Source organism: Pseudoalteromonas luteoviolacea DSM 6061 (genome assembly GCF_001625655.1).
Classification (GTDB): Bacteria; Pseudomonadota; Gammaproteobacteria; order Enterobacterales; family Alteromonadaceae; genus Pseudoalteromonas; species Pseudoalteromonas luteoviolacea.
This window is the reverse complement of the sequence record NZ_AUYB01000140.1, coordinates 1-115,343: the sequence shown is the minus strand read 5'-3', so window position 1 is coordinate 115,343 and position 115,343 is coordinate 1. Positions and strand designations below refer to the sequence as shown.

Genomic DNA, 115,343 nt, shown 5'->3' with positions numbered 1-115,343 from the left:
AGACCCTAAAAGGCGCATTTAAAAATGACAATGAAGTCGATACGCCTGAAACGTTAACGTTTTAACATCGCGCGTAAGTTAGCAACTCTCGCTTGACCTTTCTCCATTCGCTCTGATTGCGAAACAACCGCTTTTTTTCCTTCAAATTCAAGATCATCTTGCGGCAGCTCTTGAACAAAACGACTCAGCTCAGGCGTGATTTGTTCACCAAATTGACGGCGGCTTTTTGCATAGGTTAATGTCAGCGTCTGCTGTGCACGTGTAATGCCTACATAGGCGAGACGACGCTCTTCTTCCACATTATCTTCATCAATGCTGGTTTGGTGAGGCAATAGCCCTTCTTCCATGCCTACCATAAATACATGGGGATATTCCAAACCTTTTGATGCATGCAGAGTCAGTAACTGTACGGCATCACTTTCATCTTCCTCTTCGTTGCGCTCCATCATATCTCTAAGTGTCAACTTAGTGACCACTTCTGCAAGAGTCATCGGCGGGTTATCCGCATCACCAGTCAACATATCACTGATCCAGCGATATAGTTCAGAGACATTTTTCATTCTCATTTCAGCTGCTTTTGCACTAGTAGAAGATTCGTAAAGATAGGTCTCGTAGTTGATCTCTCTGATCATATCCTTGACTGCTTCAAGCGTATCACCACGCGTAGCTCGATCGCTCAGTTCAACAACCCAACGTGCAAACCCGGCTAGGGCATTGAACCCTTTGCCCGTCAAGCGCTGAGTCAAGTCTGGGTCAAAACAGGCTTCAAATAAGCTAATATGTTTTTCATTTGCGAGACTGCCTAGCTTTTCTAATGTCACTGGGCCAATTTCACGCCTCGGTGTATTTACAATTCGAATAAAGGCATTGTCATCATCTTGGTTCACCAATAATCTTAAGTAAGCCATGATGTCTTTAATCTCACTGCGAGCAAAAAACGACATTCCACCACTTATTTTATAAGGTATGCGGTTAGCCATAAGCGCTTTTTCAAATACCCGAGCTTGGTGATTGCCACGGTATAAGATCGCATAGTCTTTATAACAGGTTCGTTTCATAAACTTGTGCGAAATGATCTCCGCAACCACCCGCTCTGATTCATGCTCTTCATCGCGTGTCGCGATCACTCTAAGTGGATCACCGTAACCTAGTTCACTAAATAGCTTTTTATCAAATTCATGGGGGTTATTGGCAATTAATATATTAGCAGACTTCAAAATCCGCCCAGCACTTCGATAATTTTGTTCCAATTTAATCAGTCGAAGCCCAGGGAAATCCTTACTCAACAAAACCAGATTTTGAGGCTTTGCCCCACGCCAAGAGTAAATAGACTGATCGTCATCCCCTACTACGGTAAAACGAGCACGCTCTCCCACGAGTAGCTTAACGAGTTGATACTGACTGGTGTTTGTATCCTGATATTCATCCACCAGCAAATAACGAAATTGATTTTGCCAACGCTCTCTTACTTCAGCTGAACTACCCAGCAAGAGCGTTGGGATCATAATTAAATCATCAAAGTCTAATGCATTATATGCGCGTAACTGGATTTGATAACGGGCATACAGCTGCGCAAAAAGTGCTTTTTGCGGCTCTCTAGCCTCTTGAATTGCCCGTTCAGGTAAAATAAGGTCATTTTTCCAGTTGCCAATTTGCATTTTCAGCAAGTTGAGCAAATCCTTATCCCTGTCCAGTTCTTTCTCTGTCAATTCAGCTAATAATTGGCCTGTGTCCTGATCATCAAATAGAGAAAAACCTAGCTTAAAACCTAATGTTTTTACCTCTTTCTTTATGATTTGCAATCCCAAAGTATGAAATGTCGAAATCCATAAGCCTTTCGCATCTTGCTTACCAAGAGTTTGAGCAACACGCTCTCGCATCTCTTTAGCCGCTTTATTCGTAAAGGTAACCGCAGCAATGTTACGCGCTTTATACTCACACTGCTGTACAAGATATGCAATCTTGTTTGTAATAACACGAGTTTTACCTGAGCCAGCGCCTGCTAAAACGAGGCACGGACCGCTGATATACTTAACGGCTTCATCTTGCTTGGGATTAAGTTTCATAAAAAGGTGTACACACTGACCAACTAAGCCGCTTAGTTTATCGTATAAAGCCTGTAATACCAATTTATACACGCTACCGTAATGGACTATTAGCGATGTCACGGCAGTTCTACAAAAGGCGTTTAATGGTCAAAGACTTTACGGTAAGATATAAGCAATCAACCAGCTACGAGGCCAACTCATGATTAACCCTGCAAAAATCGAAGAGATTGCAAAGCAAATCTCAAGCAATATGCCACAAGGCGTGCGCAATTTAGCAGAGACGTTCGAAACTAGAACCAAGCAAGCCATTCAGGCCAAGCTAACAGAAATGGATTTTGTAAGTCGTGAAGAGTTTGATATTCAAAGTAAAGTGTTGATTAGAACGCGCGAAAAATTAACCGAGCTAGAAACTAAAGTAGCCGAGTTAGAAGCCAAACTTGAGCAACACAAAAGCGCGGACTAATTCACTTAAACAAGTCCAATGAGCGAGCAACACTTTGACTTTCAGTTGCTTGCTCATGATTACCAGACACTTACTAAACTTTATCTTGATTGCGAGTCAGCAAAGAGACCATGGCCTGTTCGTATTTAGAAGACACCAATTCATCAGAGCCGACAGCCTGTATCAGCTCATGCAGCAGCCCATCAGCCAAGCCATACACCCAACCATGTATCTGAAGTGCTTGCCCTCTATTCCAAGCATCTTGAACAATTGCGGTCCGACAAACATTACGTACCTGCTCTATGACATTCAGCTCACACAGCACATCACTTTGTTTTAACTCTGTAATATCTCGCAATACGGCTTGATGTTTCTCTTTGACATCAACCACGTGCCTTAGCCAATTATCAATCAATCCAAATTTTGCGCCATCCAGCGCCGCCTTGACCCCCCCGCAACCATAATGGCCAACCACCATAATATGTTTTACCTTGAGTACCTCTACGGCATACTGCATGACTGACAAACAGTTATGATCAGTATGTACAACAACATTGGCCACATTGCGATGTACAAACAATTCACCAGGCATTAAATCTACGATTTCATTGGCTGGTACACGAGAATCAGAGCAACCAATCCACAGATAATCTGGGTTTTGTTGCATTGACAGCGTTTTAAAAAATTCGGGGTCACGAGCTTGAGTACGCTTCGCCCACTCTCGATTATTATCCAGAAGGTGTGCTAGATGACTCTTCTCCTGTTGACACATGTTCCTCTCCCACAATGTGTTGCTGCTTTGCAGCTTGGATCAATAAATTCCTTGGTGTTAAGGACTTTTCACAAAACTGTTTAAGTGCCACGTCATACCCTGCTTCTTGCAAATACAAAGCTCTGTCTAGCACCAGCCACATTTCAATTGCACGCCTAAATGCATGACGCACTAGTTCAATACGTTCCGTAATTTGCTGCCTTTTGCGCGCAGACTCTAAATACATTTCATAATTGATTTGAGTAGGTAATACAATGTTTTTTTGCTCAGCAGCCCAAGTGCAGAACTCTTTAAACTCACCTGAAAATATCGCTTTGTTCACCGAAGGCACACTAATATATTTATCACTTCCTGTAATTTCGCGCCTAATCGCATCAAAAGCCAGACGCCATAAAACTTCTTTCTTGCGCACCTTAGCGACGCGAGAAGGCGCTGTAACTGTTTCTTGCAATGCCAATTTCATATCATTATGTGTCAGCGTCACTTTACTCTGCTTCGCAGTCACACTCATAGGCTCATACTGCGAGGGAGTGAATAAATGATAACAACATGGCGACAAACTAATTTTTTCACAGCCCGCATTTGCAGCTTCAGTCATAAAATTTTGATGCAGTTTGCCGCAGGCGTGCAGCGCAACCGCATGTTGTTGCGGCTTAAAGTACTGGGCAACAGAGTCTTGCAAGACATCTGCACAATGAAAAGTCATCGCTAAGTCCTGCTGCCGCGCACTGCGTTCTCCTTGGGTACATAAGTGTGCTTGCAGTTCAACACTATCTACATGTGGCACACCCGTAAAAGCTAAAATACGGCCTAAGTGCCCTTTCCCAGCACACCATTCCAATACCGGTAGGCGGCGCTCATTTAAAGCACCAACGAAATCTTGCAACTGACTAACCTTACGCCCTTTAATGCCATTGCTTAACCAAAATGGTAGTTCAGGCCTATTGGGCGCTAACGTTTCTACGGCAATTATTTTTGCAATTTCACTAAGCTGAGGAACATAGTTTGCAAGCGCTTGCTGCAATGCACTTTGATCCATATCTAACGCACTTAAGTTTAAATCGCTCAACTCTGTTAAATACGCGTCAAGTTCTGGCCATGGGGTACTGAGGTGGTCAAATGCCAATAGTTGCCAGTATTGACGAGTTTCAAAAAGTAATTGATCGAGAGTCCGAAAAGTTGCTGCAAAATTAGATATCATAAGCTTGCTGAGTTACTACATTTAGGCGCCAATTGTAATCCATCGCGGTCGTCATGGAAAACAACTCCCCGAAACACCATCACAAAATTCTCTCACTTAATTGATCATAAAACGCTTTTTCTTGAATAACACCAAATGAATATACATAGGTATACACAGCAAACTGAGGACAATTGCGAGAAATAACATCCATGACCAATTTATCTCAACATCACCGTCGTTAGAATAGAGAAAGGTATTTTTGTGATCATGAAACTTGGTTGCATCAAGGTGATACAGCTGGGCTATCCACTGCCAACGTGCCGCCGACATATTGCCCAGTGGGATCCCTGGCGCTTTGATAAAAGGCAACAGTTTGTCAGCTTCATTGGCTAATTCTTCAAAACTTTTTTCGGAGGCATAATATTTAGTCACCTGCAGTGCTTCATCGAGGTTTGCCAATGCATAGCGCCAGCCCCGTAAACTAGCACTGCGAAACTTAGCAACCATTTCAGGACGATATTTGTAGACATCTTCCGAAGTAAATAAGATATCCGCATAGACATTGATGCCATAATGCTTTGGGCAAATCTGCCTAGTAGCAATCCCTTGTTGCGACATTTTGTACGGCTCGTTTGAGATATACACTTGCAGGGCATCAAACTTCCCCGCCTTAAAATCCGCAAGTGGTTCCAATCCAGAGTAAATGGGCAGTTTGGTCACATTAATGCCTGCACGCTCTAACATTAATACCAATTCGGCGCCTTCACTGCGACCCAAATGACTAATTTTTTTATTATGAAAATCTTTAGGTAGATAAATATCACTGTCTGCACGGACCATCCAACAGTATGGTGAGGATTGAAATATCGCAGCTAACGCGACAAGCGGCTTACCAAGTAAACGTTGCTCTAGAATTCCAGAGTGGGTTACGCCGAACTGTGCTTGTCCAGAAAGGACCTTAAATTGCTCATCTGGATTGTGCTTTTGCGCGGGGACAATGCTGACATCTAGCCCAACCTCTCTATAGAACCCTTTGTGCTTAGCAAGATAATAACCAGCAAATTGAAACTGATGCACCCACTTTAATTGTAAGGTAACGGGCTCAAGCGCAACGACGTTTGAACTGATAAAAAAAAGCGAAAGCAAGCGGTGTTTCATAGGCAGTCCTTTGAATACATACCCACACTATAGAAGTCGAAACACCGATTTGAAAGCTGGCTCAGCCTACTTTACGAGTATATTCCTCATTGGATTGCAAATACTGAGAAAAGCAGGGGTTGTTTGTTTCATCTTGATAACTATATCCCAACCGCTCTAAATGCTCTTCAAACTTTGGACATTCCTGCGGGCCAAGCTGAAACCCTGCCAAGACCTGCCCTTTGGCTGCACCATGATTTCTGTAGTGGAACAAGGTTATATTCCACTCACTGCCCAAGGTTTCTAAGAAACGTAGCAATGCCCCTGGGTACTCTGGAAACTCAAAGCGTAACAACCGCTCTTCCAATGATACTGGTGGCTTTCCACCGACCATGTAACGAATATGAAGCTTGGCCAACTCATTGTCGGATAGATCGGTAAATGCATAGCCATTATCCGCCAAGTTGGCTTGTAGCTCTTGCAACTCCGCTTCGCCACCACGCAGTCCTACTCCAACAAATATTTGCGCTTCTCGGCCACCCGCATAGCGGTAATTGAACTCAGTAATGGCTCTGCCTCCAAGGGTTTGGCAAAATTGCTTAAAACTGCCTTTTTGCTCATCGATAGTCACCCCAAACAAGGCCTCGCTTTTTGCGCCTAGTGCCGTTCTTTCCGCAATATAGCGCAATCTGTCAAAGTTCAGATTTGCTCCAGAAAGTACAGCAGCCAAAGAAAGACCTTGCGATTTATGAAGTTCACACCATTTTTTCAAACCAGCCAAGGCAACCGCACCAGATGGCTCTGCAATTGCGCGTGTCTCTACAAAAATATCTTGCACTGCTGCGCAGATTTCGTCGGTCGATACCACCACGACTTCATCACAGTATGTTTGTGCTAAACGAAAGGTCTCTTCACCTATCTTTTTCACCGCAATACCGTCCGCAAAGCTGCCGACTTGCTCTAGCTCAACAGGTTGGCCTTTTTCCATTGCAGCTTGTAGACAAGCGCTTTCTGTCGCCTCCACGCCAATAACTCGTATATCAGGCCTCAGTGACTTGATGTACACTGCCATGCCTGCCAAAAGGCCGCCACCACCAACCGGAACAAATACAGCATCCAACTTGTCGAGTTGTTGCATCATTTCACGAGCGACGGTCCCCTGCCCCACAATCACATCTTTGTCATCAAACGGCGGAACAAACACTCCCGACTCGCGCTCGCACAGTGCCTGGGCATAACTATTAGCTGCATCAAAGTGGTGCCCATGTAGAACAACGTTCCCACCTAAATTGCGAACTGCATTCACTTTAATTTCAGGTGTTGTCACTGGCATAACAATGGTCGCTTTATGGCCAAGGTGAGCTGCGCTTAGCGCAACTCCCTGGGCATGATTTCCAGCTGAAGCCGTCACAACATGAGAATGCATTGGTAGTTTGCGCAGTTTGTTAAACGCACCACGTAACTTAAAAGAATATACAGGTTGCTGATCTTCACGCTTTAACCAAATTTGGTTGGCCAATTTTTTAGACAGTCCAGTTAAACTACTTACTTCCGTTTGCCTTACCAAAGGAGCCATGTTTGCTTGGATTATGGCTCTAAAATAGTCTAGCTCCTGTGCCACCATAGCTAACTGAGCTCCTCTAATTTTGCGAGATCACGCACTGCGCCTTTATCAGCACTGGTCGCCAATAATGCATAAGCTTTTAGCGCGTAAGAAACCACACGCTCACGGTCACGTGGTTTAAACGCATCTTTACCACGCGCCAGCTGCTTTTCTTTACGCAATGCCAATTCGGTATCATCCAACAACACATCAATAGAACGAGCATGAATATCAATAGCAACAAGGTCGCCACTTTCGATCAATGCCAATGTGCCTCCACTTGCCGCTTCGGGGGATGCATGCCCAATAGATAAACCCGAAGTACCACCAGAAAAGCGCCCATCCGTCAGCAGTGCACAATCTTTATCTAGGCCCATAGACTTTAAGTAGCTGGTTGGGTAGAGCATCTCTTGCATACCAGGTCCGCCTTTCGGTCCCTCGTATCGAATAATGACCACATCCCCTTTTTTCACTTCACCACCTAAGATCCCTTCTACAGCGTCATCTTGAGATTCGTAGACTACGGCAGGCCCAGTAAATTGCAGCATCTCATCGACAACCCCGGCACTTTTAACAATACAACCGTCTGGTGCCAAATTACCCGTTAGTACTGCCAATCCACCATCTTGACGGAAGGCATGCTCAACACTGCGAATACAGCCGCCTTCGCGGTCCAAATCTAACTCATCCCAACGACATTCTTGACTCATAGCTTGAGTAGTACGAATTCCTGCTGGGCCTGCGCGATAAAAAGTCTGCGCGCGTTGGTTGCTCGCGTCGGTAGCGTCCCATCGACGGATCACTTCACCCAACGTGCCACCAGCAACATGACCAACGTTTAAATCGAGTTTACCGGCCTTCGCCAACTCATTCAGAATTGCCATGATGCCACCTGCACGGTGTACATCTTCAATATGATATTGCTGTGTGGCTGGCGCCACCTTACACAAGAAAGGTGTTTGACGAGAAAGTTGATCGATATCGTCCATATCAAAATCAACCCCCGCCTCTTGAGCCGCCGCAAGAATATGCAGCACCGTATTAGATGAGCCACCCATCGCAATATCTAACGTCATAGCATTAGTAAATGCGGCTTTATTGGCGATATTACGCGGTAAAACAGCTTCGTTGTCTTGGCGATAATACTCATCACACAAAGCCATGATACGTTTAGCTGCACCATCATAAAGCTGACGACGGTCTTTGTGGGTAGCCAAAGTTGTGCCATTTCCAGGCAATGCCAAACCAAGAGATTCCAACAAGCAATTCATTGAATTCGCAGTAAACATGCCTGAGCACGATCCACATGTTGGACACGCCGAACGTTCCACTTGATCAGAGTCCTCATCACTCACAGAAGGGTCCGCGCCTTTTACCATCGCATCAACCAAGTCCAATTTAAGCTCGATGTCCGCTAAGCGAGTTTTACCCGCTTCCATGGGACCACCCGAAACAAAAATAACAGGTATATTAAGTCGCAACGCAGCTAACAACATACCTGGTGTGATCTTGTCACAATTCGAAATACACACCATAGCATCTGCACAGTGCGCATTAACCATGTACTCCACAGAGTCAGCAATCAGATCCCGCGAAGGCAAAGAATACAGCATGCCGCCATGACCCATAGCTATACCATCATCGATAGCTATCGTATTAAACTCTCGTGGTACACCGCCCGCTTCGCTGATGGCTTCTGCCATCAATTCGCTTAACTGATTAAGGTGGACATGGCCAGGTACAAACTGTGTGTATGAATTCACAACCGCAATAATCGGCTTGTGAAAGTCTTCATCTGTCATCCCTGTTGCACGCCATAATGCACGCGCTCCAGCACGTTGACGACCTTCTGTTGTAGTTTTACTGCGTAACTTAGCCATGTTTGTTGACCCCTTAACCTGTTTTTAGCCGCTAAACGGCATTACCTCATTCCCAAAAATATCGATACTTTGCTTGCTGGTTATTCGTTTACGAACGCTAACCAACCATTTGCATCTGCGGCCTGACCTTTCACTAGATCAAAATAAGCTTGCTGAAGCTCTGTTGTAATTGGTCCACGTTTACCTTCACCTACCTGAATTTGATCAACGCTGCGCACAGGTACAACTTCAGCGGCCGTGCCTACCATGAAAAACTCATCTGCAAGATATAGCGCTTCTCTAGCAATCGGCTCTTCTCGTACTTCATAACCACGCTCTTTGGCCAAATGAATAATCGTGTCACGCGTTAAGCCCGGTAAAATACACGCTGTAGTTGGCGGGGTATAAAGTACTCCTTTTTTCACTACAAACAGATTTTCACCAGCGCCTTCACTAAGGTAACCATTGACATCCAATGCGATACCTTCAACATAACCATTGCGTTTGGCTTCACCAGAAATAAGCTGAGAAGATAAGTAGTTTCCACCAGCTTTCGCAGCAGTTGGCATCGTATTCGGAGCTAATCTACTCCAAGAAGACACACATACATCTACACCTTGAGCGAGACTTTCGTCGCCTAAATATGCTCCCCACTCCATTGCCGCAACAGTGACATCAGCAAGATGAGATTTTGGATTTAGGCCAAGTCCAACGTGACCTAAAAATGCAAACGGACGCAGATATGCATTCGTGAAGCCATTTTCTTTTACCGCTTGCTTACACGCATCCATAATTTCCTCTTTGCTATAAGGAATTTCCATACGGTAAATTTTTGCTGAATCAAATAAACGTTGGATGTGATCATCCAATCTAAAAATAGCCGGCCCATTCGGTGTGTCATAGGCACGGATCCCTTCAAAGACTGAACTACCATAGTGCAACGCATGACTTAGTACATGTGTTGTTGCTTGTTGGTAAGGGATCATTTCACCGTTGTGCCAAATAAATTCTGAAGTTTGTGTCATTATTTTAAAACCTTAATATTGTTATATTGCCTGCTGCTGTAATGTGTGCAAATCAACCGACTGCACATCCACTAGCTTATTTAATTGTGATGTTAATAGATAGATCGGCTTATCACTATCCACCGTCATTTTGACGTGAAACAGTTCATCCTGCCCTTCCAGCTGCAATTGCATTAGACGAAATCCTCTATGGCGTGCCACACGTAGAAAACGCTCTACAGCGACGCTTTGATTTTTTACAGCCACAGTTAATTGATGTTTCATTGAGAGTTCTCCGTTATCATTTCATCATTTGCCGCACCTGGCGGTACAAGAGGCCAAACATTTTCTTTATCATCAATACAGGCATGTAAAATGTAAGGTCCTTCACTGGATACTAAATTATTGATTGCCTCATCTACTTCTGAGGCCTGTGTTATCGTCTGACCAGGGATACCAAATACAGCTGCAAGTTGCACAAAATCTGGGTTGTCAGATAAATTTGTTTCACTGTATCGCCCAGCAAAAAAGAGTTCCTGCCACTGCCTTACCATTCCCAACCTTTGGTTGTCTAAAATGACAATTTTCACTGGTAAGTTATTTCTGCGAATTGTCGCCAGCTCTTGAATGTTCATCATGATTGAGCCATCTCCTGAAACGGTGATCACCATATCTTGTGGACGAGCTATTTGAGCACCAATTGCCGCAGGCAAACCAAAGCCCATTGTTCCAGCGCCGCCACTGCTCAGGTGATTACTTGGGTGGCTGAATTTCATGTGTTGGGCAACCCACATCTGGTGCTGACCAACATCGCAACATACAACGGTTTGCTTTGGCATATCTCGGCTTAACTTGTTCAACAAGTAAGGCGCAAATACTTTTTCTCCCGGATAATCATAACGCCACGCATAATCGCGATTCATTTGGCTGACATGTTCGCGCCATGAAAGTGGCACTGTATGCCCTTCAAGCTGAGGCAGCGATACTTTTAAATCAGCAATAAGCGACGCTGCAGCAGGTTTACGTTTGCCCACTTCTGCTGCATCTATGTCTAGATGAATTACTTTTGCTTTCGCAGCAAATTTCGCCAAGTTGCCTGTCACTCGGTCGTCAAATCTTGCTCCAATACAGACCAATAAATCACACTCTTGCACTGCTAAGTTAGCCGCTTTGGTACCGTGCATCCCTAACATTCCGAGCTCATATTCATATTCAGGCAACACGCTACCCAAGGCCTTCAAAGTTGAAACAGCAGGCATTTGCGTACGCGCCAAAAATGCCATCAACTCGTCTTGCGCATCAGCACTTTGTACACCACCACCCACGTATGCAATTGGCCTTTCGGCATTTTTTAGGAGCGTATTGGCCATATCTAACTCATGCATTGATGCGCTATCGCACTCCTGTGCATCCGCAAGCCACGGCGTAAATGGAACTTGGCTCTGTTGAATATCTTTTGGAATATCAACCAACACAGGCCCAGGTCTGCCTGATGTCGCAAGATGCATTGCTTGTTGAAGTACTTCAGCTAGATCTTCCACACGTTCCACCATGAAACTATGCTTGGTACAAGAGAGCGACATACCGAGTACATCCACCTCTTGAAACGCATCTGAGCCAATAGCAGCCGTAGGCACCTGCCCAGTAATAGCCAATAAAGGCACTGAGTCCATCATGGCATCAGCCAGCGAGGTAACAAGATTAGTTGCACCAGGGCCTGAAGTTGCAAAACACACACCGAGCTTACCCGTACTGCGTGCATAACCAACTGCGGCAAAACCTGCCCCTTGCTCATGACGAGTCAAATAATGCTTGAGAGGCGCACCGTATAATGCATCGTAAATAGGCATAATCGCTCCACCGGGATAGCCGAATACATCTGTAACACCTTGCTTTACAAGGATGTCTATTACCATTTGTGCGCCTGTCATTGTTTTGCTCATTGCCCTTTGCTCTGTTTTTTAGCCCTAAAACGAAAGAGCCCCCCGAACTTTTCAGTGCGGGGGGCTCTTAGCTGTTATTTTCTTACAGCACTAACCAGCCCCCGCGGTAATAATAATCACCACGTTGATAATCACGACTAGTAGAGTTGCTGTATGTAACATAAATTCTTAACCTAATTTCTTAGTCTGTACTGCTAAACAATTTTGGGCGTAAATTCAGTGCGCCCGTTCTTTATTCTATTAGTAACCCGCGCATGCCACCAAGTCAACTATAAAATCTATGCTTTATAAAATATAAAACACCTAACAAAAGAAATAAAAAACCCAATAAACAACAATAATCGAAATATATTTCCTGTTTACTCTAAATTGGATGACCTTAGCCCAATTCGCTTCAGAATAAAAAACAACTTTATGCATAGCACTTTTGATTATTAAATTTTTGTGATTTACATCCACCTTTGATTATGATGTTCATTCAGACCCCAATAAGGAACCTATTGTGAAGCTAAAATTAAACGTTGTGCAGAGCCTATTTTTCGTCATTACGTTCTTGCTTAGTACCTTAAGTCAAGCAGCACCTGCACTATGGAGCGCAGAAAAAAACGGCGTGACATCTTATCTGTTTGGCACAGTGCATGTGGGTGACACCAGTATGAATGGCCTACCAGACCAAGTCCAAGAAGCCATTAAGCAATCAAAATACACCGTTGTCGAATTGGACATGAGCAACTTATCTCCGCTAGATATTCAGCGTAAGCTCGCAAATTTCGTTGCCAGTACAGAGGTAAAGTCGCTTCAAGAAGCGCTTTCCCCTGCTGTGTATAAACAACTTAAAAACTATTTTACCAAACGAGGAATTAATATTGAGCTGTTCCGTGGGCAGCCAGCTTGGATGGTTATGTTGACCATTATCCAACTTGAATATCAAAAAGCGGGCTACAGTGAAAAGTTTGGCATTGATAAACAAGTTATCGCCCATGCAAAGCAACTTAATAAATCAATTAAGCCACTTGAAACATTTGAACAACAGCTCTCTATGTTTCGTGAAGTCGCGAAAATGAGTGACGAGATGATGGGGCAAACTTTATCACAAATGGAGGATGCTAAGACCTTTATCAATGACATGATCACTGCTTGGAAAACAGGTGATGAAGCACGTTTGAATAAATACTACCATTTGAGTTTTGATGACACTGCGTACGCACGCCTAGCCGAAAAAACATTGCTGAAAGACCGTAATCATGCTTGGGTCAAATCGCTCTCATCGGCTATGGGCAAAGAGTCACATTTTATTGCCGTAGGAGCCTTACACTTACCACTAGAACACGGCCTAATCACACTCTTAAAAGAGCAAGGGTTTACCATAAAAAGAATTTAACATCAGTCATGTGGACGCGTTTTCTCATGACGCGTTACAACTTTCTCTTCCTTCTTTTAATTTTACTTTAAACCTTTTTAGTCCCAGCTGCGACCAATGGATATATCAACAATGATTTATGGAGCGTCATATGCGAAAGTTAACTTGGTTCCCCCTCTTTTTGAGTATTGCTTGGCAAGCTCAAGCTACACAGTCCCACACAATTAAAGAGCAGTTTTCAGTTACATCTCATCAATCCCTAGAGATTGCTTTTCCCGTAGGCAAACTAAACATAGAGACCTATGAAGGAGATAGCATACAAGTTGAGATTGAATTACGCGAAAATGACAACAGCTGGTTTGGCAAAACTGCTATCAGTTCAATCCAGCTTGAAAAAAAGCAACATAATGATGAAATTTACCTCACTATTGACGAAGAAGATGTCGAGCAGATTTGGCATGTTAAACTGCCCGCGTCACTCTCATTAGAAGCTGAGTTGGGCGTTGGCAACGTCCACATTGAAACTTTACGTAATGACGCAGAAATTGAAGTCGGTGTGGGCAATGTAAAAGTACACAGTGCGCTAAGTGACTACCAAGTTATTGATCTGGAATCAGGTGTGGGTAAAACAAAACTCAAAAACTTTACCGGCAATGCGACCTATGAGCAATCTATGGTAGGTTCAAAGACTAAATATCAGGGCCAAGGTCGATACGAACTCGAAGTTGACGTTGGTGTTGGTAACATCAAAATCACTCACTAAGTGCTGTTGGCAATAGTAGCACTTCTACTTTTTCCTGAAGCGCTGCAAAGTCAACAGGCTTAAATAAGTGTGTATTTGCCCCCAACTCATAAACTCGCGCAATGGATTGCTCTGAGGTGTTTGCTGTAAGTACCAGTATTGGCAACTCCAGCCCCAAGGACTGCCTGATTAATTTTATTGCTAAAAAACCATCCATGATCGGCATATTCAAATCCATTATCACTAACGAAAACTCCTCATTCTGCAATGCACTAATCGCCTCTTGGCCGTTAATCGTGTGTACAACGCTTAATTTGAGCTTCTCTAACATAGAAATTACAATACGTGCATTGAGTAAATTATCCTCTACGAGCAAAACGTTTTGCGTTGCATCTTGCTGATAAAAACTTGCCCTTTTTTGTAAAATTAACTTAACGGGGAGCTCAAGCCTCACCTTTGTGCCACAAGGTTCACAATCATTAAAAACTAATTGTCCGCCCATCATGCTCACCAGTAAACGCGCACGGGCTAAACCTAGCTGCATGCCTTGGTAGTTTTTAGTATCTTCATCATGCTTCTGAATACTTGATATGCCAGGGCCTGTATCGGATATTTCACAGACTAGACTAGCCTGCTCATTGGCACCAAATACACCATGGGCCACTACGCGCACGGCCCCTTTTTCAGTGAACTTGACGGCGTTATTCAAAAGCTCACCCAATAACCACGCAACGCGATTGTGGTCACACTCTACAACTTGTAAAAGTTCATCGCCCAGCTCAGATTGAAAATCTAGCTTTTTATTTTCAGCCGCTCCTTTGTATGTTGAGATAGGTAAAGCCACCGTATCTGACAACTTCGCTACTTTATTTTCTAGCTTAATGCTTTTTTGCTCAGACAACGCATTGTAATCATCAATGGAAGACAGTAATACATGCAGTTGCTGCGCACTATGACTGACAACATCCAAATGAGATTGTTGCTTAGTCTCTTGGAACAAATGCAGATACCCCAAGATTGCCTGCAGTGGTGTACGCATCTCATGGCTTGCCCGAGCAAGAAACTCTCCTTTGCTGTGTTTTAATCGATTTGACTCTTGTCGCAAACGCTGAAGATGACTGATTTTATTTTTGATACTGACTTCCATTGGATAAAAAATCCAACGTATTTCAATCGCTAATATCAGTAATCCGAAAATCCAAACTAACAACTCTGCGTTTTGCAATGTAGTGACTTTAGACGTGGCAAATTCTTCGTGTAATGTTACCGCCTGATCCAAAACCAACAAAAGTTGCTGCGATCTTTCATTAATTTGTTGAAGTTTTTCAATACTCAATTGATTTGCCAACACCAGACTATGGGCTTCTAGTAGCATCTCAAGGAAGCTTTCTACCTGCCTCTCTAATTCTGAGGGTTGCTGGAAATACAGCTGTATCAATGCGGGTGATAAGTGCACGTGCCCTTGCCCATTTCTTTCAACCAAAAAAGCATGATTGACACGCATTTTTTCAATTGTTTCGAGAAAGGCATGCTCGTTAAAAAACTTGTTTTGCTGGCCTTTGATAAACTCATTCCCAAGTAGTAATGCCGCCTTTTGTGAAAGCATCCTTTGCATACCTGCGGTGTTGATAACATTGGCACTAATTGCCTGCTGAGACAGTAATACCTGCATAGTAACCATGGTCGTTGTTATCAGAATGGCCATGATAGAGATCGCCAAAGTATACCGCAGCCTAAAGTTTTTTAAGATTTTCAACAACTGCTAATCTCCCTGTACTCCACACACACCGCCAATCGAAACTGTTATCAATCATTTTAGTCTAGCTTATATTTAATCTTTTACCGATTGGAGCTTGACACCTAGACGGCCAAAATGTTTCAATCCGTCTGACCCTATTATCGCAAAATAGCATCTAGTGCTGTTTTGAGGGCTGGAAGAGGTGCGTTATTCAGGTAGCTAAGTTGAGGAGAGCAAACTCCGTTAACACTTAGTGAGGGGAATTAACGCCGAGAAAAATCCGTATTTGCTTTGCGGATCTTTCGGGCGCTTGGGCTGAATCCCAGCGACTGTCACCAACATATTTGGTGGAGAGCTTCTGGTCTTAGAAAGAAAAGGCCAGCCTTCTTCTTTTTTAAGTCCATTGCTCTTCGAATTTTAATTGTTCGAGACATGGAATTGCTACATAAGCTCCCTGCTATCGAACAGCATTTAAGTTCGGTAGAGATGAAATCAAACTATACCTTATCTGACTACCCATTATGGACGGCATTAGTCACGCCGTTTGACGACAACAATCAGGTTGATTACACGACTTTGGAGTCCCTAGTCGATGCTCAGCAAGCTGCAGGTAATGGCATACTTTTACTAGGCAGTACTGGGGAAGGTCTTGCGCTGTCACAAGATGAACAGCGTAGAATTGTCGATTTTGTCTGTGATTTATCCCCTTCTGTGCCCTTGATGGTTGCAGTAGGTGGCTGCGATTTAGCACTTCAATTAGAGTGGGTTGCTTATTGTAATAATAAGCCCATTGATGCATTTTTATTAGGCTCGCCACTGTATGCAAAACCGGGTAATGTAGGTTTAACTCATTGGTTTAAAACACTACTAGACGCCAGTGACATCCCGTGCATGCTGTACAATGTGCCAGGGCGCAGTGCTGTCTCAATCAGCCCGAATGTAATTGAAAATTTGTCTTCGCACCCAAACTTATGGGCGCTTAAAGAAGCCAGCGGTGACATTGCTACATTTGAATCTTTCCGTAAAGCTTCACCTGAGCTGGCTATTTTCAGCGGCGACGATGGCCTGATGCCATACTTTGCTCAGGCAGGTGCAGCAGGCTTGGTGTCTGTTGCTGCTAATGCTTGGCCAAAGCAAACGGCCGAGTTTGTGCACCGCTCTCTCGCTGGCACATTTCCCAATTTATTTACCACGTGGACTGACGCAGTAAACAGTTTGTTTAGCGTCGCCAATCCAATCCCAGTCAAAGTATTAATGCATCTGCAAGGTCAGCTGTCTACACCGCGTTTGCGCCCACCGCTGACCCATTTAGAGCTGACTGATACAACGTTTATTAAAACAGCAAATTCAACAATTTTATCTTGGAGTTAAGGAAGTAAAAATGAGCTGGTTAACCCTATTAAACAACCTTGAAAATGGCACTGTTCGCGCAGCAACACAAGACGAGCAAGGCAACTGGCATGCAAATGTTGAGGTAAAACAAGGTATTTTAGAAGCATTTAAAAACGGCACAAACACGGAATACCCAGGTGGTTTTGTTGACAAAGACAACCTTGCACCACAGGGGTTTGCGGCAGAAGCAGGTGTCAGAATGGTTCCTGGAGGTAGTAGTGTGCGTCGCGGCGCTTATGTTGCAGCAGGCACCATTATCATGCCACCAGCTTACGTTAACATTGGCGCCTATATCGATGAAGGCACAATGGTGGACAGCCACGCATTAGTTGGCTCTTGTGCACAAATTGGAAAAAATGTGCATTTGAGTGCGGCCGTGCAGGTAGGTGGTGTTTTAGAGCCAATTGGTGCCAGTCCTGTAGTTGTTGAAGACAATGCCTTTATTGGAGCTGGCTGTGTTCTTGTAGAAGGTGTAGTCGTTAAAAAAGGCGCTGTGCTTGCTCCTGGTGTGCGCTTATCAGCGAGTATTCCTGTGTATGACTGCGTCAATGAACGAGTACTGGATAAAGGCGAGGCTATTCCTGAAAACGCCATTGTTATTCCTGGTTCACGCCCAGCAAAAGGTGAATGGGCTCAACAGCAAGGCCTCAGCCTATCTTGCGCTTTAATTGTGAAATATCGTGATGAACAGAGTGACGCAGCACTAGAGCTAGAAGAGGTGCTTCGCTAATGCAAACCTTGAGTACGCCTATTAAAGCAGCGATTACCGAACTGACAGCGACACAATACGAGCCATTTTATCTTTATGACTTAGACCGCTTGGCTAAACATTTAAAAGCAATAAATGATCAATCGATTGTAAAGCTATGGTATGCAGTAAAAGCCAACCCACTTTCAAGCATCATAAAAACCATAGATAAAGCAGGTTTTGATTTTGATGTCGCAAGTAGTGGCGAGTTAAAACAAGTACTGGCTCAAGGTATCGATGCAAAACGCGTACTCAACACTGGACCTGCAAAGTCTAAGCGTCAAATAGAAGAGTTTCTATCACTTGGAGTCACCACCTTCGTTGCCGAAAGTATCAACCAAGTAAGCTGGTTGCAAGAAGCGGCTCACAGGCATGGTACGCATTTGCGTATTTTATTGCGTGTTCAATTACGCTGGCCAAACAATGAAAAAAACCCATTGGGAGGCGACAGTTTGACACCATTTGGTTTAGGTACTCAAGCATGGTCAACTTTATGTTTATCAGACTATCCAAACTTAGATTTCGCAGGTTTGCATATTTTCCAATGGGGAAATTTACTCGATGCCGATAAGCTAGCTTCACTTTGGCAACAAATGGTCACTCCACTTGTTGCACTGTCAAAACAGTTAAACATGACATTACGTATACTCGACCTCGGTGGAGGGCTCGGTATACCTTATGATAGCGAGCAAACACCTATCGATTGGCAGGCAATTTTAACCAGCCTCGCTCAATTTAAGGCTGAAGCCAATATTGATGAACTTTGGATGGAACTTGGCCGCTATGCAGTGGGAGAATGCGGTTTCTACGCGAACCCTGTGATAGAGCAAAAGCAAAATTACGGTACAAACCAGTTGATAATGGCAGGTGGGATCAACCACTTACTGCGACCAGCGGTCACTGATCAAGCTTTCCCGGCAAGCTGCTTACGTGATAGTCAAGCAGACACGGTATCTTTTTCGCTGCACGGTCCACTTTGTACCGCCTTAGACAGCTTGGGTGAACATCAACTTCCTACTGATATTAATGAAGATGACTGGCTTATATTCAGTCAATGCGGTGCTTATGGATTTACCGAAAGCATGCCGTACTTTTTATGCCATGCACTACCCGCAGAATATATCTATCAAGCTGGCCAAGTGCAATGTGTGCGTTCAAGCATGACGCCGCAAGAGTACCTGAGGTAATTATGAACCAAATCACACAACATACAATCCAAGTTGGTGAGCTTGCAAATGGCCAAGCTCTGACGATTCCTGTGTTTTCAGTGGGAGACAGAGACTCAGGCCCTCATGTCTATATTCAAGCCAATATGCACGGTGCTGAAGTGCAAGGTAATGCCGTCATTTACGCGTTACTAGAAAAGTTAAAATCAGCGCGACTTGCAGGCTCCGTTACCTTAGTCCCCTATGCCAATCCAATTGGCTGCAACCAAAAATCAGGGGAGTTTACACTAGGTCGTTTTGATCCGATTACAGGTGAAAACTGGAACAGGCTATATCATGATCACAGCCATCTTCTTGCAGAGTTTGTCACACGCTATAAGCATGAATCTGAAGCAACGATTCGTAGTGAGTTTAAAAAGCTGCTGGTAGAACAAACTGAGGCATTACTCTCTGGGCCACAACATCAATTGAAAACAGGTAAACGTATTGCCTTACACCTGCAACATTTAGCGCACCAAGCAGATTTTGTATTGGATTTACATACTGGCCCTATATCGGCAAAGCACCTCTACTGTCCAGAGTACGCTCAGGAAAGTGCGAAATATTTTGATATTCCACACACCTTGTTGATCCCTAATGAATTTGATGGTGCTATGGATGAAGCCTGTTTCTGTCCATGGTGGCAATTAAGCGATGAATTAGCAGCGCAAGGGCGCGAGCTTTCAACCTTAGTCGAAGCCTTTACTGTAGAACTAGGCTCGCAAGAGCACATTGATCTTGCTGAAGCTGAGCACGATGCGGATAGTATTCTAAGCTATCTCACACACAAAGAGGTTGTGCTTGAGAGTGCCTATCAACCTCAGCCTATCACCCGTTATGCATGTTATTTAAAAGATTATGTGGCGGTCTACGCACCAATGGGCGGCATGGTGGATTATCAAGCGCCTTTAGGCGGGCATGTAAAAACAGGTGATTCACTCGCAACAGTGCTACGCATGGATAAGTATTGTGAAGGGGCTGCACTACAAACGGTCACGTTTGCCCAAGAAGGCATTGCGATATTGCATTTTGCGTCAGCCAGTGTGAACCAAGGTACTGAATTATATAAGTTGTTTACCAATTACTTTGAGTTGTAAGAGCTATCCCGGCAATGGAATGGCATAACATATTGCGTGAGAGTAGGTAGGTCTAAGGCTTACTTGCTAAGGTGTGGTGACTATGTCACCACCCTTTTTTATTTCCTTTATTCACTCCCGCATCACGGTTCAACTAGCATACGCTCCCCTATTTACACAGTGCCTTTTATACAAAGAGCATGAATCAACTATGCAAACAGTAATAAACGACTCGCACGGGTTACAGCAGCGTTTCTGTGAAAAAAAGCCAAAGCATATCAAATGCTTTGGCCTTTAAATTGATTTAAAGTCGTATTTATGGGCGAGGAATAAAGCCTACCGCATCGAATACCGCTTTCAATGTTTTCTCTGCACGTTCACCTGCTTTTTCAGCACCATTACGCATGATGTTATCAAGCAAAGTTTGATCAGCTCTGATTTCACGAAAACGCGACTGAATTGGAGTCAGCATCTCAACAACCGCTGCAGCGGTATCTTTTTTCAAGTGACCATACATTTTGTCTTCGTACTCTGGTACTAATGCTTCAACTGAACGGCCTGTAGCCACAGAAAGTAACGTCAGTAAGTTAGAAACTCCCGGCTTTTCTTGACGGTCAAAATATATGCGCGCCTGCTCATCAGAGTCTGTTACTGCTTTTTTCAGTTTCTTCTCAATTTTCTTTGGTTCATCTAGTAACAGAACAAAAGCATTAGGGTTTTCGTCAGATTTAGACATTTTCTTCATTGGGTCTTGCAAGCTCATTACGCGAGCTCCCAATTCAGGAATATATGGCTCAGGAACCTTGAAAACATCACCGTAAATGTTATTGAAGCGCGTTGCAATATCACGTGTTAATTCTAAGTGCTGCTTTTGGTCTTCACCAACAGGAACTTGATCCGCTTGATATAATAGAATATCGGCCGCTTGTAACACAGGGTATGAGAACAGTCCAACATTCACATTATTAGCGTGCTTTGATGATTTATCTTTAAACTGCGTCATGCGATTTAGTTCGCCCATTTGCGCATAACAATTAAGTACCCAGCCCAATTGAGCATGTTCCGGAACTTGAGACTGCACAAATAGCGCTGACTTTTCAGGGTCAATACCACACGCCGTGTACATAGCAATTCCGTCTAGCACACGTTCGCGCATCGCCGCAGGGTCTTGACGAACGGTAATGGCATGAAGATCAACCAGCATAAAGAAACAATCGTGATCTTCTTGTAGCTTAAGCCACTGGTTTATGGCACCAACATAATTGCCTATTGTCATACCACCGGTTGGCTGAATGCCACTTAATACTACTGGTTTAGTCATCTTGTTCCTTTATTTCAATTCTGATTTATTTAAAACGGGGATTATATCTAAGAACCTATCGCAGAGGTACTCTGGTTTCAACTCCTGTAAATCAAAACCTTGATTATACCCATAGGTCAGTGCAATCGCTGGCATACTCGCATTCTGTGCCGCCAAAATATCACTCTTAGAGTCACCGACCATTATCGCTTCTTGCGCCGTAAGCCCTAGTTGTTTGCAAGCAACATGAAGCGGTTCTGGATCTGGTTTTTTGTTTCCATCATCACCACATACAATAACATCAAAGTACGCTGCGATGTTAAGTTTTTGCAACAACTGTAAGGTAAATGCTCTATTTTTATTGGTTACAAGCGCTTTAGGAGTACCAGATAGTTCTCTGAGTACACTTTCAACATCTGGATATAACTGCGCATATTCACCAATGAGCTGTTGGTAATGAAGCTTAAATTGACCAATTGCCTGTGCAGCTAAAGTTTCTGATATTTCTGGATTCACTTCAAAGTCGCAGCTAAGCCCACGCAAGACCAGCTTATCAATACCATTGCCTACCCAAGTTCTAACTTGGCTTTCAGATACCACGGGAAAAGCCACATCGGACAGCGCTAAATTGAGTGCTAAATGCATGTCTTGCACGCTGTCAACTAACGTCCCATCTAGATCAAAAATAACACCTTTAATACTCATTAGCGCACCTTTGCAAGTTCACTGCGCATTGCGTCAATGACCGATTTGTAATCTGGTTGGTTAAAAATTGCAGAACCAGCTACGAACATATCTGCGCCAGCCGCCGCAATCTCCGCAATATTATCAACCTTAACACCACCGTCCACTTCTAGACGGATTTTACGCCCTGATGCATCAATACGCTCTCTAACTTGCTTTAGCTTATCAAGCGTATTTGGAATAAAGCTTTGACCACCAAACCCTGGGTTGACCGACATCAGCAAAATCTGATCGACTTTATCCATAACATAGTCAAGATAGTGCAAAGGTGTTGCAGGGTTAAGCACCAGTCCGGCTTCACAACCATGCTCCTTGATGAGCGCTAAACTGCGATCAATATGTTCACTGGCTTCAGGGTGAAAAGTGATAATATCAGCACCAGCTTTGGCAAAACTCGGAATCAATGAATCGACTGGTTTGATCATTAGGTGAACATCAATGGGGGCTGTAATTCCATAGCCTCTGAGCGCTTCACAGATCATTGGACCAAACGTAAGATTAGGCACGTAGTGGTTATCCATTACATCAAAATGCACAACATCAGCACCGGCATTAATGACTCGCTCCACATCGCTGCCTAAACGCGCAAAGTCTGCAGATAAAATAGATGGCGCAATTAAAAATTCAGGCTGAGAATTGGCTAATGACATGGGACCCCCTTAAAGTAAAATGTCGACGCTACTTTAACCCAAATTGCACCCAATTACACGATTAACACCTGTGCAATTTGCGAGTAAATGACAGGAATCGTAGATAAAGCGATTGTTTAATAAACATCCATAGTGTACTATTTATAGATAGCTCATCGCTGAGGGGATAGTTATGGCAACATGGCTTAAAACACGGACGGTATTGTTTGCAACAGCTGCTGTAGTTTCAGTAGGTGTATTCTCGATTGGGAACGAAGAGATTGTGGTTACAAAGTACGAGCAATGTCAGTGTACCAATTCTAATTATAATAATTACACTAGCCCGTACTGTAAACGTGAAGCACATACAAGTTGGTTTGCTTGGTTAACAGGTGGCAGTAGCAATGCTCAATTCCACTACTTAGACTTGTTAGAACTGTTAATCGGTTCTGATGACAAGCAAGACACTTCGTCGATTTCACAATTCTAATGCTAAACGCAGCTAGGACGCTTAACAATGACTTTTATTAATCTCATTCAAAGCGTCCTAGCGGCGATGTTTGGCGTCCAAAGCAACAAAAAATATCAGTTTGATTTTCAGCAAGGTCGCTTTTGGCATTATGCCGTTGCAGGGACCATATTTGTCGTTATGTTTGTGGTGTCACTGATCTTTTTAGTGAATGGTATTATTGCCACAAGTAATTAGCTGAACTGAATTACCTTTGATGGTACAACGCCATTAACTCATTCACTTTGTTTCTCGCATTCCCTTTCGGGCTTATCGTTCTTTTCACCTGAATCACGTCTAATTTGGCTTGGCTATAAATTTTTCTTGTCCAAACTGTGTCATGGTTTGAGATCAATACAGGCTTACCACTGTCAAACGCGGCTTTTTCTGCCAAGTTAGCAAGCTCAGCTTGATCATCAAGATTAAACCCACCTTTAGCATAGCTTGTAAATGATGCGGTTTTGCTCAGTGGCACATAAGGAGGATCACAGTATATTACTGAGTTGCGTGGTAACGCCTTAAATACCTGTTCATAGCTTAGGCAAGTAAATGTCGCTTGTTGTGATTTTTCTGCAAAGTAATAAAGTTCATTTTCAGGGAAATATGGGCGCTTATACTTTCCGAACGGTACATTGAATATGCCTTTTAGATTGTATCTACAAAGGCCATTGTAGCCATGACGATTCATATACAAAAATAGGATGGCGCGCTCGTATACGTCTACACACTCATTAAATTGCTTGCGGTATTCATAATAGGCTTCTGGGCAGTTGTTTTGCTCAACAAAAAGTTTTTTAGCATCACTAATAAACTCTTCTGGCGCCCGCTGCAATTCCTTATATAAGTTGATTAGATCAGCGTTGATATCATTTAGAATATAACGTTTAAAGTTACTATTTAAAAACACAGAGCCAGCACCAACGAATGGCTCAACTAATGTGTCAGCCTCATGGTTAGCACTTTGTAATCGTTTAGTGATATCTTCCACTAAACTATATTTTCCACCTGCCCATTTTAGAAAGGCTCTGGTTTTTTTCTGCATGATCGATCTATTTACCCAAAAGTAGCGCGATTTTACACTATTTTTCTTACTGTGACTGTTGGATTTGCTGCTTTATTTGAGAGATCCGTTTAAAAAACGGCTTTGCAGCTAATAATTCTTCTGGTAAGTTGGCGCGCGCATTTTTTGCATCGTTTAATTGACTATATGGTGCTAAAGTAACAAACCACCAAGTTTTACCATTGCGCAGAACTTCGGCAACCTTAAGATTATCTAACTGATGCATTGCGATAAAATCTTCCGCAACTTTTTTATCAGTGACGGCTAATAGCTGAATACTCCATTCTGTATTTGGACGCGAGATAAACCAAGTGTTGTCATTTCCCATTTCAATGAGGAGCTGCGTTTGTTGGCTTGTTTCGGCGTTTGTTAGGCTGGTCTTGCTCGACAGTGTTACTGAATTATTTGCAACTGCCTCTTCTGTTTTTTGCCCTTGATTTGAAGGGGGATTGGAAACTGCCACTTCAGCTTGCTCAGAGCCATTGCCGACAGGTTCAGTAGTACTTTCTATAACGCTCTTTGCTTCTTCAGCAATGCCTGGCTGTGTTAATAACGCTCCCAAGACGAGCGAAACCTGAGCAGGTTCTGTCTTAGCAGCCTCTTCCGTAGTGATTTCTCTACTTTGAGCTTCCAAGTTTACATCATCAGAATCGCCACCTTTCAACACTTGCTCTGCTTCAAGTACCGTTGGTTCAGACAGAATAACCGATTCTTGACTGACCACAGATTGGCGCTGTTCAAATAAATTCATTAACTGTTTATTGTACAAAGCGGCCACCAAGCACAGGGCTAAAACGACAGAAAATGCAGCAATAAAATAGTGCTTTTGTTTGTATTTTGTCGGGGGCTTTGCTCTGAGATCTAAACTTTGGCTATCTTTTTGCCAGCCAAGTAATACACTGGGGTTACCGTGTGCTTCGGCAATAAAAGTACTGAAGATTGGATCATCTTCTGAAGGTAACTCTCTAAAAAACATTTTCATAAGTTGCTTCGACTCTGAAAACGAGAGAGCTTCAAGGTGAATATCCAGTGCCCCTGGTAACATACCTGGAGATTGTGCAGTCACTAATATATAGAGTGTGCTGGGAGCTCTAGTTGCTAATGTTTGGAGCTCAGTAATCAATTCATCACTCAGGTGACGAGCACCATCAATTACCCACAAACAGGGCTCCGCTGGCTGCTCACTGTGTAAAATGAAAAAGTTTTCAGATAAGGAAAGCTTTTGATCGACGATAGGAGATCGGAATGTATGCTCCATCAATTGTCGAATGATATCTACATCTTTACTTTGAGCGGAAAGCTGAATAAATGCTTTTGAGAAATCTTCATATTTATCAGTTATAAAGCTCTCTGCTAAATAACTTTTACCTAGGCCGGAGTTGCCAACCAAACATATTAAGCCTTGTCCGTACTCAAATTGCATCGCAATTCGGTCTACCAAGGCAGCTCGGCTTGGTAATATTTGAGACTGCATTACTGCCCTATTAAGTTACCTACACTTTCATCAGAGACATCATCAACCAGTGCACACACACCCATTGCCGTTGGTACGATAAAGCGAATTCTACCGCGCTTGTTCTTTTTATCTTTACGCATATGGTGAATAAATTGCTCAGATGTCATTTCACTTGGCGGAGCTATAGGTAAATTGTATTGCGCTAACAATGTGCATACACGTTCAACTTCTTGCACAGTAATGTCACCTCGTTGCTCGCCTAATTGCATTGCCAGTACTATTCCAGCTGAGACCGCTTCACCATGCAACCAATTGCCATACCCCATCTCAGCCTCAATTGCATGGCCAAATGTGTGACCTAAATTGAGTAAAGCTCTAAGGCCTGCTTCTTTCTCATCCTGTGCAACGATTTCAGCTTTAATCTCGCAGCACCGATAAATGACCTTATTGAGGATCTGTGTCTCTAAGGCTGTTAGTTGCTCTGATCCGCTCTCCAAAACCGCCAAAAACTCGGCATCATAAATAAGTCCATACTTAATTACTTCAGCCATACCAGCTGCAAACTCTCGAGGCGGCAAAGTACGTAAAGTATTGGTATCAATGAATACAGCTTTAGGTTGATAAAACGCACCAATCATGTTCTTGCCAAGCGGATGGTTAACTGCTGTTTTCCCACCAACAGAAGAGTCCACTTGAGAAAGGAGTGTCGTAGGAATTTGAATAAAAGGCACACCCCGTTGATAGGCGGACGCCACAAATCCTGTTAAATCACCAATAACCCCACCACCGAGTGCAATAAGACAGGTATCACGACCACAGTTATGCTCTAGTAAAAAGCCACATATCTTTTCAAACCACTCTAGGGTCTTGAACTGCTCACCGTCTGGGATAATAAAGTGTAAAGGGGAAAGATCATTTAACTGCTCTTGCAAAGCTGTTAAATAAAGGGGCGCAATGGTTTCATTGCTAATGATCACAGGACGACTACTGCCAATATGTTGTCTAAGTCGCCCCTGATCGGACAATAGATCTTGACCAATATAGATGGGATAGCTGCGCTCGTTCAAATCCACATTTAATTCAAGCATCACCACTCCCTCCTTTTTTATTGGTTATTAGAAATCTAGTTTGTCGATAATTTGATTTGCAACCACTTTAGCACTCTGCTCATCAGTGCGTACAACGATATCAGCAACTTCGCTGTACAAATGATTACGTTGCTCTGCCAAATCTTCTAAAATTTTTCTTGAGTCTTCGCCAGTTTGCAACAGAGGTCGGCGCTTATCTCGCTGTGTTCGTGCCACTTGTTTTTCAATTGGCGTTTCTAAATACACGACTATCCCACGAGCTGACAGTTTGTTGCGCACTTCTTTACTGATAACTGAACCACCGCCTGTTGCCAGAACAATGCCCTGCTTTTCAGTAAGATCTGAAATCACAGTTTCTTCACGCTTACGGAAACCTTCTTCGCCTTCAATATCGAATACCCAAGCGATATCAGCACCAGTACGGCGCTCAATTTCTTGATCCGAATCGAAAAATTCAAGGTGTAACTGATCGGCAATGTGACGACCAATTGTGCTTTTACCAGCCCCCATAGGGCCTACTAGAAATATATTACGTTTCTCAGCCATATCTTATTTAGTACAAACGAACTCTAAAATTTGAAATAAAACCCCGCCTAACGACCTGGCCCCAAAATTAAGGAGGGGATTATCTCAGTATTCCATTCAAAATTTCAAGTCAAAAGGCGCAAATTCCACCTTTATTTGTCAATTTCTCGCCATTATAAATTGTCATTCATAATTCTAGGTGTGACAAAAATCAATAACTCTCTCTTTTCATTGATTTCTTTCGTGTTTCTAAAAAACATGCCTAAGTAAGGCACATCACCCAACAGCGGAACTTTACTTACTGCATTGGTGGTTTCTTGTTGATATATACCACCAAGCACCACTGTTTGCCCATTGTCGACTAATACTTGTGTCTGTATTTGTTGGGTGTTTATTGCTACCGCAGGACCATTTGCGGTTTGTACTGTATCACCTCGAGTATCTTGAGTGATAATTAAATCCAAAATTATTTTATTATCTGGTGTTATTTGTGGAGTAACTTCAAGGCTCAAAACCGCCTTTTTGAATTCCACCGAAGCCGCACCACTGGACGTTGCCTCTACAAATGGAATCTCTGTACCCTGCTCTATACGTGCAGTTTTTTGATTCGCAGTTGTTATGCTGGGCGTTGCGATAATCTCGCCTTTATTTTCCTGCTCAAGTGCCGTCAACTCTAAATCTATTAATGTCCCGTCAGATAGTTTAGCGATATGCATACCGATACTGGCTGCTGTCCCCTGCACCGGCAGATTCACATTCAATCTGTCGGATAACTGTGGAATAGTGCCACCAGATAGCAACTCTGTTGCAGTCAAATTACCAGAAATTGCGTCTGTTCCCTGCTGATCACTAAAGCCCCAACGAATACCAAGGTCTTCTTGAACATTATCCGTTACCGTCACCATACGAGACTCTATCCGAACCTGTTTAACTGGTACATCAAGTTTTTCAACCATACGTCGTACATTTTCAATACTGCGCGCTGTATCTTTGATTAACAGGGTGTTTGTACGTACATCAACGGACACACTACCGCGTAAGCTAATGATAGAGTTAACATCTGTTTTCAACAAATCTGAAAACTCTTGTGCTTTGGCATAATTGAGCTGGATATATTCCGTATATAAAGGCTCTAACTCTTCAACTTGCTTTCTGGCTTGTAGCTCTTTTGCTTCACGCGCACTCAACTCTTCCGAAGGCGCAACCATTAGAATAGAACCTTCCATTCGTTTATCCAGTCCTTTAACCCTTAAAACCACATCTAATGCTTGATCCCAAGGCACACCATCTAAACGAAGTGTGATGTTGCCAGATACCGAATCACTGGTTACCAAGTTAAAGTTATTTGTATCAGCAATTATTTGCAATACAGAGCGCACAGGAATGTCTTGGAAATTCAGAGTAATAGGTTGCCCTTGGTAAGACTTTTCACCACCAAAACTGAACTCATTAGTGTCTTTCTCAACCGTCAGCGTAAAGATATTTTCTAGTTGTTGGTAATTAAACTTGAACGCTGCATTAGGCTCTATGACGATACGAGTCTTATTCTCCTCTCTGAATGTTTCAATTTTACTAACAACAGTACCAAAATCTGTGACATCTAATTCGTACAAGTGATCGTCATCAATACTTATGTGATGGAAGTCGGCAATAATTTTGTCGCCAACTTGCTGTACATCTATGGCACTTTGTGAAGTATTCAAAAAGGCAAGGATTTGCGCGGCCCCCTTTTCAGTCCTTTTAAAGTCAATACTTTGAATACCGTTGATATATTGATTAGAGTCAGCAGACGCACTGGGATCAGGGATCGGCTGATCTGAAACTTGAAGGTAAACCAAGTTGTTTTTTACTGTCGTTTTGTACAACTTTAACGCTTCTAAAGCGATGCTTATTTTGAAGCCCCCTTCTTCCATGTAGCTACTGATCGACTTGATACCTGCTTTGTTAATCGCTAATTGCTTGAGGCTTTCCTCGAATTCGGCATCAGAAAAAAACAGCTCTAATCTCGCAGGGTCACTCAAGACTTGAACTTGAGGCTCAATATCAAGCTGCTCGTCAAATACCAGCTGTAACTCGGTCTCACCAGAAGGAACTGGATTGTATCGAATATCATATAGCATAGGGATTGCTTGTGAGAGCATTGAAGCTCCTAGCAATGCTCCACCAATAAGCGTTTTCGCAAAGCTATTCGCTAGATTGCGCGTCATAGTCATTTCACCTTTTTATTATTCGCTCGCGCCAATTTCATCAGCTTCTGGCATTTCTATCGTAGTAAGACGTTCTTTCCAACACCCTGAGCCATCTGGGATGAGTTCCATTAACTCAACTCTATCGGAAAATACACCGACAACTTCTCCGTGGTAAAGTCCCATATACTGTCCTTCTTTTATTCTATATAGACCCTGATCTGCTGCTTTAATCAAGGCCCAAGTAGACGCATTTGTAGCGATAATCCCTTTCATTACCAAATTGTCTAAAGGAAATTTTTCTAGCGGGTCTCGTGCTCTCTCCGGATCTGGGTGCAAACAATTTTTTATCTGCACCAAGCGGCTTTCAATGACCTCAGGTTCTGGCGCAACAAAGGGACTGCGCAATTCAGAAGCCTGATAAGCAAAATGCTCAAAATTCATCATTTCAGGGATCGGCTCTATATATGGCGTCGCGCTCGCCTGAACTTTGTCTATATACTCTTTTTGTTCTGCGGTGTCGTCGTTACACCCAGATAATAATACTAACACTAACGCTGGCGTCAGCCACTTCATTGGCTTTCCCCTTGCTCATACCGGTATGTTTTTGCCACCACACCAAATACAAGTGAGTTATTACCAGCATTTTCAATTCTAAAATCATGCAAACTAACAATTCGAGGAAGTTGAGCAACCTTGCTGACAAACTCGCCAAACTCGTGATAGCTCCCGACCACCTCTAAATTAATTGGCAGTTCAGTATAAAATTCTTTTTTAACTTCAGGTAACCAACCAATTTTGAGAAAAGTTAAACCACTGGATGTACCAACGTAAGTCAAATCATCAAGTAACCCTGGCGTTTCATTTGATGTTGGTAATTTTCGTAAAAGCTGAGAAAACTGATCTTCCATGTCGAGCATTTGCTGGCGATATAGTTCTAAGTTGTTAGACCGACCATATTTAATACGATAGCTTTTACGTAACTCCTGCTCTTTTCTAACAGCGCCTTCATATCTATCAATAGATGCGGACACCAACATAGTGTAACCGACAATAAGCATGATGAGCACAACCATGGCACAGCACAATACTTTAACTGGTAAAGGCCACTCACCGATATTGTCTAATTCAATTTCATTCCAATCTATTTCTTGTAGTGCTTTTACATCCAGTTTCATGTAGCAGGTACTCCAGACTGCGTGTCATCTCCTTGCTGACGCTCTTGCTCCATTTGTTCGAACGACTTCACGTAAAAGTGCATCATAAAATCACTCAAAAGCCTGTCATCATTACTGCCTGCTACAATCCCTTGAATAACAGGCCGTTCTAATAAATAGGACGACTCTACCGCCCGTAGCATTTGTGATAAGCGGTTATTGGACTCGCTCCGCCCAATCACTTTAATCATATCGCCAGTGCGTTCTAAGCTTGTTAGATATACACCTGCAGGTACCACCCTAGCCACTTCATCAATAATTTGAGTGCCCAAATTACGATTACTTTGCAGTACTTCGATTAAACGTATACGCCTTTGTAAGTTTTCTTTTTGTTTGTTGAGCCCTTCAATCTCGCCAATTCGTTTATCTAGCTTGACGATTTCACCTTGTAAATATCGGTTTTTTATTTCCTGCCCTTGACGCAAGCCATCATAAAAAGTGCCCATCAAATACATAAGAGCCAAACTGCTTGCCACAATCACAGCCAAAATCGTTAAAAACTTTTGTTGCGAAGCCTGTCGCTGTTGCTCACGCCAGGGCAATAAGTTTATATGTGGCATGTTGAAAAGCTCCTCAAAGCCAACCCAGTGGCTATCGAAAATTGAGAGCGATGTCGATTTAAAACACTTCTATCGACTTTAGGCGCAACTTCCATATTCGCAAATGGATCGCCAATTATACTGTGTACGCCCAATTCATCTACCAACAATCGATCCAACCCTTCTACCAAAGCGGTGCCGCCCGTCAGGATGATATAATCAACCTGATCATGGCCGCTTGTCGTCATAAACATCTGTAACGCTCTTCTGATTTGCTGTAACAGAGAGGTTTGAAAAGGCGCCAACACTTCAAACGTGTAGTTGGGCGGTAAGTCTCCTGTCGTTTTTGCAAGTTCAGCTTCATCAAAAGTTTTATTGTAGTACGCAACTATGCTATTCGTGTACTGTTCGCCGCCAAATACTTGATCTCGCGTATAAAGCGTTTTACCCGACTGTACCACACTGATCAGAGTAACAACGGCTCCGATATCAATAATAGCAACAACTTTGTCATATGCATCAGAAGGCAGTTGTTCGTATAAAACGTCGACCGAGCGGGCCAGAGCATAGCTTTCAACATCCACAACCTTCGCTTTGAGGCCTGATTCTTCCAACGCCCCCACTCGAGCTTGGACACTCTCGGTCCGAGCGGCAGATAAAAGTACATTCACCTTTGATGGGTCGGCTTCATTCACAGAGAGTTTTTCAAAATCCAAACTAACTTCGTCTAACGGGTACGGGATCAAGCTGTCAGCTTCAATGGCAATCTGAGATTCCAATTCAGCATCTGTTAAAGATACATCCATGAAAATCATTTTGGTAATTACTGTCTGTCCGGAAACCGCGACAGAAGCATAGTGTGAGCCTTTTGGTAAGCGTTTTTTTAGCTTTGAGATGACGCGCCCAATCGCTTCGATATCTTGAATTGCACGCTCTTTCATAGCACCTTTTGGCAAGGGTTCAATTGCAACCGCTTCAACTCGGAAACCTGCACTGGACTCTGCGAGAAGTACCGCTTTTATACAATGTGAACCAATGTCGATCCCGACCATTAACGGTGCGTGCTTTTTAAATATTTGATCAAACATGCAATTAACCCAAATATCTTATTTAGTAGTTATCTTGGCGTTTCGTGTTAGAAGTTAACAATTGATACGCCTTAAGTATTATGCATTATACTTACCAAACAACTTCGGTGCATCTTTTAACACCTGTCCGGGCAGAAGAATTTACGTAAAAGTTATTAATCGTTTTTTAATCAGGATATACTAACAGTGTCCAATAGCAATTGGGAGTCTAAGTAGGGATAAATTCGTGAATTTATTAAAAAGATTATTACAGACTGTTTTCGTTTTTGGCCTTATTGGCGTATTGATTCTAATCGGCTTGTACTTCTATGTGAAATCCGACATCCCCAGCGTCAAAGTATTAAAAGACGTGCAGCTACAAACTCCAATGCAAGTATTTACGCGGGATGGCAAGCTTATCAATCAGTTTGGTGAGAAGCGTCGTATTCCCGTGCAAATCGCCGATGTACCCGAGCCTCTCTTAAATGCTTTTCTTGCAACAGAGGATAATCGTTTTTACGATCACTTTGGAATTGACCCCATTGGGATTGTACGTTCATTTATTGTATTAGTTAGTACTGGGCAGAAAAAACAAGGTGCCAGTACCATCACGATGCAGCTGGCTAGAAACTTTTTCTTAACCCGAGAAAAGGCCTATATCCGTAAGGTTAAAGAAATTTTTATCGCGCTACATATTGAGAGATTACTTAGCAAAGATGAAATTCTAGAACTTTATTTGAATAAAATAGAGCTTGGCCATCGTTCATTTGGCATTGGCGCAGCAGCACAGGTTTACTACGGTAAAGAACTGCGTCAACTAACGTTACCACAAATGGCGATGATTGCAGGGCTACCTAAAGCACCGTCAGCACTCAACCCAATCCGTAACCCCACTCGTGCCAAGGCGAGAAGAAATGTTGTTTTGGGACGAATGCTGGCTGAGAAATATATTACTCAAGCAGAATATAACGATGCCGTAAATGCGCCTATCACAGCCAAGCGCCACGGTGCAGAAATCGAGCTTTATGCACCCTATATCTCCGAAATGGTGCGCGCCTATATGGTAGAAAAGTATGGTACAGATACAGCGTATAACTCTGGATTCAGAGTGTATACAACGGTTGATTCCGCAACACAAGCCGCTGCACAACAAGCGCTAATTGATAATCTCCATGCTTATGACAAGCGCCATGGTTTCCGAGGTCCCACAGCGACATATTGGCAAGAAGATGAACTTCCTTGGCAAAAAGAACAAATTGTTGCGCGGCTGCAAAAAGTCAAAGCTATCGCACCATTACAGGCTGCTGTAGTCACAGCAGTCGAAGAGCAATCCGCCTCGGTGCTGCTGAGGACGGGTGAAACCATTAACCTTGACTGGTCAGCAATGCATTGGGCAAGGGCCTATATCAACGAAAAACGTCAAGGCCGAGCGCCTAAAACCGCAGCTGAAATTATCAAGCCAGGTATGCAAATATGGGTTAGAAACGTTGATGAAAAATGGCGTTTAAGCCAATTACCTCAGCCTTCTAGTGCCCTTGTTTCACTAGACCCCCAAAGTGGCCAAATCAAAGCCTTAGTGGGTGGTTATAGTTTTCAACAGAGCCAATATAATCGAGCTGTCCAGGCTAAACGTCAGGTTGGCTCTAATATAAAGCCATTCATTTACTCCGCCGCTTTGGAATCAAACTATACATTGGCAACCATCATCAATGATGCGCCGATAAATCATTGGGATAAAAGCCTTGGTATCGCGTGGCGCCCTAAAAATAGCCCTGATGTATACAGTGGGCCTATTCGTATCCGCAGAGCATTGGCGCAATCTAAAAACGTTGTCTCTGTGCGGCTCATGCGAGGTGTCGGATTAGAAAAAACCGCTGATCATATCCTCAAATTTGGCTTCAAAGACGAAGATGTTGTACGCAGTGAATCCTTGGCATTAGGCAGTGCAGCACTCACGCCGCTTGAAATGGCTCGAGGCATGAGTGCATTCGCAAATGGTGGTCATTTAATTGAACCTTATTTTATCGAGCGCATGACCGATTCATTTGGCAATGAGCTTGGCACAGCAAGTCCACTCAGGGTGTGTGATGAGATAGAGTTAGAAACAGACCCATATATCTGTGCCCCCCGTATTATCTCTGAGAAAAATGCTTTCTTAGTTGCTGATGCGCTCAAGAGCGCGATTTGGGGTGGTGGCAGCTGGCGCCATAAAACTGGTTGGACTGGCACAGGCTGGCGAGCGCAAGCTTTAAAACGTAAAGATTTGGCTGGAAAGACAGGGACCACAAACAATGCGGTCGATACATGGTTCACTGGATTCAATCGCAATGTATTAACCACTATTTGGGTTGGTTTTGATGATGCCAGTAAACCGCTCGGTCGAGCGACATACAATAGCAATTTGGGTAAACAGCAAATCGTTGGTGGTGAAGCTGGAGCCACTGCGGCACAACCAGCTTGGGTGCAGTATATGCGTCAAGCACTTAAAGAAGAACCTCTAGCCCCAATTGATCCACCGCCTGGTTTGGTCTCAGTGCGTATCGATTTAAAAACAGGTCTATTGAGCGAGAAAAACGACTTTACCAGTCGCTTCGAATACTTTGAGCGAGGCACCGTACCAACCAAGTATGTTCTGGACTCTGGTGGTAGTACACCATTTGAGGACTCTCTTCCTGAAACAGAAGAGTTGTTCTAAAGAGTAAGAAAAAGGCCATGCATCGCATGGCCTTTTTTATTGGGCAAATTTAAAGTTCGAAATCAGTTAATAGCGCTGAGTCTCTCCCAAGCTATTTTAAATTTTGCGTTAGCCAATACAAATCAGAGTGGATCCCTGCAGCTGTTACTTCTTTACCTGCGCCGGGGCCTTGAATCACAAGTGGATTCTGTTGGTACCATTGGCTAGTAATGACGAAAATATTATCGCCAGGTGTTAAATTTGCAATCGCGCTGCCACTTTCTACATAGGCAATACCGACTTTTGCAGCCACTTTACCGTGCTCATCAATATCCAGTGCGCCAGTATAGCGCAGTGCTTTTCCATCACGTGCAGCCTGCTCTGCACGCTGAGCATAAAACACATCCAAATCCTGTTTGTTGGCAAGAAACGCGCCCCAATCTCCCTGTGCCAAATGTGTCGGCATGAGAGGCTCTAATTCGATGTCTTCTACATCCAGTTCAAGGCCCAAGTCTCTAGCCAATATCAATAGTTTGCGTTGCATATCTCTGCCGGATAAGTCCTCTCTAGGGTCAGGTTCGGTATAACCCATTTGCTGAGCCTTGATGACCAAATCTGAAAAGGGCTGAGATCCGTCATAACTGCTACACAACCATGACAATGTGCCCGAAAACACACCTTCAATACGTGTTACTTTGTCACCACTGTTTTGTAAGTCTGCCAATGCAAAATTAATAGGCAGACCAGCACCAACGCTGGTGTTGTATCGCCAGAACAAATTACGCTCTTGTAATTGCTCAAGTAGTTTTGCGTACCAGTTTCGAGGAGCTGTGCCGGCATACTTATTGGCGCTGATCAAATGACAGTCTTGTTCAACAAAGCTTGGATACATATCACTAAACGCGTCACTGGCTGTAATATCAATTATCACTTTATGTTCATAATCTAGTTCACTAATTCGCTCCAACAAATCCGCTTGCGAATAGTGTTGTGACTCACTGCGCCACTGCTGCTGCCAATTACTAATACTGATCCCACTTGGACAGAACAACATCTCTTTTGAGCGCAATAACGCAACCACTTTTAAATCAAAAGCGGCTTGTAATTTCTCAATTTGTGCTTGGCACTGCTCAACAAACACTTCTCCGACATTGCCAAGACCCGCAATAATCACCGCTATTTCACGGCCTTTGTTAACCAGCTTGTCATGTAAAATAGCAAGTACATCACTATCGATAGATTGATCCGTTAAGAAAAGAGCATAATTACTGTCGCTGTGCGTAAAGCGTATAACGACATCTTGCTGCTCTAGCACGACAGCAGCTTGCTGACTCAGTTGTGTTATCTCATATTCAGGCGCTACGAGAGCCACGCCTCTTAAGTGTGTTTCTACGATGTTGCCACGACCTTGAAGATGGGTAGCGACGGCATGGGTATCATTACTTGGCACTAGCAAATAATCTTCACCGCCTTTGCTGAAATGGTGAATGCTGTGCTGGATAAGCTGGCTCAAAGTACGTACTTCACCATTCACTAACTCTTCAACACGAATTAAATCTAGCTCTTCAAACGTGGTAATAAAACGTTTTTCTTTGCTATAACCCTGCTTAACAATCTCTGTACCGATAATTTCAGGCTCATAGCTGCTACGCACCTGCAACTTGATATTGGTATCTTTGAGTGGTGACAAAGTCTTAGCATGTAATACTGGGTTACCCAATCGAGCAAGTAGATTTGCCTGCACTCTGCAAACTTTCGGGTATTTCACAGCAGAGCCAACTTTACGAGGATCCGTACTAAATACACCCTGTGTATCTGTCCAGATAGAGACGGCTTCCGCATCGATATAATTTGCTAACAGTGTGGCACTATAGTCACTGCCATTGCGCCCAAGCGTAATCGTGTTACCGTCGCAGTCTGCGGCAATAAATCCAGTGACAACATTAATTTTACTCGTGTCGATTTGGGATAAACACGCCTGTTTGTTTTGAGCGTGTAACAGTTGACCTTGATGCTGTGCAAATAGGCCACGCGCATCAACATCTGAAGCTGACACATTGAGTGTATTTAAAAGGTGCGCTAATAATCTCGCTGACCAGACTTCTCCATGCGCTAGCAAAGTCGCCTCATGTAATGTACGGGCATTTGCAGCTTTAGCAATGGTCACAAGCTCATCTTGTAGCTGACTGCGCAGAGACTGAGCTGACGCTTCAGAGAATAACTCACTAAGTAACTGACGTTGGTGATTCTCTACTTGCAACAGAATGTCGTTAAAGGCTTTATCATCTTGTTGCACATAGCTCTGCCACAATTTCACTAACGTATTAGTCGTTTTCCCAGCAGCAGACACTACAACACAATCCCCTGCTTTACAGTGACCCAGCACGATATTTGCGACCGCTTTATATCTTGTGGCTGAGCTTAAGCTCGAACCACCAAATTTATGTACTACTTTTGTCATTTTGATTACCACAATACCGTATGCGCAGGAGATAGCTTAAAGTCTTTCGCGCTGTCAGAATCACCTTGATTACCCGGTTGGATCTTTTTAAATGCTTGCTCAATGTCATTGAGTAAGTCTTCAACATCTTCGATGCCAACCGAAATACGAATTAACGTATCACCCACACCAGCTTCTAAGCGTGCCTGTGCATCCATGCCCGCATGAGTCATGGTTGCTGGGTGACAAATTAAGCTTTCAACACCACCCAAAGATTCAGCCAAAGAAAATTGAGTCAGAGAGGTCAAAAATGCCGCTGAATCTTGAAGGCCACCTTTAATATCAAAGCTCACCATACCACCAAAGCCATGCTGTTGCTTTTTAGCTAATTCATGTTGAGGGTGAGATGCTAGGCCTGGGTAATAAACCTGCTCCACAAAAGGTGATGCCTCTAGGTACTTTGCAATTGCGAGTGCATTTTGTTCATGCTGTTTTAAACGCACTTTCAAAGTTCTCAATCCACGCAGCGTTAAATAGCTGTCAAACGGCGAACCCGTAATACCAATATTATTTGCCCACCACGCAAGTTCTTCACCAAGCTCTTTCGTCCGAGCAATAACAGCGCCACCCACCACATCAGAGTGACCATTAATGAACTTAGTGGTCGAGTGCACAACAATATCCACCCCAAACGCAATTGGGTTTTGCAATGCCGGCGATAAAAAGGTGTTGTCAGCGGCAACCAAAGCACCACAACCATGTGCTGCTTTTACAACTGCCTCAATATCAGTCAGTCTTAAAATAGGGTTGCTCGGCGTTTCAATCCAGACTACTTTCGGCGCTATTTCAGCAATCTGCTCTAAGCTTTCAGGTTTAGTCAGATCTAAAACAACAACTTTTAATAAGCCTCGTTTTTCCAATGATGTAAATAAACGATAGCTGCCGCCATAACAATCATGTGGGATTACCAACGTATCATCATGATTGAGCAATTGGGTAACTAGATGCACAGCGGCCATACCTGTGGCCGTAATGATGCCTTTTTCACCACCTTCTAGTTGCATTAGCGTATCAGCTAAGATATCTCTATTTGGATTTCCGCTACGACCATAATCATAGTCTCGCTTTTTATCGAAATCAGCAAACGAGTAGGTTGTAGAGAGATAAAGAGGCGGCACAACTGCGCCATGGTGCTTATCGGCATCAATGCCATTTCTAACTGCGATAGTTGACTTGTTGCTTTGGCTCATAGGTCACCTAGATACTTGGATGTTTAGACGTCTAAAAGGTTAGATGAACAAATCAAAGAAGTCAAAACATTTATACTTCTACATGGCTAAATAACTAGTATTTGACTATCTTTTTCAAACCGATAAAATTTCGCCACAAAGCGATCTCGTATGTAAATAAGACTGAGTCTTTGACCAAATATGGCAAAAGACGTGTTGTTCTGCCACTTATGTATAAAGTGCCACCTAAAATGAGCTGGGCCACATTAGTTATACCGTCTGCAGTACACCCCACGTGCAAAAACACAGTCTTATTTGCATCCCAAGTAAACACTGAGGCAAGTACAGAATTATGGCTAAATGGAACGGTGAATATGTTCACCCTTATGCAGAACACGGTAAAAAATCGGAGCAGGTGAAAAAAATCACTGTCTCTATTCCTCTGAACGTACTTAAAGTACTGACAGATGAAAGGACTCGTCGCCAAGTAAATAACTTACGCCACGCGACTAACAGTGAATTATTGTGTGAAGCATTTTTACATGCCTTTACAGGACAGCCTTTACCAAATGATGAAGATTTAAGAAAGGATAACCCAGAAAAAATCCCAGCCGAAGTGCGCACTATTATGGAAAAAATGGGCTTGGATATTCCAGAGATCAACGAAGAATAAAAAACCTTCGTCATAAAACCAAAAAAGCCTCACTGTGTGAGGCTTTTTCGTGGGGGACGATTATGCCATGTAATTTTCCGGCATATCAATTTGTGCAACGCCCGAATCTATTGCAGCTTGCGCAACCGCTTTAGCAATACGAGGTAAAAGACGCGGGTCCATAGGTTTTGGAATAATATACTCAGAGCCAAACTCTAAGCTATCCACTTCAGCCGCAACCAATACTTCTTGTGGCACAGGCTCTTTAGCAATACTACGGATCGCTTCAACAGCAGCAATCTTCATTTCATCATTGATGGCTGTAGCTCGTACATCCAAAGCGCCACGGAAAATAAACGGGAAGCACAATACATTATTAACCTGATTCGGATAATCTGAACGACCTGTCGCCATAATCAAATCATCGCGTGCACCATGAGCAACTTCTGGGCTGATCTCAGGATCTGGGTTTGAACAAGCAAATACCACTGGCTTGTTAGCCATTAGCTTGAGGTCTTCTGGAGATAGTAAATCAGGGCCAGATACGCCTACGAACACATCGGCTTCAGCAATAACGTCTTGTAAAGTGCGCTTATCTGTATTATTTGCAAATAGCGTTTTATATTCATTTAAGTCATCGCGGCGTGTATGAATAACACCTTTACGGTCAAGCATGTATATATGCTCACGTTGCGCACCACATTTTATCAGCAATTCCATACAAGCGATCGCTGCCGCACCAGCGCCCAAGCAGACAATAATTGCTTCTTTAATATCTTTGCCTTGGATTTCCAACGCATTCAACATACCTGCCGCTGTTACAATCGCTGTACCGTGTTGGTCATCATGAAAGACTGGTACATCACATCGCTCAATCAAGGCTTTCTCAATTTCAAAACATTCTGGTGCTTTAATATCTTCTAAGTTGATACCACCAAATGTGTCGGCAATATTTGCGACTGTATTAATGAAATCTTCTGTGGTGCGATGTTTTACTTCGATATCGATTGAGTCCAAGCCTGCAAAGCGTTTAAACAATAGTGCTTTACCTTCCATCACTGGCTTAGAAGCCAAGGGGCCTAAGTTACCTAAACCTAAAATCGCGGTGCCGTTACTGATCACAGCAACCATGTTGCCTTTACCAGTATAACGGTATGCATTAGCAGGATCTGCTGCAATTTCACGTACGGGCTCTGCAACACCTGGGCTATATGCAAGCGCAAGATCTTTTACTGATTCTGCTGGTTTGGTAAGCTCAACACTGATTTTACCTGGGACGGGGTGAGCGTGGTAATGTAATGCTTTTTCACGTAAATCTGACATGACGCGATTTTTTCCTACGAGAAGTTAATAGTGAGAGTGAGATAAAAATTCGCTAACTGCTTTCACAATACCCTTTTTGAAAATTAATTCAAGCACTATCAGGTCTATCCTGTTTAAGGATATTTTTTAGAATTTAGCGACTTTTACGCGACTTTTCATCCAATTTTTTGCCTATAAAATAACTCAGAAAACACCGCTTAAACGCCTTTCTGAGTAATTATTATGCAAAAGTTAACGCAAAAACAACTCATTGAAAATTAAACTACATATCAATGCACTTTAACTTAAGATAACGACATTTAGTGACATTTGAATGAATTTAACCTATTAAAAAGTAAATCACTACAGCATAAATATTCAAAACTAGAAATAATTTAAACACTTAACGCCACTAAACCAAAGGCTAAATCCCCTCGCTTTGCGAAGTTAAGTTATACATATGCTATACAACAAATATGGCAACTTTTTAATACAATACCAAATTGGGATAATATTTAGTCTTAGAAAGAAATAAGCATGTGATATGAGGTAAGAAGAAGAAGTACGTGTTGTATAACGAAAAAAAGCACCCGTAGGTGCTTTTTTGCATTACTAAGCTGTGGATTAACGCTTAGCAGATAGCGCACCGAAGCGCTTGTTGAAGCGATCAACACGACCACCAGTATCAAGGATCTTCTGCTTACCAGTATAGAACGGGTGACAAGAAGAACATACGTCTAGGTGAATGTCTTTACAAAGTGTTGAACGAGTCTCGAATTTGTTACCACAAGAGCACGTAGCTGAGATCGTCTCGTACTTAGGGTGAATACCTTCTTTCATAGGGAACCTCTAATTAAGGCCGTATCGCTCTCCAAACCCGAAGTCTGGCACCATACGTCGTTATACAAATAAATTGGACGCGTATTTTATGGCGAATATGCTCAAACTACAAGCAATAAATTGACCAATTTAGTGATTTTTCTTACTCCTCTTATAATACCAGTAATTTACGCATACAAGCTCTCAAGGGATCAGGTATACTCAAGCCCACAATACCGTCTTTTCAACAGCAATCGGCTCACCCTTTGGAGAACAAATGCCATTTGCAGCTGTCGCAATAAAAGTCCCCTTACATAGAACTTTCGATTATACCTATGATACTTGTCAGGCCCCATGCGTAGGTGGCCGAGTATGGGTTAAGTTTGCCAACCGCCGTTGTGTTGCCGTGGTGACAGAGCTAAAAGAGCACAGTGATGTGCCAAAGGATAAGGTCAAAGCAATAGAATCCGTAATCGATGAAATGCCAGTCCTTAGCAAATCACACTTGGCATTTTTACGCTTTGCCAGCCAATACTATTGCTATCCATTTGGTGATACGTTATTCACTGCTTTGCCTGGCGCGCTGAGAGATGGTGAAGATATCGACAAAACTCAAACGCCAATTTTGACCCTCACAGAATCAGGACGTACAACAACACAACTGCGTGCGAAAAAGCAACTTGCTCTGTTGGAACAATTGCGCAGTGCAGGAGATGCAACAGGCACAGAATTAAAGACCTTAGGTTTCAGCCAAGCGCAAATAAAATCACTGTTAGAGAAGCAGCTTATCCGTGAAGAATTACGACAAGATACCTCTTGGCAATCTACACCATTGCAAATTGGCAACAAACCAACGCTCAATCCAGAGCAAGCAACTGCATGCAGTGCAATCAACCATAACCAAGGGTTTCGTACTTTTTTAATTGAGGGTGTCACGGGAAGCGGCAAAACAGAGGTTTACTTACAGTGTCTTGAAAAAGTACTTGCAGCTGGGAAACAGGCTTTAGTATTAGTGCCAGAAATAGGCCTTACACCGCAAACGGTTAATCGCTTTAAACGACGCTTTCCAGGTTTACCAATTGATTTGTGGCACTCTAACCTGACGGATAATGAACGACTTCATACTTGGCGTCGAGCTCAACAAGCAACCACGGCACTAGTTATAGGCACGCGATCGAGTATTTTTTTACCTTTTCAGTCTTTGGCCATGATCATCGTAGACGAAGAACATGACCACTCTTTTAAACAACAAGATAGTCTGCGCTACCATGCAAGGGACTTGGCCGCTTACCGTGCTAATCAGTCACAGATCCCGCTATTATTGGGCACTGCTACACCAGCTTTGGAAACCCTAAAAAAGGCACTAGATAACAAATATCAGCTCATTACACTAAGTAAGCGCGCACAAACCAGCCAAGATAACAGTTTTCATATCATAGATATGAAAGCGCAACAAACCCAAGCTGGCTTTGCTAGTAGCAGTTTACAAGCTATCAAACGAACATTAGCACTTGGTAAGCAGGCTATGGTGTTTCTCAATCGTCGCGGCTTTGCCCCGACTTTGATTTGTCACGAATGCAGCTGGATAAGTGACTGTGAGCGATGCAGCACTAGCGCAACTTATCACAAAAACATGCAACGCCTGGTGTGCCATCACTGTGGTGAGCAGCAATTTGTGCCACATCAGTGCCCAGACTGCGGTAGCACGCAGATCATGCCAACAGGCCTTGGCACTGAGCAGTTGGAAGAATTTTTGACGACCGAATTTCCTGATATCCCTGTCTGCCGTATCGACAGAGATTCAACTCGTCGAAAAGGCAGCCTAGAAAGTGCATTAGAGCGCATTCATCAAGGCGGTGCACAGATCCTCATTGGTACGCAAATGCTTGCCAAAGGACACCACTTTCCAGATGTATCGCTGGTAATTATTCTCGATGTCGACAGTGGTTTGTACTCGTGCGACTTTAGAGCAACTGAGCACATGGCACAGTTAGTCACACAAGTTGCGGGACGCGCAGGTAGAAGTGGCGAACCGGGCACAGTATTGCTACAGACTCACTTCCCTGAACATCCTCTACTACAAGATCTGGTGAACAATGGCTATCAAGATTTTGCCCGCTATGCCTTAACAGAAAGGCAAGAAGTACAACTTCCTCCTTATGCGCATCTGGCAATAGTCCGAGTAGAAGCCACATCCGCACATTTAGTTATGACATTTTTATCGGATCTGGTTCCTGCACAGCCATTCTCTGGTATACAATTGCTTGGGCCAATTCCTGCCCCAATGGAGCGTTTGGCAGGAAAATATCGCTATCAACTACATATACAGGCAACACAACGTAATACTTTGCATCAATATCTAATGCAGCTTAAGGATTATATTGGCAGTCACAAGCTAGCAACGAGAGTACGTTGGAATATTGATGTGGATCCGATGGATACCTTTTAAACTATTATGGCACAACACGATTATATAAATAAAACTCCAAAAAAAGGGCAGAAGAAGAAGCAACCCACAGCTCAAAAGCCTTTCCCTACAGTTCTCGCTGTTTTCGCGTTACTGCTGATTGGCGGGTTTGCTTATGGACTTTGGTACATCAAACAGAATGCTGACCCAGTGAAAGTACAGCAAGCTCAACAGCCAGCAAAAATAGAAGCGCCTGCTGAAGAAAAGAAAGCATTGCCAAGGCCTCCTCCATTTATCAAAGATATGGAACAAGCTACTGTAAATGCAGAAGTAAGAGAAATAAAATCTAAAGGTCCTTTTCAGATGCAATGTGGCTCATTTAGGACCTATGAGCAAGCTGAAAAACGCAAAGCTCGCATTGCCTTTGCGGGACTCATTTCCGAGATCCGTAGAACAGAAGGCAGCAATGGGGTCTGGTACCGAGTGCGTCTGGGTCCATACGATAAAAAGCGTGCAGCAGAAAGCGATAAGAACCGTCTAAAGCGTATCAAAATTGTCGATTGTGGAATTTGGGGTTGGACTTGAAATTAGCACAGCCGCCCTCATCTATGCATTTATTGATATAATTATCCGAGGCAAAGGCCTCTTTTAAGGAATACTATGACTACTATCGTAAGCGTTCGTCGCGGTGACAAAGTTGTTATCGGCGGTGACGGCCAAGTTTCTCTTGGCAATACGGTGATGAAAGGCAATGCCAAAAAAGTGCGTCGCCTATACAACGGTAAAGTACTAGCGGGCTTTGCTGGTGGCACTGCCGATGCATTTACACTGTTTGAACGTTTTGAAACTAAATTAGAAATGCACCAAGGCCACCTTACTCGAGCGGCAGTCGAAATGGCCAAAGACTGGCGCACAGATCGCGCACTACGAAAGTTAGAGGCTTTACTAGCCGTGGCTGATGAAACCGCGTCATTAATTATCACTGGTAACGGTGATGTTGTTCAGCCTGAGCACGACCTTATTGCTATCGGCAGTGGCGGCAACTTCGCTCAAGCTGCTGCGACAGCGCTCATTGAAAACACCGATCTTAGTGCGCGCGAAATTGTCGAGAAAAGCTTAAAGATTGCGGGTGATATCTGTGTATTCACAAACAACTTCCAGACCATCGAAGAATTGTAATAGGAAAATCCATGACAGCAATGACACCTAGAGAAATCGTTCATGAGTTAGACCAACACATTATTGGTCAGGACAAGGCTAAGAAAGCGGTTGCAATTGCACTTAGAAACCGCTGGCGACGCATGCAATTAAACGACGATTTACGTGCTGAGGTAACACCTAAAAACATCTTAATGATAGGTCCAACTGGTGTTGGTAAAACTGAGATCGCACGTCGACTAGCAAAATTGGCTAATGCACCTTTTATCAAAGTCGAGGCAACCAAATTTACTGAAGTAGGTTATGTCGGCAAAGAAGTTGAAACGATTATTCGCGATTTGGTTGAAGTGTCTTTCAAAATGACTCGTGAGCAGCAGACTAAAAAGCACAAACACCGTGCAGAAGAAGCTGCTGAAGAACGTATTTTAGATGCGTTGCTGCCACCAGCAAAAGACGCCTGGGGCGAAGCACAACCCGCAGAAAACAGCTCTACTCGCCAAGTTTTCCGTAAAAAACTGCGAGAAGGTCAATTAGACGACAAAGAAATCGATATTGATATCGCTGAAACATCACCCCAAGTTGAAATTATGGCTCCTCCTGGTATGGAAGAAATGACCAACCAACTTCAGGGGATGTTCCAAAACCTATCTGGCGACAAAAAGAAAAACCGTAAGCTAAAGATTAAAGAAGCATTTAAACTGCTGATCGAAGAAGAAGCTGCGAAGTTAGTCAACCCGGAAGAACTTAAAGAGCAAGCCATTTTTGCTGTAGAGCAAAACGGTATTGTTTTTGTTGATGAAATTGACAAGATTTGTAAGCGTGGCGAAGCGTCCGGTCCAGATGTAAGCCGAGAAGGCGTACAACGCGACTTACTCCCATTAATCGAAGGCTCAACGGTAAGTACCAAGCATGGTATGGTAAAAACAGATCACATTCTGTTCATTGCTTCCGGTGCGTTCCAGATGGCAAAACCATCTGATCTGATCCCTGAACTACAAGGCCGCTTACCAATCCGCGTTGAACTAGAAGCGCTAACTGCAAAAGACTTTAAGCGTATTTTAACCGAGCCTCACGCTTCTTTGACAGAGCAACAACAGGCATTACTGCACACTGAACAGGTATCTGTTGAGTTCACTGATGACGCCATTGAACGCATTGCTGAAGCAGCTTGGCAAGTAAACGAAAAAACCGAAAATATCGGTGCTAGACGTCTGCATACTGTAATGGAAAAACTGATGGAAGAAATCTCTTACGATGCTTCAGACAAAGCTGGTCAGTCGCTCACAATCGATGCGAAATACGTTGAACAGCATTTAGATGTATTAGTACAAGATGAAGATCTCAGTCGCTTCATTCTTTAACTGAGGAAAGGGCCAGCACAAGCTGGCCTTACTTTTATGTATCAAGTCACAAAATTACATTATCACCGTATCAGCAAAATGCTCGACATTCACTTTGACGACGACTTAGTCGTTGCATTAAGTAGTGAGTTTTTGCGTACCCACTCTCCCTCGGCAGAAGTGCAAGGCCATGGCCCTTCACAGCAACAGCTAGTCCTAAATAAGCAAGATGTGCAGATCTCTCAGTTAGAGCCTGTTGGCCACTATGCGGTTCGACTTTGTTTTGACGATGGTCACAATTCTGGACTGTTTAGTTGGCAATACTTACGAAAGCTCTGTACAGAACACGCATCATTATGGAGTGCCTATCAACAAAGAGTTGAAGCACACCATCAAAGTAAAAACAGCGTTCCGATTAAGTTTATTCCTTAACAACACTAGACCAAGATAAATTATTGCGCGCTGACACCTGAAATGTGAATAGCACTTTGGCTGGATAAAAGAGTAAAGTGCCTAAAACGGTTACTTTAGGCACTGGCTGGAATTTTAGACTTTGTACTTGTCAATGGCCATATGCAGTGCTCTAGCCTGTTCCGAAAGCTCTTCACTGCTTTGCGCATTAGATGCTGCGTGCTCAGACGCCCCCTGAGCGATGTCCCTGATTTTCACAACATTTTTATTCACTTCAGACGCCACTTGGTTTTGCTCATCAATGGCTGTTGCAATGTGGGTACTCATATCCATGATATTTTGTACATCTTCCGTTATCAAGCCTAAGAGTTCACCGGCTCTTTCGGCCTGTTCAACACTCTCATTACTTTGACCACGACACTCTTCCATGATGCTTACCACATCTTGAGTACGCTGCTGTAACGTCGAAATAATACTTTCTATCTCTTGAGTAGAGTCCTGAGTACGCTGAGCTAATGAACGCACTTCATCTGCCACAACTGCAAAGCCTCGCCCTTGCTCGCCAGCACGTGCCGCTTCGATTGCCGCATTGAGCGCGAGTAAGTTAGTTTGCTCAGCAATGCCGCGAATAACATCCAATACCGAGCCGATTGTTTCACCATCACGCTCTAACTGACCGACCACTTCGGATGCGCCACTTAACGAGTGCGATAACGCCATAATATGGTCGATGGTTGAAGTCACTTCGCTGCGACCTTGTTGAGCATTGTTATTGGTTGATTCGGCTTTTTGCGCAGCCGCTTCCGTATTGTGTGAAATATCCTGTATCGTCGCCTGCATTTCTGTTGCAGCCGTTGCCACCATATCCGCTTCGTGAAGCTGCTCATTCATACCAGCACTGGTTTGCGCCGTAGTTTGCGATAAATGGTCTGTGGCATCATTGATGGTCACTAATGCACGATTAACATCGGAAATCAGCTCTTTAAAATCACCGATCAGACTATTGAAGTCACGGGTCATCACCGTGATTTCATCATTCCCGGTTTGCTCAATGAAAATACCTAAATTGTTCTCCCTTCTAATGCGTTCAATGGTTTGATATACGCGTTCAACAGGGCGAATAATGGAGCGGCTAGTGGACCAGACTAAAAACATCACAATGACACCCGCGACAATGAAAATCACAATCGCGACAAATTTTGCAAATTCCGCGTTATTATTAATTTCTTGCTTGGTCTGTTCGACAATCGCAACAACCACAGCATCACTTTGCTGTACAATTCGCTTCATCTCACCTAGTGCACCACTGTCAAGATCTACACCTAGTGCTACTTGCGTATCAATCAAGCCTTTAAACTTACTTTGATACACATTAAGTAGGCTAATTAATTCTTGTTGGTAGCTATTACTGTGAGAAGACTCTCTAATTTGCGCCTCAAAGGTCTCAATATGTTTATTGAATTTACCAAGATACTTTGTATCTAGGCGGAGCATAAAGTCTTTTTCTGCTCTACGAAGCTGTAGCATCGTTGTTAGCAGCTTATAGTCTTCTTTTTGTTTAAGCAGAGTTTCCACGCCATGAACGGCTTTACGAAGTTCACCATACAGTGCATCTTTTGGATGTAAACCAATCGTTCTTTGCAGCGAGACAACATGATTAAATGATTGGTGGTATTGCTTAACCAACTCATCAAACTGCCCTAGCTGCGATCGGTCTATATTAAACTCGACAAAGATCTCGTTTAACAATGCTTTCTTAGTTTGCAACTGACGATATTCGTTTTCAAACTTTTCTAGCGCTTCAATATCTTTATAGAACAAAAAGTTCTTTTCATATTTGCGCATTGAGAGTTCGTGAACATCCAGCTCTTCAGCATATTGAATTGTTTCATTTAAGCGGCGCATTGTATTGGCTTCGATGATTATCACCGCCAACATCACAAGCAATGCTACACCCACAACTACCGCGTTTATCTGCAAACGCCTTTTAATGGTGAGATTTTCAAGTAGAGCCATACAGTTACCTAATTATTACAGAACCTGCAATATAGTATAGCCAAACTCACCTTGCGTCGAAATTCAATCTACAACTTTAAGCAATTTTTTTTCAAAATGCTCATCTATCATGCAACTTTGTTCCTATTTTCAAGGATCGGATGCCATAAACTATCGTGAAGTGCACTGTAATCTTGCCATTGTCCTTTTGCTAACCAATTTGCTAAAGGCGTTGCATCCGATGGAAAATCAATGACCTGCCCCTCTGGATATTCCAACCATTCCGCCAATGCTTCTGAATTTAGGTAGTTCATAACATTTGCAAGTCCCAGCGACTCAAGTGTCAACGCATTGCTCTGCTGCTCAAACTGTCCTTGCAGTGGCTTTAACAATAACTTCTTACCGTATTTAAGCGCTTCACTCGACAGTTCAAAACCAGCATTAGCAACCACCCCAGAGGCACTGGCCAAGTCCTCTAAAAAGCCTTGCCTTGAAGGGGCACGTAAATGAATATGATTGATTGACTGATCCATCGCATCCGGGTGATAGCAATAAAACTCCCTATCTGGAAAATCTCCCAGCAGCTCCACAATACTATTAAGGTCCTCAAAAGGCAGGTACACCAGAACTTTATTTGGAATGGATGCTTGATGGGCACCATGATATGCAATGAATGGCGGTACGATGTTCTTTGCAAATGGCTGCCAATGAACCCCTAAAAAGACATCTGCTGGGGCAAACCAGCGAATGAGTGCACGCTGCATTGCACCGGCACCAAACAAGGGAACTTCTGGGGATAAAAAAGCGGCTTGATGACTCATCGCAACAACAGGAACCTTAGCCAATTTAGCAGCCCATGCAGATATTGGTTCGAAGTCATTAAATACCATATCATAGCGTTTGATGTTTAATGATTTTACGTCACGAACAAACGTCCCCAATTTTAACTGCTTTGCGGTTTCACGATAGTTTAATCGGCCACTTTTTGTGATAAAACTCATACCTGTGCGCGTTTGAAACTCGCCAAAGACATCCATATCAAAGTACTGATCTGCTGGACGACCAGAAAATAAATAGTCTACTTCGATATTCATGCTCTTGAAACATTCAGCCATTACACGTGCACGTGTAATGTGGCCATTCCCTGTTCCCTGGATACCGTATAATATTTTCATAACTCTCCTAAAATTCCAATTGCCAACACAGCACACCCGCTGCCCATCAACGCCCCTATAATCACATCAATTGGATAATGGACTCCCACCAACACCCGCGACAAAGACACCCCCATTGCCCATACAATGAGTGGAATAGTCAATACCGGGTACACTTCCATTAAGCAGGTTGCATATAGCCATGCGCCTGCACTGTGTCCTGAGGGCAAACTAAACTTATCACTGGGTGTGAGCATGGCCTTCACAGCCAAACAGTCACATGGCCTCACTCTGGCAAAGTGATTTTTCAAAACAAAATACAAAGGCCGCTCAATGGCAAATGCCAACAGTACCGTTTGAAAGAAAGTGACACCTACTTTTCCCATAAAGTATCCGTTAAGCAGCGCAAGGACCACGTATAGCCCTCCATTGCCACTTTTAGATAACATCAACATTAACCACTTAAACCATGGTCCTCGCTTCGGCTTGTAAAGTGCAAAGTAAAGCGCCGTATCCAGCTTAATTATTTGTGCTTTCATCATAGTTGCTTACATTTGTTCACAAATTCAGCATAGAAGAGCTTAATAACAATCACACGACATTTTTGTTACACAATTATGTAAGTTGATTCAAAGCATTGCGCAGCTTCTCAATGGGAGTATACTGACAACAGTTTAGCCATTCTCTGAGGATACTATGATGGATTACAGCACTTCTGATCTGTGCGATCACTTCGCCGATGCCATTGACGTACTTGAGCCTATGTTCATTAACTTTGGCGGTCAAAGCGCCTTTAGTGGTCGAGTAAAAACCGTTAAATGCTTCGAAAACAATGAAATGATTGCTGAAGTACTACAACAAGATGGTACGGGCAGAGTGCTATTGGTCGATGGCGGTGGTTCGACTAGACGTGCTTTAATCGATATCGACCTCGCTGAATTAGCAACTGATAATAATTGGCAAGGTATTGTTGTCTATGGTGCCGTGCGCCATGTAGAAGAGTTGGAAGAATGCGAGTTAGGTATTCAAGCTATCGCCTCGATCCCCGTTGCCGCTGATAGTGAAGGCGCAGGTGAGCAAGGTGTCCCTGTGAACTTTGCAGGCGTCTCTTTCTTTGACGATGACTTCCTATATGCTGATTCAACCGGCATTATCATTTCCGCAGAGGAACTGCTACTTGAAGTAGATGACAACCCTGCTGATGAATAATACATAACAAACCTGAGCTGTTACTCAAAATGAGAACAGCTCTGCTATCTTCTATAGAATTACCTGCATTAAAAAACACCTGAGTACCATGACTGTAAATAACTGGATTAAGATTTATAACGAATCGAATATCAATGAGTTCACCTCAACTCGTGAAAATGAAACGCGCTTTTGGCAAACCCTTTCATTTTTGCAAGTCCAAAACGAATTTTCTCAAGCGCTAAAAGATGCCGCCCAATTTGGAATAAAGTACGTACTTGTCGCGATTAACGAAGATATTGGCCCGCGAGGTAATTGCGGAAACGGTGGTGCCACAGACGGCTGGTTTGCATTTTTAAAACGATTTTTAAATCTACCCTGCAATCAATTTCTCCAGCCAGACAATGTGTTATTGCTAGGTGAAATCATCACAGTTGACTTGCAGGCAAAAAGCGAAAATATAGACAATTGCACCGCTGAAGGGCTGGAGCAACTGCGAACTCTATGCTCTGAGCTTGATCAACGCGTTAGTGGCGTATTAAAAGCAATTTTTGATGCGGGCCTAGAACCGATTGTGATTGGTGGAGGACACAACAACAGTTATGGACTCTTAAAAGCACTCTCACAAAGTCAAAAAGTGCCGTGCCAAGCCATCAATTTTGACCCTCATGCTGATTTTAGGGCTCTGGAAGGAAGACACTCTGGAAATGGTTTTAGTTATGCGCATCATGAAGGGTATTTAAATGACTATCATGTTGTTGGCATGCATGAGCAGAAAAATAATGACACCATTGTCAGCGCGCTTACAGAAGCTGGATTTACCTTTAATAGCTATCAAGAAATATTAGTGTCTCGTCAAGTTAGTTTAACGGATGCAATTACACCGGCTTTAAAACGCTTTGATAAGTCTAGACCAGTGGGTATTGAAGTTGATGTTGATGCAATCTCTGGTATGCCTGTTAGTGCATTTACCAACTGTGGGTTTAGTGTAAATGACGCCGAGCACTTTGTGTATTTGGGTGCGCTACACCCCAACGCAAAATATCTCCATTTATGCGAAGCAGCACCCGCGAATCACCCTCAAGGGGCGCAACAGGGGCATATTGAAGCAGGGCAAGTGCTCTCTGGGCTTGTATGCAGTTACCTCAGAGCTAAACAGAATTAATCTGTACTGTCTGCAGCACTCGATGGGTCTTCGATCGGGTGCTCCCAGCGCCATTGTTTAAGCCAGCTAATCATTCCAACACTGCTTAACGGACGAGTGAATAGATAACCTTGAGCGGCGAAGGCATTCAAATTCTGGGCAAATTGTAATTGCTCTTGAGATTCAACCCCTTCACAGATCACTTTGCAATCTTGGACATTTTGCATTTCAACAATACCACGAACAACAGCTTTAAAGTTGCCTTGGCTTTGGTTTGGCGTAGTGAGTGAACGGCCAAGTTTGACATAATCAACCTCCAATTTAGGCAACTTAGCCAACAGTAAAGGCGATTCGCCAAACCCATCCACACACAATCTAACCCCCATAGTACGCAGCCTCGCAACCATCGCTATACCTTGTTGATCTAAGGTCGTAAACATTTGCGAGGGACATTCAATAATGATGTCTTGAGGCAATAATTGATGTTCAACCAACACGCGATCGACAAACTCGATAAACTCCTCATGCAGCATCTCGGGGCCAAACAGATTAATACCCAATGGCATTTGAATCCCTTCGACTCTGAGAGCCAAAGCAATCTCCGCTGCGCGCTCAATAACATATTGCGCTAAAGGCAATGCTAACCCAGCAATACGGATATCGTCGATAAATTTACTTGCAGCTAGTATGCCCTGTTTTGGGTGCTGCCAGCGCAGTAAGAGCTCAACATATTCAATATCACCATCACGGTTGCGCACAATAGGTTGAAAATACAGCTCTAGTTCATTTTTAAAATCAATATGCGCAAGCTCAGCCAAACGCGCTTGCTGCTCCAATCGGTCGATTTGCATCTTTTGTTCATAGGGCGCAATCACTTTTTCAGGCGAACTGTCTAGTGCAAGAAAAGCGCAGGTCAGTAAATCGTCAAATTGCCCCAATTCTTCATCACAGTTAACAAAGCTTGCTCTAGCACTTACCTCAATAATGCAATTACCCACATTAAATGGTTTTAAAGTACTTTCGATGATCTCTGCACAGAGGTGTTCATGCAGATGTTTTTGATTCGCCAAGCTACAAACAAACACAAAATGCAAGCCGCCCAAATGTGCCAGCCGAGCCATTTCATTACCCAAAGCAATGGGCATCACATCGTGGCTTTGTAGATACTGCTTCATACGATTGGCAGACTGTGCAAGTAACAGATCTCCGAACTCTCTGCCTAAGTGAAAATTAACTTGCTGAAACCCTTCTAATCGAATCATTACCAACATTGCAGTGCCAGGCTCTCTAGCCCGATACTCATTAAACGCTTCCCTCACACCAGCACGGTCTGGTAGACCCAAAATATCACTATTTGGAATTGGGTTTGGCTCCGCAGCAGGTGGTAAGTCTGTATTTTGAGAGTGCAAAAAGAGTTCACTAATGAAGATAGGTAAAATACCTGCAATCACATAAATTTGCGGCCAATACCACCAAAAGTGAGTTATTATCAATAGGGTTGCAATAACTGAAGATAAGGCTGCAACGACAATGTGCCAGCCCTTTCCGAGTTTGTCACTTTGCCATATATGTACGAGTAATAATGCAACCAAGCCATATAACGCGATGTCACCAACTTCAGCGAGGACAGCCAAACACCCAGCCCCCAATAGTGCATGAATAATTCTATTCACTGCAAATTGAGACCGCGCGATAGCCACTAAACTCAAGCTCATGACCACACCAGCAAAAAATGCACTCACGAGCTCAGGTTGCCAAGCACCAAATAATGACTCGTCAGATAAAGTAGTATTTGCCCAAATCGGCAACCCCATACATGCTAATATAAACGCATATACCCACTTTGCAGACATCATTCTTGCCATTATTCGATCACTTTTTACATCGTTATTATTGGATAAGTCTACCCGATATCCACAGATTTAACAGATCGTTTACGCCAAATTGGTAACTTAATTCAGCGGGATGCTGAATTTGCCACATCGCAATATCTGCTTTGCAGCCTACTTTAAGCACACCGCGATCATCCAAGCCTAACGCCTTGGCAGCATGTCTCGTTGCTCCTAGTAACGCCTCTTCTGGTGTCATTTTGAATAAAGTACACGCCATATTAAGCATCAAACGTAATGAACACAGTGGAGCCGTGCCAGGATTAAAGTCACTGGCAATCGCGATAGGTACACCATGATCACGCAACAATTCAATTGGCGGATGTTGTGTTTCACGCAAGAAGTAAAAAGCACCAGGTAAAATCACTGCCACAGTGCCCGACTTTGCCATTGCTTCAACACCACGTTCGTCTAAATATTCAATATGGTCCGCTGACAAGCCATTAAATTCCGCAACCAATTCAGTACCGTGTTGATTAGATAGCTGCTCGGCATGACATTTCACTTTTAGCCCAAGCTCTGTTGCTCGCTCAAACACTCGTTTTGTTTGTGCATGACTAAAGCCGACATTTTCACAAAACACATCCACGGCATCTGCCAGGTTACGCTCGGCAACTAATGGCAACATTTCATCACACACCAAATCAATGTAACCGTCACTGTTTCCTTTAAATTCAGGCGGCAATGCATGAGCGCCTAAAAATGTACTCTGTATTTGAATGGGGTGATGCTCATCCAAAATTTGATTCACTTCAAGCAACTTTAGCTCTGTGTCAGTGTCTAAACCATATCCTGACTTACTCTCAACAGTTGTAACGCCTTCGCGAAGCAGTGCGTTTAAACGCGATTTTGCAGCAACAAATAGCGTTTCTTTGGAAGCTTGTCGAGTGGCTTTTACGGTTGTCGCAATGCCACCGCCTTGCTCGGCGATTTCCTGATATGACACACCATTTAAACGTTTTTCAAATTCTTCTGCGCGTGAACCTGCAAATAGAATATGGGTATGACAATCAATTAGTCCTGGTGTTAACCAAGCATCTTTTGCTGAAGTCACAGGAATTGATAGGGCATCAAACTCTGGTAGTTCGGATTCCTTACCCAGCCAAACAATGGTATCGCCTTTAATCATCACGGCACCATTCTCAATTACACCATATGCACCCTCAACTTGCGCATCCATTGTCGCAATATTCGCATTAGTTATCACTAAATCTACATCGATCACAGTCTATACTCGGTTGGATAAAATTAATACGAGTTTAGCAAGAATACTTGTATATACAAGATAAGTGTGCCACCTTTATGAGTACCCTTAATTTTGGCGACAAATAATCGTGACTGACCAACCTAAGTTTGCACAGATAAAACAACATATTATCGACAAGATACGCGCCGGAGCTTGGCAGGAAAACCAACGTGTTCCTTCTGAAAATGAATTGTCAGATCAGTTTCAAGTAAGCAGAATGACAGCCCGGCGAGCACTTAGTGAACTCACAGAAAGTGGTGTACTCACTCGCAGCCAAGGGCTAGGTACATTTGTCGCAAGCTTTAAATCTCAATCTTCGTTGTTAGAAATCCGCAATATTGCAGATGAGGTCAAAGAACGTGGAGGAAACTATACCTGCATCGTTTTGTCGTTGGAGTCAATTTCCGCAATCGCACCTATCGCCATTGCTTTGGGTGTTGAGATGGATAGCTTGGTGTATCGCAGCATCATTGTGCACAACGAAAACGATGCACCATTACAAGTAGAAGAACGATTTGTGAACCCTGCGCTTGCACCTGAGTATCTGCAACAAGATTTTAGCCAAACAACGCCCCATGAATACCTCACCCAAGTTGCCCCGTTGACTGAAGCAAGGCACACAGTAGAAGCCATTATGCCAAATGAAGAAATTTGCCAGTGGCTTGATATGTTTAATGAAGAGCCTTGTTTACAAGTGATCCGAAGAACTTGGTCATCACACGGTATCGTGAGCTTTGCGAGACTTATCTCTTCTGGAAGCAAATATCGACTCGGCGGCCATTTAACCTTTAAGAAATAACCCAGTAGGTTAAACAGCCTAATACAACTTTATATCAACGAAACGTTATATTTCGTACTGATATTCAAAACCCAATTGACACACTGCTGAACCACTAATAATTCGTTCTGACTTAGTATCACTGCCAAACGTCGGTGGTACGCTCCCATGTTGCGTGCAATGTTTGTGATAATAATCTTGCTTGGTTGGATGTGACGGGTGACACAAATTATATATAGGGGCTGCATCTGACCAATTGTCTAAAATACACAGCAAACCATTCACGGCATCTTGTTGATGTAACATATTCACACGCGCAAAAGATGAACTCGACAGATGCTTGCCTGAAATAAAGCGTCCCGGCTCGCGCTCTGGCCCAACTAAACCAGCTAAACGTACAATTTTGCCACCCGCGTTTTGAACCATCTCTTCAGCGCCTTGTAGTATTTGTTGGCGTTTTGTATCGCGCTCGGCAAGTGCTGCCAATTCAGTAAACTCACCATCTTCGGTTCCATATACTGCAGTCGACGAGCACAATAGAAATCCTCTGCATGCCATACTTTTTGCAGTTTCAAGTGCCTGCTTCAGGGTCTCTAAATAGTTACTATCCGTTTGACGCATACGCGGCGGAATGGCACACACCCAATATGCGTCGTCCAAGGTTAGGGTATGATGGAGTTTTGAGTCAGTTACACAAAAAGCGCTAATCTGCGCAGTGCTATCAGCAGCTCTACGTGTTGCCTCAACCTGCCACCCAGCTGACTTGGCATCGCGCGCAAGCGCATTTCCGAGCCAACCAGCTCCCAAAATGATCAACTTTTTACTCATCATATTTTCTTATATTTACCCAAAGTAGGTCACAATGTTAGTACAGAAGTAATTAAAATTCTATCAACAGTTTCTCAGCTTTAGGTTATAAATATGCTGCTGTAATTTGATGATTCTGTACTATTTTTTTATTCGACAAGTGAAGATATGATGATTAAACATGATCTCCCCTTGGTTGTGCCTTAACCTTTTATGGTAGCCAATTAAGATGAGATATGGTTTTATTAAGCTAGCGCTGTCCCAATAAAAAGAATATGTCATGTTTGAAAATTTATCTCTTCGTAAAAAAATTCTCATCTTAATCGGCGGTACAATTTCTGTACTATTGATTCTCGCTTCTACGTATTTTGTTAATCATATCGCAACAATATCTCGCCAGGGTATTGAACGCGAAGCGCAGAGTTATTTGTACTCTGAAAAACTCTCAATGGAGTCCTTTTTTGCTCAATACGGGAAGGTCGTCGAAACGTTTGTTACCAACCCACACAATATCAATTGGTTTGACAACTACAACGAGCGCGACAGAGATCTTAGCAATGACAAAGGCTATGACGAAGTTAACGAAGATTTTATCCGCATCAGTAAAAGTGACGCAAATATTCTTTCCGCTTTTATGGCGTCCGCACGAACAGGCGAATACTTTAAAGAAAACGAACGTACATCCAATTTCGCAGATGGCCGCCCTTATTACGCATACAAACGCCCTTGGTGGCAAGATGCGCTAAGCCATGGCAAGCTTTATGTTGGTGCTCTGTCTGTCGACATTAACACCGGAGATGTGTCAGCGGTGGTGCAGCAGCCGATTTATAACAAGCAAGGTGAGCTAGTTGCCGTTGGTGGTGTTGATTTACAAATTAATAGAATCAGTGCCATGGTTGAAGAGATCCAATTTGATGGACAAGGCTACGGATTTTTATTGGACCATGACCTAAAAGTTGTCCACCTCTCTAAACGCACTGGTCATTCACTTTCAACAACAGATTCTGGACCAAAAGGTAAAGAAGGCCTTGCGGGTTTGGAACAACAATTTCAAGACACCTCAGGTTTTACTGAGTTAACACGCTCAATCGGCAACCAAGACTCTGGCACCGCAATGGTCACAATGAAAGGGCAAGACTATTACGTTGTGTTCAACAGTGTGAAACTGGATACTCCGGTACTCGATTGGCATGTAGGTATACTAATTCCAGTAAGTTTAATCGAAGAACCTGTCGATAATGCCGTAGCTAGCACTGTGACTGCGGTCATCGTGATTCTGGCAATCATAGTTGCTATGATCTTAGTCGCTGCACAGATGATAACCCGCCCAATCATTACATTGGCAGATACAATGCGTGATATTGCGACGGGTGAGGGCGATTTGACACGCCGTATTAATATCGATAGCAAAGATGAAGTGGGCCAGTTGGCCATGCATATGAACACCTTTATCGATAAACTGCGCGCGATGATGATAGATACAGCAGCACAAGCCGAGCAGTTAAGCGGTGCGTCAGCGCAACTGCGTGATGTATCAAATAATACCAACAATGAAATTCAGCAAGAAAAAGAACAAGTAGACAGTGTATCTGCTGCTGTAACAGAAATGGCAGCAACAGTCACCGAAATCTCTCGCAATGCACATGAAACGAATCGAGCTTCAGATTTAGTGCAAAGTATGACAAATGATGGTGCGCAGCGCTCCAGTCAAGCGCAAGAAGTGATGACAGAGCTCGCATGTCATATCGGTGAAGCAGCCAAAGTGGTTGAAGGCTTAGAGCAAGAGACCAGCAATATTGGTGCTGTAATCGACGTTATCAATGGTATTGCCGAGCAGACTAACCTGCTTGCACTTAACGCGGCAATTGAAGCAGCCAGAGCTGGTGAGCAAGGCCGAGGCTTTGCGGTTGTGGCCGATGAAGTAAGAAGCTTAGCGAGCCGTACTCAAGAGTCAACAGACGATATTCGCAACATGATCTCTAAGTTGCAACAAATCGCACAGCAAGCATCTACGATGATGCAGCAAGGCCAAGAGCGCGCACAAAGTTCAGTAGAGCAGACCCAAGAGGTACTTGATGCGCTACGTAATATCACAGAGTCTGTGAATACAGTGCAAGATCAAAGCCATCAAATTGCGACTTCCACAGAGGAGCAGACGGTGGTTGCTGAAGATATCAATAACAGCTTAAATGCGATTAATGACTTGGTAAATAGTACGGCAAATCATGCTCATTTACTGGCTGACGAAGCGCGTGATCTGAATGATTTAGCCAAAGCGCTCAATGCGACGGTTAATCAGTTTAAGCTTTAAATAAGCCCGCGTGCAGTACCAAAAGCTGCACGCGATTTCCTGCACATCAAAAAACTTCAACACCCGTTCATTTAAAGCGATTAAGAAACCATCAACCTAGCTGATTACACTTTCAACATAAAGTCCAAAAACCCTTTACTATCAGTTAGTAAACTAAAATCCAAAACTATTGATTAGAGTCAAATAATTTCACTTAGATTCCATTAATTGGGTATTTTTTTTCACCCGATAAATAATATGATCAAATTGCAAAATTTACACTAAACTATTCATAGGGAATCCCTCTTTCTATTCCACATTTTCATCAACAGCTTAACTCGAAGATAAGGCTTTTAAATGGTAAAAAACTGGCGGTTAAACCAACAGCTCAACGGTGCTTTTGGCGTAATGATATTTATGATGTTAATCCTATCTATTGTTGCATATTGGGGATTAAGTTCTGGGTATAGTAACTTCGTCGACTACCGTACCAAAGCGCGCGACAATACTTTAGCAGGCCGGATCCAAGCAAACTTGCTGGAAGTAAGACTGCAGGCAAGTAAATATTTGAAACATCAAAGTCCAAATGCAATTACACAATTCAATCAACGATTAGATCTGCTTGAACAATTGATGGCTGAAGCGAAAAGTCAGTTTAAAGACCCAGCTCAGTTACAAGTGATTAGTCGCAGCCAACAACAGGTGGAACGTTACAAGAAAAGCTTTGAGAATATTGTCAGTTTGTTTGAGCGTCGCCATAGGTTGGTCAATGATGTGCTGAATGTGCAAGGGCCCCTACTAGATACTTTGCTGAGTGACATGATCGCAAACTCACAATCTCTTACTGATATAAGAAATATCAGCATGTTAAGAGGCTTGTTGCAACAAGGACGCTTATCGACCAACAAATTTTTAGTCACTAATTCGGAGCAAGACTACCAAGCGGCAAAACAGGCCTTTGCAGCTTTACAGTCCCAGTTTCAAAAAACACTCGCGAATAGCGGAAGATCAGATTTAGCTAAGAGCAATACACAGTTCAAGCAGGCACTTGATGCATACAAAAACGGTCAAGAATCCGTATATGGTGTGATCTCTGAACGTAACCAACAAATCGCTCAAGTGCTAGACACTGTTGGGCCTGAAGTTGCCAGTCAACTTGAAGACATCAAACTTGATATCAAAGCAACACAAGATCAATTGGGGCCCATTGTGCAATCCGCGAGTGCAAATTCTAAGTTTACGGTGGTTATTTTTGCCAGTATGATAATCTTACTGGGCTTATTCTTTAGTTGGTACATCAGTAAGATCATAAAACTGCCAATAGGCGGAGAGCCGAAAGAAATTGAAGCCATGGCACGAAGGATTGCGGCGGGCGATTTAACCGTACAATTCGACAACCATGGTGAACATACCGGCATCTATCAGGCTATGGCAAGTATGGTGCAAAATTTACGTGGATTTATAGAACAAATTCATCAGTCGACTGACACACTTGCTGAAACCTCGCAAACGATGAGTGCCATTACAACTCAAGCAAAACATGGTGCCGAGCAACAAATGGCACAGCTAGAGTACACAGATAGAGCCATGGACGAAATGACCGAAACGGTCTCCGAAATCACCCGCAGCACTCAGTCCGCTGCCGATACAGCGACCTCTACAGAGCAAACTTCAAAGCAAGGTCTACAGGCCGTTTCTGAGACACGTAGTGCAATCTCACTGCTTAAAGAAGACATCAACAATGTCAGTGATACCATTTCTAGCTTAGCCGATGAAACTCAATCCGTTGGCTCCATTCTGGATGTTATTAGGGGGATCGCCGATCAAACCAACTTGCTCGCTCTAAACGCAGCAATCGAAGCAGCCCGCGCTGGTGAACAAGGGCGAGGCTTTGCCGTTGTTGCAGATGAAGTTCGCAGCTTAGCCAGCCGAACTCAACAAAGCACAGAAGAGATTCAAGCTATGATCTCTCGCTTACAACAAGAAGCGCAGCGTTCTGTCGACCTCATGAGCAATAACGTTAACAATGCTGAAATTACCGCACAGCGTGTTCATGAAACGGGTCAAGTACTGGAGCATGTCTCTGACTCTGTCATCTCCATTCGGGATATGAGTATTCAAATCGCCAGTGCGACAGAGGAACAAAATGCCGTGACGCTCCAGATCTCAGAAGGAGTGAGAGAAGTGACCTCCACCGCCAAAGAAACAGCACAAGGCGCAGAGCGAGCTTCAAGTGATGCTGAGCAACTTGCCAAGCTAGCCGAGGAACTCGCCACAACAGCCAAACGCTACCAACTTTAAATGACATGGACAAATGTAAGGTCTATGCCTTACATTTGTCTACTAAACGCCCTATTGCGTCAGATCAAACTGCATTCTATGCGACACAATTATAATTACGACGTGTAATCAAATTTGAGTGCGATCGTGATTAAATTACCTTTTTGGGAAGATTCCCTGATCAAGAAATATAATATTTCTGGACCAAGATATACCTCATATCCAACAGCCTTATCGTTAACTTCAGGGTATGATCAACAAGCGCTTTCTAGCGCCATTGAACAGTCTGCCAGCCGAGCATTATCTCTGTACATCCACATTCCGTTTTGTCATCAGCTTTGTTATTACTGTGGTTGTAATAAGATCATCACACGCCACCAATCAAAAGCAGATGTTTATTTAGACCATTTATGTGCAGAAATTCGTGCCCAAGCTCCGTTCTTTAAAGATTATCAAGTCGAGCAACTTCATTTGGGCGGCGGCACACCAACGTTTCTAACCGAAGCCCAAATGACTCGGTTAATCACAACACTGGAACAGCATTTCACCTTTACTAAAGATGCACAGCGCGGCATTGAAATAGACCCACGTTCACTGGCTGACAACATGCTAGTTGCTCTCAAGGAACTGAATTTTAACCGCGTTTCATTTGGGGTGCAGGACTTTAATGATCAAGTGCAAGAAGCGGTTAATCGACCGCAAGAGCTCGACGAAGTACTCAGTATTTTGCAGCAGGCGCGCGCACTTGGCTTTAAATCTATCAATATGGATATGATTTATGGTCTACCGCATCAGACACCTCAAAGCTACCGTAAAACGATTGAGCAACTCATTGCCCTGGGACCAAATAGAGTATCACTGTTTAACTACGCACACTTGCCAGACCGCTTTGCAGCTCAGCGCAAACTCAAAGAGCAAGACATGCCAAGCGCAGAGCAAAAATTACAAATCTTTAAAAACGCACTGGAGCAAATGACCCAATCAGGATATCAATATATTGGTATGGACCATTTTGCCAAACTAGACGATGAGCTTGCCATTGCACAACGTGAAAACCATTTACATCGAAACTTTCAAGGCTACACCACCCATGGTAACTGTGATTTATTGGGACTCGGGGTATCATCAATTTCGCAAATTGGCAGTGCTATATTACAAAACGAAAAAGATTTAAAAACCTATTATGCAGCCGTTAATGATAAGCATAATGCAATATGCAAAGGCATCTCTCTTAATCAAGATGATGTGATCAGGGCGCATGTAATTAAGCAACTCATTTGTCATTTTGAATTAGATAAATCGGCGATCAGTCAGCAATTTGATATTGATTTTGATACATACTTTGCCACTTCATTGGCATCAATGAAGCCGCTCGTCGATGACGGGTTAGTTGTAATAGATAAAGATAATATCACTGTGACAGCACGTGGCACTTTGTTTATCCGGATCATTTGTATGAGCTTTGATGCTTACCTCCAGCAACAAATAAAGAACACACGGTTTTCTCGCGTTATCTAACCCCATGGCTGCAATAAGATGCAACTTAATTGCAGCCGCATCTTCAACTAGGTGTAGCTTTCGCACCTAAATAATTAAATTCTCTCTGCAAGTTATCCTCACCAAAATTTTTTACAAATAATTATCATTTATAAAAACGTTATGACCGCCTCAAACACGTTTTAATAAATGTAATAACCGCCCAACTTACACCGAAACTCCCCATTTTAATCTACTGATAAATATTAATATATTTATTCAGTACTGAATTCCCGGTGAGAAATTTAAAATGATATGACAATGTATTATCAACAAGACCTAAACAACACAATTTCACAAAAAATAAACAGTATTGACATATTGAGATAACTTAAAATAAAGTCGTTTTGTTCAAAATACGAACATCTGGAAATCTCGTTCCAGTTTTGCAAATAACAAAAAGGATTTATTATGAAAAAGTTAGCAGCTTATGCGCTTGCATTATGCACGTTTGGCAGTCATGCCGTACATGCAAATACAGATCTTAGTATTCAAGTTGAAGAAAACACAGTAAGTGGTCACTTTCAAACTTCATTAAATACAAGCAGCCTCAAAAGCACTGTCTCTGGTGACAATAATGTGGTGAAGTTTAGTCTATCTGATGATTTAAATAATCACATCAGTAGTACTATCAAATTCAACGGTAATACATTTAATCTCAAGCTGGATAATACCAACAACACTGTACATATTTCTGGTTTTGACATTAATGATAACAAACTCATTAATAGCCAAAAATTAAAAAGCAGCTTAACCAGTATATTCCGTGATTCACAAAATTACGCAGATGACGTCTTAAAGGTGCAGAGCAAACTCGATAAAGAATCAAAAATCGTACTATTTAAATTCTTTGAATTTCTGTCGACTTACCCTGTGGGCATGCCAATAGAACAAAGTATTGAACAAGACTTTTCAGCTCAAGGCTGGACTGATCTGTGTCCATACATGGGTAGATATAAAACTGCAATTTGGGATGTAACCTATGTAGGTGTTAAAACGAAAAGTTATAAAGTGGGTGGCCATGGTTTTTGCGCTGCCCGTTGTGGCGCTGGCTGCCCAATGTTTGGCGATGGTCAGTATACACAGGACTGTTTAAATCATGATGCTTGTGCAGACGTTGAAGGAGAGCAGCTTGGAGTATGTGGTGACGAGTGGACATCTGCCTCAGATGACTTCTGGTTCTCTCCTGATTGTGAGACTCCACCTTCTAGTTAATTAATAGGCAGGAAAAGTGAGTGAAAGCGCTCACTTTTCCCAAATAGCTTATCCACAAAGCGTACAACTTGATCTCGCAACTGTGGTGTCAGAGAATAGATGAAAAATCTCAGCAAGGAAGAGTTATATGTTTAGCCAAAGACGGCTATTGATCTTATCGATTATCATGGCATGTATTGCCATTGCACCGCTGGCAGCCATGCTGATAGCAGAATTTGTATCTTCTCAATTAAATTGTATTGTTAATGAGCGGAGTGATGTGCCCTGCACTTTATTTGGCACAGATATTACCATGTTGCTTGCTAGCTTTTACGTGGGAGGCTGGGCAAGCTTTGTCACCTTACCTCTTGCTGGCGGTTGTGCTGCAATATTGTATTTAAAGTATCTAGATAAAAAGCTCATAAATGACGCATCATAAACGCACAACACACAGTACATAAAACATCACACGTTACATCCCTGATCATTAAGTTCCCCAGCTCGATAAGGTTTGGCTCGGGAACATTGAATGCCATTCAAACTTTTAGGGATAATTAATGGGAATTGAAAACGCGAAACAGCGCTGGCAAGCACTACTTGGCGAAGAAAATGCACGCTTTAACACCAGTGCGAGACGTCCTTATGAACGTGCAACCTTTGCAACCGATACCAAAGTAAGCGGTGTACTCAGGGTTAAATCGAAACAGCACTTGCAGCAGGCCTTGATTATTGCGAACGAAGAATCTGTTCCAGTATACCCACTCAGTACAGGGAAAAATTATGGTTACGGTTCCAGTGTTCCAACATGCAATGGGGCTGTTGTCATTGACTTGTCAGCTTTAAACCAAATCATTCGATTTGATAAAACGCATGGCACTCTCACAGTTCAACCTGGCGTCACTTTTGAACAGGTATATCAATTTCTCAAAGAACAAGGCGCTGATTTTTCAATCGCTGGCACAGGCTCTACACCAGCATCAAGCTTAATCGGCAACACCTTGGAGCGTGGTATAGGAAAAGGATTAACCAGTAATCGCGTTGACAATATCTGTAATTTAGAGGTTGTATTACCCAATGGACAATGTATCCACACTGGTCTTAGTCGATTTGTTAATGCAAAAGGTAAAGACGTCACAAAATTTGGGCCTGGACCATTTTTTGATGGCATATTCACACAGTCTAATTTTGGGGTGATCACAGAAATGACCTTTTGGTTAACCCCCACTCCCAAAGCCTTCACCACCTTTGTATACACCATAAAAGATGAGACTAAACTGCCTGAAGTCATTGATGCACTGCGCTTTTTAAAGCAGCGAGATATTTTACGCTCCTCTACAACCCTTTTTAATGACCACCGCATCTTGGGGTACGTAGGAGAATACCCTTGGGACTTATGCGATGGTAATCGCAGCCTAACAGACGAGGAGGTCAAAACCGCTCTACAACGAAGTCTGCCAATAGCGAGCAAGTGGTATGGAGATGGTGCGCTTTTCTGTCATAGCCGCGCCCAGGCACGTGCTGAAATTAAACTGATCAAACAAGCGCTGAGTGGTTTGGTCTCAAATCTGATTTTCTTTAGAAGACCCTACGTTACTTTTGCTAGTAAAGTACTCACTGCCTTGCGCAAGTTTTCGGGTAAGTCTTTTATCAACCCAATCGAGATATACTTTAATAAATCATTGTATCTGGGCCACCCTCTGTCGATAACACAAACGCTGGGAAGCACCTATATTCGCAAGAAAATGAGTCTACCCAATGCCAACCAAATTGACCCAGATAAAGACCAATGTGGAACCTATTGGATGGGGCCAATAGTGCCATTTGAAGGTTCTGAAATTGCAGCAGCAACGAAGATAATCAAAGATGTCATTACAGCCTATGGCTATGAGCCAGCCATGACTCTACAGTGTATGTCAGCACGGCAAATTGATATTATCACTTCAATCTCATTTGATAGAGAGATTTCAGGAGAAGATGAAAAAGCTAAAGCTTGTCACGATGAATTGCTAAAAAAACTCTGTTTAGCAGGTTACTACCCTTATCGATTAGGTAATCAGTCTCAACATTTATTGCCAGCACCAAATGATGATTACCTACAATTTACCACTGCAATCAAACACGCTCTAGATCCAAACGACATATTGGCACCAGGCCGATATGATTTTAAAAAGCAGGCTAAGCGTGCTTCTCAATCAACCAACGGATAGAACGGGAATTCAATTAAGAATTGCTAAAAATAAAGCCCCGATTAACTCAGGGCTTTATTGATGCATAATCCAGATTATCTACACCTGTTATTTTACATAGTAGTAAAGTGTATCTTGCTCTGCACCGCTATATGCACCACTGCTATAAGGCCATTGATCAAACTTGACATTATGTTGATACAACGCCGCACCAATACGCATATAACCATCCCCACGGCTCGTTGACTTTGTACTCAAGCTGATAAAGGAGTAATCTAGCCCTGAAGCACTACAGCCAGAGCCTTCTTGCAACCAGATCATCCCAATGTCATACGGCACTGGCGGCTGACTCAAATCAGTCGTTTGCGATAAAGCCACACAATTTGCACTCTCTAGCTTATCTTTATTTAGCTGAGAGACTTTGCCATATTCATCCACAAACATCATACCTGTGGTCATATTATTCTGTATTGCCTGCCATTGTTCACTCGGTAGAACACCCAATTCACTTGGGCTAAGCGGCTGATTTACAGCAATGTTATCTAATCCATCTTTATGGTGCGCAACTAGGGTCCAGCCACCACCATTTACAGTCATTTCACAGTGCGCGTAAAACGGGGCAACGCCTCCCTCTCCATCTGGGTCAATCTCATACATACCTGAGCTTGCGGCTGTATCCTGCTGTTTAATTGAGGCACAGGTAGTGCCCAATGATGGTTCTGGTTCCGTCGGTGGCGTGACCACATCTCCCGAATTTACAAACCCACCAAAGTACTCTAACTCTCCAATAACGCGATAACTATGCCCTTGGGTATTGTGAATCTTCAATCGGACAAATTTACCAACCGCCGGCTGCGATAACTCAATCGTTTGATCTAAACTTTTCACTAGTGAGAATGACTCATGATCAACAAAGTTAACATTGTCATTAGAAACTTGCAGTGTGACATCTTTAACGCCCATACCGGGGTTAGAAGCGGCAGAGTACAACATCACTCTAAAGGCAGTTATATAAGCAGAGGAATTAAAACTCACTTGCAGCCAGTGCTCTTGGGCAAGCGTGGTTAGCCAAATGCCACGTTTGATTTTAGCCGCCGCATCGGCATTAATTTTGGTGGAAGAGTTATAACCATCAAAAGCACCCGACGCACTATCTGCCGCATAATTGTGACTGGAGCTGTATGATGATTCCGTTAAGCCATTTGTGCCAATGAGGGCGATATTCCCATATTGTCCGCTTGTCTCTCCCGGTACCACAGAAAAGGTGTCAGAGGTCGATAAGCGCAGGGACATAGTATCTTTGCCATAGTGAGTATTATCTTGGGCAAACAAGTTATTTTTCATAGATAGAATACTGACCATTTCTAACAAGTGGTTGGTCTCTGAATCTCTTGATTGCTCTTCTTGAAGTAGCAGCTTGCCCTGTAATTTCTGAAATCCAGACTCATTAATCGCTTCTTGAGTCAGGTTAAACGGCGTCCCTTCGTTTGTCGTGCCACTATTTACCTTGTTGTATACAGCTAAATAGCCAATCGACTCCTCAACGTGTGCATTACCAGCTTCTTGTTCGTTGAGGCTAATACCAAATGTCTGTTGAGATGTACTCGATACTCTCAATGAATATGCATCGGGATCATTTTGGGTTTGGCCACTAACAAAAACATGAGGCGCATGGGCAAAGCTCTCACTAAAAAATTGGTGCTTCGAACCACTGCTAAGCGCAAGCTCCCCAGCTTCCCACACACTGCCATCTTCTAGATGATGGCGTCCTTTTTCAACGACCAAAAACGAGACATACTCTTCACCATGAATACCATCTAGATATGACCACTCTTTAAATTGCACGTCAAAGCTACTTGGAGTGACGTTAGAAATGGACACAACGCCAGGCTCTTGATCGTTAAAAGTGGGTACAGACGGAATGATAATTGGGTCGTGATAACCATTGATAGGAATGGTAATTGTCTGGTCCGTTATCGAGACATTTTCAATTAATGTAAAAGCCTGTGAGACAGGTGCCACAGCCGTTAGTAGAGATGCAAATCCGATTGATTTAAGCATTACTAGATCCTTTATAGATTAAAGTACAGACGTGTGTAATTTATTAAGTATCTCATCAATAAGTTACCCACTTTTTTGAAATTTATTGTGTTGGATTATTTAATAATCAGAATTAGCTAAGAAACTACCAAACCCTTGTATGAATGTATTTATATGCACAATAAGACTGTCAATAAATAGAATATTACCATCACTGAAATCATAAAAAACAATTCAAAATTATAAAGTTATAGAGTTTTGAGCATTTAAAAGAAAGGATTCTGAGAGTTCAATAGGCTTAATATCAATTTAATTATTAAACCATTAAAAACAAAAACCCCAGCCGAAGCTGGGGTTTTTACAAGTAAACTTAATTAAAATTAAGCTTTCTTAGGACGTTCAATCACGTCAACTAGCGTCCAAGATTTTTTCTTAGAGATTGGCGCACATTCGCGAATAGTCACGACGTCACCTGCTAGTGCTGTGTTGTTTTCATCATGTGCGTGCAACTTAGTTGTACGCTTGATGAATTTACCGTAGATCGGGTGTTTAACCTGACGCTCGATAGCAACAACGATTGACTTATCCATTTTGTCGCTAACTACACGACCTTGAAGAGTACGGATCTTATCGCTCATTATGCACCTGCCTTCTGGTTGATAACCGTTTTAACACGCGCAATATTGCGACGTACTTTTTTCAGCTCGTGAGTTTGAGCTAGCTGACCAGTGCTCGCTTGCATGCGCAGGTTGAACTGCTCACGAAGAAGCTCTAGAAGTTCAGCTTTAAGCTCTTCTATGCTTTTGTCTTTCAATTCGCTAGCTTTCATTACATTACCGTCCGAGTTACAAATGTTGTTTTGAAAGGTAATTTACGAGCAGCTAGGTCGAATGCTTCACGAGCAAGCTCTTCTGAAACACCTTCCATCTCGTAAAGTACTTTACCAGGCTGAATTTCAGCAACCCAGTATTCAACAGAACCTTTACCTTTACCCATACGAACTTCAAGCGGTTTTTCTGTAATCGGCTTATCTGGGAATACACGAATCCAGATTTTACCTTGACGCTTGATGTGACGCGTCATAGCACGACGAGCTGCTTCGATTTGACGAGCAGTCATACGGCCACGGCCAGTCGCTTTCAAGCCGAAAGAACCGAAGCTAACTTTGTTACCGCTAGTAGCAAGACCACGGTTGCGGCCTTTGTGTACCTTGCGGAATTTTGTACGTTTTGGCTGTAACATTAGTCGCTACCTCTTACTTAGCACTTTTCTTAGCTTTCTTCGGTGCACGTTTAGCTGGCTTCTCTTGCTCTTGTTTCAGTGGAAGACCACCGATAACTTCGCCTTTGAAGATCCAAACTTTAACACCGATGATGCCGTAAGTAGTCAAAGCTTCTGAAGTAGCGTAATCGATATCAGCACGTAGAGTATGTAGAGGTACACGACCTTCACGATACCACTCAGAACGTGCGATTTCAGCGCCGCCTAGACGACCGCTAACTTCAACCTTGATACCTTTAGCACCTAGACGCATTGCATTTTGTACTGCGCGCTTCATAGCACGACGGAACATAACACGACGCTCTAGCTGTGAAGAGATACCGTCAGCAACTAATTGTGCATCTAGCTCTGGCTTACGTACTTCTGCAATGTTGATTTGTGCAGGTACACCAGCAAGCTTAGTTACAGCTTGGCGAAGCTTTTCAACGTCTTCACCTTTTTTACCGATAACAACACCAGGACGAGCTGTGTGAATTGTTACACGGATAGATTTAGCTGGACGCTCGATAACGATTTTAGACACAGAAGCGTTTTTCAATTCCTTAGTAAGGTATTGACGCACTTTGTGATCGCCAAAAAGCTGCTCAGAGAAATCTTTTGTATTCGCGTACCAAGTAGATACCCAAGGCTTTGAGATACCTAGGCGAATACCAGTAGGATGAACTTTTTGTCCCATTACTTATATCTCCTAGCTATCTGAAACCACAACAGTGATGTGGCTTGAACGCTTAAGGATGCGGTCTGCGCGTCCTTTAGCACGTGGCATAATACGTTTCATTGTAGGACCTTCGTCTACAAATACTTTAGCCACTTTAAGCTCATCAATGTCAGCACCTTCGTTGTGCTCCGCGTTAGCGATAGCAGACTCAAGTACTTTTTTAACCAATACAGCCGCTTTCTTCGGGCTATACGCTAGGATTTCTAGCGCGCGATCAACCGGAAGTCCGCGGATCTGATCAGCAACTAGACGTGCTTTTTGCGCCGAACCAGAGGCGAATTTGTGTTTAGCTAATGCTTCCATCATACCCTCCGATTAACGCTTTTTAGCTTTCTTATCCGCAGCGTGACCGCGGTAAGTACGTGTAGGTGCAAATTCACCTAGTTTGTGACCGATCATTTCGTCTGTAACGAATACAGGTACGTGCTGACGACCATTATGGACAGCGATGGTCAATCCGATCATGTTAGGGATGATCATTGAACGACGGCTCCAAGTCTTGATAGGCTTCTTGTCACCGCTTTCCAACGCCTTCTCTACCTTCTTCAGCAAGTGTAGGTCAATGAATGGACCCTTCTTGAGAGAACGTGGCATGGCAATTCCTCAACTATTACTTAGTACGACGACGTACGATAAATTTATCAGTACGCTTGTTCTTACGTGTCTTAGCACCCTTAGTAGGCTTACCCCATGGAGACACAGGGTGACGACCACCAGATGTACGACCTTCACCACCACCGTGTGGGTGGTCAATCGGGTTCATGGCAACACCACGAACTGTAGGACGGATACCACGCCAACGATTAGCACCAGCTTTACCTAGTGAACGAAGCATGTGTTCAGCGTTACCTACTTCACCGATAGTTGCGCGGCAATCCGCTTCAACTTTACGCATTTCACCTGAACGTAGACGTAGAGTCACGTACTGGCCTTCACGCGCTAGGATCTGTACATATGCACCAGCAGAACGTGCAATCTGAGCGCCTTTACCAGGCTTAAGCTCAACATTGTGTACTGTAGTACCTACTGGGATGTTACGCATTGGTAATGTGTTACCAGCTTTGATTGGTGCATCAACACCAGACTGGATTGCATCACCTGCTTTAACACCTTTAGGTGCGATGATGTAACGACGCTCACCGTCTGCATATAATACAAGAGCGATGTTTGCGCTACGGTTTGGATCGTACTCTAGACGCTCAACAACAGCTGGAATGCCGTCTTTAGTGCGTTTAAAGTCAATTACACGATAGTGATGCTTGTGACCACCACCGATGTGACGAACCGTGATACGACCGTTGTTGTTACGACCACCTGATTTAGAGTTTTTCTCTAATAGCGGAGCGTATGGCTTACCCTTGTGTAGATCAGGGTTAACCACTTTAACGACGTGACGACGACCCGCAGAAGTTGGTTTACACTTTTGAAGTGCCATAATTCTAACTCCCCTTATTACTCGGCGCCGCCGACAAAGTCTAGCTCGCTGCCTTCTTTAAGAGTAACGTAGGCTTTCTTCCAGTCTGAACGACGGCCGAAACGCATGCCTGTACGCTTTGTTTTACCCTTAACGTTTAGAGTGCGAACACCAGTTACTTCTACTTCAAAAAGCTTTTCAACAGCTGCTTTAACTTCAGCTTTGTTTGCATCTTTTGCTACTTTGAACACAATAGTGTTGTTCGCTTCAGCAGAGATAGTGCTTTTCTCAGAGATGTGTGGAGCAAGAATTACTTTTAAAAGACGTTCTTCACTGATCATGCTAATGACTCCTCAAGTTGCTTCACAGCACCTGCAGTAATTAGAACCTTATCGAAAGCGATTAGGCTTACTGGGTCGATGCCAGCTACGTCACGAGTATCAACCTTGTACAGGTTACGAGATGAAAGGAATAGATTCTCATCTACTTCTTCAGTCACGATTAATACGTCTTTTAGCTCAAGCTCTTTAAGCTTAGCTACTAGTTCTTTAGTCTTAGGTGCTTCTAAACCGAAGTTTTCAACAACAACAAGACGTTCTTGACGAACTAGTTCAGATAAGATGCTCTTGATCGCACCGCGATACATCTTACGGTTAACTTTTTGGCTGTGATCTTGCGGCTTAGCTGCAAAGCTCACACCACCGCTGCGCCAGATTGGGCTGCGGATTGTACCAGCACGTGCACGGCCAGTACCTTTTTGGCGGAATGGTTTCTTACCACCACCACGTACTTCAGAACGCGTCTTCTGAGCTTTAGTACCTTGACGAGCACCTGCTGCGTAAGCAACAACTACTTGGTGTACTAATGCTTCGTTAAACTCACGTCCAAAAGTAGCTTCGGAAACTTCAAGCGCACCAGCGCCTTTAATTGCTAATTCCATCACTAAATCTCCAGGACTTATGCTTTAACAGCAGGTTTAACGATAACGTCGCCGCCGATAGCGCCAGGTACTGCACCTTTAACTAAAAGCAGGTTACGCTCAGCGTCAACACGAACTAGTTCAAGGTTCTGTGTCGTAGAACGAACATTACCCATTTGACCGGCCATTTTCTTACCTTTGAAAACTTTACCAGGAGACTGGTTTTGACCGATTGAACCAGGAGCACGGTGAGATAGAGAGTTACCGTGTGTAGCGTCTTGCATGCTGAAGTTCCAGCGCTTAACACCACCTTGGAAACCTTTACCTTTTGAAGTACCAGTAACGTCTACTTTTTTCACTTCAGTGAAAAGTTCAACAGTTAGTTCTGAACCTACTTCAAACTCACCTTCTCCGCCGTTAAGACGGAATTCCCACAGGCCACGACCCGCTTCAACGCCAGCTTTAGCGAAGTGACCCGCTGCTGGTTTGTTTACACGGCTTGCTTTTTTCTCGCCTGCAGTAACTTGAAGCGCGTTATAACCGTCTGTAGCGTCAGATTTGATCTGAGTTACACGGTTAGGCGTCGCTTCGATAACTGTCACAGGGATAGATACACCATCTTCAGTGAAGATACGTGTCATACCCACTTTACGACCGACTAGACCTAATGCCATTTTCCTAAAACCTCTCTAATCTTTCGATTAACCCAGGCTGATTTGAACATCAACACCAGCAGCAAGGTCTAGGCGCATTAGAGCGTCTACAGTCTTGTCAGTTGGTTCTACGATGTCGATCAGACGTTTATGGGTGCGGATTTCATACTGATCACGCGCGTCTTTGTTTACGTGCGGAGAGATCAATACAGTGAAACGCTCAAAACGCGTAGGTAGTGGGATTGGACCACGTACCTGAGCACCAGTGCGCTTCGCAGTTTCCACGATTTCCGCCGTTGATTGGTCAATCAAACGGTGGTCAAAAGCTTTTAGGCGAATACGAATGCGTTGATTTGACATTCTTAAACCTCAATTAAAAGAGCATTTAAAAAGAGCATAAAAAAACCGCCGAAACTATCTTAAAATACCTAAGAAGTCGGTTGTTCTTTTATTTCTACCATTGAATTCCAAATCGGAATTCCTGTTTAATAGCCTGAAATCCAGACTTTTCATTTTACTTTCACCGGCCAGAAGCCGAGAAAGTTTGCACATTATAAGGATACTGGTGATAAATGCAACAACAAAATACAATAATTTTACTGGCTCTGCACTACACTGGTTCTTTTACTGTAAGCACTCGATGCAATGTAAATCTGTGGCACTTTTTAACGTCATCTTTGTCGAGTCTGTTTTGTCTGCGTACTATACTGTTCAATAGAGGTGATGAAGTAACACAGGCAGAGATGACAAAAGTATGGCACTACGTTGTATTCTGCGGGCTCCACTAGAACTCACTGGACCATGGTCAGTCCAGTTAATCCCTGATATTCTATTGCAAAAATTAATACTTGGTACTGCGTATGCGCTTAATTTCACAATGTCTCAATGTGCTCGCTCGGTGGACAAATTGGCTACTGGTAAAGAGCAAACTGTTGCCGGAAGACCCCATTGCACAGTTTGAACTCGACCCTAACCTACCAACGTTTTATGTTACTCGGTTAAACTCATATGCAGATCTTGCAGCATTAGACCGTATGTGTAAGCAGCTTGGTCTACCAAGCCCAATGCAATCACAAAAAATCGGCAATACTGAAGTACCCCGTTTCATCGCAATGCAGAACCCCACTCCACTGTTTTCTAATACAGCTAAGCCCAGTGATGCATTGCAGTTGAGTAAAGAAATCTTTCACGCCTTGAAAGCAAACCCCGAAACTAAAGCACAAATCCTCCCTGTTTCAGTTTTTTGGGGCCGAGATCCCGGTAAAGAAAAGCCAGGTCTTGCAACCTTACTCGGCCACTCTCTTACCCCTAGCTGGTTAAGAAAAAGCTTTGTGGTATTGTTTTCTGGACGCGATAACTTGGTGCGCTTTTCTGCTCCTATTGATGTTGCACAGCTGATGAACGACAAAGCGGACGTCGAAGAGCTCCCACAAAAGCTATTACGTGTTGCTCGCGTGCATTTCCGACGCCAGCAACTTGCAGCCACAGGCCCCAAGCTGCCCTCGAGAGAAGCCCTCTTCAACTCTATTCTTGCAGCACCCAACATAAAAAAAGCGATAGCAGAGGAAGCCAAATCAAAAGGTCTCAGTCATCACGAAGCACGATTGAATGCACAAGAGTTACTCGATGAAATTGCAGCAAACTATTCTGATGCAATGGTCAGAGTGGCAGATCGTGTTTTAACTTGGCTATGGAACAAACTATACAATGGGATCGAAGTAAAATACGCTGATCAAGTGCGTACACTCGCAGACAAAGGCCACGAAATCATCTATGTGCCCTGTCATCGCAGTCACATGGATTATCTACTTTTGACCTATGTAATCTATCACCAAGGGTTGGTACCACCTCATATTGCTGCGGGAGTGAATCTTAATTTCTTCCCCGCGGGTGGTATTTTTAGACGCTCTGGGGCTTTCTTTATACGTAGGTCATTTGCAGGTAATAAGCTGTATTCTGCGGTATTTAAAGAGTACCTCAGCCAGCTCTTTATTAAGGGCTACTCAGTCAAGTTTTATACCGAGGGTGGACGCAGTCGTACGGGCCGACTACTGCCACCAAAAACAGGGATGCTGGCCATGACAATGCAATCTATGTTGCGCGGGATCGATAGACCTATCTCAATCGTGCCAGTCTATATTGGCTACGAACATGTCATGGAGATAAACACGTATCTCAAAGAACTTGCGGGCAGTAACAAGAAAAATGAATCTGTATTAGGGGTATTTAAAGCAATTAAAAACCTTCGTAATTATGGTCGTGGTTACTTAAATTTTGGCCAACCAATACATTTAAACCAATACTTAAATGAGCATCAGCCAGACTGGCGCCAATCTATAACCGCCGACGAAGCACCTAAACCACAGTGGTTGAATGGTCAAGTAGCTAACGTTGCGGACCAAATAATGACGAATATCAATGCCAGTGCAGCATTAAACGTCATTAACTTGTTAGCGACCATATTATTAAGTAATGAACAGTTTGCGCTCAGTAGGCAAAAGCTCATTGAACAACTACGTTTTTACATGTCACTACAAAAGCAAGCCAAATACAGTGACTATGTCACTCAACCAAATGAAGATGCAGAAGCACTGCTTGAGCATGCTCTTAAGCTTGAAAAGTTAGAGGTATTGCAAGACAGCTTAGGTGACATCATTACGATCAAAGAAAAAGAACGCACACTGTTTAATTATTATCGTAACAACATTTTGCATTTGTTCGCAGTACCAAGCGTAATTGCGCAAATGCTATTTAATCGTTACGAAGTGACACTACAAGAATGTGAAGAAAAACTCTCCACACTTTATCCCCTATTTGCTAAAGAGTGGTTCTTGACCCCAATCCGCGAAGGCTATATTCAAGACATACTGAATAGCTTTGCTGACCATAAATTAATTTCCTTTGACGGTGTAAAAGCATGCACCAATAAGGACAATAGCGCGCTCACAAAATTAGAGATGTTAGGCAAAGTGTGCCATCTGACTTTAGAACGCTATGCCATCACCAGCAGCTTGATATTGAAACATCAAGATATCAAACGCGCGGAGTTAGAAAGTGAAAGCGAAATTTTAGCCAATCGTTTGGGGACGCTGCATGGCATAAAAAGTCCTGAATTCTTTGATAAAAAGGTGCTCAGTAACTTTATCAATACTTTACGAGAGCAAGAGGTTATTTCTATTTCTGAACAGCAAACCATCAGTGCAGCTGCACCATTGAATCAATTGCAACAGCATCTCAATGATTTATTGCCAGCACGGATCTGGCAATCAATTCACGACACACTTTAACAGACTATGCGTCAGTACTTAATTAGCGCTGACGCATCACTCCTTCTTGAATAGTTGAGGCAACCAACTCACCTTGGCGATTATAGAATTGCCCACGAACTAACCCTCTACCATTACTCGCACTAGGGCTATCCACGCTGTACAGCATCCAATCATCTAGTCTAAACGGACGATGGAACCACATTGCATGATCTATGGTCGCCACTTGCATATTGGGCTGCATAAAAGAAAGTCCGTGCGGCTGCAACGCCGTTGGTAAAAACTCAAAGTCAGATGCATACGCTAATAGATAGTTATGAATACGCCTTTCATCGGGCATCGTGCCATTCGCTTTAAACCACACATGGCGCTTCGCAGGTGCTTTTTGAGGCTGGAAAGGGTTTTGAAAATTAACCGGACGAATGTCTAACGGCATTTCTTGCGTAAATTTGGGCCTTAAAGCTTTGGGGATTAATTCTGCGTTGTCTTGGTAAAACTGCAGTGCAGACTTTAATGTCTCAGGTTTGGGCACGATTGGCATTTCACTTTGGTGGGACATACCCGGTTCATCCCCTTGGAAAGATGCCGTCATATAAAAAATCGGTTTGCCGTATTGAATTGCACTCACTCGGCGAGTACTAAAACTACGTCCATCACGAATATTTTCAACATCATAAACAATCGGCTTACTCGCATCTCCTGGGCGCAAAAAATATGAATGCAACGAATTGACATAGCGACCTTCTGGTAGCGTGTATTTCGCTGCAGAGAGCGCCTGCCCCATCACTTGGCCACCAAATACTTGTGGGAAACCAAGATCTTGGCTTTGACCTCGATATATTCCTTGCTCTATTTCTTCCAAACTTAATAAATCAAGTAAGTCTTGCAACACCTGACTCATGCCCACCTCACCATTGTAGTTACTGCAATTACTGATAATAATACACTAATCTACTTTTAAATGAGTATTTATAATGGCTTATTGGTTATTCAAAACAGAACCTGACGCGTATTCCCTTACTGACTTAAAGAATGCACCGCAACAAAGTACCTTTTGGGAAGGGATAAGAAACTACCAAGCACGTAATTTTATGCGTGATGATATGCAAGTCGGTGACCTTGTATTTATTTATCACTCTAGCTGTAAAATACCTGCGGTCGTTGGTATTGCAAAAGTTACCAAAGCAGCTGAAACCGATCCATATCAATTTGACGCTTCCAGTGATTACTACGACCCCAAATCAGACCCAGACAACCCTCGCTGGATAGGAGTAACCGTACAATATGTTGAGCAGTTGCCAACTCCTGTCACGCTCAAAGCCATCAAAGCGAATGACGACATCATTGACTTAGCGCTAAAAAAAGCAGGTCGGTTATCCATCATGCCGGTCACCGGTGAAGAGTGGCAACACATTGTTGCGATGTCACAATTATGATCAACTAGGCTTTTTACCTCGGCGAGTTTTAACTCGCCCCTCTTTTGGAATCATCGTGACGTAAAGCAAAAGTGCTAGCCAAGAAAAGAATAAGGTGCCTATCAGCCAACCATTTTTCTCATGGCCTTTGGAACGTTTACTGCCTGCAATCAAACCAATTGGGGCAATGTATAGACAGACAGCAAAAACCAGTAACATCAGCTCGTTCATAACTGCTCCCAAGCTACCTCATTTTCGAGTACTCGCTGTGGTGCAATGTAATGAATAATATCTCCCGCCTGAATGCCATAATCTAACGGTGGATTGAGATCCATGTTTTGACCACTTCTATCATGAGCAATGCCTAATAAAGTGGCATTGTGTCGCTCTTTAAAAAACATAAATAACTGTCCAAACTGGCATGCTTTAACCGACTCTGGTAACTCCAAACTGAATTGGGTATCGCCATGCAGTGTTGAGAGCAGTTCTTCTTGTATTCTACTTGAACCAGGATCCTGCATAGAACGCACCAATATTTCGGCAGACATTGCCGATGAGCATTCCACATTGGCGCAGTGTAAACGCAACAACCGCGCTTTGGTTTCATCTAAAAAGTGTGCACTTATATGTGCGCCAAGCTTTACCATTGGACTTAGCTTGAGTGCCGTCGTAAAGGTATGGTCATCATCTTTACCATCTACGATTAATTTATCTGCGTATTCAACCGCCGCCCTTTTTAACTGCTCATCATCCGTAAAACTAACTAAACGAACAAAATCAACTTGAGGAAAACGCAGCAAGGGGTGCTCCATGTCTTCTTGCACAGCTAGGACAATACGCCTGTCCACGCGTTTATTGTCTGCAAGAATAAACTCAATCATTTTTTCTGTCCGCGTAGGATGCCAACCAAAAATAATGATGTGATCTTTGAGATGTGAAAAATTCTTATCGCCCTTCATAGCCCTTTTTACCCATAATGTAATCTCTTGTCCGACTTTACCGAGTAACACACCAAACAGTGCTAGACCAAACGGTATCTGAAATAATGCAACCACCCATCGGCCAAACCCCGTTGTCGCACTAAAGTCTCCGTACCCCACAGTGGATGTCGTCACGACGTAGTAATAAATATACGTATCTAGCGGCAACAAAGCCCGTTCTTGCGCTATCCACAGTAATCCCCAAGTAAGCAACATATGGCAAACCGTTGCCAATAACAAAATTTCCCAGCTTGCTCTATTTATATGTGTTTGGATCTGGACCAGTATGCGCTTTAATATTATTGGCATTCATTATCCTAACTTTGTGCATCGTTCCTTACCTCACATCTTCTTACAGTGACAGAGCAAGTCAATGCTTTGACGAGAAAAAGTTGTATTTACCAGCGCATTTTGGCAAACCAGACTTTTCTTCTTTATGAAGTAAAGAACTCGTAATTTTTGTATTTATATGTGTATACTTTGGGAAGCAGCAAGAGTATGAGGTGAAAATATGGCGGGCGTATTAGCTTCGGTCGACCAACGTACACAGTTGGTGGGTGAGAATCGATTGGAATTGTTGCTATTTCATTTACATAGCCGACACCTATTTGCGCTAAACGTATTCAAAGTCAAAGAAGTCGTAAAATTACCACACCTCAATAAAATGCCCAATGCACACCCCAAAATTGCGGGCGTGACAAACATTCGCGGTGAATCAATTCCGGTCATAGATCTTAGGCAAGCCATTTGTATGCCTGACACTGAGTACGACAGTGACAGCAATTTAGTTATCACAGAGTACAACCGCACAGTTCAAGCATTCTTAGTCGGTAAAGTCGACCATATCGTCAACACTACCTGGTCTGATATCATGCCCACGCCAAAGTCCGTAGGGCGAAACCACTATTTAACAGCATTGACAAAAATCCAGCGCGATGGAACAGAGCATATTGTCGAAATCATTGATGTGGAAAAAGTACTAGCCGAAATTGTCGACTACGATGTTGAGATCCCTGAAGGCATTCTTGATCAAGCGATACTCAATCAGTTTCAAGGCCGAAAGATACTTCATGCTGACGACTCTCCAACAGCTCGACGCCAAGTCTCTGACACCCTTGCTCAGCTTGGTATAGAGATAATTCCTGCCACCGATGGCCAAGAGGCGCTAAATTTACTTAAACACTGGGCAGATGAAGGCATAGACGTAAACAAACAGTTGATGGCCGTGATAACGGATGCTGAGATGCCCGTGATGGATGGGTATCGACTAACCTACGAAATTCGCAATGACGATCGACTCAAGGATCTGTATGTCATCCTCAACACCTCTTTAAGTGGTAGCTTTAACCAAGCAATGGTTGAAAAAGTGGGGTGTAATGCATTTTTATCTAAGTTTCAGCCAGATCTGTTAGTTCAAGAAATGCAAAAAAGGCTAAAACAGGTTTTAGAGTCATAGACTGTATAAAAAGACAGTAAAGAAGAAAATAAATACACTTACATTTCAAAATCTTAGGATTTCACTTGTTGAAACCTCCCACGAAAACTGGGCTTTAAATGCGACGCTAGGTATACTTTGCCCTCACTTTTCGAAATAGGCGCAAAGATGGACGTATCTGAATTACTTGATGGCTTGAATGACAAGCAAAGAGAAGCGGTTGCTGCACCGCTTAGTAACATGCTCATTCTCGCGGGTGCAGGCTCTGGTAAAACAAGAGTATTAGTGCACCGGATCGCTTGGTTAATGCAGGTCGAACACGCGTCTCCCTACAGCATTTTTGCTGTGACTTTTACGAACAAAGCCGCCAAAGAAATGCGTACTCGTGTTGAAGAGACACTTCAGAGCCCTGTAGGCGGTATGTGGATAGGTACTTTCCACGGCTTGTCCCACCGTATTTTGCGCGCGCACCATCGAGAAGCAAATTTACCGGAGTCGTTTCAGATCCTCGACTCTGACGATCAACAACGTATGATCAGGCGCTTACTCAAGGCCATGAATATCGATGAGAAAAAATGGCCAGCAAAACAGCTCAGTTGGTACATCAGCGCACGTAAAGATGAAGGATTACGTCCAAAAGATATCCAAGCCTACGATGCGACCGAACAATTAATGCTCAATGTCTATACAGCATACCAAGAGGCCTGCGATAGAGCTGGCTTGGTCGATTTCGCAGAAATATTGTTACGTTGTTATGAGTTATTGCAACAGCAGCCCACTTTACTCCGTCACTATCAACAGCGCTTTAGACACATGCTAGTAGACGAGTTCCAAGATACAAACAGCATCCAGTATCAGTGGCTGCGACTACTTGCCGGTGGTGAAAACAACATTATGATTGTTGGCGATGATGACCAAAGTATTTACGGCTGGCGTGGAGCGAAAATCGAAAACATCAAACGCTTCTTGCAAGACTTTGATGCCGACACCATTCGTCTAGAACAAAACTACCGTTCAACCGCAACCATTTTGAAAGCGTCAAACGCGTTAATCCAAAATAACTCCGAGCGCATGGGTAAAAGCCTTTGGACTGAAGGTAATCAAGGCGAACCTATTTCTATTTATGCTGCATTCAATGAACTAGATGAAGCGCGCTTTACAATCGGAAAAATCAAATCTTGGTTGCAAGATGGCAATGCACTGACCGATTGTGCCATTTTATACCGCAACAATGCGCAGTCACGTGTATTGGAAGAAGCTTTACTTCAAGAAGGACTCAAGTATCGCATTTATGGCGGCATGCGATTTTTCGAACGCCAAGAGATCAAAGATGCATTATCCTACTTACGTCTGATCAGCAATCGCAATGATGATGCTGCATTTGAGCGAGTGATCAACACACCTGCTCGTGGTATTGGTGATAAAACACTGAGCCATATTCGCGACTGTGCTCGTAATGAATCATTGCCACTATGGTATGCCGCCAAAGCGGTAATTGAGCAACAACACTTAGCGGGACGCGCTGCAACAGCGGTTACTCGCTTTATTGAATTGGTCGAACAACTTGATGAAAAACTCGTCGAGTTAGAACTGGCAGAGCAAGCGAAAACAACTATTGAGCATTCAGGACTCTTAGCCATGTACCAGGCAGAAAAAGGCGAGAAAGGCCGTGCTCGAGTAGAAAACTTAGAAGAATTAATCAACGCCTGCGGCCAGTTCGAACTCCCTGTAGAAGAAGAGTTTTCCTCACCATTACAGGGTTTTTTGGCATACACATCACTAGAGTCCGGTGAAGGACAAGCAGATGAACATGAAGATGCCGTACAAATGATGACCTTACACTCGGCTAAAGGCCTAGAGTTTCCTTTGGTGTTTATGGTAGGCGTAGAGGAAGGCATGTTCCCATCTCAACAGAGTCATGAAGAGTCGGGCAGGTTAGAAGAAGAGCGTCGCCTTTGCTATGTAGGTATGACCCGCGCGATGCAAAAACTCTATATTAGCCACGCTGAAAGCCGCCGATTATATGGACAAGAAAAATACCATAGCCCTTCTCGCTTTTTACGTGAATTGCCTGAAGAGTGTATTGAAGAAATCCGCATCAAAACCCAAGTTTCAAGGCCAGCGAGCACCAATCGTTTCAGTGCTTCAGTCAGTCATGCTGCTTTTGAAGACAGTGGGTTCAATTTGAGCCAGCGCGTGTTACATCCTAAGTTTGGTGCTGGAACAGTACTCAATTATGAAGGTAGTGGTGCGCAATCACGTATTCAAGTGAACTTTGATGATGTTGGCACCAAATGGTTGGTCACGGCTTATGCTCGACTCCAAGCAATTTAACCTCCCATCACTACTTGGCGAATTAGCACAGGCACGACATCGCCAACTTCTGATTCTGTGTGGTCGTCGGCAATGGGCTATCACACAATATCAAGCAATCGCAGGTGATAAGCCTGCGCTTGCATTGAGCAACGATACACAGTTTTATCGCGCCATTTGGCCTCAGCACCTGCATCAGATCCTCGGTCAAGAATTTCAATTTGTCTGCTATGACGGATACAGTGGCATAATTCCCAATAAATTAGCCGCAGCAGCTGGAACTGTGCAAGCAGGAGGCTTACTAATACTGCTAATGCCAGAGCTCACCACACTTGAGAATTGGTGTGATCCAGCACTCAACAAGTGGCTATCTGAAGGAGAAAAACCCGATTCCAGTTTGTTTTTAGCACGTTTAGCTAAGCTCATCGCCCAGTATAATTCCTGGTACATCAGCGAAAGTGGCGAGTCTCAATTGCCGCTGCAATACAAGGCGCCTAGACAAACACTTAATCTCACACAGCAAAATAATTTAATATCGAGTATTGCTAGGCACCTCACAACCAAAACACCATCACCCGTGCTGCTTAGTGCCGATCGTGGACGAGGTAAATCAGCGGCGCTTGGTCTTATTGCCGCACAATTCAAAGACCAAAGCATTGTGATCTGTGCACAGCAACGGCGAGCAGTACAAAATAGTTTTAAACACTTGGCCAGAGCATTCGGAATTGAAGAGCCAAGTGTCCAACAAAATAGCTTACACAACCTAACCTACATGCCGCCAGATGTCTTGCTCTCTTCTCAACTTGAGATGGACATACTACTCATTGACGAAGCTGCCGCTATCCCAGTGCCAATTTTAAAAAAACTATTATCACGCTGTAATAGGATTATCTTTGCCAGTACCTTGGTGGGATATGAAGGGAATGGCCGTGGCTATACACTGCGCTTTCAAAACCACTTAAAAGCGCATTTCCCTCGCTATTTATCGTGCCAGTTAGATGAACCTATTCGCTATGCGGCCAATGACCCATTAGAAAATCAAATGCGCCAGATATTTGCATTGGATAGCCAACTTACAGCGCCAACTGAAGTCAAGCCCGACTTAATACAATATCAGCTTATTGAGCGCGCAGATTTACTCAATGACGACGCGTTATTGAGGCAAGTCTTTGCTTTATTAGTATTGGCTCACTATCAAACTTCCGTAAATGACTTACGGCAACTACTAGATAGCCCAAGCAATCGGCTTTTTATTGCCAAGCAAAATGAACTCCTTATCGGAGTCTGTCTGGTGGGTATTGAAGGTGGTTTAGACCAAGAACTGGCTGCACAAATTGCACAATGCACTCGTCGCCCAGCAGGCCATATGATGGCGCAGCAGTTGTCCCAGCTACAAGGTGATACTGACTTTATCACTCACAAAGGCGCACGGATTGCACGCATAGCAATAGCACCAGAACTACAAAAGCAAGGGATTGGTCAGACGCTGATTAGTTTTGTTATCAAACATTTACGCAATCAAGTCAGTTACTTTGGCAGCAGCTTTGGTGCCCAAGCTCAGTTACTTCGCTTTTGGCAAAAGCTGGGCTTTGAGGCAATGAAAATGGGTTACAAACAGGATAAATCTAGCGGCGAGTTTGCAATTATAGTTGTACATAAGAATACGACTTTGAACATATCCACGGTGCGCTCACAATTTAAAACTCAATTGTTTTTTGATTTGCCAGTATTATACCGAGATCTGCCTTGGCAACTGGTTTATGAGCTGTGTCGCACCCTACCCGCCAACGAATTAACACAAGCTAACTTGGAGCAGATGGATTATTTAGCAAACAAGCCCTCTACACAGCAACAAGTTGCACCTGTGCTTTACGACGCCATAATGGCACAACCAAACTTGCTCTCGGCATTAGCAAACATTTCCCAAATGCGTTTGATTCTACTATTATTACAGCGCCATCAGCCAAAAGACTTAGGCTCAGAACTAAGGGTAGAATCAAAGAAACAATTACAGCAAGTTTACCAACAGTTGTTATCGGAAGTTTATGCTGAAATCACTTGTACAAAGCGCCCTATTTAGTGGCTTATTTTTATTACACTCAGTCACTTATGCAAATCCAGAACGCATAAAGCTCGGTATGAGTGTCGCCTTAAGTGGTCCTGCCAGCCATATTGGCATACAGCTCAAAGGCGGCCACCAGCTCTACTTTGATTATGCCAACCAGCATGTACTTGATGACAAGATGACATTGGATCTATTGGTCTTAGATGATGGCTACGAGCCAAACCGTACAGTTGATAATACCCATTACTTGCTACAGCATCACAAAATTCATGCCCTCATTGGCAATATGGGCACCCCCACTACGCATGCGATCAAAGAGATTTTAAAGCGCCACCAGCTACCTTTGCTTATGCCTTACACCGGTGCAAACTTTCTATATCAAAGTCCCCAATTTCCAACGTTTGCACTGCGTGCCAGTTATTTGGAGGAAGCTGAGGAACAAGTTAAATACCTTGTAGAAGAACTGGGACATAAAAAAATAGCGTTATTTATACAAGCTGATGAGTTTGGATTAACACTTGAACAAAGCCACAGACAAGCACTACGAGATAAAGGTATCGAGCCCGTTGTCATAGCGCGTTTTCGGCGTAATACCAACGATGTCGCTCGAGCTTTAACGCAAATTTTACTCACGGATACGACTGCAATAGCCATGATAGGCACTTATGAACCTTTGGCTGCATTTATTAATCAAGCTCACAGAGCTGGGTTTAGAGGCACCTATACTAGTGTCTCGTTTGTCTCGTCTACCGCCCTATTTGAAAATATTATTATCCCCGCACAAGTCATGGTAACCGAAGTACTCCCAAATCCGACAACTTGCACAGGGCAGATCTGTACGTTGTATCGTAAACTCTCAAAAGACAAAAAGCGCGTTATCAGTTATCCTGCATTTGAGGGGTTCGTAAATGCCTATATCTTTATTGCAGCACTCAAACATTGCGACGTTAAATCGTTTTCAACCTGTATAGTACCTGCCATAAGAAAAGAGCGCGAAACAAACCCAATAATCAAAGCGCTTTTTAAACAACAAAAAAGCCATACGGCTTACCCTGTCTATAGGTCTTATTTGAAATATTGATCTATGCTTAGTACAAGCAAATAATGTTTGAGGCTAGCATGGATCTGATCAACTTTAGAGTAGGAAAAAAAACAATATCACTCAAGATATTAGATATTTTGCTCACTGAGCGGTACGAAGGAAATTTAACGTCTTTACCCAACGAAAACCCTAGTTTTCTCGGGGTTAAAGATTACATGGGAACACCTACCCCCATTTTTGACTTAGGGCTTATCTTAAACAATCAATCTTCCTATGAAACAAATCAGTCCCTTGTAGAACTATTGCAGCTACGCGAACAAGATCATAAAGCTTGGCTCTCTGAGCTTGAGCTCAGTGTGCACAACGATGTCCCATTCACCAAATCCAGAGATCCCAAGCAAACAGATTTTGGTAAATGGTTTTATAACTTTAAAACCGACAATGAAGACCTAAAAGCCATATTAAGCCGCTTCGAAGGCCCGCATGATAGGTTACATAGCATCGCTGATGAAGTACTTAACCTGTGTAGCAAAGGAAAAAAAGACCAAGCATTAGCAACCTTAGAGAAAGAAAAACTCACCACTTTTACTAAACTGATCCGGCTTTTTGAGTCTGCTCGAGATCAAATTATATTAGATCATAAACCCATTATCGTGTTCACCACTGAAGACGGACAACAACCCCATATTGGGCTTTTAGTAGACAGGGTAGAGGATAATATTCACTGCGATGAATCGGATATTAAACCTCTTCACGAAATGACCAACGTTGGCTTTGATATCGACCCTCAAACCAAGAAGATGATGAAAGGTCTCATCAAACAAGGGGACAATCACAGCCTAGTGTTAGATCCCAGTGCGATATTTAGGCCTGAACATTTACAGGATTATGAACCCGTCGAAACAGAAGAGTACGGATTATTCTAGACAAACAAAAACGCCGCGGTAAACGCGGCGCTTTTCTATCGCTATATTAGCAATTAGCCTTTAGCTTGACGGCTCGCGCGCTTACGCTCACTTTCAGTTAATAGCTTCTTACGAATACGAATGCTCTCAGGCGTTACTTCTACCAGCTCGTCATCATCGATGAACTCAAGTGCTTGCTCAAGTGTCATTACGATTGGTGGCACAAGGTTTTGCGCTTCATCTGTACCAGATGCACGAACGTTCGTTAGCTGCTTACCTTTAAGTGCGTTAACTGTAAGGTCATTATCACGTGCGTGAATACCGATGATCATACCTTCGTATACTTCAACACCGTGACCGATGAATAGTTTACCACGGTCCTGTAGGTTGAATAGTGCGTTAGTCAGTGCTTTACCTGCCGCGTTTGCGATTAGTACACCGTTTTTACGTTGACCAATGTTACCGCCTTTGTGTGGGCCGTAGTGATCAAACGTGTGGTACATAAGACCAGAACCAGACGTTAGCGTCATAAAGTCAGTTTGGAAACCGATAAGACCACGTGAAGGCATCATGAAGTCCATACGAATACGACCTTTACCATCTGGTGCCATGTCAGTCATTTCAGCTTTACGCAGACCAAGTTGCTCCATGATAGAACCTTGGTGCTCTTCTTCAACGTCAACCGTTACTGTTTCATATGGTTCTTCTAACTGACCATCTACTTCGCGAAGGATTACTTCAGGACGAGATACAGCAAGCTCGTAGCCTTCACGACGCATGTTTTCAATTAGGATACCTAAGTGAAGTTCACCACGACCAGATACACGGAAGCTATCTGGGTTGTCAGTTTCTTCAACGCGCAGTGCTACGTTATGTACAAGCTCAGCTTGAAGACGTTCTAGGATGTTACGTGAAGTAACAAACTTACCTTCTTGACCCGAGAATGGAGAAGTATTTACAGAGAAGGTCATTGTTACTGTAGGCTCATCAACAGACAGTGCAGGTAATGCTTCAACAGCGTTTACATCACATACTGTATCTGAAATTTTCAGCTCACCTAGACCTGTGATTGCAATGATGTCACCCGCTTGCGCTTCTTGCGCTTCGTGACGGTCAAGACCTAAATAAGTCAGTACTTGGCCAACTTTACCGTTACGTGTATTACCATCAGCACCAACAATTGTTACCTGCTGGTTTACTTTAACAGTACCGCGCTTGATACGACCAACACCGATTACACCGATGTAAGAGTTGTAGTCTAGCTGAGAGATCTGCATTTGGAAGTCGCCAGCTGGATCTGCGTCTGGCTGTTCTACTTGCTCAACAATCGCTTCGAACATAGGTTGCATGTTGTCTGACGGCTCGTCTAAATCTAGTGTTGCCCAACCATTGATTGCTGACGCGTAGATTACTTGGAAGTCAAGTTGCTCGTCCGTTGCGCCTAAGTTGTCAAATAAGTCGAAAACTTGGTCCATTACCCAATCAGGACGCGCGCCAGGCTTGTCGATCTTGTTGATAACAACGATAGGCTTAAGACCTAGTGCGAACGCTTTTTGCGTTACGAAACGCGTTTGTGGCATTGGGCCTTCTTGTGCATCAACCAGTAGAAGTACAGAGTCAACCATTGATAGTACACGTTCTACCTCACCACCAAAGTCGGCGTGTCCCGGGGTGTCTACGATATTGATGTGGTAGTCGTTCCACTCAATGGCGGTGTTTTTCGCCAAGATCGTGATACCACGCTCTTTTTCAATATCATTTGAATCCATTACACGCTCTTCGTTGCCACCGCGTGTCTCTAATGTGCCAGATTGTTCTAGCAGCTTATCGACTAGGGTAGTTTTACCGTGGTCAACGTGTGCGATAATCGCAATATTTCTTAACTTTTCAATGCTCATTACTGTTACTCAGAGAAGTTGGCCTTCAGTGATCCTAGTCGATCCACGCAATTTTGCGCGCCTAAGATACCGTTCCACTATTAAAGGTCGCGTATTATCCCCTAATAATGTGACAGATGAAAGTTTATCCAGTGATTTTTTGCCGTTTTACCTGTTTTTCTCACTTTATGGCGCCAAATTCGACATGCTTAAATGGTTATTGTCTGTTCCTTTAAGAAATACTAAACTCCATGTAAACCGATGGCACAATCGGTAAGCATATAAACAAAGGATAGAAAATGACGACTCAGTCGCTGATTTTGATTGTGGAAGACAATCGAGAGGTACGCTTAGCTGCACGTTTTGTGTTAGAGGACTTCGGCTATCAAGTCGAAGAAGTCGAAAACCCTGTACAAGCACATGAATTTCTCTCCCATACCCAGCCTGCTTTGATTATGCTCGACATGAACTTTGATCTCGACTCTACCTCAGGCGAAGAAGGACTGCGCTTTCTGCGAGGACTCAAGCGAGACGCCATCGACGTTCCAGTGATCGCCATGACTGCCTGGTCAAACACGGATTTAGTGGTACAGGCCATGCAACTGGGCGCTGTCGACTTTATTGAAAAACCTTGGCAAAACCAGCGTCTTGAGCAAGTGATTCAACAGCAACTGAAAATATCAAGACTGCAAAAAAATAATTCAGCCCTCAGCCAAGCTCTCGCGCCAAACGGGGATGACCCCATTTGGCAAAGCACGTCAATGCAGCAATTAATGGCCCAGCTCAGCGCCGTAGCCCAAACGGATGCCAATATCCTTATAACTGGTGAAAATGGCGTAGGGAAAAGCCATATTGCCACTTGGGTTCATAACCAGTCTTTACGAAACACACAGCCGTTTATTTCACTCAATATGGCCGCCATTCCTGAACAGTTATTCGAAAGCGAGCTGTTCGGTCATGTGAAAGGCGCATTTACGGATGCCAAAGCTGAGCGCGTGGGCCGCTTTGCATTAGCCGACAAAGGCACCTTATTTTTAGATGAAATAGGAACTCTGCCACTTGCTCAGCAGGCCAAGCTGCTGCGCGTGCTTGAAACCGGCGAATTTGAAATGGTGGGATCTAGCAAAACTTTGACCAGTAATGTGCGGCTTATTAGCGCAACCAATGCTGAATTTGAGCAACTCATTGCCAAAGGGGAGTTCCGGCAGGACTTATATTATCGTCTCAATACATTCGCGTTTACTATTCCTGCACTGCGAGAACGGGTTGATGACATTGTGCCACTCGCCGAGCACTTTTTGGCAAAACATGGCAGTAAGTATAACAAGCAAGATGTCACTATTGGTCCTTGCGCGAAGCAAGCATTGATGCGATACAGCTGGCCCGGTAATACGCGGGAGCTGAGCCATTTAATGGAAAGAGCGGTGTTACTTTGCCAAGCCGGTGTCATTCTAGCCACCGATCTACATCTGCCTAATACACTAGATAGCAATGCCATCGACTCGCTTCCAGAGGTGACATTAGAACAAGCCGAAAGACATTTAATTAAGCAAGCACTGAGTAAATTTTCAGGCAATAAAAACAAAGCAGCACAGCAGCTGGGGATCACCAAACAGGCACTGTATCGAAGGTTAGAAAAATATGCGTTGGAAGACTAGTAGCTTAGAGGGCTTTTGGAAAAGACAGTGCCTACTGCTAATCCTAGTGCAAATGAGTTTACTCACGGTTTGTTGGCAGTTTGGTGTTTCTCAGCCACACCCCATTTTCAATACTGTCACAATCAGTTGTTTAATCACTTGGTTAGGGGCAACTATTTGGATATTCCACCGTGTTATCACACAGGTAAAATCCTCGTATGGGCGCAGTACAACCCAGCTTGAGTCCTGTCGGCAACAAGACTTTAGCCAGCAAGCAAAAGCCCGTTTTACTACAGGTATCATTGGTGAGTTCCATCACCAACTAAACAAACTAAGTAATGACTTACTGGCAACAAAAAACAATGAAGACAAAGAGTCAATCTTACTTCTTCGCCTTGTTAAACAATTAAATACGCCGATATTGGTGTTTGACGAGCGCTTGCAACTGAGCCTCGGCAATCAAGCATGCACAACGTTATTCAATCAACCATGGCAAACCTTACGCTTTACCAACGCTGCACGACTCGGTTTAGGTAACCAGCCTGATTGGCATTTCAAAGATGAAAAGCGCCAACAACGCTGGCAAGTACGCCACAGTAACTTTAACCACAACGGCCATACCTATCATTTGTTGGTGATGACGGATATCCAAATAGCGCTGAGAGAGCAAGAGCTCAAAGCATGGCAGCGCTTGATACGGGTTATTAGTCATGAGATCCGTAACTCTCTCACCCCAGTCAGTACCATGTTAGAGAGACTCCGGCATAGGTCAAGCAATGAGCGAGATAGTGCTGCTTTTGATGTCATTGTGGAACGCTGTGAGCACCTAGCTGAATTCGTGAAACGCTATGCACAGTTACAACAAAGCGTCACAGTAAAGGCCACAGTTCAGCCTTTTTCACAACTTTGTATGGAACTGAGCGCCTTATTTCCTCAGGCAAATTGGCAACTAGAAGGCCAACACCTCACGCTCAATTGCGATGTGATGTTACTCAAGCAAGTGCTTATCAACTTAACTAAAAATGCATTGGAAGCCTGCTCGGACACACCGCAAATCACGCTATCACTGAAACTGAAAAATCACGCTGCGACGATTTGCTTAACAGACAACGGTCATGGGCTCATTAACCCCGATAACCTGTTTGTGCCTTTTTATTCCACTAAGGAGCGCGGTGAAGGTATCGGCTTAATGTTATGCCAACACCTGACTGAACAAATGAGTGGCCAATTGCAATTAGTTAACCGCGCTGATGGTCAACAAGGTGCTAGTGCCGTTATCACATTAGCGCAACCCACTCACTAAGCGTCCGAATTTGATAAAGCCAAGTCCGGTTTCGGACCTTGCTTTATTAGGTCAGCCCCATAAAAAACCAAAACCATATAAAAAACAAAAACTTAAAATTTGGTACATAGCTTGCTCAATCCTTTGCATCATCAATAAATAATAAAGATAAATATGGACGTCGTAAAATCAAAAACAGTCACGCCAAAAAACTCTCTCAAGAGAAAAATCACGGCTATGGTCGTCTGTGCCTCTGTGCTAGGCGGTGTGTTTCACTTCACTTCATCATCGAGTTCCACCAGTCTGCAACAGAACAACTTGATTGTCGCAACGGTACAACGGGGTGATCTAGCTATTCAAGTGGATGGATATGGCGTCCTACGCTCTAATCAACAAAAGCTGTTAACTGCACAAAGCAGTGCTACGGTCAGTGAAATACTGTTGCGCCCAGGTGCCATTGTGACACCGGACTCTGTGATTTTAAGAATGCAAGATCCCGACCTCAAGCAGTCGATTGAAACAGCACGTATGGCACTTGAAGAACAAGAAGCTAATTTACGTCGTCAAAAGCTTGCTAACCAGCGAGAGCGCTTATCAGAAAAAGCCACGCAAGCACAATTGGAAAGCGAGTATCAATCACTGGTACTGCGCCGTCAAGCGCAGCAAGTACTTCGGGACCAAGGAGTTATCCCTGCCATAGATGTGCAAACTGCAGAGCTCGAAGAGCAGCAGCTAGGTGCACGTACTGAGCTACAGCGCCAACGAATTACGCAACTGGCACAATTACACCAAGAAGACATCGAGATATCTCAACAACAGGTAAACCAAGCGCGCTCAAATTTGGCAAGACTAGAGCAACGCGCTCAGCAACTCGAAGTCACTGCGGGGATCAGCGGTACCATCCAACACCTCGCCGTTGAGCTTGGTCAAAGTGTGTCGGCAGGACAAGAATTAGCGCAAGTGGGGAGCAACTCAGACTTACAAGCACTGATCCGCATACCACAATCAAAAGCGGAGCAAATCAAAGTCGGACAACCCGCAACTATCGATACCCGACGTGAACGCGTTCCCGCTGCCGTTACTCGGATCACGCCACAAGTGCAAGACGGCACTATCGAAGTGGAGCTGTCTTTTACCGAGGGAGTACCTGAGTCGGCTAGACCAGAATTAAGCGTAGAAGCACAGATCCTCACAAATCAATTAAGCAACGCTTTATATGTCGAACGACCAGCAAACAAGCAAGCCCATAGCGCAACCGAGCTTTACATCATCGATGGAGACCAAGCTGTTGCAACCACAGTACGATTCGGCGAAGACGCAGGTCGACATTTGCAAATTCTACAAGGTGTGCAAGAAAACCAACGTGTCATTCTCTCTGATATGACACCGCACAGCGAGCATAAGGCCATCACGTTACTTTGAACCCAATAACAAGAATTAAAAGAAAGGATTTAGACATGAAAGAGAGCGTATTAACAATGTCAGGCGTGACCAAAGTATTCAGCACCGAAGAAATGGAAACCCATGCATTAAGAGGCATAGATCTCACCATTTATCGCGGAGATTTTGTCTCCATCTGTGGTCCTTCCGGCTGTGGTAAATCGACGTTACTCTCTATTTTAGGGCTGTTAGACATGCCCAGCTCTGGCCAGTACCAAATTGAAGGAGAAGAAGTCAGCCAGCTGACGTTGGCGCAATCGGCATATATTCGCAATGAGAAAGTCGGTTTCATATTCCAGTCGTTTAACCTAATTGATGAACTGACGGTCTATGACAATGTAGCACTACCGCTTAGGTACCGAAAAGAGCCCATGTCAGAAAAGCAAATCAAGCAAGCCGTGGAAGCTTGCCTTGCCAAAGTAGATATGAGCCATCGCGCGAGCCACAAGCCCAATCAACTTTCTGGTGGTCAACAACAGCGCATTGCCATTGCCAGAGCACTGGTTGGAAAGCCAAGCATGCTACTGGTTGATGAGCCAACAGGTAACCTAGATTCAATCAACGGCGATGCGGTGATGGCCATGTTGCAACAGCTCAATGCCGAAGGCACCACTTTGTGTATGGTTACGCACGATCCGCGCTATGCCGATATGGCGACTCGGCAACTCCATTTGCTCGATGGCAAAATCATCGACAGTGAAGAGCATAGCGACCCCAAGCATGCATTTGAAATTCCACTTGCACAGTAAGTAGGTGCCATTATGTTGAAGCACAATTTATTAATCGCAATCAAAAGCCTAGCAAGAGTTAAAAGCTATGCACTGACTATCATCATGACTTTGGGTGTCACGTTAGGTGTGATGGTGGCGATGTACAACCTCAATTACCAGATCATCGCAGCTCCACTCCCTTATCCAGATCAGGATAGGCTGTTCTTAGTCCAGGGCCAACTGCTGGCTGACGGTGAAGTAAAGCGTGAAAACTACCTGCCCTTTTTAGGTGCGGTTGAAGCTTATAAAGATAGGCACCCAGGTATCGAGACTTTTGCGCTACACAATATCAGTATTGATGTTGAACAAAGCTTACCAAACAGCCCAACCTTCAATACAGGTGCAATTACACCTGAATATATGCAAATCATCGATGCACCACTGGCATTGGGACGTCAATTTACTAAAGAAGAAGGACTCGACAGCAATCAACCTGTTGCCATTATTTCATACGATGTCTGGCAGACACACTTTGGTGGGAGCAGTGAAGTTCTTTACCGCTCTGTGACTTTCAAAGGTGTCAGCTTTATCATCGTTGGTGTCACTGCTGAACACTTCGCTGAGCCGGTATTAGCAACCCCCACTTGGCGCACTGATGTGTGGTTCCCTTACGATTATCGTGACACCCCAGATCCGCTTTGGACATTTTCCTCAAACCAGGTTCACTTGGTCGGCAAATTAGCCAAAGATGCGAATATCAAACGTACTCAATTAGCACTGAATAACTGGGTGATGGCACGCTACCCGGCAGCGGTTGCAGATGATCCCGCTGTAGCAAATACCGAAGTTAAATGGCGTTTTACCACTTACAAATCGCGTATTATTGGCGATGCAGGTAATACCAGTGTCATGATGCTCGCTGGCAGTGTGGTCCTGCTGCTCATTGCCCTCAGTAACATTGGCAACCTCGTTTTGTCTCGAGCTGTTGAACAACAACGTGCCTTTGCTATTCAAGCCGCATTAGGTGCACAACCTCATCACTTGTTCAAACTAGTACTGGTTGAGTTATCTTTGCTATTCGCTGCCGCACTCATTGTTGCCACCGGCATTGTGAGCCTTATCTTGGGCTTATTAAAAGCTGGATATGCAGGCCCTCTTGCACGTTTAGATGAACTAAGCTTAAACCTGAATACTGTTCTATTTGCGATTGTGTTAACACTCGTTCTTAATTTTGCACTCGCTTGGGTGGTCAGTAAGCAACTTAATTACAATGCCATTATTGGCGCACTGCAAAGCAGTGGTAAGGGTTCTGGTGTACAAGTGTCTAAACACACGCGCCAAGTACTGGTTTCAATGCAGGTATTTTTTTGCATCTCTCTGCTCGTGTTATGTGTGAGCATTTTCAAACAAAGCTGGGCACAGCTCACTGCACCAACGCAAATCAATACTAAAAATACCTCACAGATTGCGCTAAACGTTGGCACTTTACTCACTGACATGTCTTCAGAGCAACGCGCCACGCTGGTGCTTGAAGCAACAGAGCGACTTAACCAACACAGTGACATCGTGCGTGCCGGTGTCGGTAGTTATCCTCCTATCTCCTATTGGTTAGAGCAGTTCTCTACATATCACTCGCAATTACAGCCCGGCATAGATAAGCCCGTCGTGTCACACAAACGAGTCTGGGGGACACGCGCTTATTTTGAAACATTCGGCTTGAGATTAACGCAAGGACGTCACTTTACTGATGCCGAGGCCAGAGACAGAGCCCCCGTGGTGATCATCAATGAATTTATGGCTGAAATGATAAAAGCTTCTGGGCAAGAGCCGATTGGTGCAAAGCTGTACGGACGCAACTCCAGTGTTCCCATCACGGTAGTGGGTATCGTAAGTAATTTGAATTTGCCAAACCAACTGCCAATTTCAAGAACCTATCGCCCTCGTGTGATTACTGGATACCCAATTGTTGTGGTCGAGACCAAACCCAACGTGCAGCTATCTAGGCAAAGTATCAATGACTTACTAGCACAAGTACATTCGCAAATACGCGTTTATGACTTACAAACCACAGAGCAAATTTTATCCTCGCACCTTAAATCGCAGCGCGTTGCCAGTATTTTTACAATCGTGCTTTCAATGGTCGCAGTAATATTAGCTGGTATTGGTATTTACGGCGTATTTAGCTATGCCATTGCCTTAAGACGCTATGAGCTAGGTATTAGAATGTCAATTGGAGCAACCCCTGAGGCAATTTTCAAACTGGTACTAACAGAAAATATGCAGCCATTTTTAATCGCAGCCGCTGCGGCCACCAGCGCATTACTGATCGGTTACTTTAGTGCAGCGTCCGCACCCATAATGCAAATGATGGACGTATGGAGTTGGTTGATCCCTGTTGCCTTAATAGCAAGCCTAGTCGTGGGTATCACCTTGCTATCAGCTTGGAGCATTATTCGCCAACCCGCGCAGTACGCATTAAAAGGCACATAGCCATGTCTCAAACCAGCCGTCAATCAGCATGCAATATCATGATAATTTCCTTCCTGAGATGTTGTTTCTGGTTTGTCATGGCGGCTGGTTTATTTATCTTACCTCTAGGTAATATAAATGAACTATGCTTAACCTGTGAACTCGTATTGCTGTCCAGAACTAGTGATACGAGTCCCGCATTTTTATACTCGCTTCACGTGCTAGAGTGGTTGGAATAAACCAATAAATAGGTCCTTTTATAGACTGCACCACAATAGTGCAACCTGTACTGATATGGTGCACCCATTTAGGGCAATTGCGCCCTTTCCGACCATTAAAAACAAAATAAATCAAATTTTACAATAACTTATATTTTTGGCACAGATCACGCTTATAAGAGCGCAGTTAAGCAAATTATTGCAGCAAAAAATAACCCATCGAGTCGGAGGACACATGTCACAGTCGGTTTTAGATTTTATTAAAGAGAATGAAGTAAAGTTTGTAGATTTACGCTTCACGGACACAAAAGGTAAAGAGCAACACGTTTCAATTCCACATCATCAAGCCGATGAAGACTTCTTTGAAGATGGTAAAATGTTCGATGGCTCGTCAATCGCTGGTTGGAAAGGTATCAACGAATCAGACATGGTTCTTATGCCAGATGCAAGCACCGTCAAGCTTGACCCATTTGCAGAAGAAACAACAATGATCGTACGTTGTGATGTACTTGAGCCTTCAACGATGCAAGGCTACGAGCGCGACCCTCGTTCAGTTGCAAAGCGCGCTGAAGATTACATGCGCTCTACAGGCATCGCAGACACAGTACTATTTGGTCCAGAGCCAGAATTCTTCTTATTTGACGACGTTAAATACAAAACAGATATGTCTGGTTCTATGTATTCTATCGATGCAGAAGAAGCGTCTTGGAACTCAGACAAGAGCTACGACGAAGGCAACACAGGTCACCGTCCTGGCGTAAAGGGTGGTTACTTCCCGGTAGCACCAGTAGATTCTTCACAAGATTGGAGAAGCGCAACGTGTTTAGTACTTGAAGAGTTTGGTCAAGTAGTTGAAGCACACCACCACGAAGTTGCAACAGCAGGTCAAAACGAAATCGCAACTCGTTTTAACACAATGGTAATCAAAGCGGACGAAATCCAAGAGATGAAGTACGTTATCCACAATATGGCACACCACTACGGTAAAACGGCAACATTCATGCCTAAGCCTGTTGTAGGTGATAACGGTTCTGGCATGCACTGTCACCAATCACTAGGTAAAGATGGTCAGAACATCTTCGCAGGCGATAAGTACGGCGGTCTTTCTGAAGATGCACTGTACTACATTGGTGGTATCATCAAGCACGCTAAAGCAATCAATGCATTCGCAAATGCGTCTACAAACTCATACAAGCGTCTAGTACCAGGCTTCGAAGCGCCTGTTATGCTTGCTTACTCAGCACGTAACCGCTCTGCTTCAATTCGTATTCCTGTCGTTCCTTCAGAGAAAGCACGTCGTATCGAAGTACGTTTCCCTGACCCAACAGCTAACCCTTACCTTGCTTTCTCTGCAATGCTAATGGCTGGCCTTGACGGTATCAAAAACAAAATCCACCCTGGTGATGCAATGGATAAAGATCTTTACGATCTACCAGCAGAAGAAGCGGCTGAAATCCCAACTGTTGCAGCATCGCTTGAAGAAGCGTTGGCATCATTGGATGCTGACCGTGAATTCTTGACGCAGGGCGGCGTATTCACTGATGACTTAATTGATGCATACATTGCTCTTAAGTCTCAAGAAGTTGAGAAATTAAACATGACAACTCACCCAGTTGAGTTCGAAATGTACTACAGCGTTTAATCGCATAAACATACCTGCAGTAGGCGCGGTAGGGAGCTACCAAGCGCAGTGCTTACTGCTATTTAAGTGTATTCTGCGCTCTTAAATCATATGTGTTCTCAAGCCCGCTTTATGCGGGCTTTTTTATGGCAAAACAATGCTAAACACACTACAGTTATTGAGTGAACATTAGTGCTTGCACTATTGTGAAATTTACACAATGATTGTGTTCTTTGACTCTATTCATATTTGCTCAGTGAGGTTGCCGTGGCTCGCCTTTGGTTATTGATAGCTTTGTGTATAGTCTGCGCGCAAGCCTATGCAGACAAAAAGGTTTATCGTTGGAAAGATCAGAACGGAAATTGGGTTTATTCTGATACGCCTAGAAAAGGCGCAAAAGAGGTCAAGATCAACACCAACTTTTTAACCATGCCAGCAACCGACACCTCGGTTTTAACTTCCTCGCAATCGCCATCAGGGCAGGCTTACAAAGCAGCGATTATTGCACCCAATCATAAACAAACACTGCGCGATAACACCGGCAGTGTTTATGTCAGCGGCCAAATCACACCTAGGTTCGCGAAAGACTTTACGGTACAACTTTATTTGAATGGCAAACCCACAGGCCCTAAACAACACACAGTCACTTTTGCTTTGCGTAATGTGCCTCGCGGGGAACATTCTTTACAACTTATGGTGTTTAATGGCAAGAATGAAATCGTCACCAAAAGTGATGAAACCATATTTTACCTACACAAGGCCTCGGTCAATAATTAGTCCAATCAATTCGTTGTTTCAATATAAAAACAGCACATATAACTGCAAATAAAACAGCAACTTTTATACTAACTAAACATTTGGCACAAGAATGTGTTACATTAACATGCACCAACTTGGTGCAAGGCGACCCATTATGGAACAAGCATCTCCTTCTATGCTGCAAGAACTTTGGCAAAACCTGTCAACTTCCGTCATTTTGTTAGATGAAGATTTAAGGATTCACTATGCCAATAATAGTGCCAGTGAACTACTCGGGCTTGGTCAGAAACGGCTATTAGCTCAACCGTTTGAAAGTATTTTTCACCACCATTTAATCGACCTTAAACGCCTCAAGCGCTACGTCTTAGACGATGGTATAGACTGCCAGCAGCACAAGGTGGACGTGGTATTTATTGATAATCGGGCCAGCACTATTAGTCTATTTGCACGCAAACTCTGCTTTGAAAATCAAAACTATATTCAGCTTGAATGTCGACGTATTGATGAAGAGCTGCGATTTGATAAAGCCTTCAACCAAGCCCACCAGTACCAAGCTGCACGCAACTTAATTCGCGGGCTCGCTCATGAAATTAAAAACCCGTTGGGTGGGATCAGAGGAGCGGCGCAATTATTGCAGTATGAGGTTGATCAGCAAGAACGCGATGAGTGTGCACAACTTATCATTGCTCAAGCAGATCGCCTCAGGGAGCTTGTAGACAGACTATTAGGGCCTAACGAATTACCTAAAAAAGCCCAGTGCAATATCCATAAAGTTTTGGAATCGATTTTAAAGCTCAGTACGCTTGATTCTGAACAAGCTGTTTCATTGCGAAAAGACTACGATCCAAGTATCCCTGATATTTGCCTCGATGAAGCAAAGATACAACAAGTGCTATTGAACATTGTGCGTAATGCGCAACAAGCATTAAATGGACATGGTGAAATACGAGTTACAACCCGTATTTGCCACCGAGTTAGGCGGGGTAAGCTAATGCTAAGAAAAGCATTGCTGATAAAGATTGCCGACAATGGACCGGGTATAGATGAGTCGCTCAAAGCAACACTTTTTTACCCCATGGTCACTAACAAAGAAGGAGGCTCTGGTCTCGGACTGTCAATCGCGCAAACTTTAGTAGAACAACATCGTGGCTTTATCGAATGTGACAGTTGGCCAGGGCATACAGAGTTTTGTATTTATTTACCCTTTGAAGAAGAGCTGGGGAGCAAATGATGAAGAGTGTTTGGTTAGTTGATGATGATGCGTCAATTCGTTTTGTATTGGAAAAAGCCTTGTCTAGAGCTGGTTTTGAAACCGAGAGCTTTGCCAATGGCCAAGATGTATTGACTGCACTCGAATACGACCAACCCTCAGTATTGATGTCAGATGTTCGCATGCCGGGCCTAGATGGTATGGCCTTGTTAGAGGAAGTCAGTAGCCTCTACCCCTCATTACCTGTCATCATCATGACTGCACACTCCGATTTAGACTCAGCAGTCAACGCCTTCCAAAAAGGGGCCTTTGAATACCTTGCCAAGCCATTCGATCTAGATGAGGCGACCTCTTTGGCTGACAGGGCTTATCGAGCAGCACAACAAAACGTCAAAGCCAAACAGGTCGATGCCATTTCTAACCGACCTGACATTATTGGTGAAGCGCCTGCGATGCAGGAGGTATTCAGAGCCATCGGGAAATTATCCGCTTCGAGTATGAGCGTTTTAATCAATGGTGAGTCAGGTACTGGTAAAGAACTTGTCGCTGGCGCTCTGCATAACCATAGCCCGAGGAAAGAGAAAACCTTTATTGCTTTAAATATGGCAGCTATTCCCAAAGATCTGGTTGAATCTGAACTGTTTGGTCACGAAAAAGGAGCCTTTACCGGCGCGGATAGCGTCAGAAGAGGACGCTTTGAACAAGCCAATGGTGGAACGCTTTTTCTCGATGAAATTGGAGACATGCCACTAGACGTACAAACTCGACTTCTCCGGGTTTTAGCTGATGGAGAGTTTTACCGAGTAGGTGGTCATCAAAGTATCAAGGTTGATGTTCGGATCTTGGCGGCGACCCACCAAGATTTGGAGCAACTGGTCAGCCAAGGGAAATTTCGTGAAGACCTATTTCATCGACTCAATGTAGTGCGATTGCGTATTCCACCTCTTAGAGAGCGTAGTGTGGACATTGCAAAGCTCGCTCAATACTTTTTAGCGAAAAGTGCTAAAGAGCTCAAAGTACCGAGTAAAGTACTGACTGACAAAGCTCTGGCACAATTATGCGACTTTAACTGGCCGGGTAATGTGAGACAATTAGAAAATACCTGCCGATGGCTAACCGTGATGGCACCTGGTGATATGGTTGGTCCGCAGGATCTCCCCCCAGAACTCAGCCAACCCACTGAAAAAACAGAGTTCACTGATAGTCATGATTGGCTAGATGCCTTTCAAATCTGGCTTGATCAACAACTGCGTCAAGGAGAAGAGCACATATGGCCACAGGTTCAAGCTCAGCTTGAAACACGTTTAATTAAGTCTGCACTGGCAGCTTGCCATGGACATAAGCAAGATGCTGCGCTAAAAATAGGATGGGGGCGTAATACATTGACCCGCAAACTGAAAGAGCGCAATATGCTAGAAAAGGACTAGGTGTTTGGCAGATTATGAAGCTGTTAGAAAATATAACCACCATTAAACAACTCGAAATCATCAACCGACTAGACTTTTTTAAAGAGTTTTCATTGGCTGAACGGCAAGTATTATTGGAATCTTTCAGCCACCTCTATTTAATTGGACAAGGCAAACACGCATTCAAACGCTTTGAACAAGATAATCGCCTATACATCATATTAAGTGGTGAGTTACGTATCTTTGCAGAGAAAAGCCATATTGATATTGGCCATGTTGGACCTGGGGAATTCGTTGGTGAAGGCGCGTTCATTTGTCATAGAGAGCGCAGTACCAGCGCACAAGCAGTGTCCGACACCATTGTATTAGCAATTACTGCCGAGGCTTTGACTAAGTTACCTGCGGTCATTCGAGAAAAAATCAAAGATAAAATCATCGAAGGTATGAGCGAACGTATTCACAAACTTAATCACTACATCGAAGAGCAATTCTAAATTTCGCTAAGGGCTACAGAGTTAATAATCACTCTATAGCCCCAAGTTTTCTAGCAGTTGTACATAGACATACAAGTGATGCCTTTGTAAGAAATACATCCTGGCACATGAGGCGAACTTGCATACATACCACCAGCAACCTGTGGTGTTTGTTCTTGATTTAAAGTTTTATTGCTTGTTGTTAATTGCTTCACTGAACGTTTCTTAAGTGCGACTTTCATCGTTATTTCCTTTTTATGTTGATCTATTTCACACAGGCTGGCTATTGCAACCTGTTTAATAAATAACCATCAATACGTATTAAAATCAACGCTTTCAGTCTGTACATTATTTCATTACAAATAGTAAGGCGTCTGTGAGATATTGAAATGTTTAACTGGATAAAAATCAGGCAGGCAAGTTTGAATTAAAAAGGGCGCTGATGCACCCTTTTATTAGTTTAGCAATTCGCTAAATAAATCGAATAGTTTATCTAGCTCTTCTATGGTGTTGTAGTGCATACAACCAATTCGCACCACTCCACCCTTATCCATCACTCCAAGCTGCTCACACAAGCCTTGGGCATAAAAATTTCCATCCCAAACACAAACATGGTGCTTTCCTAAAAACTCAGACACTTTACGTGGTTCAAGACCATCGAACGTCAGTGCAAAGGTCGGCGTACGCTCAGCGACTCTAGACACATCATCTATACCGTAAAGCTTTATTTGAGGAAACTCGGCTAATTTTGCTAAGAAATGCTGGCTCAACGCCATTTCATGCGCTTTTGAATTGGCAAACGCTTGCTCTAAACGCGCTCTCAAAGATTCTGATTGCGGCAATTCACTTAAAGAAGCTATGTAATCTATAGCAGCAATAACACCAGCCAAACCTTCAAAACTCTGGGTACCTGTTTCCCAACGACCAGGGATAACATCTTTAGCAGGTTCGACTTTATATGGTGTGAATCCTTCTAAGTGCTCACGTTTACCGTAAACGATACCTACATGCGGACCAAAGAACTTATAGGCTGAACAAGCTAAAAAGTCGCAATCTAGCGCTTGTACATCAATCAATTCATGCGGAGCAAAATGCACTGCATCGACATAAACTAGTGCACCTACTTGGTGGGCCATCTCAACGATTTTCTTTATGTTATTGATAGACCCAGTGGTGTTAGATGCGTAAGTGACCGCAACCAGTTTAGTGTTAGGACTAAGGAGCTCAGCAAAGTGTGCCAGATCCAAAGTACAATCAGCTTCATTGATACGTACGGCATGAACACTTGCGCCTTTATCTTCAGCGGCTTGGCGCCATGAAGAAACATTGGAATAGTGATCCGCATTCGTCACGATGATTTCATCTGTGGATTGCCAATCTCTAGAGATTGCACGACTAAAGCTAAATGTTAGGCTCGTCATATTGGCACCAAACACAATTTGTTCGCTGCTTGGCGCATTGAGTAACTGTGCAACAGCCTCTCTTGCACGGCTCATCAATTCGACCGTTTTATCACTCGAAAAAAATGCACCGCCTAGATTTGAATTAAAGTAACCAAGGTACGCAGACATCGCGCTCAGTACAGACTGAGGCACTTGCGAGCCGCCAGGTCCATCTAAAAATATTGGTGCCTGACCTGAAATCTCCTGCATCAATGCAGGAAACTGACGGCGAATTTGAGACAGATTCATAGCAACCTCATTAAGCCGTAAATACGAAACAGTCTAAGTAGCCCACTTTATCCGCGTCTAGCTTATTCATCGGTGTTGCGTTATGCCAAACCTCACGGTCATTAACAAGCGCAAATAACCCATCTTTAATTTCCATCTTAAAACATGGCTCGGCTTCTTTGTGCTCATAAACAAGTAGTTCACCACCTGCGATATTTTCATGAGAAACGCCACATACACAAACATGATCAAATCCATCTTGATGTACCCCTTCTGGTGCAGGGGGCGTATCACTCTCAATAGCGAGCATTCTGAACTGATGTACTTCAATATCTCTTTCGTCTGAAATACCTGTCATTACTTTGAATTCAGCCAGCAATTGTTTAAAGCCTTCGCTTTGCAACAATTCTGTTTCTAAGTTCTCGTATACACGCTCGATATTGCCTTGAAAATTGTTGATCGAGTCATCTTGTACAAACGCTTTTGTCGGTTGGATTGATACCGTATTGTCTTGAAACTTTAACACTGAATAACGGCGCTTACGAAACGCACCGTCTGCATACGGGTTATCAGGTAAACGCGTGAAAAACGGCTTTACTGAATCAATATGAGATTGTTGAATAAAACGAAGTTGAAGCAAATTCTGGTTGTTTACTGCTGTCATTTTTGCTCTCGCCTTTTGATGAGAAATTGGCAGAGATCTTAATCTATTTCGCAGGAAATTTTGATTTTGAATAACTTGTTTTTAGCAAAAACAAAGAATAAATATACCCTATAAAAACATAAGTTAGATTAAAAATACCATTTGTTTTAAATTTGGTAACTGAGTACTGTGGTGCCTGCGATAATCAGCATTTTGCTTTGCAAACCTATAGCCAATCATGACAGACACCCAATACATGCACTTTTATTGCTAAATGTGGGACCTACTTCAATACAAAGCTCACAGCTTCTCTTTAATTGCAGACAGCTGTTGAGTAAAGCTAAGGTGGCGTAAATCCCCTAACCCCGCTTTTTCAGTTAACTCTAAAAGTTGATTTTCAAGCGCCAATAACCGAGCTTCAACTTGCTGATCTGATAATGCTTGCTTGCGGGCAAGATGCTCTGCGTAAAGATGTTCAAGCCTCAATATTTGCAGCTTTGCAGAACGGGCTTTCTCTTCAATTTGCTCATATTTACGCACATTTAAATGGATGTATTGCTTTGCATAGTCCGTGGTATTCGCGGCATCAGAGTAAACACTCGGTAACACTTGCGCTTTGGTTGACGCACCTATCAGTTTTAATTCAGCAATTATGTTTCCCATATAGTGTAATTCAACCGCATCCTTTTCCAATGCAGTTAACTGAGCTTGATATTCTGGTAATCGAGTTTCTACTTGAACTTGCTTTCCCTGAACCAACATTCCTTTAAATTTTTCATGCAAGGTAGTTAATTGGCGATAACGCTTTGAAAACTGTTGCGACGCGTCGAATTTATCCAATACCGCAAAGTGTGAACGAACCGGCTCCAATACTGATAAGATTAATTTTTTTGCGGCCTGAGCACCTGCAACCAACGCCATTATTTGCTGGCTATTCTCAATAATTTCACCACTTAGAGTCTGAGAAGAAAAGAAAGATGCGCTATCTAGCGCTTCATGGGGGTTCGACTGCAATTTAGCAAACTGCTTTTTCAGCACTTGCCATTCCTTTTGCGCTCTCTCGACTCGATTTGAGTCATACTCTGTCAATGACTCAATATTTGCCAAATACATTGCTTGCTGCGCTTCTGCATAGGCAGCTTCAGCACGACTATATGCCGCCTGTACTTGCTCCGTTGAAGGTGATGACCCTGCCAACGTATTTTGCACAGAGTCGAGTGTTTTACATCCCGTAATACCAAAAAGTATTGCCCCAAAGGTAATACCTAACTTCATCTGCATTAATAGCTCCATTGTAGTCCTGCGGTCAGTGAAACATTAGTATACTCTATTTCAGGAACACGCAAACGTCGGCCATTTACTTCTTCTGTGACTGTATCTCGCTCTTTATAGTAAGCATCTACACCAACCATCACCGCAATATGCTCCACTAAGTGATATCTTACCCCAGCTCTCGCCATGACCCCCCAGCCGTTAAAGTTTTCTGTCAATGTTGTTGTCTCAAACTGTGTATTTTGAATGCGGCTATACACTGGTGTGCTTAATTCTCCCTCAACATACCAGCTGACGGTTTCATTCGGTTGAGTAAGCTTGCTGTCATAACGCGCACCAACAGTGGCAAGCAACCCCATTTGATCTTCTGTAACTGAAATTACAGGCACTAAAGAGGCTGGGTTATTCTGTAGAACATCATCACCATCTTTTGCTTGACCAGGCAAGTCAAAACGAGGGACAGGATCGCCTTCATCTCTTGGTAACGCTTTCAGCGCATTATCAAAATCTGTTGCGCCAGGATTTACAAAACGAAAATTTGAACGAGTAAAGCTTGATGTAAAGATCTTCATCCCAAAAGTAAGCTGTATGGCTCTTTGATAGTTGTAAGCAGCCGTGAACGCTAATTCATTGGCTTTAACCTTAAAGTCATTTTGCTGAATAGCCCCAAAGTTTCTCAATGACCAAGTTTCGGTGTCTATTTCCGTAGAGATAGTTGCGGCGCTCCCTATATAAAACCCCCAATCGTCATCCACACCGGTATATGAGAGCTGCCTCACGGCTGGGTTGGTTACTGATATTGACTGCGACAGCTGACCAAAGCCGGCTACGTCTTGTAGGGACTCATTGTAGTCAATAGTTTCAAAGCCAAGACGTATTTCACTAAAAGATGGCAGCGGTGCTGCCAGTGCATTGCAACTACTCAGGATCCCTACTAAAGCGAGCGTATTTTTCATTGCCTTTCCCCGATAACATGATGATTGTGTATCGCAAGGCACTACTCACCTCCCCTTGCTTACAAGTTTACTGCTTCAATAAGACTCACACCATTGCATGAAATGCACAATGACAACAACCCTCAACAAGGTATCAACACATCGCCAATAAACGTCGCAATACAAGTCCAATAAAGCACGCCAAATAACTCCACTGATTATTTATAAACAGTAGTACAGACCTCTTTATAGTCAAGGACATAGAATACTTTCAAAGGCAGGTGAATATATCTAGAAAATTACCAGCACAGGCCATATAGCAATAGCAAAGCTGCTGAAAAGCCAACATAAAGTTGGCTTTTAAAGAGAGTAGCTAAACGGCTTGCTGAATGATGACGCTGTCAGCTTTTTTAGTGTATTGAGGCATGTGATGGAAATTCAGGTATCGGTATGTATCTGCTGCTGTCGCATTGATCTTAGTCGCATACTCCTGATATTCATCTGGTGTCGGCAATCGACCAATAATTGCCGCAACCGCCGCAAGTTCAGCAGATGCAAGAAATACATTGGCACCCGTGCCAAGTCTATTTGGGAAATTGCGAGTTGAAGTAGATACGACAGTAGCTAAATCGGCAACCCTAGCCTGGTTTCCCATGCAAAGTGAGCACCCCGGTGTTTCTATACGCGCACCAACACGACCATAGATGCCATAGTAACCCTCATCAGTTAACTGATCTTGGTCCATTTTCGTAGGTGGTGCTATCCACATACGGGTCGGCAATTGCCCTTTGAACCCATCCAATAGCTTGCCCGCAGCTCTAAAGTGCCCAATATTAGTCATACAAGAACCAATGAACACCTCGTCAATTGCCTCTCCTTGCACCGTTGAGAGTAGCCGCGCATCATCCGGATCGTTTGGTGCACACAAGATAGGTTCTTTGATTTCACTGAGGTCGATGTCGATAATATGTGCGTACTCTGCGTCTTTGTCTGCAACCATTAGCTGTGGATTTTCGAGCCAGTCTTGCATTTTAGCGATACGCCGCTCAATAGTGCGGACATCCCCATATCCCTCAGATATCATCCACTTAAGCATCACAATATTTGAATTCAAATACTCTTTTACCGAGGATTGTGACAACTTCACGGTACAACCTGCTGCAGAGCGCTCAGCGGATGCATCTGATAATTCAAATGCCTGCTCAACAGTTAAATGTTCAACACCTTCTATTTCTAAAATTCGCCCGGAGAACTCATTCACTTTCCCTTTTTTCTCTACTGTAAGTAAACCTTGTTTAATCGCGTAAAAAGGAATGGCATGAACTAAGTCTCGCAGCGTAATCCCAGGCTGCATTTCACCATTAAAACGGACCAAAATTGACTCTGGCATATCAAGTGGCATAACCCCTGTTGCAGCTGCAAAGGCGACTGCGCCGGAGCCTGCAGGAAATGAGATCCCCAATGGAAAACGAGTATGCGAGTCTCCACCCGTTCCGACTGTGTCTGGAAGCAACATGCGATTGAGCCATGAGTGAATAACGCCATCTCCCGGTCGTAATGAGACTCCACCACGGTTCATCATAAAGTCTGGTAAAGTATGATGGGTGTTAACATCAATTGGTTTGGGGTAAGCAGAAGTGTGGCAAAATGACTGCATAGTCAAATCGGCGGAAAAGCCCAAGCAGGCTAAATCTTTCAGCTCATCACGCGTCATCGGGCCTGTGGTGTCTTGCGACCCAACGGTAGTCATTTTAGGTTCACAATATTGTCCAGGGCGAATCCCATCAACCCCACATGCTTTGCCAACCATTTTTTGCGCAAGCGTGTAGCCTTTACCTGTATCACTTGCTTTCACTGGTTTGCGGAATATTGTCTCTTGTTCTAAACCAAGTGAAGCGCGTGCTTTGTCTGTTAATCCACGACCAATAATAAGCGGGATCCGTCCTCCAGCTTGAACTTCATCTAATATTACTTCTGACTTTAAACTAAATGTACAAAGCACTTCATCCGTACCAAAGCGCTTAACCACTCCTTCATAAGGATAGATGTCGATTTGATCGCCCATGGCCAATTGATCAACAGGCAATTCGATTGGTAGTGCACCTGAATCTTCCATCGTATTAAAGAAAATAGGCGCGATTTTCCCTCCAAGACAAACTCCACCAACACGCTTGTTTGGTACATAAGGTATGTCATCCCCCATGAACCAAAGCACTGAATTTGTAGCTGATTTACGAGATGAGCCGGTGCCCACAACATCTCCTACATAAGCTAATGGTAGCCCTTTACTCTTCAGTGCTTCTAACTGCGATATAGGCCCAATTTCACCATGCTGCTGTGGGCTGATCCCCTCTCTTTCATTCTTGAGCATTGCTAAGGCATGCAGGGGAATATCTGGGCGAGACCACGCATCGGGAGCTGGCGACAAGTCATCAGTATTTGTCTCACCCGTGACTTTGAAAACCGTCACTGAAATCTTATTAGGTACTGCTGGTTTTTCGCTAAACCACTCTGCGGCAGCCCAAGAGGAAATGACTTGCTTGGCATGCTTGTTGCCCCGTCGCGCCTTGTCCTCTACATCATAAAATGCATCAAACATTAACAACGTATGAGATAGTCCTTTTGCGACTATGGGGGCTAAATCCGTATCATCGAGCAGCTCAATCATCGGCGCAATATTATAGCCGCCGAGCATCGTTCCCAATAACTCCGCGGCATAGGCTTTCGTAATGAGTGGTGATGCTGTTTCCCCTTTTGCTATAGCAGCCAAAAAGCTGGCTTTAACATAAGCCGCATCATCCACCCCGGGCGGAACCCGGTTGACCAACAAGTCTACTATGAATTCTTCTTCTCCTGCAGGGGGAGCTTTAAGTAGCTCAATCAATTCTGCGGTTTGCTGTGCATCTAATGGTTTGGGAACAATCCCTTGCGCTGCACGCTCTTCTACGTGATTACGATACTCTTGAAGCACGGTTTTATCCTCTTGGTGACGTGTTTTAATAAGCATTTTAGTATTTAGATTTATAACTGCTTATTTTTTATTCTGACCAATTGATTATATGAGCTTTGTAATTAGATGAAAATCTTGCAAGTTGGATTGGAGTCGATACTGGTTATAAATAAAATGAATGTATATAGGAAAATGCTAAAGCGGCGTGAATGAATGTTGTGATTTTTGCATTTATAGCTGAACTCACAAAGTGAGCTCAGCCAATAATTAGTTATTAACGCTTTACTTTAACGCGTTCAACCGAGATTACTTTTGCTTCTACACGTCGGTTTGCAGTATGTGCTTCTTGTGTATTACGGCTATCCAATAAACGCTCTTCACCATAACCCACAGTAGAGATTCTAGATGCATCAATACCTTTATCCACCAACTGCTTAGCTACTGAGTCTGCGCGCTTTTTAGAAAGCCACATATTGTAATCAGCTTTGCCGAGACTAGAAGTATGTCCTTCTAATACCACTGAGGTTTCAGGATGAGCATTTAAAAAGTCAACAACAGCACTGATGTCATTTAAATACTGCTGAGATACTTGTGAATTGTTGTTAGGGAACCTGACTAGAAGGCTTACTGTGACTTCTTTGTCTTCATATAAACTACATCCCTTAGCATCAACGGCATCACTCATTGGTGTATTCGCACATCGATCATTCTTATCCAGTACACCATCTTTGTCGCTGTCTTTAGGTGCTGCAACAACAGCTGGCTGCGGTGTAGGTTGCGGCGCAGGCTCTACCTTTTTAGGGCTACTTGTTGTGCCGCCAAACATATAATTGATGCCCAGTTTCGCACCAACATCTGTATAACCCCTCTCTAAACCTTGATAAATAGCGGTTTCAAAATTCGCGGCAAAATTATCAGTAAAATGGTGGCGATAGCCCACACCAGCATTAGCAAATAAATTACTATCAAAGACATCAATAGACTTTAAACCTGCCAGCGCATAAAACGGACCACCATCAAAATGATAAAGACCATCAATACCCAGTCGGTCACCATCTACTGAGCCGCTTCCAGCTCCTTCAAGGTCAAAGTCCAGATCTGCATACTCAATACGCGCGCTCCAATACTTATTGAATCGATAACCTAACTCTGCCCCCCAGCCAGTGGAGTTATCTATACCGACCCCACCATTACCAACACCTCTGATGTTTTCCCAACTTGCATCGTAATAGTCGCCAAATACACCTAAGTAAACACCTTCTTCAATCTCGCTGGCATGTAAAGAAGACACAGTAGCCATCGCTACAACTATGCTTAGCATCTTAAGTTTCATGTTTATTCCCTCTAAAATTTAGACTTTTTTAATTTGATGCCCACATAATAGTAGTCGATGACTTAATAATTACTTAACACTAGATAAGTATTTTTAATTATATTTTTAGCCTTGGTGACCGAATAGTACTTGGTATAATCCATCCTCTTCCACCAGTGTTCTATGATCTCCTGACTGCGTTACCTTGCCATCATCTAGCACATATATGATATCTGCTTGACGTATTGCACTCAGTCTATGTGCAATTATTAAAGTCGTGCGACCTTGTAAGAACTGATTGAGATTTTTATGGATCCGCGCTTCCGTTTCCACATCCAGTGCCGAAGTCGCTTCATCTAAAACCACGACTTTAGGGTTAGCTGCAACCATTCTTGCAATTGCTAACCGCTGCTTCTGCCCCCCGGATAGTCTCACTCCATTGCGACCAACAATTGCTTCTAATTGACCTTCCATCTCTTTTACATTATCAGCCAGCTCTGCAATCTCTAATGCCCCCCAGAGTTGTTCATCTGTGCACTCACGGCCTAAGCTTAGATTTTCCCGAATAGTGGCGTTAAACAATATAGGCTGCTGCAACACCGTCACAACATGTTCACGGACTCTGTCGTAACCAATCTCTTCAACTGGTACATCATTAATTAGAATATTGCCCTGAGATTTGTGATACAGGCCAAGTAATAACTGTACCAGCGTAGACTTTCCGCCCCCAGACACGGCAACCAACGCGACCTTTTTACCCTGTGGAATAGACATGCTGACGTCATGCAATATTTGTTGTCCATCATGATAAGAAAAGCTCACGTTTTTAAATTCAATCCCCACTTGCTGCGCTTCAAAAGCTGTTGTTTTAGTATTGGGAGCCACAGGTTCAGTCTCATACTCAAGCACCTGATTTAGCCGCTGCAACGCGCCTGATGCACTGTAATATGAGTATTGAATACTTAAAATCTCCTGAACAGGTCCCATCATAAACCAAAGATAGCCAAATACGGCAAATATCTGCCCGACGGAGAGTCCAGAAAACACCACCATAAGCATCGCTATAGCCCTGAACACCTCAAAGCCAAGTAAGAATACAGTGAAACTTAAACGGTTTACTGCATCCGTTTTCCACTGAGATTGAACGGAATAGTATCGAAGGTCTTTGGCTGCGCTCATAACATTGTCAAAGTAACCATGCTCTCTTCGCATTGCCTTCAATTGTGCTATCGCGTCTAAAGTCTCAACAAGTGCTGTTTGAAACGCTTCAAATGCGCTGTTTTTCTTTTTAGTGAGGTGTTTAACTTGTTTACCAAATTGTCGGGAGAAATATATTACCGCGGGATTGAGTGTTAGGATAATTAACCCGAGTGTGAGATCTATCCATAACAGCACGATCCCCGTGCCTATGATAGTCAAAAGACCAATCAAAAAGCGCGACATTGTCTGACTTATAAACCCATCAAGAGTTTCTATGTCAGTGACACATCGCGAGCTGATCGCAGCACCTCCCTTAGTCTCAAATTCTCGTAGTTGTACCCGCGATAAATGGTTTAATAGTCGTTCACGGATCTGTAAGGACACGTCCTTACCAATAATTGTAAATTGACGTGATTGAGCAACACCAAGTAATAAGGCACCAATTCGCATTAGCATTACAGCACCTAAGATAGCGAGAATATAGCCTGTTGGACCATGCCAGTCTGATGGTAATAACTGATTCATTACGTCCACGGCAATGCCAGGCTTCTCTAACAATACCTCATCCACTAACAAAGGCATCATTAAGGGAATAGGCACACTGACCAATGCAGCTAACAACGCAATAAAATGAGCCAAGATCAACGGTTTTTTATGCGCGATTACTTGTTTTTGTATTTCCTTCCACGTTAATGGTCCCGTCATAACTTCTCTCAAAAATTAAGTACCACAGAATGTCTGATAATGTGTTGTATTTGACTGAGGTGTTAGCCACTTTGGTGGGTAACTGCGATATTCATATGGTTTGTTTAAGGCTTCCAGCCACTCATTTAACTGGTGACTTGTACCCACTTGATAATACTCTCTAATAACCTCTTCAACGAGCTCATTGCGTGGAATAATCGCAGGATTAACCACCTGCATTGTTTCAAGCATAGCTTCGGATGAATACTTCGCTGTGCGCTCTAACCATATTCTTAACCAGCCATCTAGCTCACAGGGTATTGGATATTGCTCTTGCAATGCACCCAACTTGTAAGCTGTCAAAGATGCAAAAGTATTTGTATAGTCCAATTGATGTTTTGTCATCAACTCTAGTAATTCATTGATTAAACTTTGATCTTCATCATGCCAGCCAAGCAATCCGAGTTTTTTCTGCCAAAGCGCTCTATAACCCTGATTAAAGGATTCAGAAAATTCGGCAAGGATCTCAGAAAATCGATTAATCGCATGCTCTTCGTCGTCACATAACAACAGTAAAGATTCAGCTAAACGAGCGCAATTCCAGCTTGCTATATTTGGTTGTTGGCCAAATGCATAACGCCCTTGAGTGTCAATAGAGCTGTAAACACGAGAAAACGAAAAGCTCTCCATCATTGCACAAGGACCATAATCAATTGTTTCGCCATTAACTAGTGTATTGTCAGTGTTCATAACACCATGAACAAATCCAACTTGTAACCACTTTAGCATAAGCGCACATTGTGCTTGGCACACACTATTAAAAAAGGCAAATATACGGTCTTCGCCCTGCACTGTTATCTCTGTAAAAGCATCTGAAATCGCCAATTCCATTAGTTCGTGCATTGCTTCAGTATCTTGCCTAAGTGCTAATAACTGAAAAGAGCCCACCCTAATATGGCTACGAGCAATTCTCGCAACTAAAGCACCAGGCAAATAACCTTGTCTATATACCGACTTACCCGTTGAAAGTACCGCCAAGCAATGTGTAGTCGGTACACCTAAGCCATACATGGCCTGACTCATAATAAACTCTCGCACAGCAGGCCCGAGTGCGCACAAACCATCTCCACCCCGTGAAAAGGTAGTTGCGCCAGAGCCCTTCAACTGAATATCGTAGTCATTACCATCTAAGCCTTTGAAGGATGCCAACAGGTGTGCTCTGCCATCTCCTAGCAGAGGGTTAAAATGGCCAAACTGGTGTCCAGAATAAGCAAGAGAAACACTTTCAGTATTGCCTATTATTTGTTGACCCGATAGATAGCCAAGTGCTTCATCATTATCCCATGTCGGGCCAATATCTGTATTTAGGCCCTTGTTCAACAGCAGTAACTTTGCCTGCTCAAAGGCTTCTGGATTAGCTGGTACAGCAAACTCTGCGCCCAACTTAGTATAACGAGAATAAAACATCATTTAGGTACTCTGAATTGCGTTGTCACCAACGCTATATGCGATAATCTGGCTTATTGCAGTCATTGACAATCCACTGGTATATTGAAGTTCATTAAAATGCGATTGCGCTGCTCTCAAAGACTTCAAAGTTTGTAGACCACCATCAATTACTTTATGCGCTCTCAAGTAAGCTTCAACATCCTTTGTCAGTAGAAAAGTATCTTTTCCTAGCGCTCTTAAAGCAAACGGGCCCGTATTTCCACCTAATCTATTGCCCTTTTTTTTAAGTGTTAGCCACAGTTCGATTATATTATTACTCGGCCACTGCGCCACTAATTGGCTAAATGAGCCATGTTCCTGCTGCAATTCGTAAATCATATGACAGTTTATTGCAATACTTTGCACTTTCTTAAAATTACGAATAATACGTTCGTCTTGCGATCTTTGTTCATACATATCGGGGGACATATACAGCAATTTATCGATAGAGAAATCCCAAAAAACTTCTCTAAACCCTTCCCATTTAGAATTAACCACAGACCAATAGAAGCCAGATTGAAAGATTTTTCTCGTAAATTCTTCAAGCCACATGTCATCACTATATTCCGCAAGTGTAGTCGTGCTTTGCGGTGCATTTAATAACGCTCTCAATTTAGCTTCACCACCTTTGCGATAACAAGCTCTTTCATAAATCTCATTAAATCGACTCAATTGGCCCCCTACTGTTTCTCTAAATATGCATCTCAATAATAGTCTCATATATATAGCCATTGAAACACATGTTATTTGTAGGGGCATTAAACTAAAAAGGGCTCTTTTCTTTTAATTTTTATAATAAGAAGACACCCATAGGTATGCAATGAGATTCACACACCAGTTCAATAGGTTAGCGACTGCGAACGCAGTGAGTACAGTTCTTTTGCACAAAGGTGACGAATGACCGAAACAAAGTTTCGCAGCATGAGGAGGTGAGCGCATGGATGCGCGATG

The 115,343-nt window shown here is 43.4% G+C and carries 101 protein-coding genes and 1 riboswitch (1 of these 102 running past the window's edge); of the genes, 43 read left to right on the top strand and 58 right to left on the bottom strand.

Going from position 1 to position 115,343, the window contains the following annotated elements; genetic code table 11:
- On the top strand, positions 1-65 hold the 3' end of the coding sequence (locus N475_RS22350) for a diguanylate cyclase domain-containing protein (protein ID WP_063356850.1). It extends 2,506 nt beyond the left edge of the window; only the last 65 of its 2,571 coding nucleotides appear in the window; its start codon lies beyond the left edge, outside the window; its stop codon occupies positions 63-65.
- Here the strand turns inward: N475_RS22350 and rep are convergent.
- Positions 54-2,066, bottom strand: a complete 2,013-nt coding sequence (gene rep / locus N475_RS22345; RefSeq protein ID WP_063365989.1) for a DNA helicase Rep — start codon at positions 2,064-2,066, stop codon at positions 54-56. The two genes, N475_RS22350 and rep, sit on opposite strands and share 12 nt — an antisense overlap.
- A gap of 181 nt (positions 2,067-2,247) precedes the next feature.
- Here rep and ubiK point away from each other — a divergent pair, with 181 nt between their 5' ends.
- A complete protein-coding gene (gene ubiK / locus N475_RS22340; RefSeq protein WP_063356852.1) occupies positions 2,248-2,511 on the top strand; it encodes a ubiquinone biosynthesis accessory factor UbiK in 264 nt (87 codons plus the stop codon).
- 73 nt (positions 2,512-2,584) lie between these two features.
- Here ubiK and can read toward each other — a convergent pair whose 3' ends face one another.
- The 8 genes from can to ilvG form a co-directional block, all read right to left on the bottom strand.
- Entirely contained in the window at positions 2,585-3,262 is a 678-nt protein-coding gene (gene can, locus N475_RS22335) for a carbonate dehydratase (RefSeq protein WP_063365988.1), read from the bottom strand.
- Positions 3,219-4,463, bottom strand: a complete 1,245-nt coding sequence (locus N475_RS22330; protein WP_063365987.1) for a methyltransferase — start codon at positions 4,461-4,463, stop codon at positions 3,219-3,221. Before N475_RS22330 ends, can begins: the two co-directional genes overlap by 44 nt.
- 96 nt (positions 4,464-4,559) lie before the next feature.
- Positions 4,560-5,603: an ABC transporter substrate-binding protein gene (locus N475_RS22325; protein ID WP_063365986.1), complete on the bottom strand. Its 1,044-nt coding sequence runs from the start codon at positions 5,601-5,603 to the stop codon at positions 4,560-4,562.
- A 61-nt stretch (positions 5,604-5,664) separates the two neighbouring features.
- On the bottom strand, positions 5,665-7,206 hold the full coding sequence (ilvA, locus tag N475_RS22320) for a threonine ammonia-lyase, biosynthetic (RefSeq protein ID WP_063365985.1): 1,542 nt from the start codon (positions 7,204-7,206) through the stop codon (positions 5,665-5,667).
- Positions 7,207-7,208: 2 nt separating this feature from the next.
- Positions 7,209-9,065, bottom strand: coding sequence for a dihydroxy-acid dehydratase (ilvD, locus tag N475_RS22315; RefSeq protein ID WP_063365984.1), 1,857 nt, complete (start codon positions 9,063-9,065; stop codon positions 7,209-7,211).
- A gap of 80 nt (positions 9,066-9,145) precedes the next feature.
- On the bottom strand, positions 9,146-10,069 hold the full coding sequence (locus tag N475_RS22310; RefSeq protein WP_063356858.1) for a branched-chain amino acid transaminase: 924 nt from the start codon (positions 10,067-10,069) through the stop codon (positions 9,146-9,148).
- Positions 10,070-10,090: 21 nt separating this feature from the next.
- Positions 10,091-10,333: an acetolactate synthase 2 small subunit gene (ilvM, locus tag N475_RS22305; RefSeq protein WP_063356859.1), complete on the bottom strand. Its 243-nt coding sequence runs from the start codon at positions 10,331-10,333 to the stop codon at positions 10,091-10,093.
- Positions 10,330-11,979: an acetolactate synthase 2 catalytic subunit gene (gene ilvG, locus N475_RS22300; RefSeq protein WP_063356860.1), complete on the bottom strand. Its 1,650-nt coding sequence runs from the start codon at positions 11,977-11,979 to the stop codon at positions 10,330-10,332. The genes ilvM and ilvG overlap by 4 nt, the downstream gene beginning before the upstream one ends.
- Before the next feature lie 514 nt (positions 11,980-12,493).
- Between ilvG and N475_RS22295 the strand changes: the two genes are divergently transcribed.
- On the top strand, positions 12,494-13,372 hold the full coding sequence (locus N475_RS22295) for a TraB/GumN family protein (protein ID WP_063365983.1): 879 nt from the start codon (positions 12,494-12,496) through the stop codon (positions 13,370-13,372).
- A gap of 130 nt (positions 13,373-13,502) precedes the next feature.
- Positions 13,503-14,114: a hypothetical protein gene (locus N475_RS22290; RefSeq protein ID WP_063356862.1), complete on the top strand. Its 612-nt coding sequence runs from the start codon at positions 13,503-13,505 to the stop codon at positions 14,112-14,114.
- Here the strand turns inward: N475_RS22290 and N475_RS22285 are convergent.
- A complete protein-coding gene (locus tag N475_RS22285; RefSeq protein WP_063365982.1) occupies positions 14,104-15,798 on the bottom strand; it encodes a hybrid sensor histidine kinase/response regulator in 1,695 nt (564 codons plus the stop codon). The two genes, N475_RS22290 and N475_RS22285, sit on opposite strands and share 11 nt — an antisense overlap.
- Before the next feature lie 222 nt (positions 15,799-16,020).
- Positions 16,021-16,197: riboswitch (Lysine riboswitch) on the top strand.
- A gap of 120 nt (positions 16,198-16,317) precedes the next feature.
- Between N475_RS22285 and dapA the strand changes: the two genes are divergently transcribed.
- From dapA to N475_RS22265, 4 genes are read left to right on the top strand one after another with little or no spacing between them, the layout of a single operon-like run.
- The gene (dapA, locus tag N475_RS22280) at positions 16,318-17,202 is read left to right on the top strand and encodes a 4-hydroxy-tetrahydrodipicolinate synthase (RefSeq protein WP_063356932.1); all 885 of its coding nucleotides are present in this window, start codon (positions 16,318-16,320) and stop codon (positions 17,200-17,202) included.
- A 10-nt stretch (positions 17,203-17,212) separates the two neighbouring features.
- The gene (locus N475_RS22275; protein ID WP_063356864.1) at positions 17,213-17,953 is read left to right on the top strand and encodes a 2,3,4,5-tetrahydropyridine-2,6-dicarboxylate N-succinyltransferase; all 741 of its coding nucleotides are present in this window, start codon (positions 17,213-17,215) and stop codon (positions 17,951-17,953) included.
- Entirely contained in the window at positions 17,953-19,158 is a 1,206-nt protein-coding gene (locus N475_RS22270; RefSeq protein WP_063365981.1) for a PLP-dependent decarboxylase, read from the top strand. The genes N475_RS22275 and N475_RS22270 overlap by 1 nt, the downstream gene beginning before the upstream one ends.
- Before the next feature lie 2 nt (positions 19,159-19,160).
- Entirely contained in the window at positions 19,161-20,273 is a 1,113-nt protein-coding gene (locus tag N475_RS22265; protein ID WP_063356866.1) for a succinylglutamate desuccinylase/aspartoacylase family protein, read from the top strand.
- 295 nt (positions 20,274-20,568) lie between these two features.
- Here N475_RS22265 and trpS read toward each other — a convergent pair whose 3' ends face one another.
- The 3 genes from trpS to rpe are packed head-to-tail and all read right to left on the bottom strand — an operon-like array spanning position 20,569 to position 22,946.
- Positions 20,569-21,573, bottom strand: a complete 1,005-nt coding sequence (trpS, locus tag N475_RS22260; protein ID WP_063356867.1) for a tryptophan--tRNA ligase — start codon at positions 21,571-21,573, stop codon at positions 20,569-20,571.
- A gap of 9 nt (positions 21,574-21,582) precedes the next feature.
- A complete protein-coding gene (gph, locus tag N475_RS22255; RefSeq protein WP_063356868.1) occupies positions 21,583-22,257 on the bottom strand; it encodes a phosphoglycolate phosphatase in 675 nt (224 codons plus the stop codon).
- The gene (gene rpe, locus N475_RS22250) at positions 22,257-22,946 is read right to left on the bottom strand and encodes a ribulose-phosphate 3-epimerase (protein ID WP_063356869.1); all 690 of its coding nucleotides are present in this window, start codon (positions 22,944-22,946) and stop codon (positions 22,257-22,259) included. Before rpe ends, gph begins: the two co-directional genes overlap by 1 nt.
- A 172-nt stretch (positions 22,947-23,118) precedes the next feature.
- Here rpe and N475_RS22245 point away from each other — a divergent pair, with 172 nt between their 5' ends.
- Positions 23,119-23,415 (top strand): hypothetical protein, encoded by a 297-nt coding sequence (locus N475_RS22245; protein WP_063356870.1) that lies wholly within the window; start codon positions 23,119-23,121, stop codon positions 23,413-23,415.
- Positions 23,416-23,442: 27 nt separating this feature from the next.
- A complete protein-coding gene (locus tag N475_RS22240; protein ID WP_063356871.1) occupies positions 23,443-23,631 on the top strand; it encodes a DUF2970 domain-containing protein in 189 nt (62 codons plus the stop codon).
- A 10-nt stretch (positions 23,632-23,641) separates the two neighbouring features.
- Here N475_RS22240 and N475_RS22235 read toward each other — a convergent pair whose 3' ends face one another.
- The 9 genes from N475_RS22235 to N475_RS22195 form a co-directional block, all read right to left on the bottom strand.
- Positions 23,642-24,475 carry a Dam family site-specific DNA-(adenine-N6)-methyltransferase gene (locus tag N475_RS22235; protein WP_063356872.1) on the bottom strand — a complete coding sequence of 278 codons (834 nt, stop codon included), beginning with the start codon at positions 24,473-24,475 and terminating at the stop codon, positions 23,642-23,644.
- Positions 24,476-24,521: 46 nt separating this feature from the next.
- Positions 24,522-25,967, bottom strand: coding sequence for an SPOR domain-containing protein (locus N475_RS22230; protein ID WP_063356873.1), 1,446 nt, complete (start codon positions 25,965-25,967; stop codon positions 24,522-24,524).
- The gene (gene aroB, locus N475_RS22225) at positions 25,967-27,037 is read right to left on the bottom strand and encodes a 3-dehydroquinate synthase (protein ID WP_063356874.1); all 1,071 of its coding nucleotides are present in this window, start codon (positions 27,035-27,037) and stop codon (positions 25,967-25,969) included. Before aroB ends, N475_RS22230 begins: the two co-directional genes overlap by 1 nt.
- 27 nt (positions 27,038-27,064) lie before the next feature.
- A complete protein-coding gene (gene aroK / locus N475_RS22220; protein WP_036975093.1) occupies positions 27,065-27,583 on the bottom strand; it encodes a shikimate kinase AroK in 519 nt (172 codons plus the stop codon).
- A 152-nt stretch (positions 27,584-27,735) separates the two neighbouring features.
- Positions 27,736-29,769 carry a type IV pilus secretin PilQ gene (locus N475_RS22215; RefSeq protein WP_063365980.1) on the bottom strand — a complete coding sequence of 678 codons (2,034 nt, stop codon included), beginning with the start codon at positions 29,767-29,769 and terminating at the stop codon, positions 27,736-27,738.
- A gap of 18 nt (positions 29,770-29,787) precedes the next feature.
- On the bottom strand, positions 29,788-30,324 hold the full coding sequence (locus tag N475_RS22210; RefSeq protein ID WP_063356876.1) for a pilus assembly protein PilP: 537 nt from the start codon (positions 30,322-30,324) through the stop codon (positions 29,788-29,790).
- Positions 30,321-30,926, bottom strand: coding sequence for a type IV pilus inner membrane component PilO (locus N475_RS22205; protein ID WP_063356877.1), 606 nt, complete (start codon positions 30,924-30,926; stop codon positions 30,321-30,323). The genes N475_RS22210 and N475_RS22205 overlap by 4 nt, the downstream gene beginning before the upstream one ends.
- Positions 30,923-31,525, bottom strand: a complete 603-nt coding sequence (locus N475_RS22200) for a PilN domain-containing protein (RefSeq protein ID WP_063356878.1) — start codon at positions 31,523-31,525, stop codon at positions 30,923-30,925. The genes N475_RS22205 and N475_RS22200 overlap by 4 nt, the downstream gene beginning before the upstream one ends.
- Positions 31,513-32,592, bottom strand: coding sequence for a pilus assembly protein PilM (locus N475_RS22195; RefSeq protein WP_063356879.1), 1,080 nt, complete (start codon positions 32,590-32,592; stop codon positions 31,513-31,515). The genes N475_RS22200 and N475_RS22195 overlap by 13 nt, the downstream gene beginning before the upstream one ends.
- 226 nt (positions 32,593-32,818) lie before the next feature.
- On the opposite strand from N475_RS22195, the gene N475_RS22190 reads away from it, so the two are divergent.
- Positions 32,819-35,266: a penicillin-binding protein 1A gene (locus tag N475_RS22190; protein ID WP_063365979.1), complete on the top strand. Its 2,448-nt coding sequence runs from the start codon at positions 32,819-32,821 to the stop codon at positions 35,264-35,266.
- Positions 35,267-35,357: 91 nt separating this feature from the next.
- On the opposite strand, the gene metL is transcribed toward N475_RS22190, so the two are convergent.
- Together metL and metB are read right to left on the bottom strand one after the other, a co-directional pair.
- Positions 35,358-37,706 carry a bifunctional aspartate kinase/homoserine dehydrogenase II gene (gene metL, locus N475_RS22185; RefSeq protein WP_063356881.1) on the bottom strand — a complete coding sequence of 783 codons (2,349 nt, stop codon included), beginning with the start codon at positions 37,704-37,706 and terminating at the stop codon, positions 35,358-35,360.
- Positions 37,707-37,711: 5 nt separating this feature from the next.
- Entirely contained in the window at positions 37,712-38,935 is a 1,224-nt protein-coding gene (gene metB, locus N475_RS22180; protein ID WP_063365978.1) for a cystathionine gamma-synthase, read from the bottom strand.
- Positions 38,936-39,266: 331 nt separating this feature from the next.
- Here metB and metJ point away from each other — a divergent pair, with 331 nt between their 5' ends.
- Positions 39,267-39,587 carry a met regulon transcriptional regulator MetJ gene (gene metJ / locus N475_RS22175; RefSeq protein WP_063356883.1) on the top strand — a complete coding sequence of 107 codons (321 nt, stop codon included), beginning with the start codon at positions 39,267-39,269 and terminating at the stop codon, positions 39,585-39,587.
- 60 nt (positions 39,588-39,647) lie between these two features.
- Here metJ and N475_RS22170 read toward each other — a convergent pair whose 3' ends face one another.
- Both N475_RS22170 and rpmE read right to left on the bottom strand, forming a co-directional pair.
- Positions 39,648-40,889, bottom strand: a complete 1,242-nt coding sequence (locus tag N475_RS22170) for a malic enzyme-like NAD(P)-binding protein (protein ID WP_063356884.1) — start codon at positions 40,887-40,889, stop codon at positions 39,648-39,650.
- Between the two features lie 603 nt (positions 40,890-41,492).
- Positions 41,493-41,708 (bottom strand): 50S ribosomal protein L31, encoded by a 216-nt coding sequence (gene rpmE, locus N475_RS22165; RefSeq protein WP_023398433.1) that lies wholly within the window; start codon positions 41,706-41,708, stop codon positions 41,493-41,495.
- 256 nt (positions 41,709-41,964) lie between these two features.
- On the opposite strand from rpmE, the gene priA reads away from it, so the two are divergent.
- From priA to N475_RS22140, 5 genes are all read left to right on the top strand, one after another.
- Positions 41,965-44,136 carry a primosomal protein N' gene (gene priA / locus N475_RS22160; protein WP_063365977.1) on the top strand — a complete coding sequence of 724 codons (2,172 nt, stop codon included), beginning with the start codon at positions 41,965-41,967 and terminating at the stop codon, positions 44,134-44,136.
- A gap of 6 nt (positions 44,137-44,142) precedes the next feature.
- Positions 44,143-44,679, top strand: a complete 537-nt coding sequence (locus N475_RS22155; protein WP_063356886.1) for an SPOR domain-containing protein — start codon at positions 44,143-44,145, stop codon at positions 44,677-44,679.
- Between the two features lie 75 nt (positions 44,680-44,754).
- Complete coding sequence (gene hslV / locus N475_RS22150; RefSeq protein ID WP_010386191.1) at positions 44,755-45,273, top strand: ATP-dependent protease subunit HslV; 519 nt, start codon at positions 44,755-44,757, stop codon at positions 45,271-45,273.
- Positions 45,274-45,284: 11 nt separating this feature from the next.
- On the top strand, positions 45,285-46,613 hold the full coding sequence (hslU, locus tag N475_RS22145) for an ATP-dependent protease ATPase subunit HslU (RefSeq protein WP_063356887.1): 1,329 nt from the start codon (positions 45,285-45,287) through the stop codon (positions 46,611-46,613).
- A 36-nt stretch (positions 46,614-46,649) separates the two neighbouring features.
- On the top strand, positions 46,650-47,024 hold the full coding sequence (locus tag N475_RS22140; RefSeq protein ID WP_063356888.1) for a gamma-butyrobetaine hydroxylase family protein: 375 nt from the start codon (positions 46,650-46,652) through the stop codon (positions 47,022-47,024).
- A 114-nt stretch (positions 47,025-47,138) separates the two neighbouring features.
- On the opposite strand, the gene N475_RS22135 is transcribed toward N475_RS22140, so the two are convergent.
- The 3 genes from N475_RS22135 to N475_RS22125 form a co-directional block, all read right to left on the bottom strand.
- The gene (locus tag N475_RS22135) at positions 47,139-49,019 is read right to left on the bottom strand and encodes a methyl-accepting chemotaxis protein (protein WP_063356889.1); all 1,881 of its coding nucleotides are present in this window, start codon (positions 49,017-49,019) and stop codon (positions 47,139-47,141) included.
- A gap of 107 nt (positions 49,020-49,126) precedes the next feature.
- Positions 49,127-50,173 carry an MJ1255/VC2487 family glycosyltransferase gene (locus tag N475_RS22130; RefSeq protein ID WP_063365976.1) on the bottom strand — a complete coding sequence of 349 codons (1,047 nt, stop codon included), beginning with the start codon at positions 50,171-50,173 and terminating at the stop codon, positions 49,127-49,129.
- On the bottom strand, positions 50,170-50,694 hold the full coding sequence (locus tag N475_RS22125) for a phosphatase PAP2 family protein (RefSeq protein ID WP_063365975.1): 525 nt from the start codon (positions 50,692-50,694) through the stop codon (positions 50,170-50,172). The genes N475_RS22130 and N475_RS22125 overlap by 4 nt, the downstream gene beginning before the upstream one ends.
- Positions 50,695-50,851: 157 nt before the next feature.
- Between N475_RS22125 and rraA the strand changes: the two genes are divergently transcribed.
- Together rraA and N475_RS22115 are read left to right on the top strand one after the other, a co-directional pair.
- Positions 50,852-51,361, top strand: coding sequence for a ribonuclease E activity regulator RraA (gene rraA, locus N475_RS22120; RefSeq protein ID WP_063356892.1), 510 nt, complete (start codon positions 50,852-50,854; stop codon positions 51,359-51,361).
- An 88-nt stretch (positions 51,362-51,449) separates the two neighbouring features.
- Positions 51,450-52,505, top strand: a complete 1,056-nt coding sequence (locus tag N475_RS22115) for a formimidoylglutamase (protein WP_063365974.1) — start codon at positions 51,450-51,452, stop codon at positions 52,503-52,505.
- Here N475_RS22115 and N475_RS22110 read toward each other — a convergent pair.
- The gene (locus N475_RS22110; protein ID WP_227008469.1) at positions 52,502-54,349 is read right to left on the bottom strand and encodes a GGDEF domain-containing phosphodiesterase; all 1,848 of its coding nucleotides are present in this window, start codon (positions 54,347-54,349) and stop codon (positions 52,502-52,504) included. The genes N475_RS22115 and N475_RS22110 overlap by 4 nt on opposite strands.
- A gap of 25 nt (positions 54,350-54,374) precedes the next feature.
- Positions 54,375-55,553 carry an imidazolonepropionase gene (gene hutI, locus N475_RS22105; protein WP_211270625.1) on the bottom strand — a complete coding sequence of 393 codons (1,179 nt, stop codon included), beginning with the start codon at positions 55,551-55,553 and terminating at the stop codon, positions 54,375-54,377.
- 154 nt (positions 55,554-55,707) lie between these two features.
- On the opposite strand from hutI, the gene hutC reads away from it, so the two are divergent.
- Complete coding sequence (gene hutC / locus N475_RS22100; protein WP_063356895.1) at positions 55,708-56,418, top strand: histidine utilization transcriptional repressor HutC; 711 nt, start codon at positions 55,708-55,710, stop codon at positions 56,416-56,418.
- A 45-nt stretch (positions 56,419-56,463) separates the two neighbouring features.
- Here hutC and N475_RS22095 read toward each other — a convergent pair whose 3' ends face one another.
- The gene (locus N475_RS22095) at positions 56,464-57,225 is read right to left on the bottom strand and encodes a Rossmann-fold NAD(P)-binding domain-containing protein (RefSeq protein ID WP_248846354.1); all 762 of its coding nucleotides are present in this window, start codon (positions 57,223-57,225) and stop codon (positions 56,464-56,466) included.
- A gap of 259 nt (positions 57,226-57,484) precedes the next feature.
- Between N475_RS22095 and N475_RS22090 the strand changes: the two genes are divergently transcribed.
- The 6 genes from N475_RS22090 (at position 57,485) to N475_RS22065 (ending at position 66,711) form a co-directional block, all read left to right on the top strand.
- Positions 57,485-59,515 (top strand): methyl-accepting chemotaxis protein, encoded by a 2,031-nt coding sequence (locus tag N475_RS22090; RefSeq protein ID WP_063356897.1) that lies wholly within the window; start codon positions 57,485-57,487, stop codon positions 59,513-59,515.
- Between the two features lie 336 nt (positions 59,516-59,851).
- Entirely contained in the window at positions 59,852-61,795 is a 1,944-nt protein-coding gene (locus N475_RS22085) for a methyl-accepting chemotaxis protein (RefSeq protein WP_063356898.1), read from the top strand.
- 126 nt (positions 61,796-61,921) lie between these two features.
- Positions 61,922-63,292, top strand: coding sequence for an oxygen-independent coproporphyrinogen III oxidase (gene hemN / locus N475_RS22080; RefSeq protein ID WP_063356899.1), 1,371 nt, complete (start codon positions 61,922-61,924; stop codon positions 63,290-63,292).
- Positions 63,293-63,721: 429 nt separating this feature from the next.
- On the top strand, positions 63,722-64,525 hold the full coding sequence (locus N475_RS22075; protein WP_063365972.1) for a DUF8213 domain-containing protein: 804 nt from the start codon (positions 63,722-63,724) through the stop codon (positions 64,523-64,525).
- Positions 64,526-64,652: 127 nt separating this feature from the next.
- Positions 64,653-64,943 (top strand): hypothetical protein, encoded by a 291-nt coding sequence (locus N475_RS22070; protein WP_063365971.1) that lies wholly within the window; start codon positions 64,653-64,655, stop codon positions 64,941-64,943.
- Between the two features lie 118 nt (positions 64,944-65,061).
- Positions 65,062-66,711 carry an FAD-binding oxidoreductase gene (locus N475_RS22065; protein ID WP_063365970.1) on the top strand — a complete coding sequence of 550 codons (1,650 nt, stop codon included), beginning with the start codon at positions 65,062-65,064 and terminating at the stop codon, positions 66,709-66,711.
- Between the two features lie 87 nt (positions 66,712-66,798).
- Here the strand turns inward: N475_RS22065 and N475_RS22060 are convergent, their stop codons facing one another.
- The 12 genes from N475_RS22060 to rpsJ all read right to left on the bottom strand — a co-directional run bounded on the left by N475_RS22060 (position 66,799) and on the right by rpsJ (position 74,075).
- Positions 66,799-68,751, bottom strand: coding sequence for a discoidin domain-containing protein (locus N475_RS22060; protein ID WP_063356903.1), 1,953 nt, complete (start codon positions 68,749-68,751; stop codon positions 66,799-66,801).
- A gap of 359 nt (positions 68,752-69,110) precedes the next feature.
- A complete protein-coding gene (gene rpsQ, locus N475_RS22055) occupies positions 69,111-69,368 on the bottom strand; it encodes a 30S ribosomal protein S17 (protein ID WP_023398452.1) in 258 nt (85 codons plus the stop codon).
- Positions 69,368-69,559 carry a 50S ribosomal protein L29 gene (rpmC, locus tag N475_RS22050; RefSeq protein ID WP_063356904.1) on the bottom strand — a complete coding sequence of 64 codons (192 nt, stop codon included), beginning with the start codon at positions 69,557-69,559 and terminating at the stop codon, positions 69,368-69,370. The genes rpsQ and rpmC overlap by 1 nt, the downstream gene beginning before the upstream one ends.
- Positions 69,559-69,972, bottom strand: coding sequence for a 50S ribosomal protein L16 (rplP, locus tag N475_RS22045; RefSeq protein WP_023398454.1), 414 nt, complete (start codon positions 69,970-69,972; stop codon positions 69,559-69,561). The genes rpmC and rplP overlap by 1 nt, the downstream gene beginning before the upstream one ends.
- A gap of 13 nt (positions 69,973-69,985) precedes the next feature.
- A complete protein-coding gene (rpsC, locus tag N475_RS22040) occupies positions 69,986-70,687 on the bottom strand; it encodes a 30S ribosomal protein S3 (protein ID WP_023398455.1) in 702 nt (233 codons plus the stop codon).
- A gap of 12 nt (positions 70,688-70,699) precedes the next feature.
- Positions 70,700-71,032 carry a 50S ribosomal protein L22 gene (rplV, locus tag N475_RS22035; RefSeq protein ID WP_010386167.1) on the bottom strand — a complete coding sequence of 111 codons (333 nt, stop codon included), beginning with the start codon at positions 71,030-71,032 and terminating at the stop codon, positions 70,700-70,702.
- Between the two features lie 12 nt (positions 71,033-71,044).
- Entirely contained in the window at positions 71,045-71,323 is a 279-nt protein-coding gene (rpsS, locus tag N475_RS22030) for a 30S ribosomal protein S19 (RefSeq protein WP_010367084.1), read from the bottom strand.
- Positions 71,324-71,339: 16 nt separating this feature from the next.
- The gene (gene rplB, locus N475_RS22025) at positions 71,340-72,164 is read right to left on the bottom strand and encodes a 50S ribosomal protein L2 (RefSeq protein WP_023398456.1); all 825 of its coding nucleotides are present in this window, start codon (positions 72,162-72,164) and stop codon (positions 71,340-71,342) included.
- Positions 72,165-72,181: 17 nt separating this feature from the next.
- A complete protein-coding gene (gene rplW / locus N475_RS22020; protein ID WP_023398457.1) occupies positions 72,182-72,484 on the bottom strand; it encodes a 50S ribosomal protein L23 in 303 nt (100 codons plus the stop codon).
- Entirely contained in the window at positions 72,481-73,083 is a 603-nt protein-coding gene (gene rplD / locus N475_RS22015) for a 50S ribosomal protein L4 (protein WP_023398458.1), read from the bottom strand. The genes rplW and rplD overlap by 4 nt, the downstream gene beginning before the upstream one ends.
- A gap of 17 nt (positions 73,084-73,100) precedes the next feature.
- Positions 73,101-73,736: a 50S ribosomal protein L3 gene (gene rplC / locus N475_RS22010; protein ID WP_010376387.1), complete on the bottom strand. Its 636-nt coding sequence runs from the start codon at positions 73,734-73,736 to the stop codon at positions 73,101-73,103.
- Positions 73,737-73,763: 27 nt separating this feature from the next.
- A complete protein-coding gene (rpsJ, locus tag N475_RS22005) occupies positions 73,764-74,075 on the bottom strand; it encodes a 30S ribosomal protein S10 (protein ID WP_005495349.1) in 312 nt (103 codons plus the stop codon).
- A 500-nt stretch (positions 74,076-74,575) separates the two neighbouring features.
- Here rpsJ and plsB point away from each other — a divergent pair, with 500 nt between their 5' ends.
- Positions 74,576-77,002: a glycerol-3-phosphate 1-O-acyltransferase PlsB gene (gene plsB / locus N475_RS22000; RefSeq protein WP_063356905.1), complete on the top strand. Its 2,427-nt coding sequence runs from the start codon at positions 74,576-74,578 to the stop codon at positions 77,000-77,002.
- A gap of 22 nt (positions 77,003-77,024) precedes the next feature.
- On the opposite strand, the gene tesB is transcribed toward plsB, so the two are convergent.
- Positions 77,025-77,882: an acyl-CoA thioesterase II gene (tesB, locus tag N475_RS21995; protein ID WP_063356906.1), complete on the bottom strand. Its 858-nt coding sequence runs from the start codon at positions 77,880-77,882 to the stop codon at positions 77,025-77,027.
- Positions 77,883-77,955: 73 nt separating this feature from the next.
- On the opposite strand from tesB, the gene N475_RS21990 reads away from it, so the two are divergent.
- Complete coding sequence (locus N475_RS21990; RefSeq protein ID WP_063356907.1) at positions 77,956-78,417, top strand: EVE domain-containing protein; 462 nt, start codon at positions 77,956-77,958, stop codon at positions 78,415-78,417.
- Here the strand turns inward: N475_RS21990 and N475_RS21985 are convergent, their stop codons facing one another.
- Both N475_RS21985 and N475_RS21980 read right to left on the bottom strand, forming a co-directional pair.
- The gene (locus tag N475_RS21985) at positions 78,418-78,627 is read right to left on the bottom strand and encodes a hypothetical protein (RefSeq protein WP_063356908.1); all 210 of its coding nucleotides are present in this window, start codon (positions 78,625-78,627) and stop codon (positions 78,418-78,420) included.
- Entirely contained in the window at positions 78,624-79,685 is a 1,062-nt protein-coding gene (locus N475_RS21980; protein WP_063356909.1) for a potassium channel family protein, read from the bottom strand. The genes N475_RS21985 and N475_RS21980 overlap by 4 nt, the downstream gene beginning before the upstream one ends.
- 202 nt (positions 79,686-79,887) lie before the next feature.
- Here N475_RS21980 and N475_RS21975 point away from each other — a divergent pair, with 202 nt between their 5' ends.
- The 5 genes from N475_RS21975 to N475_RS21955 all read left to right on the top strand — a co-directional run bounded on the left by N475_RS21975 (position 79,888) and on the right by N475_RS21955 (position 87,157).
- Positions 79,888-80,832, top strand: a complete 945-nt coding sequence (locus N475_RS21975; RefSeq protein WP_063356910.1) for a chemotaxis protein CheV — start codon at positions 79,888-79,890, stop codon at positions 80,830-80,832.
- Positions 80,833-80,979: 147 nt separating this feature from the next.
- Positions 80,980-83,145, top strand: coding sequence for a DNA helicase II (uvrD, locus tag N475_RS21970; RefSeq protein WP_063365969.1), 2,166 nt, complete (start codon positions 80,980-80,982; stop codon positions 83,143-83,145).
- Positions 83,090-85,204, top strand: a complete 2,115-nt coding sequence (locus tag N475_RS21965) for a GNAT family N-acetyltransferase (RefSeq protein ID WP_081232487.1) — start codon at positions 83,090-83,092, stop codon at positions 85,202-85,204. The genes uvrD and N475_RS21965 overlap by 56 nt, the downstream gene beginning before the upstream one ends.
- Positions 85,170-86,270 carry an ABC transporter substrate-binding protein gene (locus N475_RS21960; protein WP_063356913.1) on the top strand — a complete coding sequence of 367 codons (1,101 nt, stop codon included), beginning with the start codon at positions 85,170-85,172 and terminating at the stop codon, positions 86,268-86,270. The genes N475_RS21965 and N475_RS21960 overlap by 35 nt, the downstream gene beginning before the upstream one ends.
- Positions 86,271-86,308: 38 nt before the next feature.
- On the top strand, positions 86,309-87,157 hold the full coding sequence (locus tag N475_RS21955; RefSeq protein WP_063356914.1) for a chemotaxis protein CheW: 849 nt from the start codon (positions 86,309-86,311) through the stop codon (positions 87,155-87,157).
- Positions 87,158-87,210: 53 nt separating this feature from the next.
- Here the strand turns inward: N475_RS21955 and typA are convergent, their stop codons facing one another.
- Positions 87,211-89,034, bottom strand: a complete 1,824-nt coding sequence (gene typA / locus N475_RS21950) for a translational GTPase TypA (protein WP_063356915.1) — start codon at positions 89,032-89,034, stop codon at positions 87,211-87,213.
- A gap of 278 nt (positions 89,035-89,312) precedes the next feature.
- Between typA and N475_RS21945 the strand changes: the two genes are divergently transcribed.
- The 10 genes from N475_RS21945 (at position 89,313) to N475_RS21900 (ending at position 102,259) form a co-directional block, all read left to right on the top strand.
- Positions 89,313-90,671: a sigma-54-dependent transcriptional regulator gene (locus N475_RS21945; RefSeq protein ID WP_063365968.1), complete on the top strand. Its 1,359-nt coding sequence runs from the start codon at positions 89,313-89,315 to the stop codon at positions 90,669-90,671.
- Positions 90,655-91,953 (top strand): sensor histidine kinase, encoded by a 1,299-nt coding sequence (locus N475_RS21940; protein ID WP_063365967.1) that lies wholly within the window; start codon positions 90,655-90,657, stop codon positions 91,951-91,953. Before N475_RS21945 ends, N475_RS21940 begins: the two co-directional genes overlap by 17 nt.
- 153 nt (positions 91,954-92,106) lie before the next feature.
- Positions 92,107-93,354: an efflux RND transporter periplasmic adaptor subunit gene (locus N475_RS21935; protein ID WP_063356918.1), complete on the top strand. Its 1,248-nt coding sequence runs from the start codon at positions 92,107-92,109 to the stop codon at positions 93,352-93,354.
- A 35-nt stretch (positions 93,355-93,389) separates the two neighbouring features.
- Complete coding sequence (locus N475_RS21930; protein ID WP_063356919.1) at positions 93,390-94,121, top strand: ABC transporter ATP-binding protein; 732 nt, start codon at positions 93,390-93,392, stop codon at positions 94,119-94,121.
- 12 nt (positions 94,122-94,133) lie between these two features.
- The gene (locus tag N475_RS21925) at positions 94,134-96,572 is read left to right on the top strand and encodes an ABC transporter permease (RefSeq protein ID WP_081232486.1); all 2,439 of its coding nucleotides are present in this window, start codon (positions 94,134-94,136) and stop codon (positions 96,570-96,572) included.
- Between the two features lie 432 nt (positions 96,573-97,004).
- Complete coding sequence (glnA, locus tag N475_RS21920; RefSeq protein ID WP_063356920.1) at positions 97,005-98,411, top strand: glutamate--ammonia ligase; 1,407 nt, start codon at positions 97,005-97,007, stop codon at positions 98,409-98,411.
- Positions 98,412-98,657: 246 nt separating this feature from the next.
- On the top strand, positions 98,658-99,167 hold the full coding sequence (locus N475_RS21915; protein ID WP_063356935.1) for a DUF4124 domain-containing protein: 510 nt from the start codon (positions 98,658-98,660) through the stop codon (positions 99,165-99,167).
- A gap of 136 nt (positions 99,168-99,303) precedes the next feature.
- Entirely contained in the window at positions 99,304-100,380 is a 1,077-nt protein-coding gene (gene glnL, locus N475_RS21910) for a nitrogen regulation protein NR(II) (protein ID WP_063356921.1), read from the top strand.
- Entirely contained in the window at positions 100,380-101,786 is a 1,407-nt protein-coding gene (gene ntrC / locus N475_RS21905; protein WP_063356936.1) for a nitrogen regulation protein NR(I), read from the top strand. The genes glnL and ntrC overlap by 1 nt, the downstream gene beginning before the upstream one ends.
- A gap of 14 nt (positions 101,787-101,800) precedes the next feature.
- Positions 101,801-102,259, top strand: coding sequence for a Crp/Fnr family transcriptional regulator (locus N475_RS21900; protein WP_063356922.1), 459 nt, complete (start codon positions 101,801-101,803; stop codon positions 102,257-102,259).
- A gap of 50 nt (positions 102,260-102,309) precedes the next feature.
- Here the strand turns inward: N475_RS21900 and N475_RS25585 are convergent, their stop codons facing one another.
- From N475_RS25585 to N475_RS21855, 10 genes are all read right to left on the bottom strand, one after another.
- The gene (locus N475_RS25585; RefSeq protein WP_155730886.1) at positions 102,310-102,480 is read right to left on the bottom strand and encodes a hypothetical protein; all 171 of its coding nucleotides are present in this window, start codon (positions 102,478-102,480) and stop codon (positions 102,310-102,312) included.
- Between the two features lie 213 nt (positions 102,481-102,693).
- Positions 102,694-103,929, bottom strand: a complete 1,236-nt coding sequence (locus tag N475_RS21895) for a cysteine desulfurase-like protein (protein WP_063365966.1) — start codon at positions 103,927-103,929, stop codon at positions 102,694-102,696.
- Positions 103,930-103,939: 10 nt separating this feature from the next.
- Positions 103,940-104,572 (bottom strand): 2OG-Fe dioxygenase family protein, encoded by a 633-nt coding sequence (locus tag N475_RS21890; RefSeq protein ID WP_063356924.1) that lies wholly within the window; start codon positions 104,570-104,572, stop codon positions 103,940-103,942.
- Between the two features lie 279 nt (positions 104,573-104,851).
- Positions 104,852-105,832, bottom strand: a complete 981-nt coding sequence (locus N475_RS21885) for a hypothetical protein (protein WP_063365965.1) — start codon at positions 105,830-105,832, stop codon at positions 104,852-104,854.
- A complete protein-coding gene (locus tag N475_RS21880) occupies positions 105,832-106,779 on the bottom strand; it encodes a hypothetical protein (protein ID WP_063356926.1) in 948 nt (315 codons plus the stop codon). Before N475_RS21880 ends, N475_RS21885 begins: the two co-directional genes overlap by 1 nt.
- Before the next feature lie 352 nt (positions 106,780-107,131).
- Complete coding sequence (acnB, locus tag N475_RS21875) at positions 107,132-109,729, bottom strand: bifunctional aconitate hydratase 2/2-methylisocitrate dehydratase (RefSeq protein WP_063365999.1); 2,598 nt, start codon at positions 109,727-109,729, stop codon at positions 107,132-107,134.
- A gap of 253 nt (positions 109,730-109,982) precedes the next feature.
- Positions 109,983-111,041 carry an OmpA family protein gene (locus N475_RS21870; RefSeq protein WP_063365964.1) on the bottom strand — a complete coding sequence of 353 codons (1,059 nt, stop codon included), beginning with the start codon at positions 111,039-111,041 and terminating at the stop codon, positions 109,983-109,985.
- Between the two features lie 105 nt (positions 111,042-111,146).
- Complete coding sequence (locus N475_RS21865; RefSeq protein ID WP_063365963.1) at positions 111,147-112,925, bottom strand: ABC transporter ATP-binding protein; 1,779 nt, start codon at positions 112,923-112,925, stop codon at positions 111,147-111,149.
- A gap of 15 nt (positions 112,926-112,940) precedes the next feature.
- Complete coding sequence (locus N475_RS21860; protein ID WP_063356929.1) at positions 112,941-114,374, bottom strand: protein adenylyltransferase SelO; 1,434 nt, start codon at positions 114,372-114,374, stop codon at positions 112,941-112,943.
- The gene (locus tag N475_RS21855) at positions 114,375-115,064 is read right to left on the bottom strand and encodes a DNA-3-methyladenine glycosylase I (protein WP_063365962.1); all 690 of its coding nucleotides are present in this window, start codon (positions 115,062-115,064) and stop codon (positions 114,375-114,377) included.
- Positions 115,065-115,343: the final 279 nt, after the last annotated feature.

What these genes read in the sequence shown, in the direction of transcription:
- rep (WP_063365989.1), bottom strand. Translation starts at nt 2,066, where the DNA reads ATGAAACTTAATCCCAAGCAAGATGAAGCCGTTAAGTATATCAGCGGT.
- ubiK (WP_063356852.1), top strand. Translation starts at nt 2,248, where the DNA reads ATGATTAACCCTGCAAAAATCGAAGAGATTGCAAAGCAAATCTCAAGC.
- can (WP_063365988.1), bottom strand. Translation starts at nt 3,262, where the DNA reads ATGTGTCAACAGGAGAAGAGTCATCTAGCACACCTTCTGGATAATAAT.
- N475_RS22330 (WP_063365987.1), bottom strand. Translation starts at nt 4,463, where the DNA reads ATGATATCTAATTTTGCAGCAACTTTTCGGACTCTCGATCAATTACTT.
- N475_RS22325 (WP_063365986.1), bottom strand. Translation starts at nt 5,603, where the DNA reads ATGAAACACCGCTTGCTTTCGCTTTTTTTTATCAGTTCAAACGTCGTT.
- ilvA (WP_063365985.1), bottom strand. Translation starts at nt 7,206, where the DNA reads ATGGTGGCACAGGAGCTAGACTATTTTAGAGCCATAATCCAAGCAAAC.
- ilvD (WP_063365984.1), bottom strand. Translation starts at nt 9,065, where the DNA reads ATGGCTAAGTTACGCAGTAAAACTACAACAGAAGGTCGTCAACGTGCT.
- N475_RS22310 (WP_063356858.1), bottom strand. Translation starts at nt 10,069, where the DNA reads ATGACACAAACTTCAGAATTTATTTGGCACAACGGTGAAATGATCCCT.
- ilvM (WP_063356859.1), bottom strand. Translation starts at nt 10,333, where the DNA reads ATGAAACATCAATTAACTGTGGCTGTAAAAAATCAAAGCGTCGCTGTA.
- ilvG (WP_063356860.1), bottom strand. Translation starts at nt 11,979, where the DNA reads ATGACAGGCGCACAAATGGTAATAGACATCCTTGTAAAGCAAGGTGTT.
- N475_RS22290 (WP_063356862.1), top strand. Translation starts at nt 13,503, where the DNA reads ATGCGAAAGTTAACTTGGTTCCCCCTCTTTTTGAGTATTGCTTGGCAA.
- N475_RS22285 (WP_063365982.1), bottom strand. Translation starts at nt 15,798, where the DNA reads ATGGCCATTCTGATAACAACGACCATGGTTACTATGCAGGTATTACTG.
- dapA (WP_063356932.1), top strand. Translation starts at nt 16,318, where the DNA reads ATGAAATCAAACTATACCTTATCTGACTACCCATTATGGACGGCATTA.
- N475_RS22275 (WP_063356864.1), top strand. Translation starts at nt 17,213, where the DNA reads ATGAGCTGGTTAACCCTATTAAACAACCTTGAAAATGGCACTGTTCGC.
- N475_RS22270 (WP_063365981.1), top strand. Translation starts at nt 17,953, where the DNA reads ATGCAAACCTTGAGTACGCCTATTAAAGCAGCGATTACCGAACTGACA.
- N475_RS22265 (WP_063356866.1), top strand. Translation starts at nt 19,161, where the DNA reads ATGAACCAAATCACACAACATACAATCCAAGTTGGTGAGCTTGCAAAT.
- trpS (WP_063356867.1), bottom strand. Translation starts at nt 21,573, where the DNA reads ATGACTAAACCAGTAGTATTAAGTGGCATTCAGCCAACCGGTGGTATG.
- gph (WP_063356868.1), bottom strand. Translation starts at nt 22,257, where the DNA reads ATGAGTATTAAAGGTGTTATTTTTGATCTAGATGGGACGTTAGTTGAC.
- rpe (WP_063356869.1), bottom strand. Translation starts at nt 22,946, where the DNA reads ATGTCATTAGCCAATTCTCAGCCTGAATTTTTAATTGCGCCATCTATT.
- N475_RS22245 (WP_063356870.1), top strand. Translation starts at nt 23,119, where the DNA reads ATGGCAACATGGCTTAAAACACGGACGGTATTGTTTGCAACAGCTGCT.
- N475_RS22240 (WP_063356871.1), top strand. Translation starts at nt 23,443, where the DNA reads ATGACTTTTATTAATCTCATTCAAAGCGTCCTAGCGGCGATGTTTGGC.
- N475_RS22235 (WP_063356872.1), bottom strand. Translation starts at nt 24,475, where the DNA reads ATGCAGAAAAAAACCAGAGCCTTTCTAAAATGGGCAGGTGGAAAATAT.
- N475_RS22230 (WP_063356873.1), bottom strand. Translation starts at nt 25,967, where the DNA reads ATGCAGTCTCAAATATTACCAAGCCGAGCTGCCTTGGTAGACCGAATT.
- aroB (WP_063356874.1), bottom strand. Translation starts at nt 27,037, where the DNA reads ATGCTTGAATTAAATGTGGATTTGAACGAGCGCAGCTATCCCATCTAT.
- aroK (WP_036975093.1), bottom strand. Translation starts at nt 27,583, where the DNA reads ATGGCTGAGAAACGTAATATATTTCTAGTAGGCCCTATGGGGGCTGGT.
- N475_RS22215 (WP_063365980.1), bottom strand. Translation starts at nt 29,769, where the DNA reads ATGACGCGCAATCTAGCGAATAGCTTTGCGAAAACGCTTATTGGTGGA.
- N475_RS22210 (WP_063356876.1), bottom strand. Translation starts at nt 30,324, where the DNA reads ATGAAGTGGCTGACGCCAGCGTTAGTGTTAGTATTATTATCTGGGTGT.
- N475_RS22205 (WP_063356877.1), bottom strand. Translation starts at nt 30,926, where the DNA reads ATGAAACTGGATGTAAAAGCACTACAAGAAATAGATTGGAATGAAATT.
- N475_RS22200 (WP_063356878.1), bottom strand. Translation starts at nt 31,525, where the DNA reads ATGCCACATATAAACTTATTGCCCTGGCGTGAGCAACAGCGACAGGCT.
- N475_RS22195 (WP_063356879.1), bottom strand. Translation starts at nt 32,592, where the DNA reads ATGTTTGATCAAATATTTAAAAAGCACGCACCGTTAATGGTCGGGATC.
- metL (WP_063356881.1), bottom strand. Translation starts at nt 37,706, where the DNA reads ATGACAAAAGTAGTACATAAATTTGGTGGTTCGAGCTTAAGCTCAGCC.
- metB (WP_063365978.1), bottom strand. Translation starts at nt 38,935, where the DNA reads ATGAGCCAAAGCAACAAGTCAACTATCGCAGTTAGAAATGGCATTGAT.
- metJ (WP_063356883.1), top strand. Translation starts at nt 39,267, where the DNA reads ATGGCTAAATGGAACGGTGAATATGTTCACCCTTATGCAGAACACGGT.
- N475_RS22170 (WP_063356884.1), bottom strand. Translation starts at nt 40,889, where the DNA reads ATGTCAGATTTACGTGAAAAAGCATTACATTACCACGCTCACCCCGTC.
- rpmE (WP_023398433.1), bottom strand. Translation starts at nt 41,708, where the DNA reads ATGAAAGAAGGTATTCACCCTAAGTACGAGACGATCTCAGCTACGTGC.
- priA (WP_063365977.1), top strand. Translation starts at nt 41,965, where the DNA reads ATGCCATTTGCAGCTGTCGCAATAAAAGTCCCCTTACATAGAACTTTC.
- N475_RS22155 (WP_063356886.1), top strand. Translation starts at nt 44,143, where the DNA reads ATGGCACAACACGATTATATAAATAAAACTCCAAAAAAAGGGCAGAAG.
- hslV (WP_010386191.1), top strand. Translation starts at nt 44,755, where the DNA reads ATGACTACTATCGTAAGCGTTCGTCGCGGTGACAAAGTTGTTATCGGC.
- hslU (WP_063356887.1), top strand. Translation starts at nt 45,285, where the DNA reads ATGACAGCAATGACACCTAGAGAAATCGTTCATGAGTTAGACCAACAC.
- N475_RS22140 (WP_063356888.1), top strand. Translation starts at nt 46,650, where the DNA reads ATGTATCAAGTCACAAAATTACATTATCACCGTATCAGCAAAATGCTC.
- N475_RS22135 (WP_063356889.1), bottom strand. Translation starts at nt 49,019, where the DNA reads ATGGCTCTACTTGAAAATCTCACCATTAAAAGGCGTTTGCAGATAAAC.
- N475_RS22130 (WP_063365976.1), bottom strand. Translation starts at nt 50,173, where the DNA reads ATGAAAATATTATACGGTATCCAGGGAACAGGGAATGGCCACATTACA.
- N475_RS22125 (WP_063365975.1), bottom strand. Translation starts at nt 50,694, where the DNA reads ATGATGAAAGCACAAATAATTAAGCTGGATACGGCGCTTTACTTTGCA.
- rraA (WP_063356892.1), top strand. Translation starts at nt 50,852, where the DNA reads ATGGATTACAGCACTTCTGATCTGTGCGATCACTTCGCCGATGCCATT.
- N475_RS22115 (WP_063365974.1), top strand. Translation starts at nt 51,450, where the DNA reads ATGACTGTAAATAACTGGATTAAGATTTATAACGAATCGAATATCAAT.
- N475_RS22110 (WP_227008469.1), bottom strand. Translation starts at nt 54,349, where the DNA reads ATGGCAAGAATGATGTCTGCAAAGTGGGTATATGCGTTTATATTAGCA.
- hutI (WP_211270625.1), bottom strand. Translation starts at nt 55,553, where the DNA reads ATGGATGCGCAAGTTGAGGGTGCATATGGTGTAATTGAGAATGGTGCC.
- N475_RS22095 (WP_248846354.1), bottom strand. Translation starts at nt 57,225, where the DNA reads ATGAGTAAAAAGTTGATCATTTTGGGAGCTGGTTGGCTCGGAAATGCG.
- N475_RS22090 (WP_063356897.1), top strand. Translation starts at nt 57,485, where the DNA reads ATGTTTGAAAATTTATCTCTTCGTAAAAAAATTCTCATCTTAATCGGC.
- N475_RS22085 (WP_063356898.1), top strand. Translation starts at nt 59,852, where the DNA reads ATGGTAAAAAACTGGCGGTTAAACCAACAGCTCAACGGTGCTTTTGGC.
- N475_RS22075 (WP_063365972.1), top strand. Translation starts at nt 63,722, where the DNA reads ATGAAAAAGTTAGCAGCTTATGCGCTTGCATTATGCACGTTTGGCAGT.
- N475_RS22070 (WP_063365971.1), top strand. Translation starts at nt 64,653, where the DNA reads ATGTTTAGCCAAAGACGGCTATTGATCTTATCGATTATCATGGCATGT.
- N475_RS22065 (WP_063365970.1), top strand. Translation starts at nt 65,062, where the DNA reads ATGGGAATTGAAAACGCGAAACAGCGCTGGCAAGCACTACTTGGCGAA.
- N475_RS22060 (WP_063356903.1), bottom strand. Translation starts at nt 68,751, where the DNA reads ATGCTTAAATCAATCGGATTTGCATCTCTACTAACGGCTGTGGCACCT.
- rpsQ (WP_023398452.1), bottom strand. Translation starts at nt 69,368, where the DNA reads ATGAGCGATAAGATCCGTACTCTTCAAGGTCGTGTAGTTAGCGACAAA.
- rpmC (WP_063356904.1), bottom strand. Translation starts at nt 69,559, where the DNA reads ATGAAAGCTAGCGAATTGAAAGACAAAAGCATAGAAGAGCTTAAAGCT.
- rplP (WP_023398454.1), bottom strand. Translation starts at nt 69,972, where the DNA reads ATGTTACAGCCAAAACGTACAAAATTCCGCAAGGTACACAAAGGCCGC.
- rpsC (WP_023398455.1), bottom strand. Translation starts at nt 70,687, where the DNA reads ATGGGACAAAAAGTTCATCCTACTGGTATTCGCCTAGGTATCTCAAAG.
- rplV (WP_010386167.1), bottom strand. Translation starts at nt 71,032, where the DNA reads ATGGAAGCATTAGCTAAACACAAATTCGCCTCTGGTTCGGCGCAAAAA.
- rpsS (WP_010367084.1), bottom strand. Translation starts at nt 71,323, where the DNA reads ATGCCACGTTCTCTCAAGAAGGGTCCATTCATTGACCTACACTTGCTG.
- rplB (WP_023398456.1), bottom strand. Translation starts at nt 72,164, where the DNA reads ATGGCACTTCAAAAGTGTAAACCAACTTCTGCGGGTCGTCGTCACGTC.
- rplW (WP_023398457.1), bottom strand. Translation starts at nt 72,484, where the DNA reads ATGATCAGTGAAGAACGTCTTTTAAAAGTAATTCTTGCTCCACACATC.
- rplD (WP_023398458.1), bottom strand. Translation starts at nt 73,083, where the DNA reads ATGGAATTAGCAATTAAAGGCGCTGGTGCGCTTGAAGTTTCCGAAGCT.
- rplC (WP_010376387.1), bottom strand. Translation starts at nt 73,736, where the DNA reads ATGGCATTAGGTCTAGTCGGTCGTAAAGTGGGTATGACACGTATCTTC.
- rpsJ (WP_005495349.1), bottom strand. Translation starts at nt 74,075, where the DNA reads ATGTCAAATCAACGCATTCGTATTCGCCTAAAAGCTTTTGACCACCGT.
- plsB (WP_063356905.1), top strand. Translation starts at nt 74,576, where the DNA reads ATGCGCTTAATTTCACAATGTCTCAATGTGCTCGCTCGGTGGACAAAT.
- tesB (WP_063356906.1), bottom strand. Translation starts at nt 77,882, where the DNA reads ATGAGTCAGGTGTTGCAAGACTTACTTGATTTATTAAGTTTGGAAGAA.
- N475_RS21990 (WP_063356907.1), top strand. Translation starts at nt 77,956, where the DNA reads ATGGCTTATTGGTTATTCAAAACAGAACCTGACGCGTATTCCCTTACT.
- N475_RS21985 (WP_063356908.1), bottom strand. Translation starts at nt 78,627, where the DNA reads ATGAACGAGCTGATGTTACTGGTTTTTGCTGTCTGTCTATACATTGCC.
- N475_RS21980 (WP_063356909.1), bottom strand. Translation starts at nt 79,685, where the DNA reads ATGCCAATAATATTAAAGCGCATACTGGTCCAGATCCAAACACATATA.
- N475_RS21975 (WP_063356910.1), top strand. Translation starts at nt 79,888, where the DNA reads ATGGCGGGCGTATTAGCTTCGGTCGACCAACGTACACAGTTGGTGGGT.
- uvrD (WP_063365969.1), top strand. Translation starts at nt 80,980, where the DNA reads ATGGACGTATCTGAATTACTTGATGGCTTGAATGACAAGCAAAGAGAA.
- N475_RS21965 (WP_081232487.1), top strand. Translation starts at nt 83,090, where the DNA reads ATGATGTTGGCACCAAATGGTTGGTCACGGCTTATGCTCGACTCCAAG.
- N475_RS21960 (WP_063356913.1), top strand. Translation starts at nt 85,170, where the DNA reads ATGCTGAAATCACTTGTACAAAGCGCCCTATTTAGTGGCTTATTTTTA.
- N475_RS21955 (WP_063356914.1), top strand. Translation starts at nt 86,309, where the DNA reads ATGGATCTGATCAACTTTAGAGTAGGAAAAAAAACAATATCACTCAAG.
- typA (WP_063356915.1), bottom strand. Translation starts at nt 89,034, where the DNA reads ATGAGCATTGAAAAGTTAAGAAATATTGCGATTATCGCACACGTTGAC.
- N475_RS21945 (WP_063365968.1), top strand. Translation starts at nt 89,313, where the DNA reads ATGACGACTCAGTCGCTGATTTTGATTGTGGAAGACAATCGAGAGGTA.
- N475_RS21940 (WP_063365967.1), top strand. Translation starts at nt 90,655, where the DNA reads ATGCGTTGGAAGACTAGTAGCTTAGAGGGCTTTTGGAAAAGACAGTGC.
- N475_RS21935 (WP_063356918.1), top strand. Translation starts at nt 92,107, where the DNA reads ATGGACGTCGTAAAATCAAAAACAGTCACGCCAAAAAACTCTCTCAAG.
- N475_RS21930 (WP_063356919.1), top strand. Translation starts at nt 93,390, where the DNA reads ATGAAAGAGAGCGTATTAACAATGTCAGGCGTGACCAAAGTATTCAGC.
- N475_RS21925 (WP_081232486.1), top strand. Translation starts at nt 94,134, where the DNA reads ATGTTGAAGCACAATTTATTAATCGCAATCAAAAGCCTAGCAAGAGTT.
- glnA (WP_063356920.1), top strand. Translation starts at nt 97,005, where the DNA reads ATGTCACAGTCGGTTTTAGATTTTATTAAAGAGAATGAAGTAAAGTTT.
- glnL (WP_063356921.1), top strand. Translation starts at nt 99,304, where the DNA reads ATGGAACAAGCATCTCCTTCTATGCTGCAAGAACTTTGGCAAAACCTG.
- ntrC (WP_063356936.1), top strand. Translation starts at nt 100,380, where the DNA reads ATGAAGAGTGTTTGGTTAGTTGATGATGATGCGTCAATTCGTTTTGTA.
- N475_RS21900 (WP_063356922.1), top strand. Translation starts at nt 101,801, where the DNA reads ATGAAGCTGTTAGAAAATATAACCACCATTAAACAACTCGAAATCATC.
- N475_RS25585 (WP_155730886.1), bottom strand. Translation starts at nt 102,480, where the DNA reads ATGAAAGTCGCACTTAAGAAACGTTCAGTGAAGCAATTAACAACAAGC.
- N475_RS21895 (WP_063365966.1), bottom strand. Translation starts at nt 103,929, where the DNA reads ATGAATCTGTCTCAAATTCGCCGTCAGTTTCCTGCATTGATGCAGGAG.
- N475_RS21890 (WP_063356924.1), bottom strand. Translation starts at nt 104,572, where the DNA reads ATGACAGCAGTAAACAACCAGAATTTGCTTCAACTTCGTTTTATTCAA.
- N475_RS21885 (WP_063365965.1), bottom strand. Translation starts at nt 105,832, where the DNA reads ATGCAGATGAAGTTAGGTATTACCTTTGGGGCAATACTTTTTGGTATT.
- N475_RS21880 (WP_063356926.1), bottom strand. Translation starts at nt 106,779, where the DNA reads ATGAAAAATACGCTCGCTTTAGTAGGGATCCTGAGTAGTTGCAATGCA.
- N475_RS21870 (WP_063365964.1), bottom strand. Translation starts at nt 111,041, where the DNA reads ATGAAACTTAAGATGCTAAGCATAGTTGTAGCGATGGCTACTGTGTCT.
- N475_RS21865 (WP_063365963.1), bottom strand. Translation starts at nt 112,925, where the DNA reads ATGACGGGACCATTAACGTGGAAGGAAATACAAAAACAAGTAATCGCG.
- N475_RS21860 (WP_063356929.1), bottom strand. Translation starts at nt 114,374, where the DNA reads ATGATGTTTTATTCTCGTTATACTAAGTTGGGCGCAGAGTTTGCTGTA.